The sequence below is a fragment of the Halobacillus amylolyticus genome (assembly GCF_022921115.1).
GTDB classification, from domain to species: Bacteria; Bacillota; Bacilli; order Bacillales; family Halobacillaceae; genus Halobacillus_A; species Halobacillus_A amylolyticus.
Window position 1 is genome coordinate 1325758 of record NZ_CP095075.1, and the last position, 109243, is coordinate 1435000.

The 109243-nt window shown below is 40.4% G+C and carries 98 protein-coding genes, 1 tRNA gene and 2 pseudogenes (1 of these 101 cut by a window edge); 34 read left to right on the top strand and 67 right to left on the bottom strand.

All coding sequences use genetic code 11. The features are described from left to right. On the bottom strand, positions 1 to 775 hold the 5' portion of the coding sequence (locus MUO15_RS06970; RefSeq protein ID WP_245034693.1) for an ABC transporter ATP-binding protein. It extends 125 nt beyond the left edge of the window; 775 of the gene's 900 nt are visible here — the first part of the coding sequence; the start codon lies at positions 773 to 775; its stop codon lies off the left edge, out of view. Between the two features lie 149 nt (positions 776 to 924). Here MUO15_RS06970 and MUO15_RS06975 point away from each other — a divergent pair, with 149 nt between their 5' ends. Beyond that, entirely contained in the window at positions 925 to 1110 is a 186-nt protein-coding gene (locus MUO15_RS06975) for a YhzD family protein (RefSeq protein WP_245034695.1), read from the top strand. A 264-nt stretch (positions 1111 to 1374) separates the two neighbouring features. Here the strand turns inward: MUO15_RS06975 and MUO15_RS06980 are convergent, their stop codons facing one another. Together MUO15_RS06980 and MUO15_RS06985 are read right to left on the bottom strand one after the other, a co-directional pair. After that, positions 1375 to 1734 (bottom strand): YlbF/YmcA family competence regulator, encoded by a 360-nt coding sequence (locus MUO15_RS06980; protein WP_245034697.1) that lies wholly within the window; start codon positions 1732 to 1734, stop codon positions 1375 to 1377. A gap of 84 nt (positions 1735 to 1818) precedes the next feature. Then, the gene (locus MUO15_RS06985; RefSeq protein ID WP_245034699.1) at positions 1819 to 2955 is read right to left on the bottom strand and encodes a DUF445 domain-containing protein; all 1137 of its coding nucleotides are present in this window, start codon (positions 2953 to 2955) and stop codon (positions 1819 to 1821) included. Between the two features lie 145 nt (positions 2956 to 3100). Here MUO15_RS06985 and MUO15_RS06990 point away from each other — a divergent pair, with 145 nt between their 5' ends. Beyond that, complete coding sequence (locus tag MUO15_RS06990; RefSeq protein ID WP_245034701.1) at positions 3101 to 3286, top strand: hypothetical protein; 186 nt, start codon at positions 3101 to 3103, stop codon at positions 3284 to 3286. Positions 3287 to 3358: 72 nt separating this feature from the next. Here MUO15_RS06990 and MUO15_RS06995 read toward each other — a convergent pair whose 3' ends face one another. After that, on the bottom strand, positions 3359 to 3640 hold the full coding sequence (locus MUO15_RS06995; protein ID WP_245034703.1) for a metal-sensitive transcriptional regulator: 282 nt from the start codon (positions 3638 to 3640) through the stop codon (positions 3359 to 3361). A 118-nt stretch (positions 3641 to 3758) separates the two neighbouring features. Between MUO15_RS06995 and MUO15_RS07000 the strand changes: the two genes are divergently transcribed. Further along, positions 3759 to 4658 carry a PucR family transcriptional regulator gene (locus MUO15_RS07000; protein ID WP_245034705.1) on the top strand — a complete coding sequence of 300 codons (900 nt, stop codon included), beginning with the start codon at positions 3759 to 3761 and terminating at the stop codon, positions 4656 to 4658. A 121-nt stretch (positions 4659 to 4779) separates the two neighbouring features. Then, on the top strand, positions 4780 to 5880 hold the full coding sequence (locus MUO15_RS07005; protein ID WP_245034707.1) for an ABC transporter ATP-binding protein: 1101 nt from the start codon (positions 4780 to 4782) through the stop codon (positions 5878 to 5880). A 103-nt stretch (positions 5881 to 5983) separates the two neighbouring features. Here the strand turns inward: MUO15_RS07005 and MUO15_RS07010 are convergent, their stop codons facing one another. Both MUO15_RS07010 and fumC read right to left on the bottom strand, forming a co-directional pair. Further along, positions 5984 to 6184, bottom strand: coding sequence for an alpha/beta-type small acid-soluble spore protein (locus tag MUO15_RS07010; protein WP_245034709.1), 201 nt, complete (start codon positions 6182 to 6184; stop codon positions 5984 to 5986). Positions 6185 to 6308: 124 nt separating this feature from the next. Beyond that, positions 6309 to 7700 (bottom strand): class II fumarate hydratase, encoded by a 1392-nt coding sequence (fumC, locus tag MUO15_RS07015; protein ID WP_245034711.1) that lies wholly within the window; start codon positions 7698 to 7700, stop codon positions 6309 to 6311. A gap of 317 nt (positions 7701 to 8017) precedes the next feature. Here fumC and MUO15_RS07020 point away from each other — a divergent pair, with 317 nt between their 5' ends. Then, the gene (locus MUO15_RS07020; RefSeq protein ID WP_245034713.1) at positions 8018 to 8935 is read left to right on the top strand and encodes a zinc dependent phospholipase C family protein; all 918 of its coding nucleotides are present in this window, start codon (positions 8018 to 8020) and stop codon (positions 8933 to 8935) included. Positions 8936 to 9257: 322 nt separating this feature from the next. On the opposite strand, the gene MUO15_RS07025 is transcribed toward MUO15_RS07020, so the two are convergent. Next, complete coding sequence (locus tag MUO15_RS07025) at positions 9258 to 10547, bottom strand: MFS transporter (RefSeq protein ID WP_245034715.1); 1290 nt, start codon at positions 10545 to 10547, stop codon at positions 9258 to 9260. An 81-nt stretch (positions 10548 to 10628) separates the two neighbouring features. On the opposite strand from MUO15_RS07025, the gene MUO15_RS07030 reads away from it, so the two are divergent. After that, complete coding sequence (locus MUO15_RS07030; RefSeq protein WP_245034717.1) at positions 10629 to 11249, top strand: NAD(P)-dependent oxidoreductase; 621 nt, start codon at positions 10629 to 10631, stop codon at positions 11247 to 11249. Between the two features lie 187 nt (positions 11250 to 11436). On the opposite strand, the gene MUO15_RS07035 is transcribed toward MUO15_RS07030, so the two are convergent. Next, the gene (locus MUO15_RS07035) at positions 11437 to 12270 is read right to left on the bottom strand and encodes a M15 family metallopeptidase (protein ID WP_245034719.1); all 834 of its coding nucleotides are present in this window, start codon (positions 12268 to 12270) and stop codon (positions 11437 to 11439) included. Between the two features lie 153 nt (positions 12271 to 12423). Further along, positions 12424 to 12660, bottom strand: a complete 237-nt coding sequence (locus MUO15_RS07040; RefSeq protein ID WP_245034721.1) for an IDEAL domain-containing protein — start codon at positions 12658 to 12660, stop codon at positions 12424 to 12426. 364 nt (positions 12661 to 13024) lie between these two features. On the opposite strand from MUO15_RS07040, the gene MUO15_RS07045 reads away from it, so the two are divergent. Next, a complete protein-coding gene (locus MUO15_RS07045; protein ID WP_245034723.1) occupies positions 13025 to 13897 on the top strand; it encodes a cation diffusion facilitator family transporter in 873 nt (290 codons plus the stop codon). Positions 13898 to 14202: 305 nt separating this feature from the next. Here MUO15_RS07045 and MUO15_RS07050 read toward each other — a convergent pair whose 3' ends face one another. The 4 genes from MUO15_RS07050 to MUO15_RS07065 form a co-directional block, all read right to left on the bottom strand. Then, a complete protein-coding gene (locus MUO15_RS07050; protein WP_245034725.1) occupies positions 14203 to 14736 on the bottom strand; it encodes a GNAT family N-acetyltransferase in 534 nt (177 codons plus the stop codon). A 217-nt stretch (positions 14737 to 14953) separates the two neighbouring features. Next, positions 14954 to 15223, bottom strand: a complete 270-nt coding sequence (locus MUO15_RS07055) for a hypothetical protein (protein WP_245034727.1) — start codon at positions 15221 to 15223, stop codon at positions 14954 to 14956. A gap of 160 nt (positions 15224 to 15383) precedes the next feature. Then, a complete protein-coding gene (locus tag MUO15_RS07060) occupies positions 15384 to 15578 on the bottom strand; it encodes an AzlD domain-containing protein (RefSeq protein ID WP_318036202.1) in 195 nt (64 codons plus the stop codon). Next, positions 15575 to 16315, bottom strand: a complete 741-nt coding sequence (locus MUO15_RS07065) for an AzlC family ABC transporter permease (protein ID WP_245034729.1) — start codon at positions 16313 to 16315, stop codon at positions 15575 to 15577. Before MUO15_RS07065 ends, MUO15_RS07060 begins: the two co-directional genes overlap by 4 nt. Positions 16316 to 16712: 397 nt before the next feature. Here MUO15_RS07065 and nhaC point away from each other — a divergent pair, with 397 nt between their 5' ends. Next, positions 16713 to 18122, top strand: coding sequence for a Na+/H+ antiporter NhaC (gene nhaC, locus MUO15_RS07070; RefSeq protein WP_245034731.1), 1410 nt, complete (start codon positions 16713 to 16715; stop codon positions 18120 to 18122). A 33-nt stretch (positions 18123 to 18155) separates the two neighbouring features. Here the strand turns inward: nhaC and MUO15_RS07075 are convergent, their stop codons facing one another. Continuing rightward, on the bottom strand, positions 18156 to 18680 hold the full coding sequence (locus MUO15_RS07075) for a GNAT family N-acetyltransferase (RefSeq protein ID WP_245034733.1): 525 nt from the start codon (positions 18678 to 18680) through the stop codon (positions 18156 to 18158). A 79-nt stretch (positions 18681 to 18759) separates the two neighbouring features. Here MUO15_RS07075 and MUO15_RS07080 point away from each other — a divergent pair, with 79 nt between their 5' ends. Continuing rightward, positions 18760 to 19590, top strand: a complete 831-nt coding sequence (locus tag MUO15_RS07080; RefSeq protein WP_245034735.1) for an MBL fold metallo-hydrolase — start codon at positions 18760 to 18762, stop codon at positions 19588 to 19590. Between the two features lie 12 nt (positions 19591 to 19602). On the opposite strand, the gene MUO15_RS07085 is transcribed toward MUO15_RS07080, so the two are convergent. After that, positions 19603 to 20370, bottom strand: a complete 768-nt coding sequence (locus tag MUO15_RS07085) for a cobalamin-binding protein (protein WP_245035888.1) — start codon at positions 20368 to 20370, stop codon at positions 19603 to 19605. Between the two features lie 97 nt (positions 20371 to 20467). Between MUO15_RS07085 and MUO15_RS07090 the strand changes: the two genes are divergently transcribed. The 4 genes from MUO15_RS07090 to MUO15_RS07105 all read left to right on the top strand — a co-directional run bounded on the left by MUO15_RS07090 (position 20468) and on the right by MUO15_RS07105 (position 22987). Further along, a complete protein-coding gene (locus MUO15_RS07090) occupies positions 20468 to 21274 on the top strand; it encodes an alpha/beta hydrolase (protein ID WP_245034737.1) in 807 nt (268 codons plus the stop codon). A gap of 36 nt (positions 21275 to 21310) precedes the next feature. Continuing rightward, complete coding sequence (locus tag MUO15_RS07095; RefSeq protein WP_245034739.1) at positions 21311 to 22162, top strand: hypothetical protein; 852 nt, start codon at positions 21311 to 21313, stop codon at positions 22160 to 22162. Between the two features lie 187 nt (positions 22163 to 22349). Beyond that, positions 22350 to 22550, top strand: coding sequence for a cold-shock protein (locus MUO15_RS07100; RefSeq protein ID WP_079529279.1), 201 nt, complete (start codon positions 22350 to 22352; stop codon positions 22548 to 22550). Positions 22551 to 22786: 236 nt separating this feature from the next. Further along, positions 22787 to 22987: a cold-shock protein gene (locus tag MUO15_RS07105; protein WP_079529279.1), complete on the top strand. Its 201-nt coding sequence runs from the start codon at positions 22787 to 22789 to the stop codon at positions 22985 to 22987. Positions 22988 to 23034: 47 nt separating this feature from the next. Here MUO15_RS07105 and map read toward each other — a convergent pair whose 3' ends face one another. Next, positions 23035 to 23784 carry a type I methionyl aminopeptidase gene (map, locus tag MUO15_RS07110; RefSeq protein ID WP_245034741.1) on the bottom strand — a complete coding sequence of 250 codons (750 nt, stop codon included), beginning with the start codon at positions 23782 to 23784 and terminating at the stop codon, positions 23035 to 23037. A gap of 93 nt (positions 23785 to 23877) precedes the next feature. Further along, positions 23878 to 24432 carry a sugar O-acetyltransferase gene (locus MUO15_RS07115; RefSeq protein ID WP_245034743.1) on the bottom strand — a complete coding sequence of 185 codons (555 nt, stop codon included), beginning with the start codon at positions 24430 to 24432 and terminating at the stop codon, positions 23878 to 23880. 92 nt (positions 24433 to 24524) lie between these two features. Between MUO15_RS07115 and MUO15_RS07120 the strand changes: the two genes are divergently transcribed. The 4 genes from MUO15_RS07120 (at position 24525) to MUO15_RS07135 (ending at position 29076) form a co-directional block, all read left to right on the top strand. After that, complete coding sequence (locus tag MUO15_RS07120; RefSeq protein ID WP_245034745.1) at positions 24525 to 25031, top strand: GNAT family N-acetyltransferase; 507 nt, start codon at positions 24525 to 24527, stop codon at positions 25029 to 25031. A 57-nt stretch (positions 25032 to 25088) separates the two neighbouring features. Beyond that, positions 25089 to 25811 carry an ABC transporter ATP-binding protein gene (locus tag MUO15_RS07125; protein WP_245034747.1) on the top strand — a complete coding sequence of 241 codons (723 nt, stop codon included), beginning with the start codon at positions 25089 to 25091 and terminating at the stop codon, positions 25809 to 25811. Further along, positions 25804 to 27453, top strand: coding sequence for a putative ABC transporter permease subunit (locus tag MUO15_RS07130; RefSeq protein WP_245034749.1), 1650 nt, complete (start codon positions 25804 to 25806; stop codon positions 27451 to 27453). The genes MUO15_RS07125 and MUO15_RS07130 overlap by 8 nt, the downstream gene beginning before the upstream one ends. Before the next feature lie 165 nt (positions 27454 to 27618). Then, positions 27619 to 29076, top strand: coding sequence for a SulP family inorganic anion transporter (locus tag MUO15_RS07135; protein WP_245034751.1), 1458 nt, complete (start codon positions 27619 to 27621; stop codon positions 29074 to 29076). Positions 29077 to 29184: 108 nt separating this feature from the next. Here the strand turns inward: MUO15_RS07135 and MUO15_RS07140 are convergent, their stop codons facing one another. After that, positions 29185 to 29463: a hypothetical protein gene (locus tag MUO15_RS07140; RefSeq protein WP_245034753.1), complete on the bottom strand. Its 279-nt coding sequence runs from the start codon at positions 29461 to 29463 to the stop codon at positions 29185 to 29187. Positions 29464 to 29617: 154 nt separating this feature from the next. On the opposite strand from MUO15_RS07140, the gene MUO15_RS07145 reads away from it, so the two are divergent. Beyond that, positions 29618 to 30484, top strand: coding sequence for a DMT family transporter (locus MUO15_RS07145; protein ID WP_245034755.1), 867 nt, complete (start codon positions 29618 to 29620; stop codon positions 30482 to 30484). A 155-nt stretch (positions 30485 to 30639) separates the two neighbouring features. Here MUO15_RS07145 and MUO15_RS07150 read toward each other — a convergent pair whose 3' ends face one another. Further along, positions 30640 to 31860, bottom strand: a complete 1221-nt coding sequence (locus MUO15_RS07150; protein WP_245034757.1) for a hemolysin family protein — start codon at positions 31858 to 31860, stop codon at positions 30640 to 30642. 392 nt (positions 31861 to 32252) lie between these two features. Here MUO15_RS07150 and MUO15_RS07155 point away from each other — a divergent pair, with 392 nt between their 5' ends. From MUO15_RS07155 to MUO15_RS07170, 4 genes are all read left to right on the top strand, one after another. Next, entirely contained in the window at positions 32253 to 33809 is a 1557-nt protein-coding gene (locus MUO15_RS07155; RefSeq protein ID WP_245034759.1) for an ABC-F family ATP-binding cassette domain-containing protein, read from the top strand. A gap of 177 nt (positions 33810 to 33986) precedes the next feature. Beyond that, a complete protein-coding gene (locus tag MUO15_RS07160) occupies positions 33987 to 35120 on the top strand; it encodes a DUF2515 domain-containing protein (protein ID WP_245034761.1) in 1134 nt (377 codons plus the stop codon). 407 nt (positions 35121 to 35527) lie between these two features. After that, positions 35528 to 35902, top strand: coding sequence for an SET domain-containing protein (locus MUO15_RS07165; RefSeq protein WP_245034763.1), 375 nt, complete (start codon positions 35528 to 35530; stop codon positions 35900 to 35902). A gap of 123 nt (positions 35903 to 36025) precedes the next feature. Further along, positions 36026 to 36844, top strand: coding sequence for a squalene/phytoene synthase family protein (locus MUO15_RS07170; protein ID WP_245034765.1), 819 nt, complete (start codon positions 36026 to 36028; stop codon positions 36842 to 36844). A gap of 143 nt (positions 36845 to 36987) precedes the next feature. On the opposite strand, the gene MUO15_RS07175 is transcribed toward MUO15_RS07170, so the two are convergent. From MUO15_RS07175 to abc-f, 7 genes are all read right to left on the bottom strand, one after another. Continuing rightward, positions 36988 to 38511: a glycine betaine uptake BCCT transporter gene (locus MUO15_RS07175; RefSeq protein ID WP_245034767.1), complete on the bottom strand. Its 1524-nt coding sequence runs from the start codon at positions 38509 to 38511 to the stop codon at positions 36988 to 36990. Positions 38512 to 38884: 373 nt separating this feature from the next. Further along, on the bottom strand, positions 38885 to 39358 hold the full coding sequence (locus tag MUO15_RS07180; RefSeq protein ID WP_245034769.1) for a GNAT family N-acetyltransferase: 474 nt from the start codon (positions 39356 to 39358) through the stop codon (positions 38885 to 38887). 128 nt (positions 39359 to 39486) lie between these two features. Then, a complete protein-coding gene (gene ddlA, locus MUO15_RS07185) occupies positions 39487 to 40587 on the bottom strand; it encodes a D-alanine--D-alanine ligase (RefSeq protein ID WP_245034771.1) in 1101 nt (366 codons plus the stop codon). A 190-nt stretch (positions 40588 to 40777) separates the two neighbouring features. Then, the gene (locus MUO15_RS07190; RefSeq protein WP_245035890.1) at positions 40778 to 42244 is read right to left on the bottom strand and encodes a protein adenylyltransferase SelO; all 1467 of its coding nucleotides are present in this window, start codon (positions 42242 to 42244) and stop codon (positions 40778 to 40780) included. Between the two features lie 666 nt (positions 42245 to 42910). After that, positions 42911 to 43417, bottom strand: a complete 507-nt coding sequence (locus MUO15_RS07200) for a hypothetical protein (RefSeq protein ID WP_245034773.1) — start codon at positions 43415 to 43417, stop codon at positions 42911 to 42913. Between the two features lie 569 nt (positions 43418 to 43986). Further along, a complete protein-coding gene (locus MUO15_RS07205) occupies positions 43987 to 44565 on the bottom strand; it encodes a GNAT family N-acetyltransferase (protein WP_245034775.1) in 579 nt (192 codons plus the stop codon). 61 nt (positions 44566 to 44626) lie between these two features. After that, entirely contained in the window at positions 44627 to 46201 is a 1575-nt protein-coding gene (gene abc-f / locus MUO15_RS07210) for a ribosomal protection-like ABC-F family protein (protein ID WP_245034777.1), read from the bottom strand. A gap of 445 nt (positions 46202 to 46646) precedes the next feature. Here abc-f and MUO15_RS07215 point away from each other — a divergent pair, with 445 nt between their 5' ends. Beyond that, positions 46647 to 47612: a S66 family peptidase gene (locus MUO15_RS07215; RefSeq protein ID WP_245034779.1), complete on the top strand. Its 966-nt coding sequence runs from the start codon at positions 46647 to 46649 to the stop codon at positions 47610 to 47612. Between the two features lie 35 nt (positions 47613 to 47647). Here the strand turns inward: MUO15_RS07215 and MUO15_RS07220 are convergent, their stop codons facing one another. Next, positions 47648 to 48409, bottom strand: coding sequence for a (S)-benzoin forming benzil reductase (locus MUO15_RS07220; protein ID WP_245034781.1), 762 nt, complete (start codon positions 48407 to 48409; stop codon positions 47648 to 47650). 130 nt (positions 48410 to 48539) lie between these two features. On the opposite strand from MUO15_RS07220, the gene MUO15_RS07225 reads away from it, so the two are divergent. Next, positions 48540 to 49175 carry a YczE/YyaS/YitT family protein gene (locus MUO15_RS07225; protein WP_245034784.1) on the top strand — a complete coding sequence of 212 codons (636 nt, stop codon included), beginning with the start codon at positions 48540 to 48542 and terminating at the stop codon, positions 49173 to 49175. A gap of 25 nt (positions 49176 to 49200) precedes the next feature. Here the strand turns inward: MUO15_RS07225 and MUO15_RS07230 are convergent, their stop codons facing one another. From MUO15_RS07230 to MUO15_RS07240, 3 genes are all read right to left on the bottom strand, one after another. Then, positions 49201 to 49638, bottom strand: a complete 438-nt coding sequence (locus tag MUO15_RS07230; protein WP_245034787.1) for a hypothetical protein — start codon at positions 49636 to 49638, stop codon at positions 49201 to 49203. 36 nt (positions 49639 to 49674) lie between these two features. Beyond that, positions 49675 to 50559, bottom strand: coding sequence for a D-amino-acid transaminase (gene dat, locus MUO15_RS07235; RefSeq protein WP_245034790.1), 885 nt, complete (start codon positions 50557 to 50559; stop codon positions 49675 to 49677). A gap of 187 nt (positions 50560 to 50746) precedes the next feature. Further along, entirely contained in the window at positions 50747 to 52162 is a 1416-nt protein-coding gene (locus tag MUO15_RS07240) for a SpoVR family protein (RefSeq protein ID WP_245034794.1), read from the bottom strand. Between the two features lie 179 nt (positions 52163 to 52341). On the opposite strand from MUO15_RS07240, the gene MUO15_RS07245 reads away from it, so the two are divergent. Further along, positions 52342 to 52554, top strand: coding sequence for a hypothetical protein (locus tag MUO15_RS07245; protein WP_245034797.1), 213 nt, complete (start codon positions 52342 to 52344; stop codon positions 52552 to 52554). Between the two features lie 10 nt (positions 52555 to 52564). After that, positions 52565 to 52717, top strand: a complete 153-nt coding sequence (locus MUO15_RS07250) for a hypothetical protein (RefSeq protein ID WP_245034800.1) — start codon at positions 52565 to 52567, stop codon at positions 52715 to 52717. A gap of 203 nt (positions 52718 to 52920) precedes the next feature. Here MUO15_RS07250 and MUO15_RS07255 read toward each other — a convergent pair whose 3' ends face one another. Together MUO15_RS07255 and MUO15_RS07260 are read right to left on the bottom strand one after the other, a co-directional pair. After that, positions 52921 to 53553 (bottom strand): YhcN/YlaJ family sporulation lipoprotein, encoded by a 633-nt coding sequence (locus MUO15_RS07255; protein WP_245034802.1) that lies wholly within the window; start codon positions 53551 to 53553, stop codon positions 52921 to 52923. Between the two features lie 135 nt (positions 53554 to 53688). Then, on the bottom strand, positions 53689 to 54156 hold the full coding sequence (locus MUO15_RS07260) for a hypothetical protein (protein WP_245034825.1): 468 nt from the start codon (positions 54154 to 54156) through the stop codon (positions 53689 to 53691). Between the two features lie 261 nt (positions 54157 to 54417). Between MUO15_RS07260 and MUO15_RS07265 the strand changes: the two genes are divergently transcribed. Next, positions 54418 to 54651, top strand: a complete 234-nt coding sequence (locus tag MUO15_RS07265; RefSeq protein WP_245034829.1) for a YhdB family protein — start codon at positions 54418 to 54420, stop codon at positions 54649 to 54651. Positions 54652 to 54711: 60 nt separating this feature from the next. On the opposite strand, the pseudogene MUO15_RS07270 reads toward MUO15_RS07265, so the two are convergent. The 13 genes and pseudogenes from MUO15_RS07270 to MUO15_RS07330 all read right to left on the bottom strand — a co-directional run bounded on the left by MUO15_RS07270 (position 54712) and on the right by MUO15_RS07330 (position 73249). Next, positions 54712 to 55347 (bottom strand): annotated as a pseudogene (locus MUO15_RS07270) (response regulator transcription factor). After that, positions 55344 to 56768, bottom strand: a complete 1425-nt coding sequence (locus MUO15_RS07275) for a GAF domain-containing sensor histidine kinase (RefSeq protein WP_245034834.1) — start codon at positions 56766 to 56768, stop codon at positions 55344 to 55346. Before MUO15_RS07275 ends, MUO15_RS07270 begins: the two are co-directional and overlap by 4 nt. A 95-nt stretch (positions 56769 to 56863) precedes the next feature. Beyond that, entirely contained in the window at positions 56864 to 58426 is a 1563-nt protein-coding gene (locus MUO15_RS07280; protein ID WP_245034838.1) for a GNAT family N-acetyltransferase, read from the bottom strand. 163 nt (positions 58427 to 58589) lie between these two features. Beyond that, positions 58590 to 60407 carry an FAD-dependent oxidoreductase gene (locus MUO15_RS07285; RefSeq protein WP_245034842.1) on the bottom strand — a complete coding sequence of 606 codons (1818 nt, stop codon included), beginning with the start codon at positions 60405 to 60407 and terminating at the stop codon, positions 58590 to 58592. 87 nt (positions 60408 to 60494) lie between these two features. After that, positions 60495 to 61676 (bottom strand): anti-sigma factor domain-containing protein, encoded by a 1182-nt coding sequence (locus tag MUO15_RS07290; protein WP_245034844.1) that lies wholly within the window; start codon positions 61674 to 61676, stop codon positions 60495 to 60497. Next, complete coding sequence (gene sigI, locus MUO15_RS07295; protein WP_245034846.1) at positions 61618 to 62409, bottom strand: RNA polymerase sigma factor SigI; 792 nt, start codon at positions 62407 to 62409, stop codon at positions 61618 to 61620. The genes MUO15_RS07290 and sigI overlap by 59 nt, the downstream gene beginning before the upstream one ends. Before the next feature lie 371 nt (positions 62410 to 62780). After that, positions 62781 to 63623 (bottom strand): S1C family serine protease, encoded by an 843-nt coding sequence (locus MUO15_RS07300; RefSeq protein WP_245034850.1) that lies wholly within the window; start codon positions 63621 to 63623, stop codon positions 62781 to 62783. Positions 63624 to 63656: 33 nt separating this feature from the next. Beyond that, entirely contained in the window at positions 63657 to 65687 is a 2031-nt protein-coding gene (locus MUO15_RS07305; protein WP_245034852.1) for an ABC transporter ATP-binding protein, read from the bottom strand. Further along, positions 65684 to 67432 carry an ABC transporter ATP-binding protein gene (locus MUO15_RS07310; RefSeq protein WP_245034853.1) on the bottom strand — a complete coding sequence of 583 codons (1749 nt, stop codon included), beginning with the start codon at positions 67430 to 67432 and terminating at the stop codon, positions 65684 to 65686. Before MUO15_RS07310 ends, MUO15_RS07305 begins: the two co-directional genes overlap by 4 nt. Before the next feature lie 915 nt (positions 67433 to 68347). Continuing rightward, positions 68348 to 69172, bottom strand: a complete 825-nt coding sequence (locus MUO15_RS07315) for an aldo/keto reductase (protein ID WP_305853284.1) — start codon at positions 69170 to 69172, stop codon at positions 68348 to 68350. 61 nt (positions 69173 to 69233) lie between these two features. Then, complete coding sequence (gene helD, locus MUO15_RS07320) at positions 69234 to 71507, bottom strand: RNA polymerase recycling motor HelD (RefSeq protein ID WP_245034856.1); 2274 nt, start codon at positions 71505 to 71507, stop codon at positions 69234 to 69236. A 219-nt stretch (positions 71508 to 71726) separates the two neighbouring features. Next, entirely contained in the window at positions 71727 to 72080 is a 354-nt protein-coding gene (locus tag MUO15_RS07325) for a hypothetical protein (protein ID WP_245034857.1), read from the bottom strand. Positions 72081 to 72178: 98 nt separating this feature from the next. Then, positions 72179 to 73249, bottom strand: coding sequence for an undecaprenyldiphospho-muramoylpentapeptide beta-N-acetylglucosaminyltransferase (locus MUO15_RS07330; protein ID WP_245034859.1), 1071 nt, complete (start codon positions 73247 to 73249; stop codon positions 72179 to 72181). Between the two features lie 100 nt (positions 73250 to 73349). On the opposite strand from MUO15_RS07330, the gene MUO15_RS07335 reads away from it, so the two are divergent. The 3 genes from MUO15_RS07335 to MUO15_RS07345 all read left to right on the top strand — a co-directional run bounded on the left by MUO15_RS07335 (position 73350) and on the right by MUO15_RS07345 (position 76055). Beyond that, positions 73350 to 74732, top strand: coding sequence for an MATE family efflux transporter (locus MUO15_RS07335; protein WP_245034861.1), 1383 nt, complete (start codon positions 73350 to 73352; stop codon positions 74730 to 74732). A gap of 87 nt (positions 74733 to 74819) precedes the next feature. Then, positions 74820 to 75350: a hypothetical protein gene (locus tag MUO15_RS07340; RefSeq protein WP_245034863.1), complete on the top strand. Its 531-nt coding sequence runs from the start codon at positions 74820 to 74822 to the stop codon at positions 75348 to 75350. Between the two features lie 270 nt (positions 75351 to 75620). Continuing rightward, positions 75621 to 76055 (top strand): ferritin-like domain-containing protein, encoded by a 435-nt coding sequence (locus tag MUO15_RS07345; RefSeq protein ID WP_245034868.1) that lies wholly within the window; start codon positions 75621 to 75623, stop codon positions 76053 to 76055. Positions 76056 to 76136: 81 nt separating this feature from the next. On the opposite strand, the gene MUO15_RS07350 is transcribed toward MUO15_RS07345, so the two are convergent. Next, a complete protein-coding gene (locus MUO15_RS07350; protein WP_245034870.1) occupies positions 76137 to 77564 on the bottom strand; it encodes an aldehyde dehydrogenase family protein in 1428 nt (475 codons plus the stop codon). A gap of 198 nt (positions 77565 to 77762) precedes the next feature. Between MUO15_RS07350 and MUO15_RS07355 the strand changes: the two genes are divergently transcribed. Then, positions 77763 to 78506 (top strand): SDR family oxidoreductase, encoded by a 744-nt coding sequence (locus MUO15_RS07355; protein WP_245034872.1) that lies wholly within the window; start codon positions 77763 to 77765, stop codon positions 78504 to 78506. Positions 78507 to 78732: 226 nt separating this feature from the next. On the opposite strand, the gene MUO15_RS07360 is transcribed toward MUO15_RS07355, so the two are convergent. The 10 genes and pseudogenes from MUO15_RS07360 to MUO15_RS07405 form a co-directional block, all read right to left on the bottom strand. Further along, positions 78733 to 79923, bottom strand: coding sequence for a NupC/NupG family nucleoside CNT transporter (locus tag MUO15_RS07360; protein WP_245034876.1), 1191 nt, complete (start codon positions 79921 to 79923; stop codon positions 78733 to 78735). 269 nt (positions 79924 to 80192) lie between these two features. Next, positions 80193 to 80785 (bottom strand): annotated as a pseudogene (locus MUO15_RS07365) (CAP domain-containing protein). A 393-nt stretch (positions 80786 to 81178) separates the two neighbouring features. Beyond that, positions 81179 to 82474, bottom strand: coding sequence for an NCS2 family permease (locus MUO15_RS07370; protein WP_305853285.1), 1296 nt, complete (start codon positions 82472 to 82474; stop codon positions 81179 to 81181). A gap of 152 nt (positions 82475 to 82626) precedes the next feature. Next, the gene (locus MUO15_RS07375; protein ID WP_245034877.1) at positions 82627 to 84078 is read right to left on the bottom strand and encodes a PH domain-containing protein; all 1452 of its coding nucleotides are present in this window, start codon (positions 84076 to 84078) and stop codon (positions 82627 to 82629) included. After that, on the bottom strand, positions 84071 to 84547 hold the full coding sequence (locus tag MUO15_RS07380) for a PH domain-containing protein (RefSeq protein ID WP_245034879.1): 477 nt from the start codon (positions 84545 to 84547) through the stop codon (positions 84071 to 84073). The genes MUO15_RS07375 and MUO15_RS07380 overlap by 8 nt, the downstream gene beginning before the upstream one ends. Before the next feature lie 97 nt (positions 84548 to 84644). Continuing rightward, on the bottom strand, positions 84645 to 85457 hold the full coding sequence (proC, locus tag MUO15_RS07385) for a pyrroline-5-carboxylate reductase (protein WP_245034881.1): 813 nt from the start codon (positions 85455 to 85457) through the stop codon (positions 84645 to 84647). Between the two features lie 406 nt (positions 85458 to 85863). Beyond that, complete coding sequence (gene yhbH, locus MUO15_RS07390; RefSeq protein WP_245034885.1) at positions 85864 to 87033, bottom strand: sporulation protein YhbH; 1170 nt, start codon at positions 87031 to 87033, stop codon at positions 85864 to 85866. Between the two features lie 760 nt (positions 87034 to 87793). Beyond that, positions 87794 to 89077: a 2-oxoglutarate dehydrogenase complex dihydrolipoyllysine-residue succinyltransferase gene (odhB, locus tag MUO15_RS07395; protein WP_245034887.1), complete on the bottom strand. Its 1284-nt coding sequence runs from the start codon at positions 89075 to 89077 to the stop codon at positions 87794 to 87796. Continuing rightward, positions 89064 to 91883, bottom strand: a complete 2820-nt coding sequence (locus MUO15_RS07400; protein WP_245035894.1) for a 2-oxoglutarate dehydrogenase E1 component — start codon at positions 91881 to 91883, stop codon at positions 89064 to 89066. The genes odhB and MUO15_RS07400 overlap by 14 nt, the downstream gene beginning before the upstream one ends. Positions 91884 to 92456: 573 nt before the next feature. After that, positions 92457 to 94352 carry a PrkA family serine protein kinase gene (locus MUO15_RS07405; protein ID WP_245034889.1) on the bottom strand — a complete coding sequence of 632 codons (1896 nt, stop codon included), beginning with the start codon at positions 94350 to 94352 and terminating at the stop codon, positions 92457 to 92459. 261 nt (positions 94353 to 94613) lie between these two features. Between MUO15_RS07405 and MUO15_RS07410 the strand changes: the two genes are divergently transcribed. Both MUO15_RS07410 and lipA read left to right on the top strand, forming a co-directional pair. After that, on the top strand, positions 94614 to 95429 hold the full coding sequence (locus MUO15_RS07410; protein WP_245035896.1) for a lipoate--protein ligase family protein: 816 nt from the start codon (positions 94614 to 94616) through the stop codon (positions 95427 to 95429). A gap of 20 nt (positions 95430 to 95449) precedes the next feature. Then, positions 95450 to 96394 (top strand): lipoyl synthase, encoded by a 945-nt coding sequence (gene lipA / locus MUO15_RS07415; protein WP_245034891.1) that lies wholly within the window; start codon positions 95450 to 95452, stop codon positions 96392 to 96394. A gap of 33 nt (positions 96395 to 96427) precedes the next feature. On the opposite strand, the gene MUO15_RS07420 is transcribed toward lipA, so the two are convergent. From MUO15_RS07420 to MUO15_RS07455, 8 genes are all read right to left on the bottom strand, one after another. Further along, positions 96428 to 97219 carry a hypothetical protein gene (locus tag MUO15_RS07420; protein WP_245034893.1) on the bottom strand — a complete coding sequence of 264 codons (792 nt, stop codon included), beginning with the start codon at positions 97217 to 97219 and terminating at the stop codon, positions 96428 to 96430. A gap of 121 nt (positions 97220 to 97340) precedes the next feature. Beyond that, complete coding sequence (locus tag MUO15_RS07425; protein ID WP_245034895.1) at positions 97341 to 97676, bottom strand: hypothetical protein; 336 nt, start codon at positions 97674 to 97676, stop codon at positions 97341 to 97343. Positions 97677 to 98023: 347 nt separating this feature from the next. Further along, positions 98024 to 98500, bottom strand: a complete 477-nt coding sequence (trmL, locus tag MUO15_RS07430; RefSeq protein WP_245034897.1) for a tRNA (uridine(34)/cytosine(34)/5-carboxymethylaminomethyluridine(34)-2'-O)-methyltransferase TrmL — start codon at positions 98498 to 98500, stop codon at positions 98024 to 98026. Positions 98501 to 98548: 48 nt separating this feature from the next. Next, the gene (locus MUO15_RS07435) at positions 98549 to 99406 is read right to left on the bottom strand and encodes an amidase domain-containing protein (RefSeq protein ID WP_245034899.1); all 858 of its coding nucleotides are present in this window, start codon (positions 99404 to 99406) and stop codon (positions 98549 to 98551) included. Between the two features lie 237 nt (positions 99407 to 99643). Beyond that, on the bottom strand, positions 99644 to 100189 hold the full coding sequence (locus MUO15_RS07440) for a methylated-DNA--[protein]-cysteine S-methyltransferase (protein ID WP_245034901.1): 546 nt from the start codon (positions 100187 to 100189) through the stop codon (positions 99644 to 99646). 70 nt (positions 100190 to 100259) lie between these two features. Beyond that, positions 100260 to 101393: a tRNA epoxyqueuosine(34) reductase QueG gene (gene queG / locus MUO15_RS07445; protein WP_245034902.1), complete on the bottom strand. Its 1134-nt coding sequence runs from the start codon at positions 101391 to 101393 to the stop codon at positions 100260 to 100262. Positions 101394 to 101436: 43 nt separating this feature from the next. Continuing rightward, on the bottom strand, positions 101437 to 103143 hold the full coding sequence (locus MUO15_RS07450; protein ID WP_245034904.1) for an ABC-ATPase domain-containing protein: 1707 nt from the start codon (positions 103141 to 103143) through the stop codon (positions 101437 to 101439). Positions 103144 to 103279: 136 nt separating this feature from the next. Continuing rightward, positions 103280 to 103353 (bottom strand) — tRNA-Gly (locus MUO15_RS07455). Positions 103354 to 103964: 611 nt separating this feature from the next. On the opposite strand from MUO15_RS07455, the gene MUO15_RS07460 reads away from it, so the two are divergent. After that, positions 103965 to 106145 carry an FUSC family protein gene (locus tag MUO15_RS07460; protein WP_245034906.1) on the top strand — a complete coding sequence of 727 codons (2181 nt, stop codon included), beginning with the start codon at positions 103965 to 103967 and terminating at the stop codon, positions 106143 to 106145. Between the two features lie 148 nt (positions 106146 to 106293). On the opposite strand, the gene MUO15_RS07465 is transcribed toward MUO15_RS07460, so the two are convergent. The 3 genes from MUO15_RS07465 to MUO15_RS07475 all read right to left on the bottom strand — a co-directional run bounded on the left by MUO15_RS07465 (position 106294) and on the right by MUO15_RS07475 (position 109063). Next, a complete protein-coding gene (locus MUO15_RS07465) occupies positions 106294 to 106875 on the bottom strand; it encodes a hypothetical protein (RefSeq protein ID WP_245034907.1) in 582 nt (193 codons plus the stop codon). 541 nt (positions 106876 to 107416) lie between these two features. After that, positions 107417 to 108325 (bottom strand): S66 peptidase family protein, encoded by a 909-nt coding sequence (locus MUO15_RS07470; protein WP_245034908.1) that lies wholly within the window; start codon positions 108323 to 108325, stop codon positions 107417 to 107419. Positions 108326 to 108769: 444 nt separating this feature from the next. Beyond that, positions 108770 to 109063, bottom strand: coding sequence for a tyrosine-type recombinase/integrase (locus tag MUO15_RS07475; protein WP_318036222.1), 294 nt, complete (start codon positions 109061 to 109063; stop codon positions 108770 to 108772). Positions 109064 to 109243 lie beyond the last annotated feature (180 nt).

Genomic DNA, 109243 nt, shown 5'->3' on the forward strand with positions numbered 1-109243 from the left:
TTTCCACTTGTAATTCACAGCCTTCTCCAAATGCTTTATATTTGGTTACACCAGGAATATCCTTCAAAAATTGCACATCAAAATCTGCTTTTACACGAACATTTTTCTTTCCAAAGGAACGCTTAATATCTTTTAAATGTCCGTGGACAACAGGAGATCCATGATGAAGAATACATAAATTTTCGCACAACTCTTCTACATGTTCCATCCTGTGAGACGAAAATACAATAGACATGCCTGATTCTTTCAAATCCACCACCGCTTCTTTCAGCATTTCAACATTGACAGGATCAAGACCTGAAAAAGGTTCATCCAGGATTAACAGCTTCGGTTTATGTAATACGGCAGATATGAACTGTATTTTTTGCTGATTACCTTTGGAAAGCTCCTCCACTTTTTTCGTCTTGTAGTCAGGAACTTTAAAACGCTCCAGCCAATAATCTAACTCCTTCAGTGAATCTGTCTTACTCATGCCACGAAGCTTTGCTAAGTAGACAAGCTGGTCACGAACCTTCATTTTAGGATAAAGTCCTCTCTCCTCCGGCAAGTAGCCAATTAGATGACTTTGATCATAGCCAATTTCCCCATCATTCCAGGAAATCGTACCTTCTGTTTCTTGTAATAATCCAAGTATCATTCTAAAAGTCGTCGTTTTACCTGCACCATTCGCCCCGAGAAAACCAAATATTTGTTTTTCTGGTATTTCGATTGATAAATGATTGACCGCGACATGCGATCCAAACCTTTTTGTAACATTATTAAGTCTTAGCGTCACGTTGCATCCTCCTCTTCCCTTTAAAGGATACGAACGACCCCTTAAAGTAGTTTCACAAATTCGATACTTTTATAAAAATATAAAATCAAGCAGGAATATCGACCTCATATAACAAATTAATTAGGGAGACTGTTCTTGGAGGGTTAATAATGAAGAAATACTTTCTAACTGTATTCGAAAAAGACGGAACCAATGTATTAGATGATTCATTTGAAGCTGAAAATGATTCAGAAGCAAAGAAAATTGGAGAGGGCAAACTTGAAGAACAGGGATATCAAGAATATACCCATCGCTGTGTAGCCCCAGAAGGTCATCTTGTTTTATTTCACAGGTAAACCACAATGAAAAAGTCGCGCTGCCACGCGACTTTTCAATTCTCGTTAACAGAAGCGTCCATCGTACTTGTCTTTTTATTGCCATGTATTGCAAAAGTTGATCCTCTGTACGCGCGGGGCATGTGCCAACATCGAACGACCTCACTACGCGAGTGGCTGCGGAAAGTGAGCATATTCCATATAAGGTCTTCCTATACAAAACAACAAGCTTTACTAAAGGAGCCAAAATAAAAAAGCCGCCTATTAGGACGACTTTTTTTACTATTATTGCTGTGGTTCTTCAGGATTACCGTAAAGCTCTTCAAGAGGCTTTGTAATAATTTTGCTTACGTCATTAATTACCGTGTTAAGACGCTGTTCTTCTTCCATCAGCTTAGAAATTTGTGGATGCTGTTGGACAAGTTCAACCACTTGACGTGCCTGTTCCACTTCTTCTTCACTAATTTCTTCCCCTTGCATTTGCTTCTGTTGAAGAGTGATTTGTGTTTGACGGAAGTCTTCGAACATTTTTTTCGCAGATTCTTCGTTCATTACCGCTTCATATGCTTCTTTTAGTCCTGTGAACTCTTCACTGTTGCGAATTGCTTTTTCAAGATCATATGCGTGATCATAAATATTAGCCATAAATAAATGTACCTCCTAGAAATTGAGTGATTAACTCCTTCCCCACTATAACAAACAAGCTAGTCCATGTATAGGAATAGACGATTATCCGAGAAACAGCACAATAATCCCCTGGATCACTCCGATCATTCCACCTAGAAGTGCCCCTAAATACGTGATCATTTTAAATTCTCGTCTTGAAATACCGAGTACTATTTCTTCTAACCGTTCAACAGGAAAGGAAGCGACCTGTTCTTCAACAATCCCGGATAGATTCATTGACGCCATCATCCGGTCTATCCTTGAAGACAACATATCCGTGAATTTAGGTACCATCACCGGGACAACATCGAGAATAACTTTTGACTGCAGCGGTTTCGTCCAATCTGCTATAGAACGAGACATCCACTTCTCAATGGGCAGTGCTTGGCTAACAGCCTTCCCAAGTGTACTAGCAATTGATTCCTTGCCTATTTTCTCTTCGAAAACTTTAACAGGTTGGTCTAATGACTTTTTTATTTCTGTATGGATCATCGCCTGTAACCAATCCGTAGCCTCTTTGGCCGAAACATATTTAATAAGTACGGGGTGCACGCGATCAATAAGCCTTTCAGATCCCATAAAGGAAGCGATCATATTTCCTAAAAAGCCCTGGTTGTCTAAATAATCATCTATGAGGGCGGCAATTCTTTCTTTTCCCTCGTGACTATCCAAGTACCTCACAATTCGATCTTGAATATAGACAGAGAATTGATCAGCACCACCCTCCAGTTTGCCTTTCCAGCTGTCTGAGAGTAAATCCCCTACTTTTTGCTCCCTTGTTTCGCTCATCATTGATTCGTATCTTTCTTCTACCCAAAAGGATACTGATTCTTCCAGACGATCTTTATTCAGGTCAATTTCTAAGGATCCCAAGAACTCCTGCATGGTCTCATTCTTATTCAACAGCTTCTCTATTTCTTCTTGAGCAAACGTAGTCAGTTGGTTTTCAAAGCCCTGACCGTTAATTTTCCGTCTTAATCCATCCGCGGTTAATAAATGATTCACAACCATTTCACCTAGCTGACGGGACAATTCTTCGCGTCGCTTTGGTATCAAACCTGGTGTGAAAGGAAGCTGAAACTTACCGATCTTAATCGCTTTATATGGACGAAAAAGCATTTTAATAGCCAAATGGTTTGTCACACCACCAATCGCAGCTCCAATCAACATCATAAATAAAATTAACACAAATGCATCCATTCCTTACCCTCATTTCAGTCATAGAACTGTCCCAATTATATATGACTTGATGCGGGGATGCCAATTTCACTTGGAATAGTTTACTCCAATAAATGGTTTAGTGATTCCATTTCTTAAGGGTAAATTAAAATATGGAGGTGAAACAGTGAAAAGGAAAAAAGGATTTGATCCAGAAGGTAAAAAACAATTAGAACTTGATGTGGACCGAATGATAAACGAGGGTATGGCAGGAGGAGGTCCGCTCTCTGCTTCTGGGAATGAGCAGATCGGTGAAACACATCCAATCCCAAAGCAAAAAAACGAATCCTACAGAAGACGCCCAGCAGATTAGGGCGTCTTCTAAAATGTTTATCGTAAAATAAAATCTGTGATGCTCCCACTGAGATGGGCCACAGCATGAGGGTTAGCGGCTCTTCACGATCATTCGAACCGCTTCCTCAATCTTCTCTTCAGAAGATTCGTCTTCTTCTTGTGATTGTTTAATACTTGATTCTAAATTTCTCGCCACGATATAGCCGATCGCTCGATCCATTGCAGATCGAGCTGCAGAAAGTTGGGTGACAACATCTTTACATTCTTTTTCTTCCTCCATCATTTTAAGGACACCGCGTACTTGCCCCTCTATACGTTTCAAACGATTCTTTGTTTCCTGACCGTACTGATCTCTTTCTTTCACCTGATCCATTTGCTTCCCCTCCCCATTTTCTATCTTAGAAAAGACGATTATATCCTAACTGAGTGTTTGCTGAAATGATTGTTTGTATTACTATGATAGTAGATATTTTTACAAAAAGGAAGGTACTATGACTAAAATCGATCAACTTAAGCAGCTCTACCCTTCTTTAATTGTCATTAAACCTGGGGAACAAAAGCCGTCAGAACAATTCCAATTCTTTCAAACCCCTGAGGAACAAATTGTAGGCATATTAAAATCTGATGTTAATAAGAGGGAGACTCAACTTCTTCATTTATTCCTTACCCCCATCGAAAGCAAAGAGGTAACAGAAACGGATCGTGAACGTGACTGGATCAGGTTTATTCGTGTGCAGTCAAATGAACTAAATGTTGATCCGCAGCCACAGAGGTATAGGTTTGTATTTTTCTCGTTGTCTGACCATTCACTTGAGCTTGATACCTTTCAAGAAGCTCTTCAATCCTTGTTTCCAAAGGTGATGCCGTTGATATGGGAGAACAATCATGAAGGTGTAATCATCGAGGAAGTTATGGAAGAGGGTCAGGAGACCATTTCTTTTCAAACGATTATTGATGTATTAATGAGCGACTTTTACACAAAAATCCACTTTTATATCAGTGACTTTGAACAGAACATAGGAGATGCACCAAGGCTGTTTCAGTGGGCAAAAAAATGTTTCCACATTTCCATGAAGCATCGTATCGGTCCAGTTACCATTTTTCAAGATGTTGTTCCTTTCCTTTATATTGAAGCAATGCCAGAAGAAGAGCGAGCGCTCATTTCCCATGCATTATTGGCTAGTGTCCGAGCAGATAGGGAATTATTGCAAACCATTCGAGTCTTCCTCGAAGCTGGATCGAATGTCACACTCGCTGCCAAAAAACTTTACATGCATAGAAACAGTTTGCAATATCGGGTAGATAAATTCATCGAAAAAACAGGTGTTGATATTAAACAATTTCAAGGTGCTGTCATCACGTATCTTACATTAATTGAATGGGATCGATAACAAAGTGCACAAAGATCCTCGAAATTCTTTGTGCACTTTGTCCATTTACCCGCTTCTGTTACTGAGATAGACTTAATATACACAAAGGAAAGCGATTTCATTTAAAGGGGAGGCTTTACTAATGGCAGAGTTAAAATTAAACAATATTGAAAAGGTGTATGACAAAAAAGTAAAAGCTGTGGAAGACTTTAATTTACATATCAATGATAAAGAATTTATTGTGTTCGTTGGACCTTCAGGATGTGGGAAGTCTACAACACTTAGAATGATCGCTGGACTAGAAGAAATCACAAATGGCGATTTCATCATTGATGAGAAGCGTATGAATGATGTAGCTCCTAAAGACCGAGATATTGCAATGGTTTTCCAAAACTATGCTTTGTATCCGCATATGAACGTTTATGACAATATGGCATTCGGACTTAAACTTCGTAAAATGGATAAAAAGGAAATTAAACAGCGAGTAGATAATGCTGCAAACATTCTTGGACTTGAAGCATTACTAGACCGTAAACCTAAAGCACTTTCTGGCGGCCAGCGCCAACGTGTAGCTCTTGGTCGGGCGATCGTACGCGATGCTAAAGTATTCCTTATGGATGAACCACTATCCAACCTTGATGCAAAATTACGTGTGCAGATGAGAGCTGAAATTCAAAAATTACACCAACGCCTGCAAACCACAACCATTTATGTAACTCATGACCAAACAGAAGCTATGACAATGGCTACCCGTCTTGTCGTTATGAAGGATGGTCTGGTTCAGCAGGTCGGGGCTCCTAAAGAAGTTTATGATAAACCTGAGAATGTTTTTGTTGGTGGGTTCATCGGCTCTCCTGCCATGAACTTCTTTAATGGAACTCTCCGTGAGAACCATATCGAACTAGGCAATGATATTAAAATTGCTGTACCTGATGGCAAGCTGAAACCATTGCGTGAACAGAATTATATAGGAAAAGAAGTTATCTTAGGTGTGAGGCCTGAAGATATGCATGATGAACCAGTGTTTATTGATGCCAACCAGGATAAGAAAATCACCGCCTATATAGAAGTAGCCGAACTCATGGGTGCTGAATCCTACCTCTACTCTAAGGTCAGTGATCAAGAGTTTATCGCACGTGTCGATGCACGAACCGAAGTCAATGGCGGTGATGAAATCGAACTTGCTATTGATATGAACAAGGTTCACTTTTTCGATAAAGATACAGAACAACGCATTCACTAATCAGAATGTATATTAAAGCCGCAAACTATACATAGCTTGCGGCTTTTTTAGAAGATAAAAAAGGAGAAAGGGCGCACCCTTTCTCCTTCGTCATATTATTTAATTATTGTTGTTGTCCACCGAACTGTTGTTCAGCCATTGACACAAGACGCTTAGTGATTTCTCCACCTACAGAACCGTTAGCACGGGAAGTAGTGTCGCCACCAAGTTGTACTCCGAATTCTTGTGCAATTTCAGTTTTCATTTGGTCTAGAGCTTGTTGTACACCAGGTACTACTAACTCATTTGAATTGTTGCTAGCCATGTTTCTCACCTCCTTGCGTGTGTAATAGTAGTATGAGCAGGCACTCTCATTTTTATCACAGAAATTTCATTCCAATAAACGGAAATTTCTCAGGTGTGAAAAACACGGCATCACATAACATTTTCTATTTAGCGTTAGGCTTTGTCATCGCCTTCGGATCAACATATTCATCAAACTGGTCTCCAGTAAGAATCTCCATTTCCACAGCCGTTTCCTTCAGTGTTTGATCTTTTTCAAAAGCTGTCTTCGCAATTTTGGCTGCATTTTCATACCCAATATGCGGATTTAAAGCCGTAACCAACATCAGCGAATCACGTAAATACTTTTCAATTTGTTCATGATTTGGTTCAATCCCAACTACACAGCGATCATTAAAGGAAACCATACTGTCAGCTAGCAGTTGCGCTGATTGTAAGAAGTTATAAGCAATAACTGGTTTAAATACATTAAGCTCAAAATTACCTTGACTTGCCGCAAATCCAATCGTTGCATCATTTCCCATCACTTGAGCAGCTACCATTGTAATTGCTTCGCTTTGGGTTGGATTTACTTTACCTGGCATAATAGAGCTGCCTGGCTCATTGGCTGGAATAGTAATTTCACCGATTCCGCAACGCGGTCCACTAGCCAACCATCTAACATCATTCGCAATCTTCATCACATCAGCGGCTAATGCCTTCATTGCACCGTGTGTATGGACAAGTTCATCGTGTGATGTTAAAGCATGAAACTTATTTGGGGCAGAAATAAAATGTTTGCTCGTCTCTTCATTAACTTTTGCAACCACCTGTTCCGAAAAATCAATGTGGGCATTTAAACCTGTCCCTACAGCCGTTCCGCCAATCGCAAGCTCTTTTACGTAGGTTGTACTATCTACAAGCATGTTTTCGGTCTTTTCGAGCATGCGATGCCAGCCGCTTATTTCTTGTCCTAATGTTAGTGGTGTCGCATCTTGCAAATGTGTTCGTCCAATTTTAACAATTTCATCAAACGCTTTCATCTTTTCTTCCAACGTATTTTTCAATTTCGTTAAGGCCGGTAATAACACATCCTCAAGCTTCCTAACTGATGCAATATGCATAGCTGTTGGGTATGTATCATTCGAGCTTTGTGATTTGTTGACATCATCATTTGGGTGCAGGCGTGTTTCTTTGCCTTCTTGTTTTAACCACTCATTTCCCACATAAGCAATGACTTCGTTCACGTTCATGTTAGATTGCGTGCCGCTTCCTGTTTGCCAAACTACGAGTGGAAAGTGGTCTTCTAACTCGCCTGCGAGAATGAGATCAGCCGCATGACCGATAGCATTCGCTTTATCTTCTTCGAGCAACCCAAGCTCGAAATTTGCCCTAGCTGCACTTTTTTTCAAGATAGCAAAACCTTCGATCACTTCTGTTGGCATTTTTTCATTGCCAATCGGGAAATTCTCTTTACTTCTTTGCGTCTGTGCGGCCCAATACTTGTTACTTGGTACTTTTATTTCACCTAACGTGTCTTTTTCAATACGATAATCCATAATGATCCTCCTTCTATCTATTGTTAACGTCCTTTTTAATTGTATCAATTTTCTCATAAACATTCATTAGCTTGATTCGAGTTATCTGTCGGATTTCAAACAAATATGCTGACTGATTGTTCAAATTATTCTGATTATGGCGCATAATCATACTTACTAAGTGAGAGGGGCAGAGACAGACTCCATAACCTTGAAGGAAGGATGGACAGTTTTATCTGTTTTTGCTCGATCTTTTCCATTAGGTAATAAATGTGGGGGAAAAGGTCAATGGATGTGGCTCTTTTTTGCGTTATAATAAAGAAAAATGAGGTGAGTGTATGCCGAACATATGGACACATATTATGTTTGCTGAAGATGTGTGCAATGAACATAAGCGGGAGGATATTATAAATACTTCGGGGCGATTTCTAAACATGGGTGCTCAGGGACCAGACCCTTTTTTCTATTATAATTTCTGGCCTAGGCTGAGCGACCATGGGGTAAATGAAGTTGGTATGAAGCTGCACACTGAACAATGTGGTGCTTTTTTAATAAACATGATTAATCGTGGAAAGCATGTAAAGAATCGATCACAAGCTTATATTTTAGGATTTGTCAGCCACCACATTCTTGATCGAGTCACCCACCCTTACATTCATTATTACTCTGGTTATCAAGGACATAAACACCAAGAACTTGAAGTAATTATTGATACACTTATGCTCGATAAGTATCGTCAATTGAAACCGTGGAAAACCCCTGTTTACAAACAGGTACAATTGAATAAAAAAGAGGCAAAGGAATTGGCTCGGTGGCTAGAACAGGACATCTATACATTATTTCCAGAACTAAGTTCATCTGTGCCCTCGAATTATGTTGTGAAATCATTGATGGATATTGCTCTTGCCCAGCGGTTATTATTTGACCCTAATGGATGGAAAAACGATGTATTAGGATCCATGGTTTCGTCGTTTTCTCATCGACCAATCAAAGAAAATTTTGATTATTTAAACGAACATAGGAAGGAATGGAAACACTCTGCAACAGGTAAACCATCCCATGCCTCATTTATTGATTTATATGAGACTGCCTTTCAACAAACTTGTTCAATAATAGAGCTTATTTTGTCCTATTGGAGCAGTTCTGAAGAAGGGTTGATCGATCCTATCCGAGACCAAATCGGCGATATTTCCTATGACACAGGAAAACCGCTCTCCCTCCGTTTGAAAAACCATTATGCTCATCCGATCGTGTAACAAGCAGAGGCTTCACCCCCACTTTTCAGGCTGTCGAGAAAATCTCGGCAGCTTGACTTTTTTTACAACACTCTAATTTTTGCCGCGCTCATTTGTTATCCCATAGTTAGAATCTTTTCAGGCGGTTATCGTTAGTTTCAATCATGAAAAGAAAGACAAAATGAGATGGAGATCGTTACGATTAAGGAGCTTGTTTCCGGAGGACTACTTTGCTTCGTAAGATTAACCAACCTTGAACCATTAACAAGCGTCACTTTTTCAGCGGCCCCGAAAACTATGGGTTTCTCTACAAGCTGAAAAGCAGAGGCTTTACCTCTGCTTTTCACGTTCTAACAACTGTAGTTGCCTTTGTATCCTCTTGAGCCTCCTTCGCCCCTTTTTCAACATCAACAAACTTCAATAGGACGATACCACCTATAAAAAAGACCAATAATGACAATATACCAAGACGGCTCGAACCCGTTAACTGACCAACTAAGGCAAACGCGAATGGGCCAAAAATTGCCGCAAACTTAGATGATATTCCATAAAAGCCATAAAACTCTGCTTGCCGATCAGCTGGCACCATTCTCCCAAAAATGGATCGACTTAGTGATTGGGCTCCACCTTGAACCATCCCTACACAAATTGCTAGTAAATAAAAATGCAAGGCTGTCGTCATAAAGTATCCTAAAGCAACGATGGCTAAATAAATATATAAAGCCAGTGTGAGTGCACGCTTAGCCGTAATTTTATCGGCCAAAAACCCGAATAAAAATGCAAAAGGAATGCCGACAAACTGAGTGATTAACAAAGCTATGATCAGCGAGTTGCTATCAATCCCTATATCCCGACCATAAATGGTTGCCATTTTAATAATTGTTGATATACCATCATTATATAGCCAAAATGCTAATAGGAAGACGAACAGTTGCTTAAATTGGTTAAGCTCCCTAAATGTTCGTCCCACCCGTTTAAAGCCAATTTTCGCGTAAGACTCCGTTCGTTGAGGATTTAGCTTTTTTTCTTCTTTCACATTTTTAAAAAGAGGAATTGAGAAAACGAACCACCATATACTGACAGACACGAAAGAAAGTTGTGAGGCAACGAGACTGTTGGGAAGTCCAAACCATTGATAATTTAAAATCATCATTAAGTTAAGGGCTAAAAGCACCCCGCCTCCAATATAGCCAAAAGCAAAGCCCTTTGCGGAGACTTTATCAATGTTTTTTTCATCAGACACTTCAGGCAAGAAAGAGTCATAAAAAACGTTTCCACCTGAGAAACCAATCGTACCGATAATCAGGAGCAATGAAGCTAATAAATAATCCCCTTCGCCAACGAAGGCCAAAAGTACACTCGCAATCATTCCCATAAAGGCAAAAAACATTAAGAACTTTTTCTTTGCTGCTGAGTAATCACTTATGGCACCGAGGATTGGTGCAAGAATAGCGACGATTAACACAGCGATGGATTGGGAATACCCCCAGTAGCTAGTCGCAAGGGATTGATCTACTCCTTTAGCTGCTACATCATAATAAAATACTGGCAAGACAGCAGCCATAATCGTGGTTGCAAACGCAGAGTTGCCAAAGTCATACAGCATCCAGCTTAAGACAGGTTTCTTTTTCATCCCTTCCCCCCTCGAACCTTTGAAAAACGGGTATTTTTATTAAGTGTAGTTAAAAAATTATGATAAGAAAAGGTGATCGTAATGAAGATAGCCATATTTGGTGCCACTGGCAGAGTCGGCAGGCGTGTGGTGAACATGGCCATCAGAGAAAACATAGAAGTAAACGCTCTTGTAAGAGATATAAAGAAGGCTGAACAAATCATTCCAGAAGCCAGCCTCATAAAAGGTGATGTTACAAATAGTAAGGATATCGAAACAACCATACAAGGCTGTGAGTTAGTCTTTAGTGCACTCGGTACAGATAAAACAGATACATTATCCAAGGCGATCCCTATGATAATTCACTTAATGAAAAAACATCAGATCGCGCGTATGATCACGATTGGAACAGCTGGTATCTTAAATAGCAGACTGGAAGAAAACAAATTCAGATTCGAAACAAATGAATCGAAGCGTCGTCTTACCTTTGCGGCTAGGGAACATTTATCGGTTTTTAAGGCTTTATCACAGTCTAATCTCTCTTGGACGATTTTATGCCCTACGTATTTACCTGAGGGAGAAGCAGAAGGACACATCCGTTATGAACCAAATTTCTTACCTGAGGGCGGTAAAAAAATAACCGTCGGCGACACGGCTCAGTTTGCCTTTCAGGAAATCAAGTCGGCCAGGTTCCCCCATTTAAGAGTTGGATTAAGCGACTAAAAAAGTGCCCTTAAAGCAAAGGGCACTGAAAATGTTGTTTTATAGTGCAAAAGAAGATAATCACCTATGCATAGTAGGTGATCACCTTCTTTTAATTATCGTATGTCGAGTGGATTCCCTATTTAAAATAAAAAATGCAGCTTCCCAGCGATCTCTTAAGCTTAAAGCAGGTTTATTTTCTGAACCTTTAAGAAGATGGGTACAACCCAAAGAATTCTTCCAGGGTTTCTTCTTGATTGTGTATAGTTGTAGATATATCTTTTCCAACGTATCTTAAATGCCACGGCTCATAGGAATAACCCGTTATATCAGATTTCCCTTTTAAGTAACGGATGACAAATCCGTATTCATGTGCATGATTGGCAAGCCACTCACCCTCATCGGTTTGACGAAACGACTGCTTTAGTTTAAAGGCCATTTGAGCAGAGGTGACATCCATAGCAAGTCCTGTCTGATGCTCACTTGTTCCAGGTTTTGCAGAGAATTGATTTGCTTCCTTTTCTCCACGCTCCGCAACGTTTTGTTGATAAATACTCTTTTGTCTTTCATAAGATCGATAGCCTGAAGCGGCAACCAAATCGATCCCATTCTTTTTTGCTCCTGCAAATAATTCTTCAAGCGCTTTCGCAGCCTCTTCCCGCATTTGCTTTTTAGGATGAAACTCATTAAAGTAAAAAGGAACATCCGGCACAACGAGATCAGGTGGTTTGTACCCTTCAGGTAATTTTCTTTGTTTATTAACAACAACTTGAATACTTTTCGGTTCATTCACAATTGTTAATCCATCACTATCTTTTTTTTCCACTTCTTTTTCTTCAGCTGCTGGAAGGTTTTCTTCTTGGGGAGTTTCCTCTTTTTGTTGCTCAGAGTTCTCCGTTTTTTCTTTTTCCTTACTGGATTGTTCTTGTTCAACATCTGGTGTTTGTATGTCTGAACTGAAGCTATTTAACGATTCCGCCCATGAACATCCAGTAAGTGTAAGACTTAATCCCATACCGATTACGATAGACTTCCACTTCATATTGTCATACCTTCCTAATCTTATAATTTCATTAACACTATAACATTTTTAGGAAGTAAATGTACAAAAGATATATTCATAAATAGATAGAACTCTCGATTCTATTTACAAAAAAAGTGCCACCTGTTCAGTGGCACTTTTCACATCTATTTCCTACGTATAGAACTGATATTGTTCGCTTAAGCGGTCGAATTCTTCTCGGTCATTGTTATCGATGGCTGAATTAATTTGTTTGTTTAAACGTTCTTTATTAAATTGAAAACTTAGTTGATCTAGAAGCAGTCTTGAGGCTAAACGAATCCCGAAGGACAGTTCTTTTTTAGCTGTAATTTCGCGATTTCTAAACCCAGGGTCCCGACGCAATACGTATATTACCTTTTGCTTTCTCATGAGAATACCCCCTAATTGCTTTTTTTCATTATGCAGGATTTCAAGTGATTCCGCAATAACTTTTCTGAATATTTAGTTATATAATTCCCTTATTTTAAAAAGATAAACCACTATTTCCGCTTTTAACACCTGTTTCGTTGATTTCTTAAAAGTTTTTCAACAGCATCTTTTCTAAACATATGGACAGATCACTATAATACAGTGGTAACATGGCTAGACTGTAAATGTTAAATGTTTACCTTATACAAAGAAGCTTACCTATTCCAAGCTATGTGAAGAAGGGTAGTTTTTTTTCTATAGACTCAATGTAATTGACTTTGGTAAGCTAAACCATGTTGTAAGACTCGAATCGGAGGATCTCATTATGGGAGAATATGAAAATTTAAAACGTGGACAAAAAGGGGCTTGGGTAAGCATTATTGCTTATTTAATTTTGGCTGTTGCAAAACTGATTATAGCCTCGATAGGTCAATCAGAGGCTTTACGAGCGGATGGGCTTAACAATACGACAGATGTTATTGCTTCTATAGCGGTTCTCATTGGTTTAAAAATATCACGCAAACCGCCCGATAAAGATCACCACTACGGTCATTTCAGAGCTGAAACCATCGCTTCTTTAGTAGCTGCCTTTATCATGATGACAGTAGGGATTGAGGTTATCGTTGGTACGTTTGGAAATATTGTTAACGGGCACCAAAGCGAACCTTCGCTGTTAACGGGATGGACTGCGATAGTTGCATCTGCAATCATGTTTGGTGTGTACCGCTACAATCTTTCTCTGGCTAACAAAGTGAAAAGCCGGGCACTTTATGCTGCCGCACAAGATAACCGCTCAGACGTGCTCGTAAGTATTGGGGCTGCAGTAGGCATATTTGGAGCTCAATTAGGAGTCTATTGGCTCGATCCATTAGCTGGATTAGTTGTAGGATTGATCATTTGTAAAACCGCGTGGGATATTTTCAGAGAATCTAGTCATACATTAAGCGATGGCTTTGACGAACAGGAAATTAAAGATATCCGTGAACAGATAGCCAGTCACTCTTCTGTTTGGACGGTTAAAGATGTAAAAGCACGTTTGCAAGGCAATCAAGTGTTGGTGGATGCTACGATTCATGTGGATCCTGGACTGACCATACAGGAGGCACATGAGATTACTGACGAAGTAGAAGCCATTCTTGAGCAGGAAATGGGAATTTACTATGCTCATATTCACATTGAACCCTATGAAAAAGATTAAAGAGACTGGGACATAAGTAAAGCAATGATGTCAAAGAACGAACGTTAAAAAATGAATAGGATAAACGCAGATCATTAGCGTAGTCAAAATACGTAGAGTCCTGCGGGAACAGCGCGAGCCAAAGATCCCGCAGGAAAGCATCCTTTGCTTTCCAAGGAAGCTGAGGCCGTGCCCGCGGAAAGCGAAGTGTTTTGACGGAGCGATGGTAGAAATCCTTCCTTGGCACACAAATAATCCGAACAGAATTTCACTAGAATGTTCGGATTATTTCATACCTTATTCAGTTTTGTCCCAGCCTCTTTAATTTATGAAAATCGCTGTATTAACAAATCAATATTTTTCCATCCATAGGCGGTTTCTTCATATGTCCCTTGACCGATTGTTACTTCCTCTGCTTCAACAGGTTCAGCACCTAAGTGACCATAAAAGTTTCCTGAAGGGTTACGTGTCAGCACCCAAACTAATAAAGATTGGTACCCTGCCTCCTTCATAGCATTTGCGAAAGAAGCGACAAGCGTACTTCCATAGCCTTTCCGTTGATAAGCATCTAATAAATAGATCGCATAAATCTCACCATCATAGCCGTAATTCTTTGTACGCTCTTTTCCACCAGATACAAACCCGACGACTTCTTGTTGATCATTTTCAATGACATACGCGATTTGACCATTAACCGGCGTCCGTAAAACGGTTTCCCAAAGAACGATTCGATTGTCAATAGTTATATTACTCATGTCTCTCTCATCAATTAAATCCTTATATGTAGATTTCCAGCTTTGAATGTGAATCGTAGCAATATCTTCTGCATCTTCAAATCGAGCTACTCGAACATGGGTCATTTCCCTTCTCCCCTTTTTCCACACATATATCTATAGTTTAGCAGAAAAAATGGCACCACGCTTGTGGTACCATTTGGTTTCTAGCACCGAAAACTCGAAATCCGATCTGTATCAATCCCGAAATATTCCCACGAATAGCGGTTCGGACGCCAGCGGTATCCTGCGACAGATGTACGCCCAATAAATATTGGATAAAACCAAAATCTCCGTCCATTATTTAAGCGAACCCTAGTAAAACTATATAAGCAGCCAAACATTGCACCTGGATCGACAGCTTGAATACCAGGCCCCCAAAACCTTGAAAATCAGGGGAAGGATCTTGACCGCCACCTGGAGGAGGACCTGGTGGAAAGCCTTGTGGCGAACCTTGTTGCGGTCCCTGCGGCGATGGACCTTGCGGAGGTCCAAATCCAGGGAATCCACTTTGACCGCCTTGACCCGGACCACCCTGTCCAGGCCCCCATGGCAAGCCGAATTGTCGTTGCATAAAGAGATCAATTCCTTTCTATAAGCCTCCCTATATGTTATGCACAAACACCCACGACGTGCCTACAGGGTCATCAAAAAGACAGCAGCGATTGCACCAAGAACCACACCAATAATATTCACATTCAACCATGCTAATAATATGGCAAAGAGTGCGGCTATCACACCAATTTGGGGGCCTCAGGCTTCACACTTATTATCCCCGGAAAAATAAGTGCCCCTAACGCAGCATAAGGGATTGCATTTAACCAGCGATCAACCCATTTTGGAAATTTTGCCTGGTCAATAATGAACGCCGGAAGAAAACGGGGAACCGCCGTCACCACAGCCATTCCAATGATCACCCATATCATCATTTGTCCTCATCCTCCTCATCTGTTAATACCCATACACCACTCAGGCCGCCAATAAGCGTACCTAGAACGATTGCCCAGCCTTGATTCATCCCCCACCACTGACAGAGGAAATTGATGATCATGGCTAAAACTGCGATGATTGCAATGCGATAATGTTTTCTAATTGATGGAATTAACAAACCAATAAACATCGCATATAGCGCAATTCCCATACTCTCACTAAGCCTAGACGGCATCACATCCCCTAATACACCTCCGAGATAGGAGCCTCCTACCCATGAGAAGTAAGCCGTTAAAATTAAGGCAGCATAAAACCATGAACCATTGGCTTCCTTTGTCTCTTTCCGATATAAAGTGGACACTGTGAATGTCTCATCTGTTAAACCTAAGGAAAGTGGAATTTTGGCTTTAAGTGCTATATTCCTCAATCGGTTCATAAAAGATAGACTCATCACAAAATGACGAAAATTCAGCACAAATGTAGCGATAATAATTTCTACTGCCCCCGTCCCGGCAGCAATCATACTTACTGCCAGAAACTGGGCAGCACCCGCAAATACTAGCACACTCATCAGTGTTAGTTCCATATTAGTCATTCCTGATTGCCCGGCTAATACACCGTATGTTAAGGAGACAGGCAAATACCCTAACATGATAGGAATGCCTGCCATGATACCGCGTCTGATCATATGTAACCGATTTGAACCTTGGGATGCTTCCACTATTTGTAAATCCATTGTTCTATCCCCTGTCTGTAAATTTCCACTATTATACACAATTACGTAGTCAGAATAAAGGTATCTATTTTCCGGATTTGTGGTTCTTGACCCGGATTGAAGATTCTTACTAAACCTGCACTGATTCTGACCAAAGGAGGAAAGATTCTAACTTAAATCACAATGATCCTTCCTAATATAAAAAGATTCTGTCCAAATTCCCAACGATTCTGACAAATCGCTGAAAGATTCTTACCTAATGCCTGCTGGCTTTCATCTATGGCAAGCAGATTCCTGAATATGTTGACATAATCCTTTCTTCTAGCATATAGTATCAATATACTTCACCACTTAAAAGCGTTTAAGTAACACTATATATATTTGCTCCACCGGGAGTAGTTTTTAGGAGGAACCATTAATGCTTCATTTACAACCAAAGCACTTGCCCAAAGTGCCTGAATCAGTCTTCTTACTCATCGGAATTATAGGCATGATCAGCTATTTTATTATTCAGTTACAAAGTGTTCCACACATCCCTATCCTACTAGGTATTATGGTGATGCTTGCATACGGGTTGCTTAAAAAGATGTCCTTCAGCCAGCTGCAAAATGGAATGATTCAAGGAGCGCAAACAGGAATGGCTGCTGTTCTGCTATTTTTTCTCATAGGCATCCTTATTTCAAGCTGGATGGCCAGCGGTACAATCCCTGTGCTCATGGATGCATCCTTTCTCATCGCTGGAGGTCCTTGGTTTTATGCGATAACTTTTACTATAACAGCGGTGGTTGGAATTGCTCTAGGCAGCTCGTTTACAACTGCGGCCACAGTAGGTGTAGCGATGATGGGCGTCGCTCAATCTACTGATATTTCTCTAGCCATAACAGCTGGGGCTGTGGTATCTGGGGCGTTTTTCGGCGATAAGATGTCTCCATTATCTGATACAACTAACTTGGCCTCTACTGTTGTAAAAGTGGATTTATTTGATCATATTAAAAACATGGCATGGACAACAGTTCCCGCTTTTGTCATAAGCTTTATTCTTTTTGCTATTCTGTCGCCTTCACAAAATATGTCAGGCAGAGAATTATCTTCCTTTCAAGAAGGACTAATAGCTTCTAATTTGATGCACTGGAGCTCTTGGATTCCATTGGGTATTCTTGTTATTTTCACCATATGTAAAGTGCCAGCATTTCTTTCACTCACGGTTACCAGCCTAACAGCTACTGGGATTGCTGGGGTCAGAGGCATCCTCCCATGGGGAAATCTATGGGGAATATGGTTCAATGGGTACACGGCTGATACAAGTAACCAGGCTGTAAATGAACTATTAACGAGAGGCGGTATGAATGGAATGTTATTTACGGTCTCTCTTGTGCTCTTAGCATTGGCTTTAGGCGGACTTTTCTTTGTAACAGGAGTCATTCCCGCCATTTTAGCCCGTATCCAACACTCCTTGCGTTCTGCGCGTTCCATTATCGTTTCTACTGCTCTTACTGCCATAGGGGTCAATATCGCAGTAGGGGAGCAATATTTATCTATATTATTAACCGGTGAAGCCTATCAGGATATGTATGAGAAGGCACAGTTAGCTAAAAAGAACTTGTCACGAACACTTGAGGATGCAGGAACAGTCATCAATCCGCTCGTTCCATGGAGTGTTTGCGGTGTTTTCCTATCAGGGGTTCTAGGTGTACCAGTCATTGAGTATCTTCCATTTACTTTTTTCTGCCTGCTCTGCCCTATCCTAACGATTTTATTTGGAATCACTGGAAAAACGTTAACACCTAAATCAGCTGTTAACGAACCATCCTTGAAAAATATTAATTAACCAAAGCAGACCACGCTTAGTGGTCTGCTTCACTTACGTTAAGTTACCCAGGAGAACGTTGAGGTTTTTAAATTTATAGCCAAATAAATTCAACTTTTCACCCGCTAGTTCTATCGTATCTTGATCATATGTTTCAGCACCGAGAGCCTTATAAAATAAAGCTGCCTTGTTTCCTTCGAGCACCCATACAACCATCTGATCAAATGAATGATCAATACATGTACGTACCATCGGTTTGAGAAGCCTCTCTCCTAATCCAATCCTTTGATAATCAGGTAAAATGTAAATCGCATATAATTCCGCAAGTTTTTCTGAAGCTTCCCCTCTCACCACTCCACCATTAGCATATCCTACTGCTTCCCCATTTTCTGTTTCCGCTATATAACTGAACATCTTTGGATCGATAAGCTTCTGTTTCCATTTATTTGTTCGTTCTTGATAGGACATCTGATCCAAAAACGCCTGTGAAACAATTCCTTTATAGGTAGCTCTCCATGTGTCAACACTTATCTTAGCAATCGCTGCTGCATCGTCACGTCCTGCCTTTCTAATTCTCATACTAGCCCTCCCATTCTACACCTTGATATGAATAGAACCGACCATGTAAAAACAAACTATAAGAAAAGGAGCGGTGTTTATGGATAAAGAACAACAGCCTTTAATGGACGATGGCTGGCACATGGCCCATGCAGAGGCTGAACAAGTCTTAGATGATGTAGCCTTTTATAGAACATTAATCGCGAATGTCATTTTCATCGGTAAAGAAGATTCGGAGGACTGGGTGTTAATTGATTGCGGTGTGAATCATTACTCAAAACGAGTTATTGACGCCGCTGAAAAACGATTTGGATCACATCCTCCTAAAGCTGTTATCCTTACCCATGGTCATTTCGATCATATCGGTTCTGCAAAGGAACTTGCTAAGCATTGGAATATTCCGATTTATGCTCATCCGCTTGAAATGCCTTTTATTACAGGGGAAAAGTCGTATCCCGTAGCAAACTCGGCTATAGGAGGAGGATTGTTTTCACTGCTATCCCCCTTTTTCCCAACAGACCCGGTCAATTTAAGCAAATGGGTTCGCCCATTACCTGAAGATGGATCTGTACCGTACCTAGAAGGATGGAGAATTGTCCACACACCTGGACATACCCCCGGACATGTATCGCTCTTCAGGGATCGCGATCGTACATTAGTTTCAGGTGATGCCGTCATTACGGTAAAGCAGGAATCGAGCATGGCGGTGTTTATTCAAAGCCAACATATCCATGGGCCGCCTGCCTATTTCACCCATGATTGGCATGCAGCGGAGCATTCTGTTAAAAAAATTGCCCGCCTGAACCCTAAGACGATTCTCTCTGGGCATGGTCTTCCCATGGAAGGTGAACTCATGCAGGAACAGCTCACACAATTAGCCATGAATTTTAAAGACTATGCTATTCCTCAACACCAAGACAAATTACATTAGCTATTCAACGTTCTAAGTGTTAAGTACCTTGTATAATTTTCGTAAACCTTCGAGTAGTCTTGGACTGGGTCTACAGTATAATGATTCCTCAAGCACATGGATTCTATCTTCTTTGATCGCTTTCATGTCTAACCATCCGGGCCTTTTCTTTAAAAGGTCCGGATTCATTTTTTCTTCCTTTACTCCGACCCAAACCATACAAATATGGTCTGGATCACGTTCTCTTACATCCTCCCAATCGGTTTGGACACTTGCTGCAGGCTCCCCTGCATAGATATTCACCCCGCCGGCTAATTCGCTTATTTCCGTTAACCAATTTCCCTTTCCAGGTGTAAAAATCGGCTTAGGCCACCACTCCCAGTAAAGGCTTGGCTTCCCCCTTATATTTTTACTTCGTTGTCGATACGTTTGGATTTCATTTAAGAACGCGCTGGCTTTCTCTTCCCCTAACTCCTTCATGCCTATGGCAGCACCCACTTTTTCTATATCTGCTGCAATTTCTTCAAGCGTACCTGGGTCCAAAATAATGTAGGGCAGGTTATATTCATTTAAGCCTTCAATATTCTTCTCCATTCCTGGCACACTTAACGACGCAAGTACAAGATCCGGTTGTAATGCAGCTACTTTATCGATATCAATCGATAAATCCGGCCCAAGCTTGGGTAATTGGTTCACTTGTTCAGGAAAATCAGAATAATTGTCGACACCAACCAACATTTCCTCTTTCCCTAAATACGCGACAATTTCAGTGTTACTGGGACAAATCGACACAATTCGAATATGATCACTCCTTTTTTCAGAATCCTCTGATGTTTCATTTTATTCCATTATAGCTTATATTTAGGGTAAGAAAAAAGTTAAGAAAGGGATGAAACAAGTGGCCGCCACATTATTCGATACAGCAAAAGGGATCGTAGAGTATTCATACGAGGGTAACGGCCCGACCATCCTTCTTTTTAAAGGTGGACATTGTACAAGAGATACGGACTTATCTCATAGCAGCTTGACCTATGAAGGCTATTCATTATTAACGATTTCACGGCCTGGCTATGACCATACTGATATATCAACAGGGCGGAGCGCAGAGGAATTTTCCCAAACTGTGATAAAAATACTTGATCATTTAAAAATAAGGAAAACGTCCGTTATTGCGGTATCTTCTGCTGGTCCAACCGGGATCGCATTAGCCGTTCACCATCCTGAAAGAGTAGAAAAGCTAATTATGGAGTCTGCTGTAACAGTACCTTGGGATATTGGCTCTAAAAGAAAGGCAAAAGTGTTATTTGGGCCAAGTGAAAAATTTTTTTGGGGAAGTATAAAAACATTATTACGAGTAGTTCCCGATATGGTCATAAAACAAATGCTTGAAGAACTAACTACAGAAAATGTGGATCATTTCTATGATCAGCTTTCACCAAATGATCGTAGATTTATATTTGATATGCTGACTACTGCTCAATCAGGAAAAGGATTTTCACTTGATATCAACCATGGTGTTGCTGATATGAGTAAGATTCAAGCACCTGTGCTTGGAATGTACTCACACAAGGATAATAGTGTCCCCTATTCACAAGCCCTTCTGCTTAAGTCAACTGTCCCATCATGTGAAATTTATGATGTAAAGTCAGATAGTCATTTAATTTGGATTGCCCGAGTGCCCAAAATGTGTGGAACAAACGATTAGAATTTCTCAATCAATGAAGAATGAAGGAGGAGAAAAGTGGATATCATCAAGATTACCCATTTAAAAGATGAGTTTTTAGCCTTTTACAATCAAGCGGTTACATCAAAGGCACATCCTGATGAACGTTTTAAATTATGGAAGCAGCTCTACGGTTTTTCAGTAACTCAATCAGGAAACCAAGATGACCAGTTGTCTAAGGACATGCTTGATCATGCCTTCCCACAATATGCCTATGCCGTCGATCGTATTGAACATTTTGAGCCGAATCATGAAGAAATTGCAACCTTGCTCGCGGCAGTTAAAGAAGAATTGAATTATTTACCAACTGTACACATGTCCATCGTGTTCTTTGTAGGAAATTTTGAATCAGATCCATTTCTCCAAACAGACGATGTCGACCATATCACTTTGTATTACCCAATTGAGAAAGACTTGAAGCAACTAGATCTAGCCAAGGAATTAGCACGAGCTATCTATTGCCTTAAGTTAGGAGATTCTTCTCCATTTGCTAAGAGTATTGCCCACATCACATTACAGGAAGGGATTGCATTGCATACTGCTGAAAAGGTGAATACATCTTTTGCTCTATCAGTACCCTCCTATTCTTGGATGAATGTATGCAAACAGGAACCAAATCGAATTATGATTAACTTACTTCCTCATATTAAACGAAATGATTATGAGGCTCTCTACTCATTTACAAAAGGACGAGGGGCTTCAGGTTTTTTTAATGAAGCGATTTTTGTCGGCTGGGTAGCTGTGAAACATTTACTTAACCAAGGGAAAACACTGAGTGAGCTTGCCGCCATCCCGGAAGAAAAAGTCACTGCGTTTATAGAACAAACTCTCTATAACGTTCTTGACACCGCCTATTTTGCCCAATCTTAATCATCATTGAAAAAAACTTTGAAAGGGACTTTCCTTTTTTGAAACCATCTGTTATAATTAATTTAATTATTGTTGTTCGATATGATTCATAACAGAGAAGATGCGTCATAACGATACGTCTTGATTGAATATGAAGAGCAAGAATAGTAATACAATGTGGATTTAATCCACGCAGGAGGTATTCTTCATGGTTGAAGGTACAGTTAAATGGTTTAATGCAGAAAAAGGTTTCGGTTTCATCGAGGTAGAAGGTCAAGACGACGTATTCGTTCACTTCTCTGCTATTCAAGAAGAAGGTTTCAAATCTCTTGAAGAAGGTCAAGTTGTAAACTTCGAAATTCAAGAAGGTCAGCGCGGACCACAAGCTGCTAACGTTCAAAAAGCGTAAGCTGTCTTTTAAAAGACTCCCTTTTCGGGAGTCTTTTTTGATTCTTACTCATAATTTCAATTAATTTCTATTATGAGTATCATTTATTTTGTTCATTTGTTATACTAATAGCAGTTATTGTTGTTCGGAAACGATTCATAGAACAGAAGTTGCTTCATAGTAATTTTCGTCTTGATTGTGAAGAGCAAGAATAGTAATACAATGTGGATAAAAGATCCACACAGGAGGTATTTTTCATGGTTGAAGGTACAGTTAAATGGTTTAATGCAGAAAAAGGTTTCGGTTTCATCGAAGTAGAAGGTCAAGACGACGTATTCGTTCACTTTTCTGCTATTCAAGAAGAAGGTTTCAAATCTCTTGAAGAAGGTCAAGTTGTAAACTTCGAAATTCAAGAAGGTCAGCGCGGACCACAAGCTGCTAACGTTCAAAAAGCATAATATAATAAAAAAGCTCCCAAATCGGGAGCTTTTTTTGTTCTTTATTTTTAATCTTGATCTGTTAAAATGAGCGGTCCTTCTTTAGTAATCGCAATGGTATGCTCATATTGGGCGGAGAGAGAACCATCTAATGTACGTGCTGTCCAATTATTCTGATCCATCTTATTTTGATACGTACCGATGTTAATCATCGGTTCAATGGTAATAACCATCCCTTCTTTTAGGCGAGCGCCTTTTCCTGCCTCACCGAAATGTGGAATGTAAGGGTCCTCATGTATCGTTTCGCCAATCCCATGTCCTGTAAAATCACGGACGACAGAATATCCTTCTCCTTCTGCATACGATTGAATAGCATGACCTAAATCACCGATGCGATTGCCAATTTGTGCTTTTTCAATGGCTTTGTATAATGATGTCTTTGTTACATCAAGTAATCTTTCCGCTTGCTCACTAATCTTCCCAACAGGGTGGGTCCAAGCAGAATCAGCTAAAAAGCCATTTAAATTGACAACCATATCTACCGTAACAATGTCTCCTTCTTGAAGTTTTTCCTCCCTAGGAAAACCATGGCAAATTTCATCATTGATGGAGGCACATGTTGTAAATTCATAGCCTTGATACCCTTTTTGCTCACCGGTTGCTCCATGTTTTTCTAAATAACGTTCAACAAAGTTCTCAATCTCCATTGTTGTTTTACCTGGCTTAATAAATTGACGAAGCTCTTTATGCACATTGGCAAGCAGCTTCCCAGCTTCGTGCATCCGTTCTATTTCACGTTTACTTTTTCTTTTAATCATAGCTCCAAACCCTTTCTTCCTATTCTCCTTACATATATGCGTTCACCTTTAAGTATGATAACTGAAAATAGTCACTTCGACTACCTTTGCAGCTTAATCGACTGCTTTTATCACTTTCGCAGGATTTCCTCCGACAAAAACATTTGCTGGTACATCTTTTGTAACAACTGCCCCAGAACCAATGACTACATTATCCCCTATCGTTACTCCAGGATTAATGACAGCACTGCCTCCAATCCATACATCGTCACCAATAAAAACAGGCTTTCCATATTCGAGTCCACTTGCTCGCGTCTCCCTGTCCATAGGATGTGTAGCTGTATAGATTTGTACGTTAGGTCCCATCATTACTCTGTCCCCAACACTAATCTTACAAACGTCAAGAAATACACAGTTAAAATTTGCAAAAAACTGATTCCCCACATAAATATTATAACCATAATCACAATGAAAGGAGGGTTCAATGGAAGCCTCGTCACCCGCACTGCCTAATAAACTTTGTAGCAGCTGGTTTCTATTGTGGGCCTCTGTTACCTTTGATTGATTAAATGAATGGAGAATTTGCCTGGCTCTTGTCCGCTCAAAAACGAGCTCTTCATCCCAAGATTGATATAGTTTTCCCTCTAACATTTTTTCCTTCTCCCTCATCGACTCACCTTCTTAACATAAAAGTTGACTCCCCCCTTTACTTTACCATAAATGTTCGCTACCCTTATTAAAATTAGAGGAGGAATTCGTTTATGATCATTCGTCAACTAGAACCTAAAGACGCCAAAGGTTATCGCGAATTGCGTTTAGAAGCCCTTTTAACAAATCCCGATGCATTTATTACCACCTATGAACAGGAAAAGCAGCGTCCCAATCCAATTGAGTCAACAGCAAACCGATTAGAATCAGATCTTTCGCACACATTTGGGGTTTTTGCAGAGGAAAATATTGTCGGAAGTGTAACTTTAATGAAGGAAACCCAACCTAAGCTTGCACATAAAGCTTCCATACTAGCTATGTATGTCAGTCTGGATTTCAGGGGAAAAGGAGCAGGCGCGGCACTCTTACAAGAAGCTCAACGTTTTGCGAAAGAAATTGAAATTGAAATGCTTCAACTATGTGTAGTTAGCGACAATACAGCAGCTAAAAAATTATACGAGAAAGCTGGTTTTCACGAATATGGTGTGGAACATAAGGCAATTAAACTTCCTGAGCGCTATTTAGACGAGGTGCATATGGTACACTTTATCAAAAACTGAAACGCATTGCTCCTTCATTCGTACTGTATATAGATGGAAATGAAAGGAGCTGTTATTATGATTGAGATTGAACAAGTCACAAAACGATTCCCCGGAAATACAGCCGTAAGAAACCTATCCCTTACGATTCCAGACGGTAAAATATTTGGGTTTCTCGGTCCTAATGGAGCAGGAAAATCTACCACTATTAAAATGATGACAGGCATCCTCCCTGTGGAATCAGGCAGTATTATTATTAATGGATCCGACATTACAAAGCAGCCGATGAAAGCAAAAGAGAAAATTGGTTATGTGCCGGACCGCTCAGATATTTTTTTACGCTTAAAAGGCATTGAATACTTAAACTTCATTGCTGATGTTTACGGTGTACCCACGGATGTCCGCCAAGAGAAAATTGAATATCTCACAAAAAGTTTCAGCATTTATGGGGCGTTAAATGATCATATCCTTACCTATTCTCATGGGATGCGGCAAAAAATTGTCGTATGCGGTGTCTTACTCCATGATCCAGATGTATGGATTCTCGATGAGCCGCTTACCGGCCTTGATCCAAAGTCTTCTTATACCTTAAAGGAAATGATGCGTGAGCACGCAAGCAAAGGAAAAACCGTGTTTTTCTCCACACACGTCCTCGAAGTTGTTGAGCAGCTGTGTGATGAAGTAGCCATTATAAACAATGGTCAGCTTGAGTTTTTAGGAAGTATGCTGGAAATGAAGCAGCAATTCAAAGAGGATGATAACCTGGAGAAGGTCTTCTTGGAGCTGACGCAAAATGGCTAAGACGTTAAAGTTGATTCAAGTTATGGTCAAAATGCAGCTCTCTTTAGCAGGCAAAAGCACGAATGAGAAAGTAGGGTATGTTTTTTTAGCGATCGTAGCGCTTCCTTTTGCTCTCTTCGTTTTGTATATGTTAGATGGCATCATTGGTTCCATGTATGATGTGTTAGCTTCTACTGGAAATGAAAATGTTATTCTTGGCCTGCTATTTGTAATCATCACGTTTCTCTTTATTTTTATTAGTATAGGAACCATACTAAGCTCATTCTACTTCGCAGAAGATGTAGAATCCTTTGTGGCTCTGCCTCTTCAGCCTTATCAAATAATGCTTGGAAAGGCTGCCGTTCCCTTCCTAACGCTATACCTTACAAATTTGCTGCTATTAGCCCCTGCACTCATCATTTACGGCGTACATAGCGGGGCAGGTATCATTTATTACATTTTCGGATTTATTTTATGGCTGCTTACTCCAGTCATTCCATTTGTTCTAACTTCTGTTGTCGTGATGTTCATCATGCGTTTTCTAAACCTATCCAAAAACAAAGATCGCATGAAAATTTTTGCCGGATTACTAACGTTTATTTTTGCAATTGGAATTAATGTTGTTATTCGTTTAAACTCATCAGGTTCAAGTGCTGGTGAAGATCTTGCCCAACTCGTAGCTGAGCAAAACAGTTTATTACAAATGGTCACTAAATTCTTTCCCACCGCTTACTTTAGTTCAATCAGTCTAACAACTCCTACTTCCCTTGCAGGAGTTGGTTACTTTCTCTTAACGTGTGTACTTTGCCTCATCGCCCTCCTATTCATGATGACGACAGGACAAAAGTTATACTTCAAAGGGGTGTTAGGATTATCAGGCGGGGCTAAGAAAAACATCAATCATGTAAAAATGACTAAAAAAATGAAAAAAAGGAATGTGGTATACTCTGGCTGGATCCGCGAGATGAGAATTATGCTGCGTACACCCACCTTTTTCACCCAGATCATCGTACAATCGCTTTTGCTTCCTGTGCTATTCATTGTCATTATTGTGATGGATACAAGCGGCACCTTTGGAAATATAGGTACGATGCTTGAAGCTTTTCAAGGAAAAACAATGATCCTGAGTATGGTTGGATTTACTGTTTTCATATTAGGTGTCAACCCCGCGTCCATATCATCTGTTTCACGAGACGGGAAGAGCTGGTTCAATCACCTTTATATGCCGATACAAGCCGAGACCGTTATGTTAAGCAAGCTCCTGGCTTCTTTTTTCATTAATCTGTTAAGCCTTGTGGTAATTGCTATCATAGCATTTTTCGTTAAAATTCCATTGATGATCGGCATTATTTGGATTTGTCTTTCATTACTTATCAACTGGTTCACTAGCGTAATCGGTACTATTCTCGATTTATATACACCTAATTTAAACTGGACCGATGAACGGGAAATTTTTAAAGGGAGACTGATCGGTGTTCTAGCTTTGATCTTAGAAGTCGCTGTCTTTGGAGCAGTCATTGTCTTACTTTGGAACATTGATGCCATTCAAGGGCTATGGATGACTTCCATGATTCTCTTTGTGACCTTGCTGGTGCTAACCTTAATCAGTAATCAAATCTTGAAGAAAATGATCAACAAATATTTCTATACACTTTCTTCATAATAGTTGAAGGGCTCCCCAATGAGGGGGCATTTTTGATACATTCCCCATAAATCCCCTATAAATAGGACTAGGAAATTCATGAAAACCATGATATAATTTTCTTCGTTCTAATCGGATAAGGCACGAGTGTGATCGTGTCAATTTTTTATGGAAAGAGGTGTAGCATTGAACACTGCTACAATTAAACAACAATGGTTTGGAAACGTAAAAAACGATGTGCTCTCAGGCATAGTTGTCGCTATGGCGCTTATCCCTGAGGCAATCGCTTTCTCTATCATAGCTGGAGTCGACCCCATGGTAGGTTTGTACGCTTCCTTTTGTATCGCTGTCGTCATTGCTTTTATGGGTGGACGTCCAGGGATGATTTCTGCTGCTACTGGGGCAATGGCTTTGCTTATGGTTACATTAGTCAAGGACCATGGACTCGAGTACTTGCTTGCTGCAACGATCCTAACTGGAATCTTGCAATTCCTCTTAGGAGTACTGCGTATCGGCCAGTTTATGAAATTTATCCCGAGGTCCGTTATGATTGGTTTTGTTAACGCCCTTGCGATTTTAATTTTCACGGCGCAGCTCCCGCATTTCGAAGGGGCTAATTGGGTGATGTATGCGATGGTAGCTGGTTCTCTTGCGATCATTTATATTCTTCCAAGGTTTACTAAAGCTGTCCCCGCACCGTTAATCACAATTATCTTAATGACGATCATCACTGCTACTAGTGGTTTATCTTTAAAAACTGTGGGTGATATGGGTGAGCTTTCAAGCACGCTTCCTATCTTTTTAATTCCAGCGATCCCACTAACTTTTGAAACATTACAAATTATATTTCCGATCTCTCTTGCCTTAGCATTCGTAGGTTTGCTCGAGTCGTTACTCACATCACAAATTGTTGATGATATGACAGATACTGTGAGTGATAAGAACAAAGAAGCTCGCGGCCAGGGAATTGCTAATATTACGTCAGGATTTTTCGGGGGAATGGCGGGCTGTGCCATGATAGGACAATCCGTTATCAACGTTTCTTCAGGTGGACGTGGTCGCTTATCCACTTTAGTCGCAGGGGTATTTCTCATGCTGCTGATTATTTCTTTTAACGATATACTCGTTCAAATTCCAATGGCTGTCCTTGTTGGTGTGATGTTCATGGTTTCGATCGGAACATTTGACTGGAGTTCTTTAACGAAGTTTCACAAAAACCCGATCTCAGATTCTGTCGTTATGGTCGTTACCGTGGTTGCTGTTGTGGTGACCCACAACTTATCTATTGGTGTGTTAGCCGGGGTGATTTTAAGTGCCATCTTCTTCGTGGCAAAAATCTCTAAAGTTCACGTCGAGGAGAAACTAGAAGCTGAAACAAAGACTTATTTTGTAAGCGGGCAAGTTTTCTTCGCTTCCGTTGAGAGCTTACTGGCACAGGTAGATCTTAATGTAGATGCAAAAGAAGTACACATTGACTTTACCCATGCTCATGTGTGGGATGATTCAGCTGTAGCCGCGATCGATAAACTCGTTACAAAACTCGAGGAAAATGATAAATCGGTCAAAATTGGCGGACTTAATCAAGCCAGTTCCCAACTTGTCAATCGATTAGCTGCCTACCAAAATAAAGCTAAAGCTTCATAGGTACATGAAAAAGCTGTCTCATCAGGTCCCAACTGGGCGACCTTGATGAGGCAGCTTTTTTAACATGGAAAATCGCAACTGAATTTTACTTATCGGAAAAGTTACCGATCATTTTACCTGCACTTTTTTATACTCTGCCATCCATAGTTCAGGTGAACCTTTTACCTTAAAGGAATACACCCCCCTTATGGTATGCAAATAAAAAAAACCATACGTTCCTGAAAGTGCTCGGTATGACACATCGTGAACATCTTCAATCATAAAACGCGCTGACGGGGTCACAACTTGGTCGTTATACAATTCTATATGAGACTCTTCTTCAAGATAATGCTGTTGATTATCTTTAATAACTCGTTTCGTTGTAAACACAGGATGGGAACAAATCAAATGGTCGCCTTCCTCTCCTTGCCTAACTTTTGCACTTATCTTATATTCCCCATTTTAATGCAATCAAACCCGAAACACTTTCTTTCTCAACATAGTTGTATTAGGATAATATAGGTGATTTTACGAATGATAGCAATAATGGAGGGAAAAATGTATGAGTGATCGTAATAAAGGAATTATGTTACTACTTATCTCTGCCTTTGGATTTTCGATGATGGCAGCCCTTGTAAAGTTGTCAGGTGATGTCCCTACTGTTCAAAAAACGTTCATGCGAAATATTGTTTCTGCAGTCATTGCATTTGTGTTAGTCGTCTACAATAAAGAACGAATTTTTGGTAAAAAGGAAAACCAGGTGTTGCTCCTCTCAAGATCTGCACTTGGGACCATCGGGATGGTGTTGTTTTTTTATGCCATTGACCATATGGTGTTATCAGATGCTGAGATGCTGAATAAGTTAAGTCCATTTATATTAATTATTTTTTCAGCTATTTTTCTTAAAGAAAAAGCACGTACTTATCAAATCGTGGCGATTTTAGTGGCGTTTGTCGGAACATTGTTTATTATAAAGCCACAATTTTCTATCGAGCTCCTTCCCTATTTAATCGGAGTACTTTCAGCTGTATTTGCTGCGGGAGCATACACTCTCTTGCGCGTTCTCGGAAGTAAAGAACAGTTTTATACAGTTGTTTTTTACTTTGCATTTTTCACAACAGTTTCTCTGCTCCCTTTTACAATCGCATTCTATGAACCGATGTCGACGAAACAATGGATTTACCTTTTAGGCGCCGGCGGCTTTGCAACAATTGGACAATTTGGCTTAACGATTGCCTATAAATTTGCACCCGCTAGGGAAATTTCGATCTTTTTCTACTCTACGGTCGTGTACACAGCTGCGATTAGTATTATTTTCTTTAACCAGGTGCCTGATTGGATGAGCTTCCTCGGTTACTTTATTATTTTTGGCGCATCCTTATACATGTTTCTTAGGAATAATAAGGAAGCTAAAACTGCTGCAAAATAGGAGCGACTGTAGAGGTACAGTCGCTCCTATTATAAGAAGTTTAGATCAGCGGCAAGAATCAATAATCAAGGTGACTATTCTAAAAATATATGCACGATTTAAAGCCATATATGCATTTTCCATCCGGAAGACCTAAACTCAAGTATTAGCTACCTTTATTTAAGAATCAAGGCCTTCCTGATCGTTCTTCCTTCTGTTTCTAACACTTTAAACGTCAGGTTGTCTCGCTCCAACACTTCTCCCTCTCCAGGAAAATCGTTAAATTCTTTTAACAGATATCCAGCAAGAACATCCTCTTCTTCTGGAATTTCTGTATTAAAAACGGAATTTAACCGACGAAGCGTTATTTTCCCATCACAAATGATTTCGGTGTCCGTAACCTTTTCAATGATCGCTTCGCTTGCAAGATCCATTTCATCTTCAATTTCTAAACCAATCATTGCTTCGATTACATCTTCATGTGTTAGGATTCCTTCTGTTCCACCATACTCGTCCAGTACGATGGCCATATGCTTCTTCTCTTTCGTCATTTTGCGGAAGACCCATTCAATCGGATGGAATTCATAGATGACCAATGGATCTGTATAACTAAATGCCTCCAGTGGCTTCTCTTGCTCTGTGGACCACGATAGCAAATACTTTGAATGGAAGACAGCGACAATGTCATCAATATCCTCTTTATAAACGGGATATCTTGTGAACGGATTTTGAATCACAACATCCCTTACTTCTTCAAAAGTGGCCGTACTCTGAAGAGCGGTCATCTCTACCCTTGGTGTTTTTAATACATCCTTGACATTTAAATTGTAAAAATCGAGTACTCCTTTGATACGGTGGGATTCTGCCTGATTAAATGTTCCTTCAGAATCTGCAATATCTACCATTGCACGCAGTTCTTCTTTCGATATGGATACATCGTTTGGCTGATCCTTGGCGAGGAATCTTGTGATAAATCCCGTAAGCCAATTAAGTACAATCGTTACCGGTTTAAACACAACAACAAATAACCGGATGATCGGGGATACAAGAAGTGCGATACGGTCAGGGAATGCAGCTGCAACTGATTTTGGAATGACCTCAGAAAAGACGATAATCGTAACCGTTAAAATAGCAGAAGCAAGCCCCACATTAAATCCATATTGAATCGCAAGCGTTGTCACAAGCGTAGGAAGTAATATATTGGCAATATTGTTTCCAATTAGAATTGTGGTAATAAATTCGCCTGGTTTAGAAACTAAATCTAAAAGTTTCTCAGCCTTTCTATCATTGTTACCTGCCCTCGTTTGCAGTCTCATCTTATTGGTGGCTGTCAATGCCGTTTCACTTCCTGAAAAGAAAAATGAAACAAATAATAAAAATATGATCGCAATGATCACTAGCAATTTCCTCCTTAACTATGTAAAAAACATAATATCGTGTTAACTTTAAATTACTTTTGAAACCGATAAAAGTCAAATCATTCGTATCTCCCAACATGCCATTTCTTCATCCGTTTTTTCCAAATCATCTTTGTTTTCTCAGATTAAAATAAGTGTACTTTATTGCTATTCTCCTCCATTCTTTGGTGTTTTATTAAAATAATTAACACAAATTTAACCATCATTACTGCACAACCCATCCGTCCATGCTCTCATTTTGTCAAAAGGAAAGCCGAGTCACTAACTTTGTATGTATCTACCTACCCAATTGTTTATTAACCACTATCACTTTAAGGCAATGCCCTTTATAATAGATAAGCATGAATCTATATAAGGAAAAGGTGTTTCAAATGAGTTTACTCACAGTTAATAATTTGAGTCACGGATTCGGGGATCGTGCAATCTTCGAAGATGTCTCTTTTCGTTTATTACAAGGAGAACATATTGGACTTATAGGCGCTAATGGCGAAGGTAAGTCTTCTTTTATGAATATCATCACAGGCCAGCTAGAGCCTGATGCGGGAACCATCACATGGTCTAAGCACGCACGTATCGGTTATCTTGATCAGCATGCGGATTTAAAGCAAGGCATGACTATGCGGGACGTACTCAGGACAGCTTTTCAATACTTGTTTGATATGGAAGCAGAGATGAATCGACTGTTTTCGAAAATGGGAGAAGTGGGGCCAGACGAGTTGGAAGAATTACTGGAAGAAACCGGTCGGCTTCAAGATGCCCTTACAACGAATGATTTCTACACGATCGACGCCAAAGTAGAAGAAGTTGCCAATGGCCTTGGTCTGGATGACATCGGACTCGAGCGTGATGTTTACGACTTGAGTGGCGGGCAGCGGACGAAAGTGTTGCTTGCCAAACTGCTTCTAGAGAAACCAGACATTTTGTTACTCGATGAACCAACGAACTATCTTGACGTTGAACATATCGGATGGTTGAAAAATTATCTACTGGAATACGATCATGCCTTTATTCTGATTTCTCATGACATCCCTTTTCTCAATAGTGTTGTTAATTTGATCTATCACATGGAAAACCAACAGGTTACACGTTACCCAGGGGACCATGACGAATTCCTCCGCGTCTATGAAATGAAAAAACAACAATTAGAATCGGCATATAAGAAGCAGCAAAAAGAGATCGCCAGCTTAAAGACCTTTGTAGCAAAAAACAAGGCAAATGCGGCAACGAGTAAGTTGGCTACGTCTCGTCAGAAAAAGCTAGATAAGATGGATGTCATCGAATTAGATTCTGAAAAGCCAAAACCAAAGTTTCAGTTCAAACAAGCACGCACTTCCGGCAAATCCCTGTTTGAAACAAACGATCTTATCATTGGCTACAATGAACCTCTCTCCCGCCCTCTCAACTTGTCGATGGAACGTGGACAAAAGATTGCGTTATCAGGGGCGAATGGAATCGGGAAAACGACACTTTTACGAAGTATCCTCGGTGAAATCAAACCTGTATCTGGTTCGGTACAACTAGGAGATTACCTTCATATCGGTTATTTTGAACAAGAATTAAAAGAAGCAACCAGCAACACCTGCATTCAAGAAATATGGGATGAATTTCCTCACTTTACCCACCATGAAGTGCGCGCTTCCCTGGCCAGGTGCGGTCTCACCAAAAAACATATCGAAAGTAAAGTTCAAGTGTTGAGCGGTGGTGAAAAGGCGAAGGTTCGACTCTGTAAATTAATCAATAAGGAGACCAACCTGCTCGTACTCGACGAACCGACCAACCACCTGGATGTGGATGCAAAAGCAGAACTTAAACGCGCATTGAACGATTACAAAGGCAGTGTGCTTTTAATTTCACACGAACCAGAATTTTATCAAGATATTGTCACAGATGTTTGGAATTGTGAGAATTGGACTACTAAAGTATTTTAACAGAAAGGGCTGCCCTGTAACTTAAGGCAGTCCTTTCTTAAGGTTTGCGACCTGTCCTTGAATAAGCGAAAATCAACAAGCAAATACTATATATTACAATTATTTTCCATGAATCATGCTTCGTTACCTCCTGTAATACACTCTTCATATATGCATAGATCCCGATGAAAGGAGGAGATGATCATCTTTAAGCAGACTCGAGACCATATGAAGATCTTAAAAAAGCAATTAAAAAAAGCGATTAGGCAACAAACCGATAGGCACAACCTCACGCAAGAAGAGGAAAACATCATCCAAACCATACGTTCCGTCACTCGGAAACAGAATCAAAACAATGTGACCCGAACGCAGGCCTACTTTGATTTTTACCAAAAGCATCCGGAAATTCATTGGGCGTTGTTGGCACACTTGGTGTCACGTAATGCCGGATGGAATATGACCGACCTTAAAGGGGAGTATTTACCGAAGCTTTTATCCACGAAAGAGCAGACCGATTTTTTTGTGTTCCTGGAGCGGGGCAATTGGTTGATTTTCCAAGATGCTTATCCACAGCTACTGTTGTATGAAGAAAGCAAAAAGTGTGGAAGGCCGCTTTTTCATCTATTGTCTTCCATGGAGGTTTCTAGATTCATGGAACCGTTTTGGAATCAATTCTGGACTGAGTCTACAAAGGAAGAGCTGACGATCGCTCTGATCATTAATGAACAGCAATACATTGAGGGACGTGTCATTCAAAATAAACAATACAAGGACACTGTGCTGAACACGATTATGTTCAAGCTTCAAGACCTATTTGAGTTCAATCATATTTTGTTCCCCTATACGACCTCTGTCCAAAAGAAGACCAAATTGGTCGGGGGAACCGTGCACCATTTTTCTTCAGTGAAGGATCGAATCATTCTTGGAAAAGGGTTATATGATTTACTCTTTTCCGTTCAAAGCCGCTTGGCACAAACGATTGAATGGACGAAATCCCACCCTCATACCGGATCCCGCAAGGACTTTTGGCCTCAATTGTTTAATGATGTGAAAGAAACGGCACCCGGCCAGAAGCATGAATTGCAAAGCAGTCCTTGTTCATTAAAACCTGAAACGCAGCGGATTTACAGCCCGGCGCTTACTGACTCATGGAGAGATTGGCCTCACCTGGATGCTGAGTCAGGTGATTGGTATAGAAATAAGAAGATGCTACATTTTTTAAAGAAGCCTGTGAAAATTTTGAGCGGGGATATTCAGGACAGTTACTGTAAGAGCATTGAAGAGATGGAACTGGCCGCTTCAACAAAATCCCTTTTTCATAAAAACGGATGAGTCACGAAGGTGTTAAATCGAATGTTTCCCTTCAAGCGAGGATCTCGAAACCTTTTTAATACCTTTAGTATCCATTCCTTTTTCCAAAATGAAGGGGGTAATCACAAGCAATTTCAGCCTTAGGATTATTTACCTCCCATAAAAACTCTCGACGTGCTGCTCCTTTATGCAGGTAGAAGATTTCTCGTCATAACCCTTTATTTTATTCTTACCCCTATTGTTGAATATAAGATTTAGATATAATTTGAAATAGTCATTTATACTCGTTGCTTTCATTCAATAATCCCCTCAGCATAAGGGGATAGTATGTCCTAAATGGAATGATTAAAACAGTTGCTTTCATCCTTATCAACTGTCAGACTTAAGAAGTTAAAGTATTCATTGAAAAGAAGGCGCAGGTGACCAACATGATAGAAATAAGATCTTCCACACTTACCAATGAAGAGTTCAATAGAGGAGTATTCGCTACACGCAACATAGCAAAACATGAGCTTATCCATGAAGCACCGGTGATTCCTTATCCTAATGAGGAACATGTATTCATAGAGCAAACTCGACTTGCAGATTATGCCTTTGAGTATGGTGAGAATCACACAGCGTTTGTCTTAGGATATGGTATGATGTTTAACCACTCGTATAAACCTAATGCAAATTACAAAATTAACTTTACGAATCACACGTTTGACTTTTATGCTTACACGGATATAAAAGCAGGAGAAGAGATATTTATTAACTATAACGGCGTTGTCGATAACAATGACCCATTATGGTTTAACGAATAGATAATGACTGAGGTGAAACCAACGCGCAACCATAGGGACTACATTTGTAGTTCCTCCAAAGATCTTTAAATTCGTTGTGCATCAAATATTTTTAGGTTAAGTTTGACAATGGAGGAAAAAGATATGAATAACGAAACAAAATTACGAAAAGAAGCCATGCACATGTTGAAACTTACAAGCAGGACTTTTTACATTCCTATTAGTCTTTTAGAGCCCACGTTGAAAAAGACAGTAGCTTCTGCTTATTTGTGCATGCGAGCTATTGATGAAATCGAAGATCACGAAATGATAGATTCAGCAGCGAAACAACACTTATTACGCTCGGTTAGCCAGCTTTTGAGAAATGACTTTGATAACGATGCGTATGACGAATTGGTACATCCATACAAGAACCTTCTCCCCGAGGTAACTTTGCGCCTTGGAGATTGGATTTCCTTATGCCCTAGCGGAATCATTGAAAAAGTAAAAGATTCGACGAGCGTCATGGCAGCTGGAATGGCAGAATGGGTAAGTAAAGATTGGCATATAAAAAGCAAAGAGGATTTGGATGACTACACCTATTATGTAGCAGGGTTGGTTGGCGTTATGCTCTCAGATATTTGGCAATGGAGCGACGATATAGTGACAGACAGAGAGCTGGCTATCGCTTATGGAAGAGGCTTACAAGCCGTAAACATTCTAAGGAATCAACACGAAGATCAGGAGCGTGGTGTGAAGTTTCTTCCAGATGGTTGGAGCAGAGCAGACATGTTCACTTATGCAACAAATAATCTGAGCTTGGCAGATGAGTACATAAAGGATATAAATAACCGCAATATTCTTTTATTTTGTAAAATCCCTCTTGCCCTAGCTAAAAAAACACTTAAAACATTAAAAAGCGGTAGAGAAAAGATTTCTCGAAATGAAGTAGAAACGATTGTTGAGGGGATAAAGAAAGAGTAATTTCTTTTTTGCCGAATTTCAGGCAAAGGCCGCGGCCGCTGTATTATTAAAACTAATAAAGTAAGCCCGTCGCCCGTCCTAGAGACGGGCTTACAAAAGATTGAACAAGCTATGGCACGTTTCTCCAGAATGATTTTTCTTCTTTACGATTTCTTCTTAGGAGGATTGAATCGACCAACCCCTAATTCTCTCCCTTCTTTATAAATGGCTTTAACGAAACTGATTGTCATTAGTAACATGATAATAGAAAATGGTAAAGCAGCAATAATCATCGTATTTTCCAAAGCTTGAAGGCCTCCTGTATATAGAAGAGCGAGTGCAATGGCTGAAAGTAAACAACCCCAAATTAGTTTAATGGTCATGCCGGGGTGCTGCGACCCATCGGAAGTCATCATCCCCAATACATATGTTCCTGAATCTGCGGAAGTAATAAAAAACGTGCTAATCAGTGTGATAGCGACAAGGGAGGCAATAATGCTAAATGGAAAGTTAGCCAAGACCCCAAATAATGACTCTTCTGTGGCTAAAGATGAAAGGCTATCTATCCCATTGTGTTCAAGTGAAATAGCTGTCCCGCCAAAAGTCGCGAACCATAAGAACCCGATGACTGACGGAATAATTAATACCGTAAAGACAAATTCTCTTATACTGCGGCCTCTGGAAACACGAGCAATAAATATACCTACAAACGGTGACCATGCAATCCACCACGCCCAGTAGAATACGGTCCATCCATTAATCCATCCTCTTGCCTCTTCATTGAGCGGCGCTAACCGAAAACTCATAGCCGGGAGGTTCTGTAAGTAAGTCCCGAGCGAAGTCGTAAATAAATTTAATTGAAATAACGTTGGCCCAACAATAAAGACAAAACCAAATAATAAGAGCGCTATAATCATATTAGCATTACTTAAAATTTTAATTCCTTTACCTAAGCCTGACCAAGCTGAAATCATAAACAAAACCGTGACAATAGCTATAATAATAAATTGAACGACAATGTTGATAGGGATGTCAAACAAATAAGATAATCCACCATTAATCTGGACCGCGCCAAAACCAAGTGTTGTGGCTACCCCTATAACTGTAGCGATGACAGCCAAAATATCAATGATTTTCCCAAGATTCCCCTCTGCTGCTTTCTCACCGATAATCGGATGCAGAGTGGCACTAATTAACCCTTTTCTCCCATGTCTAAAATTAAAGTAAGCTAGCACTAGTGCCACGATTCCATATATCGCCCATGCGTGGATCCCCCAGTGAAAAAAAGTAAATCTCATGGCATCCTTAATAGCTTGATCTGTACCTGTTTCACCGGTAGGAGAACTGATCGCATAATGGCTGATCGGTTCAGCTGTTCCCCAAAACACGAGCCCTATCCCCATTCCGGCGCTGAACAACATAGCAATCCAGGTGGGCCTTGTGAATTCAGGCTTTTCCCCTGACTTCCCAAGTCTGATTCTTCCCAATGGAGAAATTAAAAAGACCAAACATACTAAAACGAATAGCGTCACTACGATCAAATAGTACCAGCCAAATTTATTTGATATAAATGCTTGAACATCAGCTGTAGTGGTTTCCAAACTCTCCGGCCATAAGATACCTATAATAACGAGCAACAAGATAAACCCTGCCGATATATTGAACACGGGTGTGAACTTTTTTAGCATTATAGAAGAACTCCTTTCCTCTAGAAAATGACACAATCGTCCTCCCCAACAAAGATTTGGGGACTAGGGATTTGAAAAATGGTTTATGTCGTTATTATCTTTAGGACGGCTGCTTTTATTCATAAGCGCTTATGTAATTGATCTTCACACGAGGTTGCTTAGGCTTTTTCTTTGTACCATAAAGAAGCCTGACCGTTAGACTTACTAGCGGTCAGGCTTCTAGTTCATTGCTTCAGATATTAATATCCTTTTTTTGCAGTATTTTCGAATTTGCGGAAAAAACTTTCCTGCCCAAGTCTTGAATATTAGAAACGTCAGCAAAATAAATATACTACGTCCGATAACTGAAGGCGATTAAAAATTAGAAATATCCTTAATTCTTTTTAACCATAGTAATGAATTCTGCAAAATCTGTTGTGAATTTGTCCTTTTTTACAAACCCTAGTTTTTTATATAAATGGATGGCTCTTTTATTAAATGTTGCTACAGTTAGCCTTATAGAAGCCCTATCAGTGTTTTCCTTTATATGCTGAATGATGAACGAACAAAAGTTGTAACCATTTCCTTTTCCTACATAGTTTGGATTCATTCCTAGACCCATATCCACAAATTCTCCAAAGTAAGCTCCATATTGTTTTCCAATTGGGACTTGGGCTGAATCTCCCGTACAAAAGAACCCAAGTACTTCCCCATTCTCATCAATAAGTGCCTTGTATGTACCGTTAAGCCTTTCTCTTATTTCTTCATCCGATAATTCATTATTATAAAAATCATAGGGGCCTTCATAATTCCAGGTAAGGATTTGAGTTGCTAATGTCTCGTTCATATTTTTAACTATTAAATCCACACTAACCTCTCCTCAAAAATTCATGTAGATGGGCTCGATCATGACATTCATAATTCAGGACATTGAACAATATTCATGGCAAAAATAAAACAGGCGCTCTAGTTACTAAGCGCGCTGAAAATTTGATTCTAATCAACAGAATTCTTCAACACTTGATCTTGGCTATGTCTTTCAATTGCTAGATCAATTAATTTTTCTATAAGTCCTGAATAAGATAATCCACTTGCTTCCCAGAGTTTTGGATACATACTAACTTTAGTAAATCCAGGCAAGGTGTTCACTTCATTAATAATCAGTTCCCCATTTTCTTGCAGGAAAAAATCAACCCTCCCCATTCCTTGACATTCTAATTCTTTAAATGCTTTTATAGCTGTTTCTTGTATTTTGTTTACTTGTTGATCATCTAGGCTGGCAGGAATATCTAGGATAGCACCATTTTCATCAATATATTTGGTTTCATACGAGTAAAAATCACCCTGTGGAAGAATTTCTCCTGGTAAAGAAGCAGATGGCGAGTCATTACCTAAGACTGCACATTCAATTTCCCTGCCGACTACATTTTCCTCGATTAAAACCTTATGGTCATAAGAAAAGGCTTCCTCTAGTCCTCTAGTGAATTCCTTATCACTATGTATTTTACTAACCCCTACTGATGATCCTTGATTGGCAGGTTTAATAAAAAATGGAATACCTAGTTTTTCCTTTACTTGTTGGAAGGAAATATCCTCTTTATCTGACCTTCGAAACGTTAAAGAATTTGCTACTTTTAAACCTGCACCTGTTAGAAGTTTTTTAGCTATATCTTTGTCCATACATACAGCCGAACCTAAAACATTGGCTCCCACATAAGGGATATTAGTAAGTCTTACCATACCTTGGATACTTCCATCTTCGCCTAGCGTTCCATGGAGGATAGGGAAAATCACATCTAATTGTTCTAAAGATCCGGAATCACTAATATTTAAGATTTGGTCACTCTTTCTTCCGGGCACAACAGCAATATTTTGATTTGTTTTATTTAACTCAATAAGCTTTGGATTATTCTCGTTGATAAGATATTTGGAATTCGTGTTTAAATGCCAATTCCCTTGTTTATCGATACCAATTAGTGTTACTTCATATTTGTTATGATCGATGGCATCCATGATATTTTTAGCCGACTGTAAAGAAACCTCGTGTTCTGCAGATTTGCCGCCAAAAATTAAACCCACACTAATTCTTCCAGACATTGTATCCCTCCGTTAAATCTCAAATTAACCAAACTTATACACCCATATATATGGACGGTGTCCACAGTTTAATGCGTTTATATTTCACCATATATAACCACGTTCATTACGGCCCCTCTTCAAAAAAAGCGCCTAACTCCCAATACGCTAGCGTTTCACGTATTAGAGGTCAAGCACTTAACATCTCTAATCAGGTTCCACAAAAAGTTCGGTAGGGACCGTTTGATGGCTCAGGCAATTTGCTATATTCCTTCTGTTCGGGAGAATACGCATAAGGATTTGAAAGAACATCCATAAGCCGCTCCATCACACTGTAGTCTGCTTTTTCCACTGCAGCTTCAAGTGCCTCTTCTACCCGGTGGTTGCGAGGGATAACTGCAGGGTTTACGTTCTTCATCAATTGATAGGCAGACGGTTTCGATTGCTCCTGTCTTGTCAGTCTCTCCTGCCACTGCTCATACCAGTGAGTAAAATCTGTCGCCCCATTCATAGCCGTCTCCTCTGGCTTATCTAACGTTAGGGCGCGAAACGTATTGGTAAAGTCGGCACGGTGCTTCTTCATGATACGGAGAATGTCTTCGATCAAGGCTTCGTCCTGCTCCTCTTCGTTCTGAATTCCTAGTTTTTCTCTCATTCCCTCAAGCCAATGATTATGATACAACTCCTCAAACTTGAAAAGAGCCTCCTCGGCCAGTTTGACCGCATGATCTTGATCTTCATGAAACAGTGGCAAAAGGGCTTCTGCAAAACGCGCGAGGTTCCACTGACCAATCGGAGGTTGATTTTGATAGGCATAGCGGCCTTGAACATCAATCGAACTGAATACCGTCATCGGGTTATATTCATCCATAAAGGCGCATGGGCCATAATCGATGGTTTCTCCGCTGATGGTCATATTGTCGGTGTTCATCACCCCATGGATAAAACCGACCAGCTGCCATTTGGCAATCAACGCTGCCTGACGCTTGACCACTTCTTGAAAAAGCGAAAGATATCGATCTTCATTATCTTCAATATCCGGGAAATGACGCTGTATTGCATAGTCAGCCAGTATCCGAAGATCCTCCACGGTGCCCCGATTTGCTGCGTATTCAAAGGTCCCAATGCGCAAATGACTGGCAGCCACACGTGTCAAAATGGCACCCGGCAGCTCGGTTTCACGAATGACAGACTCCCCAGTTGTCACAACAGAGAGACTACGGTTGGTAGGAACACCAAGTGCATGCATCGATTCACTGATGATATATTCGCGGAGCATCGGTCCAAGTGTCGCTCGGCCGTCACCCCCGCGGGAGAATGGCGTTCGGCCAGAACCTTTGAGTTGAATGTCAAAACGCTCACCTAAAGGGGTGATCTGCTCACCTAGCAGCACAGCCCGACCGTCCCCTAACATGGTAAGATTCCCGAACTGATGGCCCGCATAAGCCTGGGCAATCGGCAAAGCGCCTTCAGAAATTTGATTTCCAGCAAAAACTTCTATACCCTCTTCGCTTTGTAGCTTCTTAACGTCCAACCCCAAAGATTTTGCCAAAGATTTATTAAGAACGACCAACTCCGGTGAACGCACAGGGGTTGCTTCGCTGCTTTCAAAAAATAATTCTGGCAGACAGGAGTAACTGTTATCAAAATTCCATCCTATTTCTCTATACTGTGTCATCATATCTCCTTTGATTGCTTTGTCATATTTCTATCCAGGTATATTCTTCTACAAAACACAAAAAATCATAGGCACCTATGATCTTTTAATTGTATGCACTTGTTTAAGTTGTACGGGGCTTCTCCACTTATTCTCATATTTAACAGAAATATTACTTTTATAAGACCAAAACTAATACCCACAGGATCTACTAGGTATGCGAGAAAAAATTCATCAAACTCCATCTTCTCTCGTACCACCATTGCACCATTATCCTTTGCTTTGGAGATAGAATCATCTATAGAATCAACCTCTATTTGAATACATGTGCCATGGGGATGATCATTAGATCCTTTACTTATTCCACCTCGATTCCAGTTCTCCCACTACCTTTTTCCGGAGAAACAGCCCCCCATCCAAATACATTGGAATAAAATTTTGCTGCTTTCTATGGTTCCTGACTGCTTAGTTCAAATCCAACAACTTTTCCCACTTTAAACACCCACTTCCAAAGAGTATAGAATTGCTTATTAAGATATTTTTCTTCTTTCCGATCTTTTCTTATTGAAGAAATGCTGCCAGTTTAACCATTTATTTCAATCCCCTTCTACTTTAACATAATCTTCTAATTATTTTTTAACTTCAACGATACGTCCCCTTTTACCTAACAAAGTGTGGAATGACTTATTATTTCCTTAAATACGGCTCTAGTTCGTTTAATAAGTTTTCACTCTCAATTATTAAATCGTTATATTTTAATACAGTCATTATAGATACAGCTATGTAAATACCTAATATTAAAATGAGGAAAATCCGAGACCATTTCGCTGAAATATGTCCGCTACGGAGTGGAATGTTTAATTTATCGGAAATTACTTTAATGTAAAAACTGGATAGTAAACTTAATACTAGACTAACTACTGCGGCAAATGTTCCTTTAAATTGATATTCTAATACCTCAACTGTTACTATACTTTCCTTTGGATTATCTAACCGTGATTCATCTAACTGAAATTGATTAGAAACATTTCCTTTCCAGTCATATTCTTCAATAATAACTCTATTATCCATTTCTTCAAGATTAATTCCAAATGGGGTGCCATAGTTTCCCAAAGATAAATAGTTATATACAAATAAAATCCCAAAAATTATGAGGATCTCAGACAAATAGAACAATATTCTTTTACCTTTCATAATTTCTCTCCCTTCATTAAAGGAAAAGAACGTAGGAGAACTTCTAATCCAGAAAAGAGTGTCGTTTCTTTCACTTTATACATTTATTCGCAATCCTGACCAACTCAGGAAGACCGAGCTGTACAACCGTACTTCACAGACCTTCCTGATCTGCGACCTTATCTAGAACAGCCTGGTGCATTACATCATTAATCTGGCAGCTCCATTATTTAACAAAAAACCACTTTGTGTAAACAACCATACCAAAAATAAAACAATTGCAGTTATACTCCAAACTGATCGTCTCCTTTTAGTTTTCTCTTTTTCATTATTTGCAGCGGCCCAAGAGGCAGTTAATACAACTGACAGAGCTATAAAAATCCAAAATATCATAATGCTCCTTTTCTCCTTCCCATCATCAAACGGGTACTAAGCATTTAAAACTTCACCAGAAGATTCATGCTGCGTAGATAATCCAGTTAAGCCCTCGTTACAGTAGACTTTGGGCAGACTATCTTAATTCTCTTGTTCAATCATATACCCCTTTTCTTAAAGATCACAGAAACATAAATTACAATAAAAACTCAGTTTCAGTTAAAGTCTTCTTGCTGTTTAAATTCCTCGGCTAAGATAGAATATAATTTTAAGTCTTGAAACTCTCCTTTAGCAAACATCCCTTTACGTACTATGCCTTCAAATGACATACCAACCTTCTCCATCACTCTTTGAGAAGCAATATTTTCAATAAAACATCTAGCTTGTATTCGTTCTAATTGTAGATCCCTAAATCCAAAATCAATTATTTTTTTTGTAGCTTCTGTTGTAAGACCATGTCCCCAATGATCCTTTGACAGCACATATCCAATTTCTGCATTTCCATGTTTTAAATTTAAAGTTACAAAATCAATAGTGCCTACAAGTTTTCCAGTGGATTTTAATTCCATACCCCATAGCGCCTTTTTGTGTTCTCTATAGCCATCTAGTATAAATTCCACAAATTCCTTTGTGTCCTCGATAGATTGATGTGTATCCCAACCTACTTTTTGGGATACACATGGGTTAGATCCATAATGAAAAATATCCTCTATGTCATTTTTATCTATTTTTCTAAGGATTAATTGGTTTGTTACTAACTTAGGCAAACTCTTATAAAAGGTGTTCAAATTCAATTATTCTCCCTCCCCTTATCAATCCTTAGCAAAAAGGCGACCAGGTCGGCCGCCTTTTTGCTTATTCCTTCATTTTATTTAATTTCGTTAACGTCTCCTGATATTCCTTCTCTAATTGCTTTTTATCGTCTTTATGGTCAAGCATGCTTAGCCGACTGACTAATTCCGTCATTTTTGTTTCAAGGGCTAGTTGATCATAATCCTCTTCTTGCACAGCCGGGCGATTTTGCTCGTTAATCCAATCGACCCATTTCCCTTCAAACATGCGTACTTTCTCATTTTTCATCAACCACAGTTGGTCGGCAACTTTTTCAATAAATCTCCTATCGTGTGTAATAAATAAAATGGTTCCTGGATAATCCTCAATTAATTTTTCCAATGATTGAAGGGCTTCGAAGTCAAGATGGTTTGTCGGCTCATCTAAAATGAGGATATTATAATCACCTGCTAATAGTCGGGCGAGAGCTACCTTAACTCGTTCCCCTCCACTCAGTGAATCGATTGATTTAAAGACATCCTCTCGATAAAAATGAAGGCGGGCGAGAATAATTCGAATGGTTGACTCATCGAGCGGACTTTGGTCACTAACGTACTTGTAAATGTTTGAATCTGCGGGCAGCTCGGTTAAATCTTGGAGAAAGTAACCTATCTTCGCTTGAGGTGCCCATTTCGTTCTGTCTTCCTTCAGGATTTGGTTGACTAAGGTTGTTTTTCCACAGCCATTATCGCCAATAAGTGCTGTCTTTGAACCTGTCTTTAGGGTTAACGATTCAATGGCATACAATGGTTTGTTAGAAAGTCTAGCTGTCAACTTCTCACTTGTCATCATGGTCGTTTGATGTAACGGCTCAACTTGATGATAATCCATCTTAACCCTTCCCCATTCAAATGGTTTATCAACAGTCTCTAACCGTTCCAACCTTCGTTCTAAATTCTTTCCTACTCGCTCAACTTTCTTCTGTTTCGAAGCTGCTTTATTTTTCCCTAGCTGCCATTCAGAATTACTCATTCTCTTTGGCGGCTTTCTCATCCCTTGCGATTGATCTAGTTTTTTGCGAATTCGATGCTCTAACCGTTTCTTTTCCTTCACATATTTCTCATATTCTTCATATTGCTTGGCCGTCTCCAGCTGTTTTTGTTCATGATAAAACGTGTAGTTGCCGTTATATACCTTAAATTCTCCCTCAGCTAATTCCCAAATTGTTGTACACGTATGGTCAAGCAATGCTCGATCGTGCGATATGACAACGTATGCTCCCTGATGAGAGCGAAGCTGTTGTTCTAAATAATCAATGTGGTTCAGATCAAGGTTATTTGTTGGCTCATCAAGCAGCAAAACATCTTTGTTGGAAGCGAATAGTTCGATGATTTTTGCTTGTGTTTCTTCCCCGCCACTCTTTTGCGATACCTCTTCTTCATTCAACTGCTCCATCCAACTGACGGACCCTTGCCATTGGACGGAGGAATGTGCCCCATCAAGCTCTCCTAATAAATATCTGATTAACATTGTTTTGCCTTGACCATTTTTTCCTACCAGACCAATTCGCTCCCCTTTATGAATGGTCAACTCATCAATTGAAAAAAGTGTCCGATCACCTATAGCATAATTTACGTTCATTGCACGCATAAATGACATTAAAAAGCCTCCCTGTTTCGTTCCAGAGAGGATACAAAGAAGCCTATTTTAAAAGCCTAATAGCTAAACACGACAAAGGACGTGCTCGAAGCAATGGCATTCGAAATGAAGGCAGACTAATCCTGTGTTCTGGAACGAGTGAATTTCATATTCTTCATACTCGTATAAAGCAACAGGATTAGTACTTCATTGCTTCAAACTTCAGTCCCTTCTATTTGAATTGCTTTTATTATATGATGAAAGTATCTAAAAGTACAGTCTATTTACGGAGGGAAGCATTATTAGCAGCCATATTTTCGTAAAAAATGCTGACCGCGGCGAAATTTAAATAATAGCGGCCAAATTAGTGTTTTCGCTGCTAAATCCTTACATATCGCGGCCATTCCTGAAAATTCCGGCTATTCCATTTAGATGATTCCAAAACAGCGAAAGTGAGTGATGAGAGATGATCCCGCCAAAACTTAAAGAAGGCGATGAAGTTCGAGTGATCTCCCCGGCAGAGAGTATGGCTATGATTGCCCATGATCAGCGTGACCTTGCCATTCAACGATTTAAAGAAATGGGTCTTACGGTTACATTCAGTCAGCATGCCTATGCAGAGAAAGCCTCCATTGAGAAGCGAGTGGCTGACCTCCATGATGCTTTCAGAGATCCAAACGTAAGAGCCATTCTAACAACAATCGGCGGTTATAGTAGCAATCAACTGCTCCAATATATAGATTATGACTTGATTGTCAGCCATCCAAAGATCTTGTGCGGATTTTCGGACATTACTGCACTTTCTCATGCTATTCATAAAAGGACTGGGTTAGTCACCTACTCAGGACCTCATTTTTCAAGCTTTGGCATGAAGAAGGGTATAGAGTATACAGCTGAATACTTCCAAAAAGCGCTGATGGCTCAGGATCCGGTCGCCATCCGCCCCGCCGATCACTGGAGTGATGATGAATGGTATATTGATCAGGAAAACCGCTCCTTTCATCTTCATGATGGCTATGTTGTTATAAATGAGGGTGGCGCAAAAGGAACAAGCATTGGTGGTAACCTTTGTACACTGAACCTTCTTCAAGGAACGGATTATATGCCTTCATTAGCTGGGGCCATTCTATTTATTGAAGACGATTTATTAACAAACGCTCCTACCTTTGATCGTGATTTACAATCACTGATCCATCAGCCAGAGTTTAATCACGTTCGCGGCATGGTGATTGGCCGTTTTCAAAAGCGGTCAGAAATTAAACTGGAAGATTTGAAGCAAATCATAGCATCGAAGCGGGAGTTTTCTGACTTACCTATTGTTGCGGAGGCTAGCTTTGGACATACGACACCAAGGTTTACCTTTCCTATTGGTGGAACTGTATCGCTTGAAGCAAAAGCTAATCGTGTCACCATTACTTTTATGAATCATTAGGAATGTACTAAGGTAAGACCTGAACTCTTGTGAGTTCAGGTCTTATTTTCAATTAAGTCATAAAGCTTATATACCTTACCGCTTTCAATGGAGGAAAAATCGTTCAATAAATCCATCAGTACAGCGGCAACCGTTCTAGGGGAGTTCAGATTTCCTTTCTCTTTCAAAGCTTTAAACTTATCAAGATCCGCAAATGCAGATTCCTTGGATGAACGAATTTCTTTTTGCATATCTGTATCTACCACACCAGGGCTATAGGCAAAGATTTTGTGTTCCTTGCCAGCCATGTCCTGTTCAAGGGCTGCTGTTTCAGTAAATCGATTAATGGCGGCTTTAGAACTGCTGTAAACACTCCATCCGTGAACAGACCGTTCCGCTGCACCCGAGGTAATATTGATGGCGGCTGTCTTTATGCCCTGATCATTTGCTTCTTTCAGTAAATGATTGAGGAACATCATCGGTGCAGTGACGTTGATCATCATATGTTTACTAACATCCTGCGACTGAAAATTCCCGACAGTCTCAATCGGTTCAATCACCCCGGCATTATTAACGAGGTAAATAAAGTGGGGATCGTCACGTGTTACTCGTTTCATCACTTGCTCGATTCCCTCCTCTAGCTGAGAAGGATCACTTAAGTCACAAGCAACATGTGTATAACTTCCACCGTATTTCTCGGCAAGTTCTCTATTCGAATGTCGGGACACACCAACAACATGAATTGACTTTGTTAAAAACTGTTCAGCAATGGCTTCTCCAAGTCCTCTCGAGTCTCCTGTTACAATTGCGTATTGCATGTATAGACCTCCTTGTTTTTCATCTTTTGTCACGTTCCCCTTTATTCTTTTTCAAAAACATACCTCCTTTACAACAATCACGTCAACGTATATGATTAAAAAAGTACAAGTCAGACTGAAGGTGTCAACTATGAAGTACGTTTATTTGTTTATTATTTATACCTTAGGGTTAGTGGTGTCAAGCCTAGGACTTGCCCTAATTATAAGATCGGGATTAGGTGTTGGTCCGGGTGATAGTATAGCTGTGGGGATATCCAGACACACGCCGATTACAGTAGGAAATGTAATGATCATTGCCTTCGTTATCCTTCTGTTAGTTAATGCCTGGCTTGAACGCAAGCGTCCTCAATTTGAATCACTGCTTCCCATCATCATTCGTGGACGGAGTCTTGATATTTTTCTTTATGGCCCACTCGACCAGGCAACCTTTGAAGCATGGTGGTCACAGTGGGGAATTTTCACCCTCGGTTTAGTAGCAACAGCTGTAGGAATAGCGGTTTACTTACGAACACCCTTCCCGCGTATTCCACTCGATCACTTTATGATGATCATGAATGAAAAAACGAAACGCTCTAAAAGCTCTGTACGGATAGCAACTGAATCTGGTATGGCCTTGATTGGCTTTCTTCTGGGAGCTCCTGTCGGGATCGGGACATTGATTGTCGCCTTATTGTTGGGCCCGTTTATTCAAACAGCTTATCAGGGAGCACGACCGATCGCCGCCATTTGGAGTACATCGAAGAAAAATCAGCGCAAAAAAGCGTGAACCGTAAAGAGGTTCACGCTTTTTCTTACTTTTTAAGTTCAAGATTTGTAATTCCTCGCTCCTCTAGCTCCTTCCCGATTTCCTCTTCGTATTCAACACGCTTTGCAATCATATCTTCCGTTAACGTGTCAGGGAGCGGACCAAATTCTTTCACCAATTCTTTTTCAGATAATTTTTCAACAAGTTTATCCCAAAAACTAAACTCATCATAATCCTCGACATACTTTTCTAGCAGCTGATTTTCAAAGTCCACCGCTAAATCGTGCACGTCAAATGTTTCCTCATATGTTACCTTATTCTCGAGTCCTGCTTCACTAAATTTAGAAAGAACAAGATTACGGACCTCTTCAAAAGATTCATCTAGTTCAAGCTGTGTTGAGTTGACCATCCATGTACCAAGAAAAACTGTTTCAACCAGCTTTTCATATTGGTCTTGGCTCATTTCTAAGTTGATTTTCTTCATAACATGCCTCCAATAGGTATCAATCTCGCCTGATCACTATGCCTTTAAGTGAGTAAACATGGATTGAGACTCTTTAATCTGTGCATCCTGCTCGTATTTTTGCTGCATTTTTCTTGTGATTGGACCCACTTGCCCTTCTTGAATCAGGTTTCCATCTACTTTCACAATCGGCATCACCTCAGCTGTACTGCTGGTCAAAAACAGTTCATCTGCATGGGGTATATCTTCAACACGGAATGTTTCCTCCACAAAAGGAATGTCTTCATCTTTACAAAACTGTTCAATTCGGGTTCGTACACATCCATGAAGAATATTTTCTTTGGCCGGGTGTGTGTACACTTTTCCATCACGCACAAAGTAAACATTCGATGAGCTGCACTCGGTAACCTCCCCATCCTTATGTAAAATGGCTTCAAAGCAGCTTTGCTCGCTTGCCTCCTGTTTAGCGATGACGTTCGGCAGCAGGTTCAAGCTCTTAATATAACACCAGTCCCAACGAACATCAGGGGTAGTTATCGCTGACACGCCGTCTGCCATGAAGTCAATTTTTCTCGGTAGATCCTGGACATAAGCATACAGGTTGGATTTAACATTTAAAGGGAAAGCATGATCTCTTGGAGCCGATCCGCGTGTAATTTGCATATAAATTTTAGCATCTTGTTGAATTTGGTTCTTTTCTAAGAGCTCATTCAACTGCTCATACATTTCTTCCTTCGTAAATGGCATCTTGAGTTTGACCGCTTCAGCTGAACGGTAAAGACGTTCGACGTGTTCTTCGATCAAATAATACTGGCCTCCGTATACTCGAATGACTTCATATATTCCGTCACCAAATTGAAGACCTCTTTCCTCGAATGGATAATTCAAATCATCTTTATGAACAAATTGGGATTCGGTTAATACATAATCATAGACACTCATCATTTCAGCCCCCTAAAGATCTTTTACTGTTTAACGATTAGTTTACCAAAAAAACATAAAATATAGGAAGCAAAAACAAAATCTCATCAATACACTCCATTGTACCCAAAAACACATGGAAATAAAACCCACCTCAGGTCATCCATAATATGGATGACCTGAGGTGGGTTTTATTGGATATTCCGCCTTACAGGTATTTCTTCTGGACTTTCTTGCCACCGTAGTTAAAGGCTACATTTCTTCCTTCTATGACGGTTTCCATGTGGACAGGACGTCCCCATAGCTGATAAATATAAGGAAGTGTTTTTTCTAAATAAGTCAAATCAAGCTCCACATCTTCAAAGTGATGCTTTAAATAAAGCTCACCGCTCTTCATGTAATCACCGTCTTGCACAGTCAAGTAAGGAAAGCCGCCGTTCACGCGCATTGTAATCAGTTGATCCCTTACCGACTCATGGTCCTTGTCAGTAATCTTGTATTTCTGCCCTTGTTTTTGAAATAAATACAAGTCCTCTTCCTTCGCCAACTCTTTCGTTAAATAGTTACGAATAAAGCTTTGATCGGACTCAATCTCCCGCACTTCAAAAATTTTCTCGCGTCCCGAGCCCGCCTCAATCCCATGTTTTTTCATTTCCTCTGTAGGATTATCGTATCGCCTTTCAATATCTTCGAAGATTTTCACCCCAAGATAATATGGATTCAATTGTGTTTTTGATGGCTGAACGACACTCGCATTTAAATTGGCAAAATCAATGACTTCACCACTCGTTAAGTCCATTTCCCTTAAGATTCTTGCGTGCCAATAAGAAGCCCAGCCTTCATTCATAATCTTCGTCTCAAGCTGCGGCCAAAAATACAGCATCTCTTCTCGCATCATGGTAAGAATGTCGCGCTGCCAATCATCAAGCTCACGGCTATATTCTTCAATGAATAAAAGTAAATCCTTCTCTGGCTGCGGCGGAAACTTTTTACTCTTCTTAAACTTCGGTTTTTGATCAGATGATTCTCCTATTTTCCATAAGTCATCATAAGGCGTTCTTGGCTTTTTATTTCCTTGTTCCTCATCAACTTCTTCATCAGGACTCCATGGTAATTGCGGTCTTACCAGGGATGGATCAATGTGTTCCTGGATCGCAAGAACTGCATCTAAGAATGCCTCTACTTCCTCCTTGCCGTGGATTTTCTCATATGCGGTAATTCGTTCAGCCGTTGCGGACATACTCTCTACCATATCTCGTTTCGTATTCTGGAAACGTGCATTATTTTTGAAAAAGTCGCAATGTGCTAACACATGGGCCACAATTAATTTATTTTGGATTAAACTATTTGAATTTAATAAGAACGCATAGCAAGGATTCGAGTTAATCACAAGCTCATAAATTTTACTTAAACCAAGATCATATTGCAGCTTCATTTTGTAATATTGTTTACCAAAACTCCAGTGGGAAAAACGCGTGGGCATCCCATAAGCTCCAAAAGTATAAATGATATCGTCTGGGCATACCTCGTAATGCATTGGATAAAAATCAAGACCAAATCCCTTTGCAATATCAGTAATTTCACTAATCGCCTGTTCAAGCTTACGATGATCTTCTTGTTTCAAAAATGCCCCCTCCTTAAGCTTTACCTATATTACTATATGAGAGAACATGCATGAACATGTGATGTAACTGTCCAACTTCAGACGGTTTATCATTCAGCCTGAAGACGGGTGAAAGTGAGCGCATCTAATTTATACTGAATAGAGCGATAACTTTTAACGAAATGGATGGAGGTTATTGGATGAAACAATTAATATCTGAAAACTGGAACCTTGATTCGCTCTACTCTAAACACTCCGGGAAAATAGAAGAACAACTATCCAGGCTACATCAGCAAATCAATCAACTTCATATAAATTTGAAAAAGATCGAAAACGTAGTAACGCTTGCACATGAACTTGGCCATGCCTACCACAATTACATCCTACATGGAGAATCAGCTTTTTCTCAGTAAACATCCACAAGTGGCAGAAACAGCTTCAACATTTACGGAAAACTTAGTGATTGATGCTGCCATAAGCAATGCCAAAGGAGAAGAAAAATTATCGCTGTTAAAAATGAAAACCACCAATGGTTTTAAAATATCTGACTATGATGCCAGCCATGTGCGAATTTGAACAAAAGTTGTTTCAAAAAAGGCAAAGGATTGGTCTCAACAGATGAAATCGGTGATCTATCCAGGAAAAACATCGCTAGGAGATTTTTGGGAAGCATTGATTCAACCGATCAAAGATGCGATTAAGGAATATTTAGCCCTGACAAAAAACGGCTTCAATAAAAAAAACAGGATTCTCTAACGAGAGAATCCTGTTTTAATCATTTATGATTGTGCATCTGGAAAGACACGGTCAACCATTTGACCAAATTCACGGAAGAATCCTTGTACTGGTTCACCATTGTCAACATCACTTACATAGTTGTTCGTCAAATCAACAAAGTCAGGATTACTGGATATATATACATTGTTAATCCCCTGATCTGTATCCTTAACTATTTGCGTGATTTGTTGTTCAAGTTCATCACTTACTTCTTGTTTCGCTTCACCATTTTGATTATCTAAGACCGTCGCAACATAAGCATTATCGTTTGTTGTTAAAACATATGCTTCGTTAACGCCTTTTACATTGCCTTCAATGCTTTTTGCCGCTTGCTCAGCAACATCATAGTTGTGCTGGTCAGCACCATTTCCGCGGTTGTTGTTTCCTTGATCATTAACATTACCGCCAATGTTGTTGTTCCCTTGATTATTACCATTTAGGTTGGCATCATTATTTCCTTGATTATTAGCATTATTGTTGTTTCCTCGGTCATTCATGTCATCGGCCATACGTTCAAAGTTTGTATTTTGAACACCATCATTATTGCCATCACCATTACCTGCTTCTTCATCAGCTTGACAAGCAACAAGTGATGAAGCTACAAGTAAACCAAGCGCAAATGCTTTTATTTTCATGGTGTATTCCTCCTTTCAAGCTTATTCGTAGTATGTGTTGCGGGAGAACTTATATGCAAAAATTGAACAGGTGTATTTTGCCGGACAAGACTACATATAGAAATGCAGGCCTTCCGTTAGAAAGACCTGCTTCTATCATTCACTAAATGGCAGCAGATACCATGTGTGAATGGTTATCATGTATAAAGTCAGCATAGCATTAAAAAATATAAAAAATACCGGTGCTAATTTAAAGAGTCCTTTTATTTTTGTGTAACTGAACCTAAGTAATACGACGCTTGCAATAAATACGACATAATATAGATAAAACCATATCCAGCTGTTATTCGTTTGTGCGTCAATGCCAATTTCATATCCAATTCCGTATGCGATCCATACTCCCATAAAGGAGAGGATCGAAATTGCAAACCAGCGTTGACGATCTTTTATGTAAAATAAGGTAAGTATTGCAAAAATAAATGTAAGTATCCCGATGATTTCACTTATAACCACCAAAGTCACTTGAGCTGGTCCATTTATGGCCGTACATAAGCTGATCAGAGTTAACAAACCAAACGCAATCACTCCTCCAAGATTAATCCAAAGCCAGTGTCTTTCCGTCATGACCTATTTCTCCTTCCATCATTGCCAAGCAAATCTTTTCCATATACCATCATAACAAATCTACACCCAAAAAGAGTACTGTCGAATTTTCCATATCTGAGAAGAACTTTCTGATTCATTGTTACCCTTCATGGAGACAATAAAAACAATCCTTTCTTAGTAAGGTAGTTCAAAAAGTCAAGTGATTGAAGCCATATTTTCCTCATCAGCTTGCGACAAATTTTTTGAACACACATGTAAAGAAGGATGTGTTTATGACCTATGTATTATCATGATTATGATAAAGCCTTGTACTTCATGATCTGGGGACAATGGGATGACTTACTCGTCCTAATGGTAAGGACACAGGATCATTTTCTTTCCAAAAAAATCGAAACGTTTCTTCACGCCTACCATTACCCAGGCCATGAAGTAACATTGCTTCAAAGCCACGAAAACTTGTTACACTATATCGATCACGCTCAAACTACGACATACCCTAACCTTTATGTATAAATTTACCACCTCAGGTCATCCATAAAATGGATGACCTGAGGTGGTATTTAATGTGATAAATTATTTCATGTATTTGACGCCGAAGAGGGCGGCTTGCGTTCTATCGTGTACTTCTAGTTTCGAGAAAATATTGGACAAGTGAGTTTTAACTGTTTTTTCTGTTATAAACAGTCGGTCTGCAATTTCCTTGTTGCTGTGCCCGTTCATTACTTCCTTTAAAACATCCTTCTCTCTGCGCGTTAATTCGTGAATTCGCTTTTCTTCCTCGTCTTGATGAGCCCCTGTTACATGTGTCATCAGCTGTGAGGCTGCTTTCTCATCAATCATCGTTTCCCCTTTATGTACCCGTCTAATAACATCAGCCAGTTTATCCGGCTCGATATCCTTCATTTGATAACCACTTGCCCCTGCCTGAACCGCTGGAATAACAGTATCATAATCAGAAAAACTCGTCAGCATCACAATTTTCACATTGGGAAATTGTTCACGCAGCCTTTTAGCTGTCTCAATTCCGTCCATTTTAGGCATCTGGATATCCAAAATCACTACATCTGCTTGATGTTTGTTAAGGTATGCTAATGCTTCCTCCCCGTTAGATGCCTCCTAAACAACCTCAATATCCTCCTGAGTTTGAAAAAAGAACACTAACCCTTTTCGAACAACCTGGTGATCATCAGCAATTAATATGTTAATCATAACCTGTTTCTCCCCTCAAATGGTATTTCTACCCTTACTACCGTCCCTTCACCTTTTTCACTTGTGACCGTAAGAATTCCGCCATATAATGCTGCTCTCTCTTTCATACCTGATATGCCAAAGGATGAGAGATCTGATTCTCTATTTCCAAATCCAATCCCATAATCACGTATGATAAGAACAACCTGATGATGGAACTTCTGCAACCTTAATTGTACTTCTTCTGTCCCCGCATGCTTTAATACATTATGTAAAGCTTCCTGCCCAATCCGTAATAATGTTTCTTCTAATGCATAAGGTATTGATTCTGTACCCTCTGAATGAATAGTGTATTTCAGGCCGATCGTTCCCGCATAAGAACTTAATTCTGTTAACACACCCTCCTTAAGCCGGCCGCTTTTCTCTTCAGCAATTAATGCACGCATTTCTTTAAGCGCCTGTGAGGAAATATCCTGAATATAGTCCACCTGTTCTTTTAACATAGGGCACGAAGCTGTTAAACGACTGGCCGCTTTTGAAGTAAGCACAATAGAAAAGAGCAGCTGATTAACAGAATCATGTAAATCCTGAGCAAATCGTGATCTCTCTTCCCTCCTGGCCATCGTTTTTTCTTTTTCACTAAGAACTAACCTCTTCCATGAAACCGTGATATATTTCTTAATAAGCTCAAAAACCTCAACCTCGGCCTTAGAAAACGCCTGTCCACTGACACAAAACGCTTCTTGATCACTAATTACACCATATAAATCAGCTGACGAAGCCACTGCTTTATTCGTCCATTGTACGTTTTTCCCTGGGTATAATCTCTGTAATCCGCGCTCAACGGTCCGCTTTAAAGAACGTAAATCCTGAGCATCCTGAATACTCCTTGTCAGTTCATGTGACTGCATGAGCAAAAGGCTCCATTCTTCTTCAGCTTCAAACCGTTCAATCCGCTCAAGAGCTGTTCCCACCTGAAGAGCAATCGATTCTAATAAATGCAAGTCCTCCGAATAACTCGATTTATTTCTCATCGCTACATTAAAAAGACCAAAAGACTTTCCAGGCGTTTGCAATGGCACTGTAGCATGATGCGTAATGCCGTCGGTTCCTTCTAACCCTTCTTCTAGTGCCTGCTCAATTCTCTTACAGGCGATGATACTCGTCGCCTTTGTAAGTCTGCCACTTTTATATCTTGATACACAACTGCAGTCCTCCCCACACATCCTCCGTTTATTATCACGCGAAAGTGCTGGCGGAAGGCCGATATCAGCAGCTAATTGAATCCCCTCTTCCTTTTCAAGAAAAATCCAGCCAGCTTCAAATTCAGTCATGGAAATGAACTTCCTAAGGACATTCTCAAGCACGCTTTTATTTGTCGATTCATTTAATAACTCAGCAATATTCTTTAATGTTTCCATTTGAGATGAGGCATCATGCACGAAAGTCACCTTCTTTTTATGTAAAAAAATTCTTATTATTATTATAACATTGCTTAAAAAAAGGCGAACCCGAACAGGTTCGCCTTCTTATAAATTCACGTACGATCAGGTTTTACTTCTGTATCAATATGGTAGTTCAACTCAAATAAATCGCGTCTGCGGTCACGAAGCTGCCTGACAGTACCAGACTTTCTCTGTCTTCGTAAAACTTCCAAATCAACATCACCTACGACGACAGCCTCCACATTAGGATTACATTCGCCAACTATGCCATCGCGCGCAAACTCGAAATCAGAAGGTGTAAAGATGCCTGACTGGGCATACTGAATATCCATATTCTCCACCTGTGTCATGTTGCCGACTGTTCCTGCGATGACCGTATACACTTGGTTTTCAATGGCGCGGGCCTGCGCACAGTAGCGTACCCGTAAGTACCCCTGGCGATCATCCGTACAGAATGGTACAAAAATGATATTCGCCCCTTGACTGGCAGCATAGCGGGCAAGCTCAGGGAACTGAATGTCGTAACAAATTTGAATGGCAATTTTCCCACAATCGGTATCGAATACTTTGACAGCATCACCAGGTTGAATGCCCCACCATGTCCGTTCATTTGGTGTCACATGAATTTTGTATTGTTTCTCGATCGTACCATCACGTCTAAATAAATAAGAAATGTTATAAATTTGCTCATCTTCCTCAACGAAGTGGGAACCACCGATAATATTGACATTGTACCTCACAGCTAGGTGTTCGAACAATTCAATATATTCCTCTGTATATTCAGACAGTCTTCTAACAGCTTTTGAAGGGACTTTTTCCTCAAGAAATGACATTAACTGTGTCGTGAAAATCTCGGGGAAAACAGCGAAATCCGCCCCATAATCAGCGGCAACATCTACATAATACTCACACTGTCTGCTAAACTCCTCAAAGGAATCAATATTCTTCATCATGTATTGAATCACCATAATTCTGACAGGGTGACTCGTCTTAAAATGACGTTTCGTCCGCGTTCTATAATCAATATTATTCCATTCCATCAATGTGGCATATTTGGACGACATTTTATCATCTGGCAAGTAGTTTGGATTAATCCGCATCACGGTAAACCCATTAATGATCTGAAACGTGAGCACAGGATCATAAATATTTTGATTACGAACCTCTTCCACATATTCACGTGGGGACATCTCTTGTTCATATTTGTGATAATTCGGAATCCGTCCCCCAATAACGATACTCTTTAAATTTAATTCACGGGCCAAGTCTTTTCTCGCTTCATAAAGACGGCGCCCAATTTTCATTCTGCGAAATTCCGGGTGTACCATGACTTCAATCCCATAAAGGTTGTAGCCATCCGGATCATGATTAGTAATATACCCTTCGTCTGTAATATCATCCCACGTATGTTTATCATCATACTCATCAAAGTTGACAAGTAAGCTTGAACAACTTCCAATGATCTGCCCGTCATATTCGACGACAAACTGTCCTTCTGGAAAGTGGATTAAGTGACTTTCCAGGTGTCCACGTTCCCATGGCTCCATATTAGGAAAACAAAGCTTTTGCAGCTCAAAAATTTGTTCAATATCGTTCGCTTGCATATTCCGTACTATCATTTTTTTCTCAAATTGAGATAAATCAAGTTTAGACATATGTTCGTCCCTTTCTGTTTTGCATAGTCTCAAGAGATGCTTGGTATCCTTATCGTACTGAACAATCCATTGATCTGTCTAGCTTGATCTTTTCGTATTGTATAAAGTAGAGGAACCCTGACTTTATGAATGAACGAGTTCCATCATTATAGGTGATCTATCACTACCTGAAGGTCTTAACATACCAGCTTATTGCTTGATTAATTTTACTGTCAAACAGCTTTTCACGCCAATACAAATCAGCAGTCTGGCTGACAGCATTATTTCTCGCCGGATAGGGATGAATGATATTCGATAGCGACTGAAATTTTTTATTCAATCCCTGTATCGTTCCCACTTCCTGCATCCACTCACCCGCTCCAGGACCAATCGCATGAGCACCTACGATTTTACCACGGCTTGTCGTTAATACTTTTACAAGACCTTCTGTATGATGCTCGGCCATAAATCGATCACTATCGGAAAGCTTCGTTTTGAACGTCAGCAGGCGGTCCCCATATTTCTCATTTGCTTCTTCCTCTGTTAAGCCTAAATGGTAAATTTCAGGCGCTGTATAAACGACCCATGGAACTTTTTCATAAGACACTTTTCTCGACAAACCTAGGACGGCATTTGAAACCACTAGCTTCCCTTCCATTCCCGCAACATGAGTAAATGGCATCGATCCATTACAGTCTCCTACAGCATAAATGTGCTTCTTGCTTGTTCTTAAACAAGGGTCAACGTCTATTGCCCCATCTTTAGTTGCAATCCCGGCTTTATCTAATGATAAACGCTCGATATTAGCTTGACGTCCCACGGCAATAAGCAGCTTGTCCGCTTCCACACTACCCTTGGACCCCTCCTTTGAAAAAAGCACCCTTACACGTCCATCAACAGTTTCAACGCGATCAACTTCGGCTTCTGTTAAAATAGAAGTCTGCTCCCCCATTATTTTTTGGGCAATACTTGCAATCTCTTTGTCTTCCTTGCCTGCAATCCGTTCGCCTGCCTCGACAATCGTGACGTTTACTCCTAAACGAGCCATGGCTTGAGCCAATTCCAGACCAATCACACCGCCCCCGATCACAACAAGCGATTCCGGACGCTCCTTTAGGGAGAAAATGGACTCATTTGTTAAATAATCAACTTCCTTCACTCCACCAATCGGAGGAACAACTGGCGAGGAACCGGTTGCGATGACAATTCGCTTTGCGGTGATCATACGGCTGCCAACTTGTAACGTGTGGTCATCAATAAATTCAGCCTCATTTTCATAGATGTCCACCCCCATGTCCGTGAAACGTTCCTTGGAATCATGTGCCTGAACATCCGCGACAGCCTTTGACACCTTTTCCATTGCTTGAGTAAATAACTGATTGTATTGCTCGTTTGAGAGGCTTGTCAGCTGACTAGTCTGATATACCTCTTCTGCTGCATGAATAAGGGCTTTTGACGGCATGCAGCCATAGTGTAAACAGTCTCCCCCTAATTCGCTTTTACGTTCGATTAAAGCAACGGAAGCTCCGAAGCTCGCGGCACCCGCAGCCACCGTTAAGCCACCTGATCCTCCGCCAATAACAACAATTTGATAATCATAATTCATGAATAGTCCCCCTTTGATTCTGCTTAAATATTTTCGGCTAATGCTATCCATTCGTTTACGATTGACACCTAAGTCTGAATAGCCCACTCTTGAAGCTGAACGAAAATGGACCCTCCGTGAGTATTCGTCAAAATAAAACTCAACATCATCTTTAAATTTAAGTAATTTTGAAGTAAAAATGATATGCAGATAATCATCGTGTTCGGATTGAATGCTTGTACGTGGTTTTCCATTAATAATTTCTTTTAGTATTGATTTTGTATATGATACATTTTGAATGAATGGAAGAGACTCCATTGCTTTATCAGGATTTTTTGCTTGTGTGGATACACAATTTGGAGAATGGGGACATGGAGCCAGCTTCCCGTCCTTTACCCCTAAATATTCCTTCGTCATTTTGTTTTCCCCCTCTGTTGGTACTTTTACATTATATATTCACCAAATACACAATAAAAAAACACCTCGTTTAATCGAAGTGTCGAGTTAATGCGGACCCTTGCTTTTGTCCTTATTCCCTTTTCCATTATTTTTATGTTTATGGGGATTATGACCATTGCTACTATGGTCGTTCTCTTTATTCTTCTTATGCTCATGTTTGACTTTATCATTTTGATTTTTCTTATGCTCGCGCTTAGGCTTATGGGGTGGTTTCTGTTTATCCTTTTTCTTATGTTCTTTTGGTTTTTCTTTATTTTCATTACCATGACCAGGTTTTTCTTTTTGTGAAGGATGATCCGGTTTAACTTTTTTCCCTGCTTTTTCATCAGCTCTCTCGCTTTTATTTTCTTTATGCGTTGACGCATTTCCTGCCTTTTTCTCTTGCACGTGAGAAGGTTTATTTATTTCAAACTTTTCTTTTGGAATGATGAATGTCTCACTCGAAGGGTCTGTGTTCAGTTGCCCTCGCGGCAGTTCATTAGACTTTGATTTCGGTTCCTCTGTTGAATCGGTTTCATTGTAAAAGGATTGTATAATTGCTTTATCCTCATCTTCAATCGTTACTTTCATACTATTCGTTTCATCCCTTATTGAATCTGCCATCAACTCATTTGCAGAAACCTTTTCCTTTTTAGCCTGCTCCCTTATTTGACTGGGTACATTGTAAGAAGCTACAGATAAATTTGAAGATTGATTTGCTAAAAAACTTTCGATCTTAGCTGAGAAGTCTTCATCATGTTCATTTACATAGCTAACTCCAATGAGCACTTGATTTTGATTGTTAATAAAACCTAACTTTTGACTTAAGGTAATCATATCAAAAGTCACTTCTGAAGCTGGATCCTTATACCAATTCTCAAGCTTAGATAAGATTTCCTCTGCATCCTTATTTATCGGAACGATATTAATAACTTGCATGTCTTCATTTAGCTTAAGCTCGACACTTGGGTTCATATCAATATTTACAAAGGCATAGGCCGTACTATTCCCATACCATAGATAGGCTGGTAAAAAGGCAATAAGTAGGGCTGCAACAATGGCTGCAATTTTAGTTCTCCGCCACATGAGCGATGGTTTGATCACTGTATGTCTTTCCGATAATGGTTGAAAATGAACCTCCATCCCTACTTCAGCTCGTTTTAAAAGCTTTGCCTTGTGGAAAGCGCCATCATTTGTCATCACAATCGTATATTTCCTGCTCTGCTCCATGACAATACCTTTCCTCACATACCCACCCCTTCAAATAGTCTTTAAGATAAACATAATCTCCTGATAAAATGAGGACCATCGCAATAATGAATTTACGGTTGCGCTCTAAGGTTTTCTTACTCACCTCTACTTCTTGTACAAGGTCTTTAATAGGTAACCGGCCTTTCTCTAAGACCTGCTGACGAAATTCATTGTTTTCATAAACAATGTGAGCGATTTGGATAGCAGACTCACGTGCATCCTTGTGTTTTGGGGAGGCTTCCGTTAATTCAGCAAAAGAAAGCTTGTACTCTTGCAGCTGAAGCTGAAATTCCCGAATTTCTTCCCTGCGATACCATGATTCTGTCTCTAGTACGTAGCGGTCTTTAGCTGCCTTCACTTGGGATGGGTTTTCCATCTGTTCATCGTCAACATAATCTTCGTCAAGGGACACGGCTTTAAGACGTTTTTGTTCATTTCGAATGTAATCAATCACTTTGCGCTTAATGACAAGCTTTGCAAAGGACAAGAATGAACTACCTTTTTCACAAGAATAGGCATGAATAGCTTCATTAAAAGCAAGTAAACCTATGCTGTATTCGTCATCTTTCATTGGATCAATGTATCGTTTACATACCTCGGAGACACTTTTGGCGATAAAAGGTTGATACTGTTTTAGAATTTCATTTTTTATATTGTCGTCTCCCTGTTTGGCAGCTGCTACAAGTTCATCAAGGGAGGTGTCGTTCTTTTGAAACAGACCTCTGATCAACCTTCATCACCTCCAGCTAATAAATAGTTTCGTTTAGAATGTCAATTATTTGGGTGTATTTTAAACAAAAATTTCATTTATGTTACATTTTTGTATCAACCACATTAAACTCAGTCGATTTCACTAATTCTATGAGCAGATATGCTTGGGTATTGTACAGAGCAAGACAATTTTACTCAAAGTCGCGCTTATATTCCACCACACACGATTTACATTTTGTTAAATAATCATTTCAAAAAATAGGTACTTAGATTTAAGCAATATCCATTAACCTGTTAATTGGGTGCGTTCATTCTACTCAAAGGACCTTTGAACTATAAAAAAATGATAATATTGAATCACAAAAACCCCCTAACGTAATAGGCTCGCTATTACTTAGGAGGTTCTTCCATATTTATTTTCTCATAATAGTAATCAATAGGAATGGCAAGACCCACACGCCCCTCTTGCTCATCGTCCAAAGTCGCAAAAACAACGGCGATTACTTTTCCCTCCTCATTGATAACTGGGCTCCCTGAATTTCCTCGATAAATAGGAGCATCAAGCATTAGTACAGGCTTACTCCAGTCGTCTAAAATCGTATAATCAATAATCGTACCCTTGTTTGCAATCCCATTGAAACTTAGAGGATTCCCAATAAAGTAAAAAGGTTCCCCTTCTTCAAACGAGGTTTCATTTGCCAATGTTAGATGTGGGAAATCACTACCCTCAGCTTGTAAAACGGCTAAGTCTACTTCTGGGAACTTTTCAACGACTTCAGCATCAAACAAGCCTTTTCCTGGAAACGCAACCGAAATCCTCTTCTCGCCCTCTATGACATGATGATTCGTTATAATCGTCCCATCAGCATCAATAGCGAATCCTGTCCCCTTACTTTGTCCTGCATCGACAACAACAACTGCCTCTTGATATCGATCTATATCATCATCTGTTGATAGCTTCGCCGAGGTCACCAAGAAATCGATGGCAGGGATAGAGAACGTATTCGGCAAAACGGCAACAATATTCGTCACCATCATAATAGCAATTAAATAGAAAAGCCATCTCGGAAAAGGACGCTTTGATTTTCTCTCCTCTTTCTCTATACGTTCACGTTCCCAGGCCTTCCTTTTTTCTTCCTGAATGAGCTCATACAGCTCATCATCATCTATTTCTTCATATAAATCATCATCAATGATATCAGGTTTTTGGTCATCATCCTCACGCTCTTTCATACGTTCACACCTCATGCTCCACTAGAATAGGAACTACATTACATTCGCATTTACAGCGCCTTGCTGCATTTTATACATGTGATAATAGTGGCCACCTTCTGCAAGGAGGTCGTGATGTGTTCCCTGTTCTACCATTGTACCATGATTTAATACGAAGATTTGATCAGCCTGCTGAATGGTTGACAAACGGTGGGCAATCACAAGTGTTGTGCGGCCTTGTTTTAATACTTCTAATGCTCGTTGAATCAATTGCTCTGTTTCTGTATCAATATTTGCTGTCGCTTCATCTAAAATTAAGATAGCAGGATCAAAAGCAAGGGCCCTAGCAAAGGATATCAGCTGACGTTCTCCCATAGATAGAGAATCTCCCTTTTCTTTCACTGCAGCATCATATTGACCTGGTAATTTTTCGATTAACCGATCCGCTCCGACAGCTTTTAAGGCGTTGATAGCCATTTCCCGGGAAATTTTTTCATCATTCATCGTTACATTCGACAAAATTGTTCCTGAGAATATGAATGGATCTTGAAGTACAATCCCCATATGACTGCGAACCTGTTGCCTGGACCACTCTTTCGTGGAACGGCCATCTATCGTAATCTCGCCGGATTGAGGATCATAAAAACGAAAAAGCAGATTCATAATCGAGCTTTTTCCTGACCCTGTATGCCCAACAAAAGCCGCAGTCTGTCCTGATTTAACCTCAAAATTAATGTCTTTAAGCACATTCTCATCTTTTAAATAGGCAAAAGTTACATTCTTGAATGCAATATGTCCTCGATAACGAGATATTATCTGATGATTCTGCTCCTCTCCTGTTTCGTCCAGCATGGAGAAGACACGCCCTGCAGACACCCTTGCCTGTTCAAGCTGCGGCAGTTGATTAACAAGATCCGTCACAGGTTGAAACAGGCGGTTCAAGTAATCAACAAATGCATAAAGCACACCTGCTGTTACAATGCCCTCTGCACCAATTGATGAAGACCCAAAATACCAAATGAATCCGACAAAAGCGAGATTTCTGAGCACATTTACTAAATTAAATGAAGTTAAAGCACTAAGACGGACAAGCTTTCGTTCGTAATTAAAGTGCTTCGAATTTAAATCCTCAAATTCATGGGATGTCTGTTTCTCTTGACGAAAAGCTTGAATAATCGACATCCCCTGAATCGCTTCATTAATATTTCCATTCATATCACTGACCGTAGAACGGACGACAGTATTATATTTCCCGCCAAAATGCTTATATAACTTCATCCATCCCGCAATGATCGGGATGAGCAATAAACACATGAGAGCAAGTTTCGCATCAAGTAGAAATAGGGCAACATAAATCCCTGCCATATAAAAGATACTTGTGACAAAGGTAGCCAGTACTTTCACATACAGTTCCCGTATCGCCTCCGTATCATTGGTTACCCGTGCCACAATTTTCCCTGCCGGCTGATCAATAAAATAATTGACTGGCAGCCGCTGAATATGGGCAAACACATCGTCTCTCATCTTCTTAATAATTCGATTGGACGTTTTTTGTAAAATGAACGTGTGCACAAATTGAAAAACGGCAGCAATCAATAATAGGCCAAGATAGATAGCAAGCAGCCAATAGATCGATCGCTGCTCAGGCTGAAAGAAACGGTATAACTCATTTAATGATAGTTTCTGTGCTTCTGCCTGAGTCGTTGCGCTGTTTGTATCAATGGTGATCATTCGATTCTCAAAGCTTCGAGTCCCTGTAAGTGAAACGGATTCATTTACAAAAACATAATTTCTGCCTACTTGTAAAATGGTCGCTGTATCTGTAATTTCATCATCTTCTTGGACTCGATCCGCACGTTTATATAGTTCACCATGATAGGAAACCGTGTAAGCATCACTCTCTTCTACCTCATGCCATTGATCTTCGATGCCGACAATATGCTCATCTATCAATCGTTTTGCAATGAAAGGACCAGTTAGTTCTAGCGCAACAGCGATGATCAAACAGACGAGACCGATTAAAATGCTTTTTTTATACAATAAAGCAAAATTTAATAATCTACGTTCCGTTGAAGGCTTCTTCATTCTCCCACCTCCTGTTCCCCTAACTGTTGATGGTCGTACTGTGTTTGATACCAACCTTTTTGTTTCATCAGTTGAGCATGTGTGCCTTGCTCGATAATTCGCCCTTCTTCAAGGACAAGAATATGATCCGCATGCGTCACAGCAGATAATCGGTGGGCAGCAATCAATGTCGTTTTACCTTCTCGTTCCTTTCTTAGATGTTTAATAATTTCCGCTTCCGTCTTACCATCGACGGCAGACATGGCATCATCCAGCATAAGAATTTCCGGATCCATAATAAAAGCTCGCGCAATGGCAACTCTCTGTTTCTGACCGCCAGAAAGCGTGACACCACTTTCGCCAACCATTGTATCTAAGCCTTTTGGTAAAATTTTCATATCTTCAAGAAAATAAGCTAACTTCATCACTCGGTAAATTTCCTCGTCTGTTGCATCCTTTTTACCAAATTGAATATTCTCTCGAACCGTTTTTGAAAATAAAATTTGCTCTTGGGGGACGTAGCCAATCCAGGAGCGCGTCGTTTCTAAGTCCAGGTCTTGGATATTTACTCCGTTAATTTGTAACGAACCTTTTAGCCCAGGATACTCACGGAGAAGCTGTCTGAACAGGGTTGTTTTCCCTGCCCCTGTCTTCCCGACAACCCCCACCGTTTCTCCTCGTTTAATCGAAACCGTTAACTCACTTAATCCCTTTGCTTCCGCACCCGGATACTGGAAATCAACATCCTTAAATTCGACTGTGTGAGGGTGATCGAGCCTTCTCGGTTTTGCAGGAGACAAAACATCTGGCTTGTAACCTAATGTCTCGTTTACACGATCAAGTGACGCATTACCTCGCTGCATCACATTAATCAGTTCACCTACTGCAAACATCGGCCAGATTAACATCCCTAAATAAACATTAAAGGAGACCATTTCACCTAAGGTAATCACATTGTGGAAAACTAAGGACGCCCCATACCCAAGCCCTATCGTATAGGAGAATCCTACAAGAACCGTTATTGTAGGCTCAAACAAAGCATCCACCTTCGCTACCTCGACATTCTTGTCGTACACCTCTTCGGTCATATTTTGAAACCTTTGTTCATCCTGCTTTTCTTGAACAAAAGCCCTGATGACCCGTACACCTCTTACGGATTCCAAAACATTATTATTTAAATCACCAAAGGCCTCTTGAGCCTCCATAAACCTGGTATGAATCACTCCACCATACTTATTCATAACAAACGCCATAATCGGAAGCGGAAGCAGCGCCGCCAGAGTTAATTTAAAGCTAATGGTAAACCCCATCACCGCAATAATTAGAATCATAAAAATGGTGGAATCAACTAATGTCAAGATTCCGAAGCCTGCCGTCATGGTAAGAGCCTTGAGATCATTCGTTGCCCTTGCCATCAAATCGCCAGTCTTATTACGCTGAAAAAAAGTAGGCGTCATTTTGAGAAAGTGATTCATGAGCCTTGATCTCATACTGCGCTCCATAATCATAGCTCCGCTGAATAATGTATAATCCCACAAATACGAAATCGTATAGCTGGCAATAATTAAACCGCCATATAAAAGCAGCACATCAATTAAGTGCTCCATCGTTAATGTATTAAACTGAATTTCATCAATAGCCATTCCAACCAACTTAGGTGGGATTAAATCAATCGCACTTACAATAATTAATGCAACAATGGCAAATGTGTATCGCTTCCAATATTGCTTAAAAAACCAACGTAATTTCACTAGCACACTAAACATACTTATCACCCTCTCATTTGTTCACAAGCTAACCGCTTTCTTTCCAATCTTCGTTCCATTCTTTACAAGTCCATTTGTTACTCATTTCATAAATACCTCCTGTAAGTGAGTGTTCCAAAAGTCGCCAAATTAGAAACAAGAAGTTCGAGGCGCGAAAGTTTTGAGGACCGCAAGCCGTATGCCTTTCATACGTGAGGACCGGAAAAACCGAGCAACGAAGAAATTCGCCGTTTATCATTTGGTGACTTTTTGAACAACCTCTGTAATGATTTATTTATGTAAAGCGGCGGTCATAGCCGCTAGACACTAAGGAAAAGCGTAGAGTGACGGTTAGACCTGACACGCATAAGCAGGATACCGCAGTGAAGAGATCTTTCTTCACGGAGATGGATTGCTTATGCCGCGAAGGTCTGTCCCTCGGAGCTAGACACCTAGAAAAGCGCAGGCACGAAAAAAGCATACGTACGTGACGTATGCTTAGGAAACGTAAAAAGGCCACGTATATACGTGACCCCTACGATAATTATCTTTATAAAAAGTCTAATAGACTAATGGCTGGTCACGAACCATATGAAATTAACATGAAATCGTACATTTCGTTTTTCCATGGTCGTGGCCTCCTCCCGATAATTACTTATTATATAGTTTTCGGAAAATTAATGCAATGTTTTTTTGGAAATAAATGATAACTTCCTATTTCACGCTTACTTGGGGTTAGGGAAGAATTTTTTGGAGTTTGGGTAGAATCTCTGTAAGTTTAGACAGAATCATAAAACTTTCAGGTAGAATAACCGAAGTTCGGGTAGAATCCTTAAGAATTTGGGCAGAATCCAATCGTCGTAAGTTTAAACAGAATCCTATTTAGCGAGAAAAAATTAAAAAACCCACTCAGCTATTCGAGTGGGTTCTAATTATTCATTTACCAATTTCATCGGGATGTGGCCCAAGACGATTATTTTTGTTTAAGCCATTAATTTTCTCTACTTCGTTATCCTTTAACTCGAAATCAAATAGATCAGCATTCTCTTGCTGACGCTCCTTATGAGTTGATTTTGGAATCGTCACAATGCCCTGCTGCAAGTCCCATCTTAAAATGATCTGCGCCGGTGTTTTATTATATTCCTCTGCTAATTCTTGTAAGACGGGATTGTCCAAGTAATTTCCTCGGCCAATCGGTGACCAGGCTTCAACCTGAATATCTTGCTGTTTACAATAATCAACAGTTTCTTTTTGATAAAGTTCCGGGTGCAATTCAATCTGATTGACCATCGGCTTGATTTCAGCTTCATTTAATAAGTCTTCCAAGTGATGTGTCAGGAAGTTGCTTACCCCGATGGCTTTAATTTTCCCATCTTTATAAAGCTTCTCTAATGCTTTCCAAGTATCTTTATATTTGCCTTGAATAGGCCAATGAATCAGGTAGAGATCCAAGTAATCAACACCTAGCTTCGTAATACTTCGATTGAAGGCCTCTAATGTTTCTTCATAGCCTTGTTCATCATTCCACACTTTTGTTGTAATAAATAACTCTTCACGAGGAAGGCCGCTTTCCTTAATTGCCTGGCCTACTCCTTCTTCATTATCATAAAAGGAGGCTGTGTCCAAGTGACGATATCCAAGGTCCAACGCTGATCTAACAGCATTGACAACTTCTTCTCCACTATCCATTTTGTAAACACCCAAACCAACCCAGGGCATTTTCACGCCATTACTTAATGTTGTCGTATCCGTTAAACTCATCCTCAAATGCACTCCTTTATTTATTCATAGAATAATTCCCCACGCAAGACCGAATTAAACGTTATGATGACGAAGAATGAACCTGATAGGAGGCTTGCCCTAAATGATCCAGCAAAAAGTCATTTGGGTTATTCCCAATCATATATAGCTCGTGAAGCGGTCTTGTCATGGCTACATATAGTACCTTTATATCCAGTTCGTTATTTGTAAAAGGGTGGTCGTCACTATAAAGAAAGACCACATCGAATTCCAGTCCTTTTGCTAAGTAAGCAGGCAAGATCATTCGATCGCCCATTTCCGTATGCTCATCGAGTGTTTGAAAATCTTGAGAACTGATTTCAGAGATCTGACTGACTTCAGCAGCTTCCTTCATCGTTTTTGTTACGATGGCAAAGCTGTTCATCCCTTTGTCTTTCAACTGGTTCATAATTTCAATAAACGCTTGTTTCCAGCCTGGTTGTTTTTCAATAAACGTTGGAAGCGGACCATGTCTTACTACAGGTTCAGCTTTTGGAAGATCCTCCGGCATAAGTGTTAACAATTGATTTGCCAAATCCATGATTTCAATTGTTGTTCGGTAGGTTTTTTGTAAGGTTAAGTAACTGGGCTGTCGAAACACTTCATTTAAAGATTCCCAGTTATGCAGCCCTCGATAGCGATAAATTCCTTGTGCAAGGTCACCTACGATCGTAAATAAATCCGTTTGAAAGGCCTTTTTCAGACTATAAAATTCTAGAAAACTATAATCCTGGGCTTCATCTATCACGACCTTTTTCACTTGATCATCAGCATGTAATCCAGTTATATAGGTGTACATGTATAACAGTGGAGCAAGATCTTCAGAGTGGAGCTGCTTCTTTTGTAAATACTTACTGGTGGTCTGGCGAAGGTACTGAAGCTCTGCCGAATCCTCTTCTACTAAGGAACAAAACATTTCCTTTTCATACATGGACTTATATAAATTTGTCAGCTTATGCTTAGGGAATTGCTTCATGTAGCGCGAGACAGCTGTGCGAGCTTGTTTCTTCAGTTCGTTGAGTCTTTCTTCTTTTCTAGTAATTAAAAAACTGACTCGTGTTTTACGTTTATCTTTATCCTTCATACCAAACAGCGCTTTATCTAATTCGTCATCATATTTAGCAGCTACTTTATCAATGATTTGTTTTTTCTTACGTTTCAATTCACTTTGCAATACGCGTTTTATTTTTTCAACCCGTACTTCATATGGGAAATGCTGAAAATCTTTAAGAAACAGATGCTTAATATTCGCACCACTCTTAATCTTAAATTCTGCCAGCATAAAATCTTCTTCCACAATGTATGTTTGTTTTACTTTTTGTATATAGCGATCAAGCAGCTGTTTGAAAGCTTTCGAACCTTTGTATCCAGCCATTTCCAAATGACGAGTTTCTCCTTCTTCTGCTTGTTCAATTGTTCCCATTAACACATCGTGCTGACTAACCACTGACAAGTCCACCTGAATAATATGTTGGACAAAATCAGAGAATGTCGTTTGTTTGGCTCTATTCACACCGAGCTCTGGAAGTACCTCAGATATGTACTGAATAAACAAACGGTTGGGAGCTAAGATCAGCATTTCATCTGGTTTGAAAATATCACGCATGTTGTATAAAAAATAGGAAATCCGGTGTAAGGCAATGGTTGTCTTACCACTTCCTGCCGCTCCCTGAACAATGATTGGCTTTCTCAAATCAGCACGTATGACTCTATTTTGTTCTTCTTGAATGGTTGAAACAATTTCAGTTAAACGGTGTTCAGCATTTTGGGCGAGCGAATCCTGAAGCAGCTCATCTTTTGTTGTTAAATCAATATCTCGAAAACCAAGCAGCTCGCCGTCTTCAATCTGATATTGCCGCTTTAAGGAAACATTCCCTTCATAAACCTCTCCATGTGCTTCATAGCTTACGTCCCCTAAGCGTCCTTCATAATATACGTTTGAGAGAGGTGAACGCCAATCTAAAATAATCGGTAATTGAGTTTCGCGGTCAAATAAAGATACTTTTCCAATATAAAAGGTTTCTTTGTCTGCTTTTTCTTTACGGTGAAAATCGATGCGGGCAAAATACGGTTTCTTACGTAGATTCTTGAGGTTCTCTAATTGGTCTTTAGAAAGTTTCATGAAGCTTGAATGTGTAAGCATTTCCTGATAGCGAAGGCTGCTATCTTTAAAATCCAGCCTAGCTAGTGTGTCTTCCTGTCTTTCTTTTAAAGCTTTTTGACCCGATTCCTGTACGGTGATTAAATGGTTCATGTACTCCTTCGTAAAAGTTAATCTTTCCTTCTCACTCTCTAAATGTTCATCATACACTGACATTGCCATTCTCCCTTTCATCGTTAGTTAGGAATGACTATGCACCTGATTCAAGCATGGAACATTTTTTTCGAAGCAACGGGAAACAAACATACCACACATCATCTGTAAGCGCAATCAATAAGAAAAAGGCTTTTTGAACTTCTTTCTCGAATCTAAATCCACAAAATCCGGCACTCGAGTATAAAAAACCTGCTACCCATCGATAGCAGGTTTAACCTATTATTGGTGTTTTTTATTTTTGATGAACTTAGGTAACCTGCTCTCTATGAACACATAAGAAACGATCCTTAGGACAACAGGATAGAGAGCCAACAGCCCGATTAAGTCGCCTATTTGTCCCAGCGTGTTCGTAGTAATCATCCATAGGGACAAGGCCAACATTAGAATGACTGTAATTAAACCACTCCTGCCATTAATTGGTGTCCACGTTCCAGCAATGGTTCTTGTTTCCTCTTCTATCTTTTCGAAACAGCGATAATGATAGGGACGGACTCTAAACCAGTTAGAAGCGGTTACTAATTCATCACGATCTCGTATCTCTTTGTAGCAATAACGACATATTTTTGAGTTCACTTAATCTACCCCTGAAGAAGATATTTTCATAATATAAGCAATACTTCCTGCTTTATTATAACTCAAATAGAGCTCTCCTTGCATGTCTTACCCAATCACTACTTTTCGGCTCTTTGGATAATTGAAATGACTTCATTTTTTGTTCGTTTACTCTCGTATTTCTCCATATTATTGAGCAGTTGCTCTTTGTTGTCCATTAAATGTTTTAATTCTTTCAGCAAGCTATCGGAATTAAGCTCTTCTTCCTCAAGCTTGTGAGCATAGCCTTGCTTTACGAAAGAGTCGGCATTTAATATTTGATCACCACGGCTGGCTTTCCTTGATAAAGGGATAAGCAGCATTGGTTTTTTTAATGCCAAAAATTCAAAAATGGCATTGGAGCCAGCCCGGGAAATGATATAATGGCTAGCGGCAAATAGGTCCTTCAATTCATCACTTACATATTCAAATTGAGCATAGCCAGGACGGTTGATTGTCTCATCCTTTTGCCCTTGACCGCATATATGGATGATTTGTACTTCCTGTAATAGTTCATCTAAATTTGTGCGGATGGCATCGTTGATTTTTTTCGATCCTGTACTCCCCCCCATAACTAAAACAACCGGCTTACTCGTCGTCAGTCCGCTATAGGAGAGGCCTTTGCTTCTGTCCCCTGTAAAAAGTTCTTCCCGGACAACCGCCCCGATATATTGTCCTTTTTCTTCAGGTAAATGCTGCATCGTTTCCGGAAAGGTAGCCAATACCTTTTTAGCAAAAGGAAAAGAAAGCTTATTAGCGAGACCTGGAGTATAATCGGATTCGTGGATGATCGCCGGCACACGATTTAATTTCGCAGCAGCGACCACGGGGACCGAAACAAATCCACCTTTTGAAAAAATGACCTGAGGCTTACGTTTTCTTATAATTCTGAGTGATTGGATTAGCCCCTTCATAACCTTAAACGGATCCTTGAGGTTCTCCTTGGACATATAACGGCGCAGTTTCCCTGTTGATATCCCATGGTAGGTTACACCCTCTAAAGAACTAATTAATTGTTTTTCTATCCCTTGATAGGATCCTATATAGTCAACTTGATAGCCTTGTCTTTGAAATTCAGGAATAAGAGCCAGGTTCACAATAACGTGCCCTGCTGTTCCTCCTCCAGTAAATAAAATACGCTTCTGCTTCAAAATTTCATCGCCCTTTCATCGGTGTCTTACTTAGGTAACACTGTACAAACTATGCTATAATCCTTGTCCTATAGGAATTGTATCAAAAAGGAGATCGCCTATGTATGAAACAAAGACATTAAAAGAAAAAATAAAACTATTTACCGTTATTCTCATTCCTATTTTTATTACACAGGTTGGCATGTATGCAATGAATTTCTTTGATACGATTATGTCTGGCCAAGCAGGTCCAAACGATTTAGCCGGTGTAGCTATTGGCTCTAGCATATGGCTGCCCATTTTTACGGGGCTAAATGGAATATTGATGGCCATTTCACCAATCGTAGCACAGCTAAAAGGGGCAAAGCAGGATAAAGTTATTCCTGAATCAGTCAAACAAGGAGTTTATTTATCCATTGTCATTGCATGTTTAATCGGCGGGATTGGTTTCTTCTTAATTGATCCTATTTTGTCGTTAATGGACCTTGAATCAGGGGTACGTCATATCGCTAAATACTATCTTATCAGCTTAGGAACCGGAATTATTCCTTTATTCGTTTTTAACATCCTACGTTCATTTATTGATGCCCTTGGTCACTCAAGAATATCAATGATGATCATTTTACTGACATTACCTACTAACATTTTCTTTAATTACGTGCTGATTTTTGGTAAATGGGGCTTCCCTGAACTCGGTGGAATCGGGGCAGGCTTAGCGACCTCCTTAACGTATTGGGTGGCTTTTGGGATTATCGCTTTTGTTATCCATAAGCTTTACCCACTTCGAACCTACGGAATCTTCACAAATTGGGTTTCCCCTTCCCTTAAAAGCTGGTGGGAGCAACTAAAAATTGGTGTCCCTATAGGATTCGCTATCTTCTTTGAAACAAGTATCTTTTCAGCCGTTACCTTTTTCATGACAGAGTACGATACCTACACAGTCGCCGCACACCAGGCAGCCATTAACTTTGCCTCATTTGTATATATGATGCCATTAAGCATTGCCTTTACATTAACGATTGCCGTCGGTTATGAAGTCGGGGCTAGACGGTTCACCGATGCAAGGACATACTCTTATCTAGGAATTACCGTGGCCGTTTGTATGTCTGTTGTAGCTGGAGCGATTCTTTACATCTTTGATGACACTGTCGCAAGGCTGTATAGTTCTAATCAACGTGTAATTGAACTAACAAAAAACTTTATCTTCTTCGCTATCTTTTTTCAGCTTTCTGACGGCTTCGGTGCTCCTATTCAGGGGGTTTTACGGGGCTACAAAGATGTAACGATTACTCTCATCATGTCGTTTGTTTCCTACTGGGTGATTGGATTGCCAACTGGATATCTATTAGCCAATTATTCAGGCCTTGGTCCATATGGATATTGGATGAGTTTAATTGTTGGTTTAACAGCTGGAGCGATCACGCTAATGCTGCGCATGCTTTATCTGCAGCGGAAGAATATTCGGCTTTATCAGGTTAAGGGGGAAGACTCTAGTTCAGTTTAAACCCGCATTACCCCTGGAAAAAATGCGAGTGTAAATGATATTAAAGCTATTAGAAAAATTCCAATTATAACTCCTGTAGTTATGCTAATGTTTATTCGGCGCTCACTCTTCCTTTATCGGCGCCCGCTCTTCCTTTATCGGCGCTCGCTCTTCCTTTATCGGCGCTCGCTCTTCCTTTATCGGCGCTCGCTCTTCCTTTATCGGCGCTCGCTCTTCCTTTATCGGCGCCCGCTCTTCCTTTATCGGCGCTCGCTCTTCCTTTATCGGCGCTCGCTCTTCCTTTATCGGCGCTCGCTCTTCCTTTATCGGCGCTCGCTCTTCCTTTATCGGCGCTCGCTCTTCCTTTATCGGCGCTCGCTCTTCCTTTATCGGCGCTCGCTCTTCCTTTATCGGCGCTCGCTCTTCCTTTATCGGCGCTCGCTCTTCCTTTATCGGCGCTCGCTCTTCCTTTATCGGCGCTCGCTCTTCCTTTATCGGCGCTCGCTCTTCCTTTATCGGCGCTCGCTCTTCCTTTATCGGCGCTCGCTCTTCCTTTATCGGCGCTCGCTCTTCCTTTATCGGCGCTCGCTCTTCCTTTATCGGCGCTCGCCGCCGATCACACGGCGGCCTAGCGCCTAGAGTCGCTCCATCACACTGCGCACATCATCAGCATGGGGCACCGTCGATATTACAGATACCCATCAGCACCCATTTTGGGAATTCCTAGAGTGCCGACTATGACTAATCCAAGGCCGATAATTCACCAAGTTAATTAACAAAAAACCACCGAGCAATTGATTATGGAAGAAGTATGTTTAACCGGCGTATAAGTCCTATCCTTTTAACGAAAAATACTAATTAACCGAAGAAAGCTTATTTTAATACCGGGGTGCCAGGAGGAATTTTAGCATGAATGAAAACAATGTTGTTAAGGAATTGAATGAATATTTAAAAGGTGAATACATGGGAATTCATGCTTACGAACATTACATCAAAAATACACAGGCTCAAGATATCAAAGCCGCATTACAATTAATCCAGCAGGAGCATAAACAACATGCATTGAAAATTGCCGAAAGAATACAAGATCTTGGTGGGAAAGCGGCTGAAGACAATGGATTCATGGGTTCCGTACGAGAGTCAATGATGAATCTTAAAGGTTTTCCTGATACAACAGAAGAAATTTTGAAAGGTGTAGTAAAGGGACAACAGATGGGCATACGTACCACCGAAGATATTGTACGAGGGGACCTGGATTCAAAGAGCCGACAAATGGTTGAAGAGAATTTGGCTGAAGATAGGTCACATATTGACCAGTTGAACAACCTTATGCATTCGTATTGAGTTATAAAACCTATTAGACAAGGTCGTGGAAACCACGACCTTGTTTGGTTAAGAAGAAAATATACCGTTTGTTTTTCCTAATTATTGATTTAAATTCATGACGACTAGTCGTTCCTCTGTCATTTCCTCAACAGAATACTTCGGACCTTCTTTCCCTGAACCACTGTCTTTCACACCGCCATATGGCATCAGATCCACTCGATATTGGGAAGAATCATTGATCATCAGCCCGCCGACTTGAACATGTTTGGCTGCATAGAAAGCTGTATCAAGATTTTGTGTGAATATGCCGCCTTGCAATCCGTACTGGGACTTGTTGACCTCATTGATGCATTCTTTAATATCTGTAAACGGAAGGAGGCTGACAACCGGCGCGAATATTTCTTCACACACAACTTTCATCTCAGGTGTAATATTTTGGAGAACCGTTGGATATAAAAGGGCACCCTCTCGTTTACCGCCGTGTACGACAGTTGCACCGGCTTGCTTCGCTTCCTCTACCCATTGCTCGGCGCGTTTTGCCTCATCTTCACTGATCATTGGTCCTACATCTGTTTGATCATCACTCGGATCGCCGACTATCAACTCTTTCACTGCTTTAATAAACTTTTCTTGGAATTCTTGCCGAACATCTTCATGGACGTAGAGACGCTGTACAGAGAGACAGACTTGTCCAGCAAAAGCAAAACTCTTGGCGGCTGTATTTTTTGCTGCTGCATCTATATCTGCTTCTTTGTCAACAATAACCGGAGAGTTATTTCCAAGTTCAAGGATCAGCCTATTAAGGCCGGTATTTTGTTTAAGTTTAAGTCCGACTTCAGCACTCCCAGTAAACGTGTAAAGCTGGATGCGTCTATCTTTCATCATTTGATTGCCGACTGTTGACCCAGAGCCAACAACCACATTGAAGAATCCTTTTGGTAATCCAGCTTCATGAAACATTTCAGCTAACATTAAGGAAGCAACAGGTGTTTTACTAGCCGGTTTCAACACGACTGCATTCCCTGCAGCAATAGCTGGGGCAATTTTATGAGAAACAAGATTTAGTGGAAAGTTAAACGGACTGATCGCCCCGACCACACCAACTGGTACTTTAATCGTGAAGGCCATGCGGTTTTCGGAGCCTGGGGCTGATTCAACAGGCACCCCTTCTCCATGTATCCGCTTCGCTTCTTCCGCTGAAAGTTCGATTGTTTGTGTAGCACGGTCCACTTCTGTGCGTGCCTGTTTAAGCGGCTTCCCTGCTTCCATAGTAATGGTTTTTGCGAACTCTTCTTTATTTTCCTGTAAAAGCTCACTGACACGCTTGAGCACTTGATAGCGTTTATAGGGGGACATCTGCTGTTCTTTAAATGCACGTTCAGCGGCACTGATCGCTTGATCTACCTCTTTTTCAGATGCTTTTGCTACTGTTGCATACGTATCTTGTGTATATTTATTTGCTACATCTACTACGTCATCTGTATCTATCCATTCACCTTCTATATATAATTTGAATTGCTTACCCACAAGACATACTCCCTTTCAAATAATATCTACTTATGATATAGCCTTTTTATGCGGGGCGTAAACCCATTTTTATCTTTCAAATGTCACCATACCTTATGACCATCAAGCGGATTGATAATCTTAACGTTTATAAAAAAACAACTCGGGAAAATACATCAGCACAGCTCAAAATAACTCTTACTTAAAGGATGATTTTTCATGTCAAGTATTAAAGATAAAGTAGTCATTATTACAGGCGCATCAAGCGGGATTGGTGAGGAAACCGCCAAAGAATTAGCGGATAAAGGAGCAAATATCGTTCTGGCCGCTAGACGCGAGGAGCGTTTGAGAGATTTACAGGAGACGTTGAAGAGTAATGGAAGTAAAGTGATCTATCAAGTAACAGATGTCGCCTCTTATGAGGAAATGGAAGCGCTGGCTGAGAAGGCACATTCAGAATTTGGAAAAATAGATGTCATTGTGAATAATGCGGGACTTATGCCGCTTTCTCTTCTCAATAAACGAAAGGTCGATGAATGGAATCAAATGATTGATGTCAATATCAAAGGAGTGCTTCACGGGATAGCAGCGGTTCTTCCTTATATGCGCGAGAGAAAAGAGGGACACATCATTAATGTTTCATCGGTTGCTGGTCATTCCGTTTCACCTGGCACTGCTGTATATAGTGGTACAAAATACGCTGTCCGAGCCATTACAGAAGGATTACGAAAAGAGGAATCGGTAAACAGCAATATTCGTGCGACGATTATCTCACCAGGGGCCGTCTCTACAGAATTAACAGATACCATCACAGATGAAGACGTGAAAGCTGGTGTTGAAAAAAATTATCAACAAGCGATTAAACCGGATAGTATTGCGAGAACGATTCGCTTTGCGATTGAAGAACCGTCAGAAGTCGGAATTAACGAAATCCTTGTTCGTCCAACCGCTCAGGAAAAATAAACTTTTCTAGATCGAGTGACTGACCAAAATAAATGATTTTTACGAAAGCTAGAATCCTTTTGACTTAATTCAAAAGGATTCTTTCAAAAAACACGATGATTGTGACCTAACTTATTGTGATTCTACCCAAAATCGCAAAGATTCTGTCCTAAATCATTGTGATTCTGCCCTAACGCAAAAAAGCCTGACCAAAGAAGTCTCTCTGGTCAGGCTTTTTACTGATTTTTTATAGGAATAGTCCAGCCATCGTCGCAGAAAGCATGGAACCAAGTGTTGCACCAACAAGAAGCTTCATACCAAATCCTGATACACGAGCACCTTTGTCAGCGTCAATTCCTTGTACTGTACCAGCAATGATGCCAATAGATGAGAAGTTAGCGAAACTTGTCAGGAATACCGTAACAATACCAACTGTTTTTTCTGATACTTGATCAATCATTCCTTGGAACTCAAGCATAGCAACGAATTCGTTTGTTACAATTTTGGTTCCCATAATTGCACCTGCGTCAATTACCTCTGAAGCAGGGATACCCATAAGGAGACCGATTGGAGCGATAAGATAGCCAAGTCCTTCCTGTAAAGTGAAGCCTGCGAATAGGAAAGAAAAGAGACCATTAACCAATTCAAGGGATGCGATAAACGCGATCAGCATTGCCGCTACGATTAAAGCGATTTTACCACCGTCTAAGGCACCATTCCCCATCGCTTCAAAAAGACTTTTCGAACCAGACACGTCTTCAATATCTACGTAGTCTTCTTCTTTAGGCACTTTAACAGGTGCAATTAAAGAAGCGACAATAAGTGCACTAAACATATTTAGCGGAAGAGCAACTAGGACATAATCGGCAGGTAAAATACCAATGTATGCACCGACAATGGAAGCTGATACAGACCCCATAGCTGAGGCACTTACGATATATAAACGATTATCACTCAATTGTTTAAATTGTGACTTAATGGCAATAATGGCTTCGGATTGTCCGAAGAAGATACTGTTTACTGCGTTAAAAGATTCAATCTTAGGTAAGCGGGTAATATAAGATAAGAACTGACCTAAATATTTAATAATAAACGGTAAGATCTTCAGGTAAGTAAGAACGGATAGAATGGTTGCAAAGAAGATTATTAATAGTAATACATTAAAGAAGAATACAGAAGCTCCATCATCTGTTGCTACACCACCAAGAACAAAGTTGACACCCACGGTTCCATATTCAATGAGTTTGTTAAATACCCATGATATTTTATTAATAATCCATGCCCCAACTTCTGTCTCAAACATAACAAAAGTTGTTATAAGCTGGGCCAGGAGCATAACACCAATACCGAAATAATTTATATTTTTACGATCATTAGACATGAAGTATGCGATTCCAAGAATAGCACCAACGGCCAAAATACCTAGTAAGATGTCCACGCTTAAGTTCCCCCTCAAAAAGTTTAAATCATCAGATACACAAAATGAAAATGCTTTCATGATCTGTTTCTAATATGGATTTTAACAGGTTGTCAGACGTCTTGCAATACTTATTCAATTGATAGAATTTTCATTAAATCGATCTTTATCCTCATTTATCGATATTATTCCCTACAACTAAGCATTTACAATATATTTTTTAGATTTAGGAATTTTTCTTAAAAGATAAAAAAGCCGCTGAATGAATTATTCAGCAGCTTTTCTTCCTCCTACTTGCTTATAAACATTTGTGTCCAGTAGGTTCCATAACTTCCACCTTTAGCATATCCAACACCAATATGTGTCAAGTTGGCATCTAAGATTTTCTTTCGGTGTCCAGGACTGTCCATCCGTTAACTACCTCTTCAGCTGACCGCTGTCCTGCTGCGATATTTTCAGCAGCACTTTGATAGTCAATATTAAAATCTCGCATCAATTGAAAAGGGGACCCATACGTTGGAGAACGATGGGAAAAGTAATTATTTTTTTGCCATATCTCTCGATTTATAGCGGGCAACTCTCGATAGCTGCCAATCTTTTTCCAACCTACTCAACCCGTGTTCTGCCCGTTTTGATTTGTTAAGTCAATGACTTGCTGTTCAACTGATTTTATCTTTCTATTTAATGGAATTCTTACACGATCACAAGGATAGATTAAATCTGGATTTGAAAACTGAGGGTTTGTATGAATAATTTCTGATAACCCGATACGATAACTTTGCGATATTTTCCATAGTGTGTCACCACTTTTAACCGTGTACGTATCCATTTGCTTAGCCTGTATAACTGATGGGATGGCTGTACAGTAAATAGTACGGCTGATATGATCAGTACACAGAATCCAACCCAGCTTTTCACAATAAAATTGCTCCTCTACAGTAGATTATGAACTAGTTTTGTCTAACTTGATCGTAAAATATGTAGAAAAGATTCAACTAGGATTAACTTCTCTTATAAAAACCAAAATGCACCCTCCGGTGGTCAACCGAAGAGTGCTATACCTAAGGGGAGGTATATCATTTTTTATAATGAAAGGCTCGTGCAACACTAATGTACCACGACCTGTTCACCAAACTTCCTATTCTCTAACGCTTTAAAGTGTGTTTCTATATATTAGACGAACCAGCTAACCAAAAGGTTTCAATAACTTTAAAATGATTATGTTAGTGTTTACTACATGCTGTTGCATGAGGAGCTAATTCAGTCACTTCAGAACTTAATGACCTGGGAAAAAGATCATTTGCAGAATGAAAATAAATCCAAATAAATATAGAATCCAGTGAACATCCTTTGCATTGCCATTCATCAGTTTCAACAATGGGTAGGTTATAAAGCCAAAAGCGATCCCTGTAGCGATGCTTGAGGTCAAGGGCATAGATAGAATAATAATAAAAGCTGGAAAAGCATCATCAAACTTTTGCCAATTGATCTTCGCTAGACCTTCCATCATAAAACATCCAACGATAATAAGCACAGGCGCCGTAATCGCCGCCAAGTTTGAAACCGCTCCTACTAATGGAGAGAAAAAAATAGATAGTAGAAATAAGCCAGCAACCACAACAGTAGTAAGTCCTGTTCTTCCGCCCGCAGCAACACCTGAAGAGGATTCAATATAAGCAGAGGATGGACTTGTACCGAACATTGCACCAGCGGTTGTAGCTGTGGCATCAGCCATCAAAGCCGCACGTGCTCTCGGCAAACTTCCGTCTTTACGGATGAAGCCAGCTTGCTCTGCTACTCCAATCATCGTTCCTGTCGTATCAAAAATCGTCACGAGTAAGAAGGCAAAAATGACTGTATATAGGCCATTACTGAATACCCCTGCCAAATCAATATCCCAAAATACGGGGGCAGGCGGTGCAGATATAAGCCCCTCTTCAAAAGACAACTGTCCTGTAAACATTCCTAAAATAGCTGTAACGACCATTCCAATAAATAAAGCTCCTGTTACGCGGCGAGCAATTAAACCAAGTGTGACAAACAAGCCGACTATCGTTAATACCGTCCCTGGGGCAGTGAGATCACCAAGGGTAACGAGTGTAGACTCACTTGCGACAACAATACCTGACATTCGCAATCCTAAGAAGGCAATAAAAAGGCCAATTCCTGATGTAATACCGTATTTAAGTGAAGACGGAATAGCTGTAATTAGGATTTCTCTCAAACTCGTTAAACTTAAAATAACAAATAAAATACCTGCTAGGAAGACGGTTCCTAAAATGACAGAATAACTTACATCCTGTTGAACCACTTCTGTAACAAAGTATGCATTCATCCCCATTCCAGGTGCAATGGCTATCGGATAATTGGCTCCTAGTGCCATGATTAACGTACCGATAATAGCTGCAATCACTGTCGCCATAAATACTTGTTCAAAAGGCAGACCTGCCGCAGAAAGAATCGCAGGGTTAACGACAACTATATAAACCATTGTTAGGAACGTGGTCAGACCCGCCAACATCTCTGTTCGGACATTTGTATTGTTTTCTTGTAAACGAAACATTTTCAACATGAATTACACCTTACTTTCCGAATGAAAATCACAACATCTATAATAATATTCGTTTTACGAACAAAATTCAAGTATTTATCAACAATCGTTCGGTTTTAAATGTAAAAAAGCCGATTTCTACAAAAATAATAGAAATCGACTTGTGATTCATCCTATATTTCATGTCTAAACCAATCCATCATCTGTTCAATATCCGTATCCTCTAAATAATGACAGTGTGCTCTTGCCTTCCCTACTCCTGTTTTCAGCGTTACTTCAACTGAGGAGAGGCCGACACGTTTTTGTAATATAGATTGTGAACAACGGCTCGATTGAATTCGATGTTTTTTCATAACATAGGTTTGCTTTGTCATGAATCGATAGCTTAGTGTTAGTTGTTTATCACGAACATTCCACCCCGCATCACGATAATTCAATACACCTACCCCTATGAAAATTGGCACAGTCAATAAAGAAAATAAACCCATGGGCCAAAAGAACAGACTTGCAACTATTGCAATGATGACAGGAAACCAGATACATCTTGCAAGATAGCTCATTTGTGCACGCTTTGGTGGACGTTTTAATGTTACATCAAGATCATATTGCGGCAGGATGCTTTCCATAACCGCTTTGATTTGATTCCGTTTAATTAAGGGAAGTATCCTAAACTGCTGCTCCGCGTCACCCTTGATAGAGCCGCCCGCACTAATGATCGATACCGTCGCAAAGCCTAAAGGCTGCCGGATAATATTTTCCTCCACTCTTATCCCCTGAATCCGGTTTAATGGTATGGTGATTTGTTTCTTTTCTAATAAACCACGTGTGATGATTAAGTCTTCCCCATCAATGAAGACGGAAAATTTGCCAAAACGAAGCACAGTCAGAATAATAGAAATTCCATAAGCAATTAGAACAATAAGTAGTGCGATTAAACCGACAATAAGTACCCCAACTTGAAGCCAACCGACCACTTCCTCATAAATTGTTCCCACAGGAAGAAATTCAATAATCTGCGAAAAGAAAACCACTACCCCCGAGATGACTACACCTGCTCCGCCAGAGGTAAGAGCCATGATGATCAGATTCCTCATAGTCATTCTATAAACAAGTGAACGATCTGAACCATCTCCCCGTCCCTCAACTTGCTCCTCTACAGAAGGACGCTCCTGTTTTCTTTGGTATATAATATCCTCAAGCCTTTTTGCTTCTGATCTCTTAATTGCAGTCAATTCGGCTTCAGCCTCTTGAATTCCTGAAGATCCGGCTGTTTCAATCGAAACTTTGACAAGTTGAAGAGGTCTGTGCAAAATTCCTTCAGAGAAATTCAGGCTCTGGATCCGATCCATAGGGATATACCGCTTTTTTCGAAAAAACAGACCGTATTCAATACGCAGCTCCCCCTCCTGCACTCGATAGGTAAACCGAAACCACTTTACAATTCCGGCTATTAATATGAGTACTAAAAAGGAAGCTGATAAAAGGAGAGGGAGCCAGCTTAGAAAGCCATCCCCCTGGTTTCCATTTAAAAAGAAAATGGCAATGATCGGAAATATCGCATCCTTCAAACCTTTTACAAAGTTAAGAACGGCGGATACTGGATGAAGACGTTGCGGTTCAAACATCGTCCTCAGCCACCCTTGCTAAAGATGAAATTGTATCCCTAAGCTCCTCAGCTTCTCTTTCATCAAGTGCTGGTATTTTATGTACGGTTGCGGCCGTAGATATACTAATTGTAGCCAATCGGTATTTCCGAAGCAGCGGTCCCTGTTCTGTATCTACATGCTGCACACGAACCATTGGTACTAGGGTTCGTTTAACGATAAACAGTCCATATTGGTATTCAATTTCTTGATCGCTTACTTCATAGCGCAGACGATCCCACTTAACAGTTGGGATCAGCCAAATAGAAAAAATAATTTCTAAAATAAATAGGATACCAATAACAAAGCTTGGCCAGAGCGGCCATGAATATAGAGTTGTAAGTACGATAATCGCAACAGCTATGATCGCTACTATTCCCGTATTGATGTACCCATAAATCCTCCAAAGTGTAAGGGCACGTCTCGATATTCGTTGACTAGGTTCTCTCATAAGCAAACCTCCTCTTCCCACTCTTGTACGATCGATCCCTTGCGATCGTTTCATAATGAACAAAATCCAGGCCAAACATGCCTGGATTCCACCTACCTTATGAGCCGTTGGACAATTCTTTAGATTTATCCGTGCAGGCATTCATCGCTTGAATGATCGAACTTCGGAGGCCTGTTTGTTCGAGCGTGTTCACACCCTCAATCGTCACCCCTCCAGGTGTACAGACGGCATCCTTGAGCTCAGCAGGGTGTTTACCTGTTTCGAGCACCATTTTTGCCGCTCCTTGAACAGCCTGGGATGCCAACTTATAGGCCTTGTCCCTTGGAAACCCTTGCTGTACCGCTGTATCTGCCATTGCTTCAATAAACATATAGACAAAAGCTGGTGACGATCCGCTCACTGCTGGTACAGCGTCCATTAAGCGTTCTTCAATTACTTCCGCCTCACCAAAGCTTTCAAAAATATCCTTTACATCATCAAGGTCCTCTTCTGTAACAAAATCATTTGGGCAGAGGACACTCATACCCGCCCCGACTAATGATGGAGTATTTGGCATCGAGCGAATCACTTTCACTTGAGAATCAAAGGACTTCCTGACTTTATCCAATGTCATCCCTGCTGCTATTGTGACGATGACTGTATCGTCATTAACAGATGACTTAATCTCTTGAATGACTTCCTGGTAAACATAAGGCTTGACTGCAAGGAATAAAATATCACTTTCCTGTGCTAGTTTTTTATTATCATTAGATATACGGACCTCAAATTCTTCAGCTACGAAGTCAATTGTTTCATCTGTTAACGCTGTTGCTCCGATTTGCTCGGGCTTGACTATACCCGATTGAATCATCCCTTGAATCATAGCCTGAGCCATTTGACCACAGCCAATGAAACCAATTTGCTTTTCCACCAAACAACACCCCTTTCTTGTGATTCTTATTGTATCCGAATATGTCTTTCACTACAATCTCTTAAATGATTTTAAGGAGGCAGCCATTTATTTTCCCATGTTTTCCTGATAAAGCCTTTACAAATCCAACTTGCTTTACTATAATTAACAGTGTATTCTTCATATCATAACGATTCACAACAAATATCATAGCTGCTACGAAAAAAGCTGAGCTGCCTTCAAGCTCAGCTTTTTTCGTGGAATTTTTTTCTCCCTTAGACCATCATAGCCTTTAAAGTTAAACCATATTCAGCAGATGGCACTTATCTATGGATACATGGTTAACGCAAAACACATCCCCTTATGGGAGAACCATCATTTAAACTTAAGTAAAGAACCAGGATCACGAGGATCCTGGTTACAGTTTTTAGCTCGTTATTTCAACATTTTTTGTATCATTAAAAAATGCTTTCATTGCATGGAAAACATCCACTTTTTTCCTCAAGATATGATGCCTGAATTTAGGATGATCAATAGATTTATAAGCCTGCATTAAGCTAGAGGAACGGTTATACTGATTAACCTCACCATACCCAAACATTTGTGACACTTCGATAAGTTCCTGAATAAGCGAAATACATCTCTTGTTATCTGAAGTAAGGTTATCACCATCGGAAAAATGAAAAGGATAAATATTATAACGTTCTGGTGAATACTTTTCGTCTATGAGCTGAAGGGCCCTGCGATAGGCTGAAGAGCAAATGGTTCCACCACTCTCCCCTTTTGAAAAGAAATCTTCTTCACTAACTACCTTCGCTTGCGTATGATGTGCAATGAACTCCACATCTACCGTTTCGTAATTTTTGTTTAAAAAACGATTCATCCAAAAGAAAAAACTGCGAGCCATATACTTTTCCCATTGCCCCATACTGCCACTCGTATCCATCATCGCAATGACGACAGCTTTCGATTCTGGCTTTTCTTGGTCCGTCCATGCCTTGTAACGAATATCTTCAGGGTATATCGGGGCAAAAGAGGAATTACCTCCGAGCGCATTCCTTTTATAAGCCTCAAGCATTGTCCGCTTTTTATCAATATTTCCTGTTAACCCTGTTTTTCGTATATCACGAAACTCAATGTCTTCATGAACAATCGTGTCTTTTTCTTTCTCTGCTAAATCGGGGAGAGTCAACTCTTTAAAAAACGCTTCCTCTAACTCTGCCAAGGTTACTTCAGCTTCATAATAATCTTCCCCCGCTTGATCACCAGCCCCTTCTCCTTGCCCAGGCTTGGCTTTTTTCTCCTGTGATTGACCGAGAACATCTCCTATCTCACTATCTCCATCCCCTTGACCTGCGTGCTTATTCTTGTCATGGTTATAGCGAATTTTATATTCATCAAGTGACCGAATCGGAATTTTCACAACACGTTTCCCATTAGACATCACAATGTTTTCTTCCGTAATCAAATCAGGAAGTTGTTTGTTCATTGCATCTTTTACTTTTTCCTGATGCCGGCGCTGATCATCATAGCCTTTCCTGTGGAGGGACCAGTCGTCTTCAGCAATTACGAAACTTTTCTCATCATCCATATTCAAATTCCCCTCCTAGCTTTGAGTATTACTCTATCGTATGCAGGTCCTAGTCAATGGATGAAGCTAAATCACGGAAGGTTCAATTATTTCTAAAAAAAGAAATGTGTGCCTATAAGGGTGTGTTCAGAAAGTTGACGAATGAGAACGTCGACAAAGATCGTCACCTCCTGTGACAAAGTCGACACTAGCATGTTCCTTGCGCGTCCCAAGAAGTTCGAGGCGCGACAGTTTTGAGGATCGCAAGCCGTATGCATTTCATACGTGAGGACCGGAAAACCCAGCAACGAAGAAAATCGCCGTTATCCCGCATTAACGGTCAGTAAAACCCCAAAGATATCGTCGTGAAGATAAGAAGCCAAGCGGAGGGTTAACTGTCCGTAAATGTCTGATTATTAAGGAACACAGACTAAGGTCGCCACGTCGTGTAGGCCTCAACGAACCATCAGTGAAAACCCCACTGATGGAAGTTTCACTTTATCATTTGGTGACTTTTTGAACATCCTCTATAATGATCAAAAAATAGATTTGGGAAGAATCTTGTTTTGTTTAGACAGAATCGTAATGATTTTAGGTAGAATCTTCGCTGATTTCGACAGAATCACGAAGGTTTTAAGCTGAATCCCCTCTCGTTTGGGTAGAATCACATCCATTTTGGGACGAATCCTATTTCCATTCAAGACAGTCTGAGTCACACTTATTTTAAAAAGCGTAAAAAAGAACCTCGCTAACTGAAAAGTTAGCAAGGTTCTCTTTACTCTAGTAATTATCCTTCTAAAAGTAGATCATAAGGATCTTCAATCATTTCTTTAATTCTGCGCAGAAATTGCACCGCGTCTTTTCCATCAACGATTCTATGATCATAGGAAAGGGCGATATACATCATCGGACGGGCTTGAATCGTATCGTCAGGCATCACTTTTGCCCGCTTCTCGATATTATGCAGGCCTAGAATACCTACTTGCGGTGAATTTAAGATCGGTGTAGACAACATGGACCCAAAAATACCGCCATTGGTAATGGTAAAGGAACCACCTTGCAAGTCATCTAGCTGCAGCTCTTTGTTACGAGCTTTCGTAGCTACATCTGCAATTCCTTTTTCAATTCCAGCAAAGTCAAGACGGTCTGCGTCCCGGACCACCGGAACAACTAGTCCTTCTTCCGTTGATACAGCCATACCGATATCATAGAATTGCTTCTTCACGATTTCGTTGCCTTGAATTTCTGCATTAATCAGTGGGAATTCTTTCAGCGCCCCAACAGCTGCTTTCGTAAAGAATGACATAAATCCAAGTTTAATATCATGCTTTTTCAAGAATGAATCTTTACGTTCCTTACGTAGATTCATTACATTTGTCATATCGACTTCATTAAACGTTGTAAGCATCGCTGAGTTTTGTTGAGCATCTACTAAACGCTTAGCGATTGTTTGACGACGACGGGACATTTTCTCTCGTTCAACAGGCTTAGCAAACTCTGTCTTTTCGCTTGAGTCTTGCTTACTTTCTTTCTTCTCTTTCTTAGGAGCTTCTTTCTTCTCATTCTTGCCGCTTGCAGCAGATTCTACGTCCTCAGGGCGGATTCTGCCTAAAGGATCACGAGCAGAAATTTGGCTTAAGTCGATGCCTAACTCACGCGCACGTTTGCGGGCTGCTGGCGTTGCAATCACATCACCTTTTGACCCCTCTTGTTCTTTGGAGCTTTCCTCTTTCTTCTCTTCTTTTTGATTAGAGGAAGCAGCACTTTCTTGTTTTTCCTCTTTAGGCTCTTCTTTCTTCTCTTCGTTACTATCGTCTGAAGAACTGCCAGCTTCTCCGTTCTCGTCAACCTTGGCAATCACATCGCCTACTTCGACGTCATCCCCTTCTTCTTTAAGAAGTTCAGAGATGACACCACTAGCATCAGCGTTTACTTCGACGTTAACTTTGTCTGTCTCAAGTTCAAGCACAGGATCCCCTTTTTCTACTTGATCCCCTTTCTTTACAAGCCATTCGGCAATAGTACCTTCAGTAATGGATTCAGCTAATTCAGGAACTTTAATTTCCTTCATTTGATTTTCCTCCTTTAGACATCTGTAACGCTTCCTGGATGATTCGGTTTTGTTCTGTTTTATGAATGTTTGGTTCACCTACGGAAGGAGAAGCACGATGTGGTCTGCCTACATAACGGTGAATTTGTCCTTTTTTAAGCAATTTGTGAAGAATTCCTTCAACAAAATACCAGCTTCCCATATTTTGCGGCTCTTCTTGAACCCATACAAGTTCCTCAAGATTTGGATAAGTGTCTAGAATTTCTGCAAGCTTCTTAGCAGGGAAAGGATAAATTTGTTCGATTCGAACCGCATCGATCGTTTCAAAAGTTTCGTTCTCCGTGTTCTCTACTGCATCTTCGATTTCAACCATAATTTTCCCGCTGCCTAAAAGCAAGGATTTAACTTTATTTTTATTTTCTTCTTTACTTAAACCAGGTTGTTTAAGGATTGATTGGAAGTTACTGTCACTAAACCTACTACCCTCAACGGCCACGCGCTGGTTACGAAGCAAGCTCTTCGGTGACATAATAACCAATGGTCTAGCTTCCTCTTTATTACTAATCGCTGCCTGGCGTCTTAGTAAATGGAAATATTGAGCGGATGATGTCACGTTAGCAACCGTCCAGTTATTCTCAGCCGCTAACTGCAGGAAGCGTTCAAGACGGGCACTTGAGTGCTCTGGTCCTTGTCCTTCATAACCGTGTGGGAGTAAGAAAACCATGCTTGATTTCTCTCCCCATTTGGCACGGCCTGCTGCTACAAACTGGTCAAAGATAACTTGACCCGCATTAGCGAAATCACCAAACTGTGCTTCCCAAATAACGAGAGCTTCAGGTGCTTGTACACTGTATCCATATTCAAAGCCGATGACTCCAGCCTCTGATAACGGACTATTGTAAATATCAAAGGAGGCTTTCGCCTGTTCCAATCCGTGGAGCGGGCTATATGTTTCATCTGTATCAATATCATGAAGGACCATATGACGGTGGGCAAAGGTTCCACGCTCCGTATCCTGTCCTGTAATCCTTATTGGTGTTCCATCTTCTAAGATAGAAGCAAAGGCAAGCGCTTCAGCAGTAGCCCAGTCTACTTTATTTCCGTCATCTAACATATTTCCACGCCGCTTGAGGATTTTTTCAAGTTTCTTAAATCCATTAAATCCTTCAGGACGTTTAAGCATATCTTGATTTAATTGTCGTAAACGTTCAAGATCCACCACTGTTTCGATCTCATCAAGCGGCCGCTCTACTCCACCCGGACGATCTTTTACATCGGCCTCTTTTGTTTCATTCTCCTTCATATTGTTGTAAGTAGCACGAAGGTTTTTTTCAATTTCTTCATTAATTTGCTTAAGAGTCCCTTCTTCCACACTACCCTCATCAATAAGAGATTTTTCAAAAATGTTAGCAACTGTTGGATGATCATCAATCTCTTTGTAGAGCTTCGGTTGTGTTGAGCGGGGCTCATCTATTTCGTTATGTCCATAACGGCGATAACCGACTAAATCAATTAAAAAGTCTTTATGGAATTTTTGACGATATTCATACGCCAAAGACATTGCTGATAAGCAAGCAACTGGATCATCAGCATTCACGTGAACAACAGGGATTTCATAACCCTTAGCAAGATCACTTGCGTATCTCGTCGATCTGCCATCCCGTCTGTTCGTTGTGAAACCTACTAAGTTATTCCCAATAATATGGATGGTTCCACCTGTGCGATACCCAGGTAAGTCACTCATATTCAACCCTTCAGCGACAACCCCTTCTCCGATGAAAGCCGCATCGCCATGAATAAGGATACCGAATGCTTCATCCTCATCCATCTGAGCATAACCCGGTTCGGAACGGTCATCCTGAGCCGCCCTTGTAAATCCTTGTACAACTGGATTGACATATTCTAAATGTGACGGGTTGTGACTTAATGTCACCCGAGTGCTTGTTTGTTCTCCATCCCCGATTTCTCGGCGGGCTCCGAAATGATATTTCACATCCCCTGTCCAGCCGTAGTTGATCCCTGTGGAACCTTCTGAAGGGACCAACTCCTTGTCTGGAGAAAGATGAAACTCAGAGAAAATTCTATCGTAAGGCTTACCTAACACATGGGCAAGGACATTCAGCCTTCCCCTGTGAGCCATTCCCATCATAATGTGTTCGATTTTATCTCCAGATGCTGATTGAACAATATGGTCCAGCATCGGTACCATCACATCTAAACCTTCAATAGAGAAACGCTTTTGAGCAACAAAGGTTTTAGCAAGGAAATTCTCGAAACCTTCTACATCAGCCAATCTTTTAAGAAGCTGCTTCTTCTCTTCTTTACTTAAGTTAACTTGGAAGGCAGCTGACTCTACTTTATCTTGAAGCCACTTACGCTCTTCGTCATTATTCACATGATCATACTCAAAAGAGATCGTACCTGCGTACCTTTCCTTAAGCGTACGAACAACACTTAAGGCATTATCTAATTTAACAGGGGACTCTGGCCAAACCCATTCAGCTGGAATTCCCTTTAAGTCTTCTTCTGTTAATCCGTAACTTTCAATATTTATTAAAGTAGAAACAGGACGTTCGTCACTTCCGACAGCATAAATGTTTGCCTCTAAGTGTCCATGACGACGAATAGCCTCAACAAGTTTCAATGCTGAGGTCACTTTCACAATATCTTCGGATGAAGCCTTTGCTTCCCCATTCGTTGCAGGAGATGCTTGTGTAGTCATCATCCAAGCTGGTGCACCATAATTATCAAATACTTCTTTTAATGAAGCGTCGACAGCATCAGCGTCATTTTGATATAACTCATACTGTTCCTCAATATACCCCATGTTGGGGCCGTGAAATTTTTCCCAAAAGCTTTCACTGGAGCCTTGATTTGACACGTCTAAATACCCCCAAGTAATTGTTGTCCAATGCTAGAACGTAAACGTTTGCAAATACATACTCTATTATAGAGTTGAAACGTCCATTAATTCAACATATAGTACTTATTTTTTAAACCTTAAACAATATTTCCATTATAACAATAAAGGCGCACCTGTGGGTACGCCTTTTTCACTTTTTATAGGTAAAGTGTGGGAATTCAGCTCTCTTCATACCAAGAACCTGTGCCGCACCCGATCACTTAAAGGCTTACACACATTTATTAGGTGATGTAGAATTTTATCGTTGCTTTTGTTTTCTCATCAAAAAGAGTCGTTTTAGATAACTGTGTACTATTATTCCCAGTTATTAAATTGATAAAACATGATTCCTACTAGTAAAAAGCGAAAGGAGCCCAGATTATGTAGTGCAAGTTTTACTAAATAAGGAATTTGTCTGAAACAGAGACGTCCAGTTTTAGAACCAAACGGAAAAAAAGCATACCAGTCTATGCTCAGACTGACATGCTCTTAATGTATTTATCGGTTTAATAAACTTCCTACATATTTTAATAGTTCATTAGCTGAAGTGGAATTATAGCCATGCTCATCTACTAATGTGGCCACAACCTCATTAATCTTCTTCAACTGCTGTTCATCAGGTGTTTTCGTTGATGTGGTAATCTTGACAACATCCTTCAGATCAGCAAACAGCTTCTTCTGAATCGCTTCACGGAGACGTTCATGGGATTGATAATCAAATTTCTTGCCTTTTCTTGCATACGCGGAAATGCGGATAAGAATTTCTTCACGGAAGGCCTTTTTCGCATTCTCTGAGACACCAATTTGTTCTTCAATGGAACGCATTAGTCGCTCGTCAGGGTTCAATTCTTCACCTGTAAGTGGATCACGTAGTTTCGCTTTATTGCAGTAAGCTTCCACATTGTCTAAATAATTATCCATTAATGTTCGAGCTGACTCCTCATACGAATAGACGAACGCTTTCTGGACTTCCTTCTTAGCAAGATCATCATATTGTTTTCTGGCAAGCGAAATAAATTCCAAATAGCGATCTTTATCCTCACCTGATATAGACGCATGATTATCAAGGCCGTCTTTGAGGGAACGTAACACATCAAGCGCATTGATTGATGTCATTTCTTTTTTAATAATAGTTGAAGAAATACGGTTAATGACATAACGGGGGTCAATCCCGCTCATCCCCTCATCCGAGAACTCCTTCTTCAATTCCTCTACATCCACATCACTAAAGCCTTCCACCATTTCCCCGTCATATAGATACATTTTCTTCAATACATCAACAGAGGCTTTTTTCGATTCTTTCAAACGCGTTAGAATCGTGAACATTGCAGCTACTTTAAGCGTGTGTGGCGCTATATGCACATCGCGTATGTCACTTTCACGGATCATTTTTTCATAAATCCGTTCCTCTTGTGTGACTTTCAAATTGTATGGAACCGGCATGACAATCATTCGCGAATGAAGCGCTTCGTTTTTCTTATTGGCAATGAAAGATCGATACTCCGCTTCGTTCGTATGTGCAATAATCAATTCATCCGCAGAGATAAGTGCAAATCGTCCAGCTTTGAAATTCCCTTCTTGTGTGAGGCTTAATAGGTGCCATAGGAACTTCTCGTCACACTTCAACATCTCCTGAAATTCCATCATTCCACGGTTCGCTTTATTCAGTTCACCGTCAAAACGATAGGCACGCGGATCCGATTCAGAACCGAACTGTGCGATCGTTGAAAAGTCAATAGAGCCTGTCAGATCAGCGATATCTTGTGACTTCGGATCAGAAGGACTAAATGTTCCAATTCCCGTTCGCTTATCCTCGGAGAAAAAGATGCGTTCAACTTGGACATCTTCCATACGGCCACCATAATCCTGTTCAAGGCGCATCGTGTTTAACGGTGATAGACTTCCTTCAACCCGAATGCCATATTCTTCTTTAAATTCATCCCTGAGATGATGTGGAATCATGTGAAGCGGGTCTTCATGCATGGGACAGCCCTTAATTGCGAAGACAGCCCCTTCATCGGAATACGAATATTTTTCTAACCCGCGTTTTAATAAGTTAACAAGTGTAGATTTCCCGCCACTTACAGGTCCCATTAATAACAAAATTCTTTTTCTAACATCCAATCTTCTTGCCGCGGGGTGAAAGTATTCCTCAACCAGCCGCTCCATCGCTTCATCTAACCCATAAATATCCTCATCAAAAAAGGAATACTTTTTGCGACTGTTGTCCTCCTCAACCCCAGCTTCTGTAATCATATTATATACACGCGAATGGGCAGATTGAGCTAAGAACGGTTTCTCTTTTAATAGGTCCAAGTATTCTCGAAAAGTACCTTCCCATTTCAGTTCTTCCTCATGTTCTCTTCGTTCCTGGATTTTCTTTAAAATATCCACTTAACGACCTCCCTCGTCGTATCAACCAAAAGTTAATTTATTCTATGCCCCACCTTATGAAAACATGAATCTCGTCTTATATTTAGAAAGCTTTAAAAACTGGAATATCAATAAGAATGAACCAAACATTAACTTACGTTTTAATGCTTACACACAAATAGTAACAAAAGCAGATTTTGACACTTGTAAAATGCCTTGTTAGAATTATTATGAATATTTTAGGATGGTAAAGAATTTATTAAAGGAAAGAAGGCGAACATGATGGAAACATGGTACTTTGTCGATTCTAATCACCTCTCCCCTGCCTTAAACATGGCGATGGATGAAGCTCTGATGAATTGGCATCGTGAAGGAAAAATACCGCCTGTCCTTCGTTTTTACGGATGGAATCCAGCCGGCCTTTCCGTCGGTTACTTCCAGAAGGTTAACGGAAAAATTGATATAGAAGGTGTCAAGAGGCACGGCTATGAACTCGTTCGCAGACAGACTGGCGGCCGGGCCGTACTTCATGACAATGAGCTAACTTACAGTGTCATCGTCTCAGAGCAGCACCCGCAGATGCCCGCTTCGGTCAAGGAAGCCTACCTTATTATTTCCAAAGGGTTGTTTGAAGGGTTTAGAGAATTAAATATTAAAGCTGAATTTGCCATCCCTGAGGGGAAACTTGACACAACTGGTTCTGCTGTATGCTTTGAAGAACCTTCCTGGTACGAACTGATCGTCAATGGGAAAAAGACAGCAGGCAGTGCCCAGACAAGAAAAAAAGGAATCATCCTTCAACACGGATCCATTCCTATTGATATGGATGAAACAAAGTTGTTTGACATGTTTATTTACAAAAATGACCGAATCAAGGAAAGGGCACGGAAAGCTTTTAGTGACAAGGCAAGTTCTATTAACAGCCTGCTTTCTGAACCCAAGACGTTTGATGAGGTGAAATCTGCTTTTAAAAAAGGGTTTGAAAAAGGTTTAGATTTAAATTTACAGCCCTTCACATTAAATGAAGAGCAATGGTCAGAAGTACACAAAATTGCTGAAGAACGATATACCAATGATGAGTGGAATTACTCACGATAAAAAAAGGGAGTGGATCAACAATGGCCAAAAAAGAGGAACACGTTAGAAAACCTGACTGGCTGAAAATTAAAATCAACACAAACAAATCTTACACAGGGTTAAAGAAACTCATGCGTGAGAAAAAGCTTAACACCGTATGTGAGGAAGCACGCTGTCCAAACATACACGAATGCTGGAGTGAAAGAAAAACCGCTACATTTATGATTCTGGGCGATACATGTACACGTGGATGTCGCTTTTGTGCCGTTAAGACAGGCCTTCCTAATGAATTAGACTGGGGTGAGCCAGAGCGCGTGGCTGAATCTGTAGAAATTATGGGCCTCAAACACGTCGTTGTCACTGCCGTAGCTCGTGATGACTTAAATGATGGCGGTGCAGCAGTTTTCGGTGAAACTGTGAAAGCTATTCGCCGTAAAGTTCCTGGTTGTACCGTTGAAATTCTCCCTTCGGATATGAAAGGGGATTACGAAAGCCTTCATACATTAATGGGTGGCGAGCCTGACATTTTCAACCACAATATTGAAACCGTCCGTCGTCTAACGAAAAAAGTACGTGCCCGTGCCATGTATGACCGCTCTCTTGAGCTACTGCGCCGAGTAAAAGAAATCCGACCAGATACACCAACGAAATCAAGTCTCATGGTCGGTCTAGGTGAAACGAAAGAAGAAATTGTTCAAGCTATGGACGACCTTCTTGCACATAACGTAGATATAATGACAATTGGTCAATACTTACAGCCAACGAAAAAACATTTAAACGTAGAACGCTATTACCATCCTGATGAATTTGAGGAGTTAAGAAAAATCGCAATGGAAAAAGGCTTTAAACATTGTGAAGCTGGTCCGATGGTGCGTTCTTCTTACCATGCCGATGAACAAGTCAATGAAACTTCCGCACAGCGTCGGATTAAATATATGCAAGGCTATGAATCTAAAGGAGAAACATTAAATACTACGAACTTTTAATATTAAAAAAGTCGCCTCGATAGGGCGACTTTTTTAATTTGAATTGTTGGTTTTTTCATCTGTTTGTCGTTTATCATCAATTGATTCTTCAGGATCTGCTGTTTCCTTATTTCCTTCTTCGGTTTGGTCTGATGTATCATCTTTCATTGGACGATCGTCTTCCGTTATCCCATTCTGATCCTCGTCTTTTGTGTCTTGTTCGCTGTCTTTACTTTCCTCTGTATTACCAGTTGTTTGCTCCGGACTTTCAGCAGCAGGTTCATCAGTTGTTACTTCTTTTTTTTCTTCCTCTTTTACAGTAGTGCTATTATCAGATGTTTTCACTTTTTCTTTGTCTTTTTCCGGCTTCTGTGTATTTGATGGGTCTGATTTTGAAGTATTTGATGACGAGTTCTTCTCTGGTTCCCATGTGTAAGAACTTTCATCTGAATAACTGTACGATGGAGGATTATAGCTAGACTGGTCACTTTCATTATATGTATTTCCTGTTTGATTAGATGAATAGGTGGGTTCAGAAGAGTTTGGAATATCGACTTCTTCCCTGTCTTTCAAAACAATTTCCTCCCTTGTCTCCTGACCAACTTCTTCGCCTGTCTCTTGATCTCTTTCAACCTGTTCTTTATCATCTTCTTTTACAGAAGCGTCTTTATTCGCTTCTGCTTCATCTTTCATTACTTTGTCAGATTGCTTAGCTTTGTGCTTTATTTCTTCAAGAGTAACGGTTATCGGCTCCTTCGCTTGCCCTTTCTCTCCTCCCACACTGCCGCACGCAGCCAGGAATAAACAAAGGCTTCCTAACATGAATGACATCCTTACAACTTTCACAGTACCTACACTCCTTTGAAAAACATTTTCGAATTCTCAATAGTTGGACTTTTAGTATAAACAAATTATACCATAAAATAAGAGAATAGCCGCCTGTTCGACGGCTATTACAAGTAACTTTTTACCAAGGTGAACCATAGTAATAGGGCGGACGTCCGTACGGCGGGTGATACCCATATCCTCCACCATAGCCATACCCTGGACTATACCCAGGGCCATAACCTGGACTATAGGGGCCGTATCCAGGCCTAGGACCAGGACCAGGGCCATAACCACCATAGCCACCGCCCGGCAAAATAACGCTTCCTAATAATCCTCCCAGAAACCCTCCTGCAAAGGGGCCTCCAATGAACCGGTTTCCTTCATAGCCGTATCCAAATGACTGCTGATCAGCAATTCGTGAATCTTCCTCGTTATGATAACCATACTGATAGGGGTTGTGATAGTACGGATCCATTTATATTCCTCCATTTTAAGCCTTGGTTATTCACCTACGCTTCAGCCTATGTAGGGGAAAACCCTATTGTATAGGCGCTTACCCTGAATATTTCTAACTTCTTAGGAGAAATCCTTAGACAGGCAATTCACATTACACAGCAAATAGGGTATAATAACAACAGCATGCTTGTCTGTATAGACTTAAAGGAGGACACTATACATGAAATTAACCTTAATCATTCTTGTCTGTGTTACGTATTTAGTATCAATTTTCTCTTCAGGATATGACACCAAAGCAGGTAAACCAAGAAAATAATCAACGTATAAAATCGCACCCCAGTTTGGGATGCGATTTTTTTAGCGACTTTATTTTATTAAATCAGGAAAGCTCTGCTGCTTCAATGCGTTGAATAGTATAATCGAAGCAGTATTTGCTAAATTTAATGAGCGAACCTTGTTCGTCATAGGAATCCGCAGGCAGCGATCTTCTAAGCCTTCAAGCAGTTCAGTAGGTATGCCATCCGTTTCTCTTCCAAACACAAAAAACCACGCTTCCTCCACGTCACTAAAATCAAAGTCAGCATACGAGCGAGTCCCAAAGTTTTCAATATAATAATATTGTCCATTGGGAAATGTCTCGTAAAGCTCTTCAATGGAATCGTAATAATTGATCTTCACATCATGCCAATAATCAAGACCGGCTCTCTTCAACATTTTGTCATCTGTTGAAAAGCCTAGCGGACGGATTAAATGCAGCTGTGTATCGGTAGCTAAGCATGTGCGGGCAATATTACCTGTATTTGCAGGAATCTCTGGTTGAAATAATACGATATGATTAGCCAATTTGTTCACCTCATTGTATGCAGAATCAACCTGACTATTATATCATATTCATTCCGCTCCTATCTTAAAAAATTTATATTCAATAGATGGAGTATAGGCTGTGGAGTCCTGATAATCCCAGAAACGATGGCGGCTATTCGTTGTATGTGCATTCACTAGTGGAAGACCTTGACTGTTCATTTTCACTACAATCGTATTATGATCAAAACGGCCCGTTCCCTGAAAATCATAACAAATGACATCACCTGGAGATAAAAGAGAGGCATCCGTTACTTCTTTAGCCGTTAACCCTTGCCTTGCTCCGCTCAAGTACCAACGGAGGGAATGAGCAACAGCCCAGCTGTAACTCCAGCTATTACTGGAATACCACCATCCCTTGCCACGGTTTGGCTGCCCCCACATTGGTGCACCGCCAGCTCGCAAACATTGTGATATATAGTTGGTACAATCCACCTCAAAGTGTTTATAAGCAGGATTGTAACTGTCCCACCATCGCTCAGCGTACTGTACAGCTGCTCTCCTATCGTATTCAAATGGGACGCGTTGACTTGATTCCTTATCAGTAAACGCAGTGGCCAGATGCTCATTCCCGCCTAAACTCTTTTCAGTTTCAGTGTGCTGCTCTACTAATTCTTTCCTCTCCAATAACGCTTCACAATGATAGACGCCCTCTTCCAAGTAATATTTCTTCCGATCCTTTATCAATAGAGAGAGGGCAAGCATATAAGAAACATCTCTTGTTCCCCCATATTGCACTTGATGGTAAGGCTTCAAATGAAACGTCGCACGTTTGACAACCTGCCCCCGTTCATGCAACTTTTTCACCTTCCGTTCTAGCCATGGCTCATCTTGCTGCTCCATTAATCTCTCCATAATATCTTCCCAATACTCTTTTATTGCCTCCATTCACATCGCCCCTTTTTTCTATCTTATGAGCAAAAAAATAAAACCATGAGCATAAGCATGAATGCTTTGATCATGGTTTTCGTGCGTCTCACTCTCCTTTTATCAGCGCTCACTCTCCTTTTATCAGCGCTCACTCTCCTTTTATCAGCGCTCACTCTCCTTTTATCAGCGCTCACTCTCCTTTTATCAGCGCTCACAAAAAAGGATGCGCCAGGCGCATCCTTTTTTGTGAAATCATTATTTTGCTTGCATGAGCTGTGGATTTCCTTCCCAATCAAGCAGCTTTTGCTTTTTATCTAATCCACCTGCATATCCTACTAATTTTCCGTTGCTCCCGATCACTCGGTGGCACGGTACAACGATTGAAAAAGGATTTTTGTTAACAGCGCCGCCTACTGCACGTACAGATTTAGGAGCCTGAAGGACCTCTGCCACTTCCTTATAGGATTTTATTTCTCCTAAGGGAATGGTATGAAGCAACGCTCTCCACACACTTCTTTGAAAAGCTGTACCGTAACAATTTAACGGCAGTGAAAACTCTTTCCGATCACCACCAAAGTATTCGTTAATTTCCGTCCTTGTCTGTTTCACATACTGGTGATCCGGGTCATGTTTAAACTCGCCTTTTAGAAAATGCTTTTTTGTCCAGGCTTGGTAAAATGTTATCCGGTCTTCGTACTCTCCATAATCAATCCTGTTTACCCCTTTATCATCAGCCAACACGGTTATCGGACCCACAGGGGAGTCGAATACGTCATAATACAGATAAGATGGATGATTCATAGATAATCCCCTTACTAACATTTTTTTCTATTATACAATAATCTATCTTCTTATGAAAAGGTATACTCTATTATTGTTCCTGAAATTGCAGGCCCTTTTCCATTTCAAAAAGTACTTCGTCATTTTCTTCCATAACTTGAGCCTTTTCGATGGCAATATAGCAAGCTGTCGTTCCAATTTTTCCAAGTCCATAGGCCGCTGTTCCCCTAATTACTGGCCTTGGATCATTCTTCATCAAGCGAATCAATTCATCGATTGATGTTTGATCTTTATAGTGGGCTAAAGCAAGAATCGCATTGCGTTGAATCGGTTTCTTCCCTCGCCAAGATCCCGACGCAGAACCGAATTTCTCTTTAAATTCACGGTTTGACATCGACAACAAAGGAATCAGCTTTGGCTTAGCTACTTCTGGATCCGGTTCAAATTCCTCATGGTTATGGAAATCTTTCTTCCTATTTTTAGGACAAACGGTCTGGCAAGTATCACAGCCGTAAAGGCGATTACCAATTTTAGTTCTAAATTCATCAGGCAGAAAGTCTTTCGTCTGGGTCAAAAAAGCGATACATCGCTGGGCATTAAGTTGCCCGCCTTGGACCAGCGCGTCTGTAGGGCAGGCATCTACACATATATTGCAATCCCCGCAAGAATCAACAACCGGTTCATCCGGTTCAAAAGGAATATTTGTCACCATTTCGCCTAAATAAACATAAGAGCCAAATTCCGGTGTAATAATCGCACTGTTTTTCCCACTAAAACCAATTCCTGCGCGTTCAGCAACAGCACGATCAGATAATTCCCCTGTATCGACCATCGAAGATAACTCTGCTTCAGGAAAACGTTCCTTTATGAATGTGGCTAATTTTTGCAAACGATCCCTAAGCACATCATGATAATCCCGTCCCCAGGAGGCACGACAAAAAATCCCTCGCCGCTCCCCTTTCACACTACGTGGGGCATCGTGCATTTTTGAGGGGTAGGCAAGCGCTATAGATATGATGGACTGGGCACCAGGAAGCAAACGGTTCGGCTCCGTCCGCTCTTCAAGACTCCCCTTTTCAAACCCAGATTGATAGCCAAGGTCTTGTTGTTTCTTCAATCTTGCTTTCAGTTCTCCAAATACATCGACAGACGCAAAGCCGATTTTGTCTATTCCGATTTCTTTACTGTATGCAATGACTTCTTTTTTGAATGTGTGATCGTCCACCTTGACTACCTCCTTTCTATATGAATGCTTTAATTACTATTATTTATCTCAAGTCTCTCACTTTTGCTGTGCGCAATCGATTTAAAGCTGACGCGATTTCAAATCGTCGAGGTCGGGCAAGTTCCCCTGGATGCTGATCCTTAAAGGGAGCAATTGATGCTAGCCCTTCTTCATCGAGCTGTTGATCAATTTTATCTAGTAACTCTTTTAACGAATAATTTTTATCTAACCAGCCTTTTTTACTCAAATGTAACAAAAGGTCAGCAATCAAGTTTGTTTGCGAAGGATCGACAAGTTGTTCGACCGCATCAAGCGCCAGCTCCGTCCTTCCCATTAAAATGAGGGCTCTCCCTTTCGCTTGCACTTTTTCCTTTTTCCCTTTTCTTGCTTGAATCGACTGAGCCTCAAATGATCTTGCAGGCAATGTACCAAATGACTCCTCCAAGGTCTGGCGCTTACTCGGATATTTTGCAGCGATTTGCTTTGCCTGTTCTGTCACATGATGTGGGACATATTGATCCATCATAATCACTTCATCAGCAGCGTGAAAATAGTCGCCAGAGCCACCCATAACTAATATGGTAGATACATCTAGTTCATCGCGCATCTGTGTTATTTTATCAATAAACGGGGTAATCGGTTCCTTCTCACTGACAACAAGTTCTTGCATCCGCTCATCACGAATCATAAAGTTGGTTGCGCTCGTATCTTCATCAATTAGTAACGTTTGTGCACCAGCCTCAATTGCTTCGATAACATTGGCAGCTTGTGATGTACTCCCACTGGCGTTCTCCGTTGAAAATTGTGTCGTATCGACCCCATGAGGCAAATTTTTGATGAAAGGCGAAATATCTACATTTGTAACTTGCCGGCCGTCTTCCGCTCTTACTTTGACAGCTTGAGGGTCTGTAACGACATACTCCCGACCATCCCCGCTAATATGGGGATACACTCCTCGCTCAATGGCTTTGAGTAAGGTACTTTTACCATGATAACCGCCACCGACAATCAGAGCAATCCCCTTACGGATCGCCATCCCTGTCAATGGCTCCTCTCGATGCGGCAGTTTAATTGCGACCCTGTTCGCTTCAGGACTTTGAAAAGCAACAGCATTCTTCATTGGTTGATCACTTACCCCACTCGCCCGCGGTAAAGTAGCGCCATCCGCAATAAATGATATAAACCCTTCTTCTTTCATTTTATCCAAAATGACTTGATGCTGATCAGCTAATTTCACGGCTTCGTCTATTTCTTTATCCGTAATACTTAAAACGGATTTCTCTATCATTTCAGGTAACACTTGAAAAAACAGCTTGTCCGCCTGTTTTCCATTGATCCTGCGTCCATTTGCCGGTAGACCAACTGTTAAACAAACGGTCGTATACCCATTTTCAAAAACAACAGCCGTACGTTCCAAGATCTCCTGACCAGGACGGTCAATGACAACAAGACCGCTCTTTCCTGAACCGTGCACATTGGGGTTTGAATGCTGAATGACATTTGACACTTTCCTCGTCATCACATCCTCAGCAAACACTTTTCGCTTGTTCGTTGATGTCCACTCCTGATCAATCGCACGCGTTTTATGAGGGATGCGTACACGTATTTTCGAAGGCGCAGCAAAGGGATCACCTTGAACATAATCAATGAGCAACTCATACGATGGAAAAAAGTATCGTCCTTGAATTTGTTTATAACCTTTGTAGCTCTTACCATCTATTTGCTGCAGCAGATTTTTTAACTTTTTCATAGAACACCACTCCTCTATCATCTATGTATCCTTTAGGCTTCAATAAAAAACGCAATGCTTCGTTATTTAAATAAACGAAACACTGCGTTGGTTCACATCGTATAAAAATAATGGCATACTACCTTATAAGTAGTTATGGAGCGGGTGAAGGGAATCGAACCCTCATCATCAGCTTGGAAGGCTGAGGTTTTACCACTAAACTACACCCGCATTTAAAGAGGTATCATTAGCCGTGTTCTTACATGCCTCTTCCTCTGAAAAGCCTATCAAGGGAAGCATATCCGTCGAGGCAACTCGCAGCGGATTCGGGGAGTTTCGCTTGTGGCTGAAATTTCACCACTAACCACACCCGCGTTTGATTTCGAAATCGTATTTTTTATTATAACAACCATACATAGAGTATGCAATACGAAATAATCTATTTTTGTCGAATAATATCATTCATTTATTCTATTCTTATTACACTACTAGTATAGTGATCTTTCCCCACTTTTATACGAAGATATCAAAAATAATTCAAGGCCTTATTTACCATCAAGAGAATAAATGCTATCAGGGGAATAAAAATAGTGATACGTTAGGTGTTTATTGTAGACCCTATTTGTGGAGTTATATATTTGGTCCAAATATTCCCTTAGTCGCTTCATTACCTAAAAAAGGTTCATCATTTGCTTATCGTATTTGCCCTGATAATCGTGTACTTGTTAGGGCCAGGTATTTATCATAGCTTTTTAGGCTAAAACAGTTGAATTGATTGGCAAGGAAACTTACGATAAGAAGAGTACATAATACGCGATATTTTTGAAAAGGTTGATGAAGCATTGAAGCAATCACAATTTAAGCATTATTGGATCACCCGACTACTCGCCTCTGACCCTGGGCGAAAAAGACTAAATCAGGCTGGCAAAGCCGTCATTAGTCTAATATCCTCGGTATCAGCAGTCATCCTCATACTCAGTATGTTAGGACAACCTCCCTTAATCCCAGCCATTGTTGCAGGGATCACTGGCATGCTCGGAATTATGACTGTTATGGATGACACAAAGAGGAAAAAGAAAATAACCACACTGTTACTAGGAATATCAGCAAGTTCCGGAGTAACGGCAGGATCGTTATTAGCGTGGAATGCCTATCTTGTCTCAGGTTTAATGATTCTAATTATATTTAGCGCTTTTTATTTTTCACGATTTGGAAGCCGTTACTTTTCACTTGGTATGATCGGATTTATGACTGTTTATTTTTCCTCCTTTTTAGGGCTTTCCCCAAGTGAATTACCTTGGTTTTACATGGGAATTGTCCTAGGTGTTGCTTTCGCATACCTATATAATTTTATTATCTTCAAAGACTCTGCCCAACTGTTAAAAAGGAGTATGCGTTCCTTTCATATTCAAGCAAACCTGACGTTCGAACTGCTGATTGAAACGATTCAAGATCCAGAAACAAGGGATTCACGGATCAGAAAACTTCAGTATAATGTGAGCAAACTTAGAGAGTATGCAAGTAATGTAGCAACAGACTTAAACGCTCAAGATGTAAAAGGAATCTGGCCAGGCCTTACAACATCACAATTAAGACTGTACGTATTTGATACGGCAATGCTTGTCGCGACGTTAACAGATTCCTTGCAACAACTAAAGAAAGATGAAGCATTAGAAGCAGATGAGTTAAGGGAATTATTAATCAAGGTTATTACTTCGCTCCATAACTCAGAAGTTCTTGCACAAAATTATGAGGAAAAAAACTTGGTAGAAGCTCAAAAAACAACAGAGTCCTTACGTCAGATGATCGATGAGCTATTCGCAAAACAAAATTCACAACCTGGAAGATGGCTCTACATCATACGTAGAATTGAATCGATCGCCACACATGTAACAAATGGTGCGTTAGCCATCCAACAATCTTTACACAAGGGAAAGCAATCGGAAGAGAATACGGAAGACAATAACAGTCAAGATGAAGACAACGAAGAAAAAGAAGAAGACCAAGGGTTAAAGCCATCAACGAAAAAAGCCTATCAATCATTAATTGCAGGAACGATAGCCATCATCGTTGGCCATTTCATTTCACCCATCCAACCTTACTGGGTCCTGCTCACCACGTTTATCGTACAGCTTGGGACAGAGTCTGTTGGCCGCACCTACATGAAAGGCCTTCAGCGTTCAGTAGGAACAGTCATTGGGGCTATGCTTGGATTTGTATTAGCTAAGGCCGTTTCGGGACATTCCATATTGGAAGTTATCCTCCTCTTTGTCGTCATATTTTTAGCCTTTTATATATTCGCTGTCTCTTACACATTAATGAGTCTCTTTATTACATTACTCATAGCCTTTATGTATGACCTTTTACTAGGCGGAATAAGTTTTGCCCTGTTAAGCGCACGCGTCATTGACACCATCGCGGGTGCAGCGATAGCCTTAACCATTTCAGCGGTTATTTTTCCAACAAAAACAAAGGAAAAAGTATCTGAAGCTTTTACCGACTATCTTAATGAACTTAACTCGTACGTCACCCAATATATTCGAAGCTTCCGGGAAACCATGGATATAAAAGAACTGGCCGACCACGCTTTTAAAATGGATGAAAAGATTCAAGCCATTAAAGATGAAGCCAAACCGATCCTCCAGCGTCCAGGAGCACTAAGACACCGAGAACTCCCGCGCTGGGTAACCATTTTCACAGCCATAAACTATTACGCCAAACACTTAGTCGCATCATCCTATCAAAAGAAATTCACTTACCCCGATGAACTGGAGAAAGTCTTTCCGTCAATGGGGGATAAATTTAACCATAATATAGAAACACTGACCCATATGATTAAAACTGGCGAAGGTGCTGGTGTGATCTACAACATGGATAATGAAAGAAAGCACATCGAACGCTTTGCCCCAGGACATAACGAGAATCAGGGTGACCTCATTCATCATCTTTACTATGTGTGGCGGATTAACCAGTCCATATTAATCTTAGGGAAAGAATTGGGTGCCGAAGAAAGAGATCGGTAAACTGAACGAAAAAAGAACTGACGTCAGAAAACGTCAGTTCTTTTTGATTAAGAAAGATAAGATTAAAATTGCGATTCAACACTATTCCATTTACAACAACTTTTCGTTCCGGTCTGTCAGCACTATGTAGAACACTACTAACAGGGATTCATTCCCCTCTCCCTAACGTTTCGGTAACGTTCCAAACCTTGTCGTAACCATTATATGAATTTAACGCTATATCAAGGTCATGAAACATACGATGAAGGTTTCTAACTGTACTTCTATCTTCACTCTCAAGAACTGAATTTGCAAGCCCTTCAATTTCTTGTAAATCACTTTTTAAGGTTTCGGAAGTCACATTTGGCAGCAACCCTTCAACCTTTGAAAGAACCGTTTTCGCTTTCGCTCGTTGGTCGTTCCAGTTTAAGGTTGCAATTCCACCATAACCTGTTGTGTCATTATAAAAATCGTGTGTCGTGGATACAAACTCACCGACGTCTTTGTTCTCTTCCCCGACTGTTGCCTGAGTTTGTTCGATTGTATTGGTGGAAACTTCTCCAGCTTTCGCCTCTTCCTGCGCCCCTTTCGTTTGGTTTGTGTCGCTGCTCGCTTCCTGTTGGAAAATTAAATTTGCAACAATAAGGTAAACGAACACACCCAGGGCTAAAAATGCAACGGCTCCCAACGCCCACATAATCTTCTTAAATAATGTATTAAAAATAAAATCCCCTCGCTTTTCTTGTAACATAATCGTAACATCGAAAGAAAATCATGTAAATTAATCCAATAGAATTCCCCATTTTGAAAAACCACTTTCCAATTATTTTATTTCGCTACTGTATGTATCATTATCCAGATTTTACATTATTGGAAAAATAAAAGAACTATCGATGAACATCTTACTTATCAAAATCTACTCAGGAACATTGTGAAGATATATTGCAATTAGAGACAATGTTGATTATGAAAAGATGTTACTGTCTAACCCATCATACTTATTATTTAAGCCCCATTTACCATGTTATCAAAATGTTCGTGCATATCTTTCACAAACTAAATCACACGGAAGGCCCTACCAATGCACAACAAAGGGTTAACCTATTCCTTACATTGGGGACACGCTATCTTCTGCAATCCTATTAAATCAATATTTCACACTAAGGCAAAGCAACATTCTAAAGTCCGCCCTTTCCCGCCTAAATCTTCAAAAGGAATGTTCTCATACATTTGTCGGAAAGTATCGAAGTTTTTTAATCCTATAACTTCAACACTTACGTAAAGATTTAGATTTATATCACGCCTGAATCGATCACTAATCGAGGCGGCGACGCTGTGAGTTTCGCTTTTACTCCCAGTGGCACGCCAAAATTAGGCTGACAATGGCCGATGTGAAAATTCTCAACAACAGGGAAAGGCGCACAAACGAAGAAATCTTGCAGCACTTTTTTTATTTTCGCATATTCGTCTGGTTCCACTTGGAAGTTACCTATGACCACACCTTCGACCGCATCGAACACCCCCGCCTGGTTGAGATGAGTAAGCATCGTATCAATCCGAAACGCAGGTTCTGCAACATCTTCAATCAGTAGGATGGCCCCATTCGTATTCACTTGATAAGGTGTTCCCAATCCATTGGTGAGCAGAGTTAGATTCCCTCCAACCAAACGCCCTTCTCCTGTGCCATGAGCTAGCGTGATGAGGGGCGATTTACGAGAGTCATAGGCCAGGGATTCTCCCGTGAATAAAGGCAGAAACGAGGATTCTGTCCCCACTGTTCTTTGTTCGTCATTCAGATCGGATGCCACCATCGGCCCGTGGAAAGTAACCAAGTCACTGAAGATTTGAATTGCATTAAGCAGATACGTAATGTTGCTATACCCCCAGAATATCTTAGGATTTCTCTGTATCTTTGCATAATCAATCATAGGAGCAATTCTTGCTGTCCCGAATCCTCCACCAGCACAAAAGATTCCGCGGACAGCAGGATCACAAAAGGCCTCATGCAAGTCAGCAAGCCGCTTTTGATCGACAGCGACAAGGTCCTCCTCTACATCGAACACGTGTCGTCCAATGACGACATCAAGCCCCATTTTTTCAAATACACGTTTTCCCTGTATCAGCTGCTTTTTGTCTGGTGGTCCAGCCGGTGCAATAACTGCTACCCGATCACCCTCTTGTAAGGCAAATGGTTTGATCATAAGCTTTCCTCACTTTCCTTACTCCTCACATTTGAATGTGGTTATCGGACTATTTCAGCTTGAAACTTAAAGATGCCCTGTCCATTCAATTCCTGAAAAGACATATTTTCCTTAATTTACAATCCTCCTAACTTTAATTGCTAGTTGCACAATACTGCACCGATAATTCAATAGCGATTTGAAAAATTATTTTAAAATTCCTTGTAAATATTTTATCGTTAAATTAAGGATATTTAAACCTTTACCCCCAATATCCATAATTGCAGCAAATAAAAAAAGAAGGCCCGATTGTGGACCTTCTTTTTTTAAATTAGCTTTTCCACGGGGGAGACTTCCGATGTGTCCTTTGAATACATCGCTCGTAGTTCCGCATCATTTCGAGACTAGTGTGCCTGAGGAACGCTTGTAGGTTGAACACGTCCGCTCCGTTTTATACCGACATTTTCACAAATGTATGTCGGAACGTCTCCATTCGTATAGAGTGATATAGCTTTGGAATTGTCGTTTCGTGAGCGGTTTACTGTCAATCGTAACGAATAGAGCCTCGTTGTCTAACTTCCCACGGATTGAGACGTATTTCCTTAACTGCGTTTTCATGTTCGATTGAATCGGAACGTGCCGCTCTTTGTAACCTTTTCCGTCTATCTTGACGAAGTTATATTGCCATTGAATATCGGATACTCTAATGCCAATAAGCTCCCGAGCTCTTACTCCCGTTTCGAGTAGGAATAGAAGTATCGTATAGTCCCCGCATACCCGTAAATATGGTTTGGTCGGGTTGAGCTAAGAGTAACGTAATTGGTCCCAATTGAACGTCTCAATACAAACATTTAATACTGCGCTGCACTTACCAACAATAAAGATATTTCCATAGATTGCGGTAAAGGTGTAGTTGAAGCAATCATTAATGTAAGGTAA

Excerpts from the sequence above, each read along its gene's own strand:
- MUO15_RS07120 (WP_245034745.1), top strand. The coding sequence starts at position 24,525 with ATGATCATTCGTCAACTAGAACCTAAAGACGCCAAAGGTTATCGCGAA.
- MUO15_RS07170 (WP_245034765.1), top strand. The coding sequence starts at position 36,026 with ATGAATAACGAAACAAAATTACGAAAAGAAGCCATGCACATGTTGAAA.
- MUO15_RS07020 (WP_245034713.1), top strand. The coding sequence starts at position 8,018 with ATGCCGAACATATGGACACATATTATGTTTGCTGAAGATGTGTGCAAT.
- MUO15_RS07050 (WP_245034725.1), bottom strand. The coding sequence starts at position 14,736 with ATGACCCATGTTCGAGTAGCTCGATTTGAAGATGCAGAAGATATTGCT.
- MUO15_RS07040 (WP_245034721.1), bottom strand. The coding sequence starts at position 12,660 with ATGAGAAAGCAAAAGGTAATATACGTATTGCGTCGGGACCCTGGGTTT.
- MUO15_RS07160 (WP_245034761.1), top strand. The coding sequence starts at position 33,987 with ATGATCATCTTTAAGCAGACTCGAGACCATATGAAGATCTTAAAAAAG.
- MUO15_RS07255 (WP_245034802.1), bottom strand. The coding sequence starts at position 53,553 with ATGAAAATAAAAGCATTTGCGCTTGGTTTACTTGTAGCTTCATCACTT.
- fumC (WP_245034711.1), bottom strand. The coding sequence starts at position 7,700 with ATGGATTATCGTATTGAAAAAGACACGTTAGGTGAAATAAAAGTACCA.
- MUO15_RS07200 (WP_245034773.1), bottom strand. The coding sequence starts at position 43,417 with ATGAAAGGTAAAAGAATATTGTTCTATTTGTCTGAGATCCTCATAATT.
- MUO15_RS07470 (WP_245034908.1), bottom strand. The coding sequence starts at position 108,325 with ATGATCAAACCATTTGCCTTACAAGAGGGTGATCGGGTAGCAGTTATT.
- MUO15_RS06975 (WP_245034695.1), top strand. The coding sequence starts at position 925 with ATGAAGAAATACTTTCTAACTGTATTCGAAAAAGACGGAACCAATGTA.
- helD (WP_245034856.1), bottom strand. The coding sequence starts at position 71,507 with ATGTCAGTGTATGATGAACATTTAGAGAGTGAGAAGGAAAGATTAACT.
- MUO15_RS07305 (WP_245034852.1), bottom strand. The coding sequence starts at position 65,687 with ATGAAGAAGCCTTCAACGGAACGTAGATTATTAAATTTTGCTTTATTG.
- MUO15_RS07435 (WP_245034899.1), bottom strand. The coding sequence starts at position 99,406 with ATGGAGGCAATAAAAGAGTATTGGGAAGATATTATGGAGAGATTAATG.
- MUO15_RS07265 (WP_245034829.1), top strand. The coding sequence starts at position 54,418 with ATGTATTATCATGATTATGATAAAGCCTTGTACTTCATGATCTGGGGA.
- MUO15_RS07145 (WP_245034755.1), top strand. The coding sequence starts at position 29,618 with ATGAGTGATCGTAATAAAGGAATTATGTTACTACTTATCTCTGCCTTT.
- MUO15_RS07345 (WP_245034868.1), top strand. The coding sequence starts at position 75,621 with ATGAATGAAAACAATGTTGTTAAGGAATTGAATGAATATTTAAAAGGT.
- MUO15_RS07075 (WP_245034733.1), bottom strand. The coding sequence starts at position 18,680 with ATGAGAATTAGAAAGGCAGGACGTGACGATGCAGCAGCGATTGCTAAG.
- MUO15_RS07175 (WP_245034767.1), bottom strand. The coding sequence starts at position 38,511 with ATGCTAAAAAAGTTCACACCCGTGTTCAATATATCGGCAGGGTTTATC.
- MUO15_RS06985 (WP_245034699.1), bottom strand. The coding sequence starts at position 2,955 with ATGGATGCATTTGTGTTAATTTTATTTATGATGTTGATTGGAGCTGCG.
- MUO15_RS06995 (WP_245034703.1), bottom strand. The coding sequence starts at position 3,640 with ATGGATCAGGTGAAAGAAAGAGATCAGTACGGTCAGGAAACAAAGAAT.
- MUO15_RS07230 (WP_245034787.1), bottom strand. The coding sequence starts at position 49,638 with ATGAAGAAAATCAACTTAGAAATGAGCCAAGACCAATATGAAAAGCTG.
- MUO15_RS07280 (WP_245034838.1), bottom strand. The coding sequence starts at position 58,426 with ATGTCTAAACTTGATTTATCTCAATTTGAGAAAAAAATGATAGTACGG.
- MUO15_RS07450 (WP_245034904.1), bottom strand. The coding sequence starts at position 103,143 with ATGAAAAAGTTAAAAAATCTGCTGCAGCAAATAGATGGTAAGAGCTAC.
- MUO15_RS07065 (WP_245034729.1), bottom strand. The coding sequence starts at position 16,315 with ATGGATTTACAAATAGTGGAAGCATCCCAAGGTTCAAATCGGTTACAT.
- abc-f (WP_245034777.1), bottom strand. The coding sequence starts at position 46,201 with ATGTCATTTATGCGTGCAATGAACGTAAATTATGCTATAGGTGATCGG.
- ddlA (WP_245034771.1), bottom strand. The coding sequence starts at position 40,587 with ATGTCTGGAAGAATTAGTGTGGGTTTAATTTTTGGCGGCAAATCTGCA.
- MUO15_RS07375 (WP_245034877.1), bottom strand. The coding sequence starts at position 84,078 with ATGTTTGAACCGCAACGTCTTCATCCAGTATCCGCCGTTCTTAACTTT.
- MUO15_RS07025 (WP_245034715.1), bottom strand. The coding sequence starts at position 10,547 with ATGAAAAAGAAACCTGTCTTAAGCTGGATGCTGTATGACTTTGGCAAC.
- MUO15_RS07035 (WP_245034719.1), bottom strand. The coding sequence starts at position 12,270 with ATGAAGTGGAAGTCTATCGTAATCGGTATGGGATTAAGTCTTACACTT.
- MUO15_RS07310 (WP_245034853.1), bottom strand. The coding sequence starts at position 67,432 with ATGTTTAGTGTGCTAGTGAAATTACGTTGGTTTTTTAAGCAATATTGG.
- MUO15_RS07285 (WP_245034842.1), bottom strand. The coding sequence starts at position 60,407 with ATGACGAAGGAATATTTAGGGGTAAAGGACGGGAAGCTGGCTCCATGT.
- MUO15_RS07370 (WP_305853285.1), bottom strand. The coding sequence starts at position 82,474 with ATGTTGAAAATGTTTCGTTTACAAGAAAACAATACAAATGTCCGAACA.
- MUO15_RS07225 (WP_245034784.1), top strand. The coding sequence starts at position 48,540 with ATGAAGTACGTTTATTTGTTTATTATTTATACCTTAGGGTTAGTGGTG.
- MUO15_RS07340 (WP_245034863.1), top strand. The coding sequence starts at position 74,820 with ATGTTTATTCGGCGCTCACTCTTCCTTTATCGGCGCCCGCTCTTCCTT.
- MUO15_RS07010 (WP_245034709.1), bottom strand. The coding sequence starts at position 6,184 with ATGGCTAGCAACAATTCAAATGAGTTAGTAGTACCTGGTGTACAACAA.
- MUO15_RS07005 (WP_245034707.1), top strand. The coding sequence starts at position 4,780 with ATGGCAGAGTTAAAATTAAACAATATTGAAAAGGTGTATGACAAAAAA.
- nhaC (WP_245034731.1), top strand. The coding sequence starts at position 16,713 with ATGCTTCATTTACAACCAAAGCACTTGCCCAAAGTGCCTGAATCAGTC.
- MUO15_RS07215 (WP_245034779.1), top strand. The coding sequence starts at position 46,647 with ATGATCCCGCCAAAACTTAAAGAAGGCGATGAAGTTCGAGTGATCTCC.
- MUO15_RS07125 (WP_245034747.1), top strand. The coding sequence starts at position 25,089 with ATGATTGAGATTGAACAAGTCACAAAACGATTCCCCGGAAATACAGCC.
- MUO15_RS07055 (WP_245034727.1), bottom strand. The coding sequence starts at position 15,223 with ATGCAACGACAATTCGGCTTGCCATGGGGGCCTGGACAGGGTGGTCCG.
- MUO15_RS07355 (WP_245034872.1), top strand. The coding sequence starts at position 77,763 with ATGTCAAGTATTAAAGATAAAGTAGTCATTATTACAGGCGCATCAAGC.
- lipA (WP_245034891.1), top strand. The coding sequence starts at position 95,450 with ATGGCCAAAAAAGAGGAACACGTTAGAAAACCTGACTGGCTGAAAATT.
- MUO15_RS07245 (WP_245034797.1), top strand. The coding sequence starts at position 52,342 with ATGAAACAATTAATATCTGAAAACTGGAACCTTGATTCGCTCTACTCT.
- odhB (WP_245034887.1), bottom strand. The coding sequence starts at position 89,077 with ATGAAGGAAATTAAAGTTCCTGAATTAGCTGAATCCATTACTGAAGGT.
- MUO15_RS07165 (WP_245034763.1), top strand. The coding sequence starts at position 35,528 with ATGATAGAAATAAGATCTTCCACACTTACCAATGAAGAGTTCAATAGA.
- MUO15_RS07425 (WP_245034895.1), bottom strand. The coding sequence starts at position 97,676 with ATGGATCCGTACTATCACAACCCCTATCAGTATGGTTATCATAACGAG.
- map (WP_245034741.1), bottom strand. The coding sequence starts at position 23,784 with ATGATTAAAAGAAAAAGTAAACGTGAAATAGAACGGATGCACGAAGCT.
- MUO15_RS07130 (WP_245034749.1), top strand. The coding sequence starts at position 25,804 with ATGGCTAAGACGTTAAAGTTGATTCAAGTTATGGTCAAAATGCAGCTC.
- MUO15_RS07080 (WP_245034735.1), top strand. The coding sequence starts at position 18,760 with ATGGATAAAGAACAACAGCCTTTAATGGACGATGGCTGGCACATGGCC.
- MUO15_RS07000 (WP_245034705.1), top strand. The coding sequence starts at position 3,759 with ATGACTAAAATCGATCAACTTAAGCAGCTCTACCCTTCTTTAATTGTC.
- MUO15_RS07115 (WP_245034743.1), bottom strand. The coding sequence starts at position 24,432 with ATGAGGGAGAAGGAAAAAATGTTAGAGGGAAAACTATATCAATCTTGG.
- MUO15_RS07190 (WP_245035890.1), bottom strand. The coding sequence starts at position 42,244 with ATGACACAGTATAGAGAAATAGGATGGAATTTTGATAACAGTTACTCC.
- MUO15_RS07410 (WP_245035896.1), top strand. The coding sequence starts at position 94,614 with ATGGAAACATGGTACTTTGTCGATTCTAATCACCTCTCCCCTGCCTTA.
- MUO15_RS07045 (WP_245034723.1), top strand. The coding sequence starts at position 13,025 with ATGGGAGAATATGAAAATTTAAAACGTGGACAAAAAGGGGCTTGGGTA.
- MUO15_RS07300 (WP_245034850.1), bottom strand. The coding sequence starts at position 63,623 with ATGAAAGAGCGTGAGGATGATGACCAAAAACCTGATATCATTGATGAT.
- MUO15_RS07030 (WP_245034717.1), top strand. The coding sequence starts at position 10,629 with ATGAAGATAGCCATATTTGGTGCCACTGGCAGAGTCGGCAGGCGTGTG.
- MUO15_RS06980 (WP_245034697.1), bottom strand. The coding sequence starts at position 1,734 with ATGGCTAATATTTATGATCACGCATATGATCTTGAAAAAGCAATTCGC.
- MUO15_RS07155 (WP_245034759.1), top strand. The coding sequence starts at position 32,253 with ATGAGTTTACTCACAGTTAATAATTTGAGTCACGGATTCGGGGATCGT.
- MUO15_RS07260 (WP_245034825.1), bottom strand. The coding sequence starts at position 54,156 with ATGACGGAAAGACACTGGCTTTGGATTAATCTTGGAGGAGTGATTGCG.
- MUO15_RS07315 (WP_305853284.1), bottom strand. The coding sequence starts at position 69,172 with ATGAGTTTAACGGATACGACAACATTAAGTAATGGCGTGAAAATGCCC.
- MUO15_RS07465 (WP_245034907.1), bottom strand. The coding sequence starts at position 106,875 with ATGTTACAAGAAAAGCGAGGGGATTTTATTTTTAATACATTATTTAAG.
- MUO15_RS07380 (WP_245034879.1), bottom strand. The coding sequence starts at position 84,547 with ATGAGAGAACCTAGTCAACGAATATCGAGACGTGCCCTTACACTTTGG.
- MUO15_RS07335 (WP_245034861.1), top strand. The coding sequence starts at position 73,350 with ATGTATGAAACAAAGACATTAAAAGAAAAAATAAAACTATTTACCGTT.
- MUO15_RS07100 (WP_079529279.1), top strand. The coding sequence starts at position 22,350 with ATGGTTGAAGGTACAGTTAAATGGTTTAATGCAGAAAAAGGTTTCGGT.
- dat (WP_245034790.1), bottom strand. The coding sequence starts at position 50,559 with ATGAGTGTCTATGATTATGTATTAACCGAATCCCAATTTGTTCATAAA.
- MUO15_RS07105 (WP_079529279.1), top strand. The coding sequence starts at position 22,787 with ATGGTTGAAGGTACAGTTAAATGGTTTAATGCAGAAAAAGGTTTCGGT.
- MUO15_RS07060 (WP_318036202.1), bottom strand. The coding sequence starts at position 15,578 with ATGATGATATGGGTGATCATTGGAATGGCTGTGGTGACGGCGGTTCCC.
- MUO15_RS07220 (WP_245034781.1), bottom strand. The coding sequence starts at position 48,409 with ATGCAATACGCAATTGTAACAGGAGACTCGAGAGGACTTGGAGAAGCC.
- MUO15_RS07400 (WP_245035894.1), bottom strand. The coding sequence starts at position 91,883 with ATGGGGTATATTGAGGAACAGTATGAGTTATATCAAAATGACGCTGAT.
- MUO15_RS07440 (WP_245034901.1), bottom strand. The coding sequence starts at position 100,189 with ATGAATCATCCATCTTATCTGTATTATGACGTATTCGACTCCCCTGTG.